This window comes from Glutamicibacter sp., from assembly GCF_035257265.1.
In the GTDB taxonomy this organism is placed as follows: domain Bacteria; phylum Actinomycetota; class Actinomycetes; order Actinomycetales; family Micrococcaceae; genus Glutamicibacter.
The window spans coordinates 1-81,457 of record NZ_DATEXC010000025.1; the positions used below are offsets into that span (position 1 = coordinate 1).

The following is an 81,457-nucleotide window of genomic DNA, read 5'->3' on the forward strand; positions in this document are numbered from 1 at the left end:
TGGTTTTTCTGAGGCTGCGTTTGTTGAGGTTGCGGAGATTATTGCGCAGGCGTTGATTGCTGGTGCTGATGGTAATTCTGCTGTTCTGCCTGAGCTTAAGGAGCGAGTTCTCAAGCTCGCCGAGGCCCACCCACTGTACCCGGAACTTAAAAAAGTTTCCGAGTAGCAGCTTCTGATTGAAGGAGGGGCCCGGAAAGCGGAAACATCGCGTTCCGGGCCCTTTGTCTCTCTCGCATCTGGCACCCAGAGAACATGCGAGGCACGGGGACGAACTACAAATTTCTACCCCACCACACACTTATTTGGTGCTCTCAGTTCCGAATTATCTCTGTTCTAAGGAAGTGACCCGTCATGGCGGTCAGCGTATTTGATTTGTTCTCGGTTGGTATTGGACCATCTTCCAGCCACACCGTGGGACCAATGCGTGCGGCGCACGCATTCGTGGCCCAAGTGATTCGTGAAGGCAAGCTTGAATCCCTCACCTCCCTGCGCATTGATGTTTACGGTTCGCTCGCAGCGACCGGCCGGGGTCACGGAACCTTCACCGCGATCATGCTTGGACTTGAAGGGTACGAGCCAGAAAACATTCTGCCGGCCCAAGTTGATGAGCGCTTGGCACAGATGGAACAAAGTGGAGTACTTCGTTTTGCGTCCCAAATGGATGCTCGCAAGGACCTGAACTACACCGTCAACGACATGATTCAGCACCCGCTGACAGTCTTGCCGCGCCACACCAACGGAGTAAAGTTCATTGCTCTCGATGCAGCTGGCGAAGAACTACTGAACGAAACGTTCTTCTCTGTCGGCGGCGGATTTATTGTGCGTGATGGCGCCGAAGAACGCCTTGAAAAAAACCTGGAAGAAAAGGTTAAGCAGCAACCGTACCCGTTCACCACGGCTGCACGCTTACTAGAACACTCGAAGAATTCCGGCAAGTCAATTGCCGAGATCATGATGGCCAATGAAGAGACCTACCGTACTCGCGAAGAAATTCGTTCGGGTCTGGTTCATATTTATAAGGTCATGGAGGAGTGCAAAGACGCCTCCTTGGAACGTACCGGAGTGCTTCCCGGTGGACTTAAAGTTCGCCGCCGCGCCCCAGAATGGCATGAGCGTTTACGCAAAGAAGATAAAGACCGCGATCCGGTGTTCTGGCAGGAATGGATCAACCTTGTAGCTCTGGCAGTCAACGAAGAAAACGCTTCGGGCGGTCGAGTTGTCACCGCACCCACTAACGGTGCAGCCGGCATCATTCCAGCAGTACTCTTCTATGCAACCCATTACGCGCCGGGCGCCAAATATTGGAACGAAGAGGAAAAGGATGACGCTGTAGTGCGCTTCCTCCTCACCGCCGGCGCCGTAGGCGTGTTGTATAAAGAGCAGGCTTCAATTTCGGGTGCCGAAGTTGGCTGTCAGGGTGAAGTCGGTTCGGCCTCCTCTATGGCAGCCGGTGGACTCGCCGAAATTCTCGGCGGTACCACAGCTCAAGTGGAGAATGCCGCGGAGATTGCGATGGAACACAACCTCGGACTGACCTGTGATCCTATTGGTGGTCTGGTGCAAATTCCATGTATTGAACGAAACGCGATTGCAGCTTCTAAGGCCGTGAACGCCGCAAAAATGGCTTTGATGGGAGACGGGGAACACCACGTCACTCTGGACGAAGTCATCATCACTATGCGCGAAACAGGCAAGGATATGAGCGATAAGTACAAAGAAACAGCGATGGGCGGTTTGGCCGTCAACGTTGTCGAATGCTAATTCGATAGGTAACTAAGAGCGTGTGGTGACTGCTGGTCACCACACGCTTTTTCGCGTTAGCGGATGTGATCTTGTCGCACTGATGTCGTTTATGGGCGCGGAAGATGATATAAATGAAGCAAGGTGTTTCTCGGGTTTAAGCCCGGACCTGTTCGAGGAGGTGAGCTGCATGGACGATGGTTCTAGTCGATCTATGTACACGCGACCTCCCTTTTTCTTCCTTTAAGCTGAGCCAAAGAGCTGGATTAAGCGGTGGGGTATCGCGCTTCGATTCCTTTTCGTTTCGCTTCATTCAACGCGCGAAGACCGAATGACTTGTCACCCAATTACTCTCCGGGTGGCGATTCAATTGTGCTTCGCATTATCACCGGAATGACGCGTCTAAATCCCATTTGGACTGATCTTCATGCGCTCCTCAAATCAAGCAGACTTCTCAACCATTTCCTCGCAGATTCAAGATCTCTTAGAATCACAGGATTTCAAAGAACTCGCTGCGCTGCTGCGCGAGCTGAACTTGCCGCAAACTCTGCAGCAGCTTCATCGGCTTTCGGCCAAAGAAATGGCCATCGCTTATCGACTGCTAGCTAAAGAGCAGGCGCTGGCGGTTTTTGCACGTTTGGAGCCAGCGTTACAGGCCGAACTTATCAGCGGTTTGCAACAGGACACGGTCAGCGAGACCTTCGCCGTCATGGCTGCCGATGATCGCGTGGCGCTCCTTGATGAGCTGCCTGCCCATCTGGCGGCAACGCTGCTGCAAGGGCTTGACTCAGCGCAGCGCGACGAGGTCAATGTATTGCTGGGGTACCCTGCCGGAGTTGTGGGCCATCTGATGAATCCATACTTTGTCATCACCCACCCAGAGCTGACCGTGCGCGAAAGCATGCAACGAGTGCGCGACAAACTTGAGACCGCAGAAAGTGTATATACCCTCGTAGTTACCGATTCGACCCGCCGGCTACGTGGCATTGTTTCACTGCGTGACCTCTTGGCAGCAAAGGAAGAGCAACGAATTTCAGAGCTGTTGACCCCGGGTGATGGTGTCAGCGCCGAAGAACCAGTGCTGGAAGCTGCCCGTCAGGTGGTATTGAGCCAAGAATTACTGACCCCGGTGGTGGATTCTGAGCGTCGTGTGGTGGGCGTATTCAGTAATTCTGATGCGGTCTCGGTGCTAGCTAATTCTGATGAACGGCGTGCTGCACGGAGTTCGGGCGCCGAACCATTACGACGACCTTACTTGAGCACCACGATCGGTTCTTTGGTCAAAAGCAGAATCGTCTGGCTATTGGTGCTTGCCATCGGCGCGACGCTCACCGTTCAGGTACTTTCGAATTTCGAAGAAACCCTCGAATCCATGGTTACCCTGAGCTTGTTCATCCCATTGATGGTAGGTATCGGAGGAAATACCGGAAACCAGGCGGCCACTACAGTCACCCGAGCGCTGGCAATGGGAGATGTGAGAGTGGGGGACATTGGAAGAGTCTTGCTACGCGAACTTGGCGTGGGATTGACGCTCGGATTGAGTCTGGGAACTATTGGTTTCGGCGTAGCTGGTTTCATCTTCGAGTGGAACATCGCGGTGATTATTGGGATCACACTTGTGGCTCTGTGCACTATCGCGGCCGGAGTGGGCGGAGTGATGCCAATTATTGGGAAATGGCTAAAAGTTGATCCCGCAGTATTTTCCAACCCATTTATCTCCACGTTTGTTGATGCTGCCGGTCTGATCGTGTATTTCTCCGTGGCCGTGGCTGTTCTTGGACACTGATACCTAGCTCACAAAGCTGGTTATCAAGGAATAATTTCTTGAACTGAAACGTCACACTAGGCATGCCTGAAAGCAAACTGTTTACCCCAGTCACTATCCCAACGAAGGCCGGAAAGGGACTAACGCTACGCAACCGCGTGGTCTTGCCTCCCATGTGCCAGTACGTGATCGATAAGCAAGACGGTGTACCCACCACGTGGCAATTGGTGCATCTTGGATCCATGGCTCACGGTGGTTTTTCACTGGTGATCGCCGAAGCTACCGCCGTGGCCGCCGAAGGGCGCATCTCGGATCGAGATGCTGGACTGTGGAATGACCAGCAGGTTCAAGCGTGGAAGCCAATTACGCAGTACATCCGTTCGCACGGAGCCGCGGCCGGCGTGCAGTTGGCCCACGCCGGAGTAAAAGCTTCAACCTATGGGTGGTTGAAAGAACTCGAAGAACAGGGCAAGGTCGGCAGTCTCAGTGCAGAAGATGGCGGCTGGGAAACCTTCACCTCCAGCGCCGAGGATCTGTACGGACTAAATCCGGGAACCGAGATGAGTGTCGAACAGATCGCCAGTTCTGTCCAGGATTGGGCCGAGGCTGCCAAGCGTGCAGATGCTGCAGGGTTCGACCTGATTCAGATTCACGCCGCACACGGTTACCTGATTCACCAGTTCCTCTCGCCGCTGTCCAATAAGCGCACCGACCAGTACGGTGGCAGCTTTGAAAACCGCACCCGCTACTTGCGCGAAATTGTGCAGGCCATCGTCAAGGTTTGGCCAGAGCATAAAGCCTTGGGTATTCGTTTCTCCGGTGAAGACTGGGTTGACGGCGGTTGGCGCATCGCGGACACCGTGAAAATCGCCTCCGAACTCTACGAATATGGTGTGCGAGCATTTGATCTGTCCAGTGCCGGAATCGGGGCTTTCCACGGCCCTACCGGCCCCGGCTACCAAGTTCCGCTTGCTCAAGCAGTGAAACAAGCATTGCCTGACGACGCCTTTGTGACGGCGGTGGGAGTCATCACCGATGCGGTCCAGGCCGAACACATCTTGGTGACCGGCCAGGCCGACGGTGTCAGCGTGGGACGCGCCGCATTGGGTGATCCGCAGTGGCCAAATCGTGCCGCCCAGCAGCTTGGCGCACAGAAATCTCACCCACCGCAGTACTGGCGCGGTCGCTGGTAATAAACGTAGGTCGGGTAACGATTTTGGGTTAACACAGGGGATCTTTGTGCTTTGCTCTTCCGGCTATCGACGTGCGATGTTACGTTAGTCACACGGATCTAGTCGCACCGCGACCAAGGGTCGCGTGCGGAAGGGAGTCAGCATGGCACTACGCGCGGATTCTAATGGAATCGACGTTTCGCTCTATCGGAAAACTGGTTCATGGTGCACCGCCTTGGTGGATGCATCGCTCGGAACCACCGCAGCGCACGAAGCGGCCGACCGGCTGCCGGGGGAAGTAGCTAAGCTACTCAAAAGCCAGCAAGCCGGTGCCGCCGATATTGAGGCACTTACCAACGCGATAGAGGCCACTAAAGGGCTCCGTGCGCCGGTAGCTCGCTTCGTGGCAGTTCACGATGGGGCGGTGGTACTCAACGAACTCATTCCTGGGCTCAAGGTCGATTCCGCCGCCGTGGATGTGGGGCCATTTCCGAATTTCACTGCGCTTGCCAGGACGCGAGGCGGAGCTTTCTCCTACCTCGTGGCCGAGGCCGGACGTGACGGGGGAGAAGTTCATCTATACAACACCACCTCGCCAGAACGCGTGGCTAGCCGCGGTGTGGTTGGATTACCCGAAGAGATTCACCGGGCACGTAAGGTACCTAGCGAATATGATCAGCCCAAAAATCAATCAGCAGCCGATGAGATGGCGCGGCGAAATGCCGAAGGAGTCGCCGAGCTCATTGTCCAAATGGCTAAGGACAACTTTGTCCGGCTGATCGTGCTTTCGGGCGATGTGAAATCGCGGGAAACGATCGCCGGAATGCTCCCCGGGGCGTTAAAGCCCTATGTCGTCGTTCTCGATTCGCATACGCGAACTGGGGGTGCTGATTCCAAGCAGGTCGACGAATCAATTTCACGATTGATTTCCGAAACCCATGAAGCGGCTGTCGCAGAGCTTGAACAGCGCGTATCGGCACAAACCGGTAATGGACGGGCTCAGTTGGCTGTGGGTCTTGCCGACGTGGTTTCGGCCTTGCAATCTGCGCAGGCGGAAGTCGTTTTGGTGGGACAGTATCAAGACGAACACACTTTAAGGGCGCTGTCAGGAGAACCGTGGCTAGCGCATGAAGAGGGTGATGACCATGGGGACCTGGTGATTGGCCAATGGCCAGCACCGGAAGTTCTGCTTCGGGCCACAGCCTTAACCGATGCGACAATCCGCTACGTTCCGGATTCCATCTTGCCCGAGGGCGCAGGAATCGTAGCGTTACTTCGTTGGGCTAAATCCTAAAGGATCAACAAAGCGTCGCCGGTGAGAATCAAATATTCTCACCGGCGACGCTTTTCTCCGCCTGCGCTAGAACTAGCGGCCCGGGGGAGGAGGACCGTTAATCTCGTCTTCGTTCGTGGTCTGTGCAGAATAAGGAGAATGCTGCGGGTACTCGGACGGGTAAGACGTCTCTTGCCCGGTGATCGGAGGAGCCCAGTACGCCTGCGTTTGCGTGCCAGCGGGGTGGTGAATCGGCCATGGCTGCAAGAGCTGTGGGGTTTGGCGCCTAGGTTCTGGACCGGCGGTGCGCTGCACGGCGTAACGCTTAGCCATCTGAAGCAGAATGTAGGCCACTAGCGCGGTAAATGCCACCGAGGTCAGCAGGCTTGAAAGGGAAGACTGCGAGGAATTAATATCCACGGCACCCGCGGCGCCGAGCAAAAATAGTCCCACGTTGTTGATGACGTGCACGGCAATCGCCGCTTCGAGGCCGCCGGTGCGCCAGGTGAGGTAACCGGCGACTATCGCAAAGAAGGCCACATCTAGCAGGCCGTAAATATCGTAGAGATGTCCTGCGGTAAATAGCGGAACCGGAAGCAAAATGGCGAAGAGTGGATGTTTGAGCCAGCTACCAAGGGTTTGCATGAGCAGGCCACGGAAAACTAGCTCTTCGGCAGCTGCTTGGAAGGGCACTAACAAAACAACAAGTAGGGCGAAGAACAAAGGCTTAGCAGGACGGTTCTCCGGCGGAATCTGCGCCGAAGCTACCGCTCCGGTGGCTTCTAGACCCAGACTGATCCCGAAGTAGAGGGCGTAGAGCACCAGGCAGATACCCGCGCACAATCCCAACCAGCGCCAGCGCATCTTTCCGGTGACCGAGAAAAGCAACCCCACCGGTCTCGGGCCGAGGAATAAGTATGCGAGGTACGCAACTGGTATGAAAGCTATCAGTGAGAGCATGATGAATAAGAAGACGAATGGGTCTGCCATGTTATTTGCTTCAAAAGCAACCATGATCTGATTGTTTGGATCATCAAGCTGACTGCCCATGCTGCTGAAGAGCACTATCATGAGCCCAGCGAGCAAGATGATGGACAAAACCACATAGAAGCCTACGGCCGTTCCGAGCAGGGCCAAGGGGCGCCACCATGAATACTCGGAATTGCGGCGCATTAGCCGATGATATTCATACCTAGGTTCATCGGCATTAATGCTGCCCGGTGAAGTCCCGTGGTTCTCAGACATGCTCATAGAACAATCTTCGCCCCGAAGAGGGCAAATAGACATGAGCCTTGCGGAGGATTTGTCGAGTCATCCTTTGGGGGTGTTCCTGATAACTAGTACAGGTTCGCTGACTAGACTTGGGCGCGACGAGTTTTGATTAATCCTTTGAGGAGTGCACCGACCGTGGGCCACAGTCACAATCACGATCAGCCGATTCTGCAAGACCCTGCGAGGAGACGCCGAGCATCAATTATTTTATGGGCGCTGTTAGCCCCGGTGGGCGCGTTGGCCCTGATCATGGTGATTGCGCTGTGGCCGCAAGGTAACTATGACCGTTTTGCCTTAGACGGGGCAATGGATACTACCGGTGGTGCCAGCATGCAGGTGGGCACGGTGACTAGGTCATTAATTCAGGATTGCCCTTCCAGCATGGGACTTGAAGAAGTTGGCGGCAAAACACTTGAATGCAATGTCACCTATCTGATGCCAGATAGTGGCGGAGCCGAAATTGCGTTGGAGATTCCGCCGGAACAATTGCACTCTCGCGAGGCCCGTTCGGGAGATCAAATTCGATATTTAGATCTTTCTGCGGTGGGATCTGATAGTGGCAGCCCTTATGTCTTTGTGGATTTTGTCCGCACCTTACCGATGTCACTGTTAGCCGTGGCGTATGGGCTAGTGGTGGTGCTGGTGGCCGGTTGGCGCGGAGCGCGTGCGGTTATCGGGCTTGTGGGCGGAATCGCGTTCATGATCATCTTCATGGTGCCTGCCCTGTTGGAGGGCGGAAATCCTGTACTGATCGCGCTGACGGGGTCTACCGCGATTATGTTTGTGGCGTTGTATTTTGCTCATGGACTCAACGCGAAAACTTCGACGGCGCTATTGGGCACACTCTTTGGTTTGGCGGTGACAGCTGGACTTGCGGTGTGGCTGACAGATGCCGCGGCGCTGACCGGCGCGAACGATGAACACGCGATGACACTGTCCACTGTGGTACCCCAGATTTCGCTGCCTGGCTTACTCATTTGCGGTTTGCTGGTTGGTGGAATGGGTGTGCTCAATGATGTGACCATCACTCAGTCAGCCACCGTATGGGAGCTGGCCGAGACCGCGCCAGACGCCACCGCCAGAGAATTATTCTTCAAGGGAATGCGCATCGGACGCGATCATATTGCCTCCACCGTGTACACAATTGCCTTTGCTTATGCCGGTGCCGCCCTTCCAATTCTCGCCATTGCAGCGCTCAGCGATCAGAGCTTTGGCACTACGTTGAGTTCTGGATCGATGGCCGAAGAAGTGATTCGAATTCTTATTGGCTCCATCGGCTTGGTCCTTGCGATTCCGGTAACTACAGCCATCGCCGTAGTAGTCGTCAAGGCGACCGGCACAGGTGGTGCGCATGGGAAAGTTAGTGTCTCACCGGGGCGTCGAGCAAAGCTAAGTGCGAATGATTCTCAAATGTAATGTAGAATAGTTCTCAATAGCGTGCTGTGTGAATGGAGACTAATAGATGAAAAGCCGTGGATTATTAACCTCAATCGTTGCGATCCCGCTTGCCGGAATACTTTTGGCCGGATGTGCCACTGGTGGTGCCTCGGGAACTCCAAGTTCGGACGAAGCCTCCGCTAGCGGAAAAATTGAGTTAGTGACCACGACAAACGTCTATGGGCAGATTGCTCGCGAGATTGGCGGGGAGCGCGTTGCTGTCACCGAAATCATCACCTCTCCCGCTCAAGATCCGCACTCCTATGAACCCACGGCACGAGACAAACTCACCATCTCCAAGGCATCAGTGGTCCTCGCCAACGGTGGAGGGTATGACCAGTTCATGGACTCCCTCGTCAGCTCTCTTCCTGCGGATCAAGCGGATCAAGCCCATCTGATCCATGCGGTGGATTCTTCCCCAGTGGCCAAGGAGCACGCCGATGAGCCGGCGCATGATGAGCACTCTGCGGACGAACACTCTGCGGATGAGCACGCGGGCCATGATCATGCAGAATACAACGAGCATATCTGGTACGACCTGGACTCAATGCAGGCGCTGGCTACCGAACTTGCCACAGAGCTGGGACATGCCGACCCAGAAGGCGCGAGCGGCTATGAAGCGAATGCCAACACCTTTCTCCAAGGAATCAAGGATCTGCGAAAGCAGCTCACGGCCGCGAAGCTAGCCGGACGAACCTATGCGATGACCGAACCGGTGCCATTCCACCTGCTTGAAGATGCTGGAATGAAGAATAAGACCCCTGCCGGGCTCAGCGAAGCAGTTGAAGGCGGCGCCGGTATCGCGCCGCTGTCGCTCAAAGACCTCAGCGACTCGTTGAAGGCGGGCAAGATTGACGTTCTCGCCTACAACGTGCAAACCGAAGGAGCGGAGACCGCATCCTTACGTGCAAACGCCGAAACCGGTCAAGTCCCCGTGGTGGACTTCCGCGAAACGATCACCGATGATTCAAATTATCTTGTGTGGATGAAGAAAAATATTGATGCTTTGTCCTCCGCGATCAACGGGTAATCACTACGTAGACTGAAGGTATGTCTTCGATTACCACTCAAGTCAATCAAGTCGCTGGTCGCGCTAGATCAATATTCGCTGAGCGCGCTGTGCGTTCGCAGATCACCGAGGCGGGCCAAGAGCTGACTGCGGCGGAGCATGTCTTATTTTTCGCCGAAGCGCCCGCACAGTTTTACCAGCTAGGGGTCTGGCTTGAGACCTTCGAAAGACTAGCCGCGCAAGGCCAATCGGTAGGCGTGGTGGTAATGGATGCCTTGTCGGCCCGTGAACTATTAAAGGCCAGTAAACTTCCGGTATTTTTCACGCGTTCCATCGAACAAATTGAGACGCTACTGACCAAGCTCGGCACACGAAGCATCAGCTATGTGAATAATTCACAACGTAACTTCACCATGCTGCGTTTTAACGGACCAGCGCATATTCACTTAAACCACGGTGAGAGCGAAAAGGCCTCAATGGTCTCGAACCAGCTCAAAGCCTACGATTATGCCTGCGTGGCAGGACCAGCGGCGGTGGAACGAATTACTGAATCCATAGCTCGCTTCGATACTAAACACCTCGTGCAGATTGGGCGTCCGCAGTTGGACGCGCTCACCCCCGAACTGCCCGCAACCCAAACCAGGGTGCTCTACGCTCCGACATGGGAGGGTGACTCTGCTGCCATGGATTATTCATCGGTGATGAAAATGGGTGAGAGCATTTTGGCCCAGTTCGAGGGGGATAACAGGTTTGAGGTGCGTTTCCGCCCGCACCCGAAAACCGGTGATCATTCAGCAGAGATGAAAAAAGAAATTACCGCACTCCGTGCCCGTTTCGCCGCTCAACTAGATCCGGTGGCTGATGCGGGGCAATCCTTGGTCTGGGCCGACGTGGCAATCTGCGATACCTCCGCGATGGCCTACGACGCGGTCGCGCTTAACGTTCCGCTGTTCCTCACCGGTCATCGACCTTCACAGCTTCGCGAACGCTTGCCACATGAGCAACTTCTGGAATCGCCTAATGGACTGGCTCAGCGTGTGGCAGAACTAGCTGAGGGAGGAGTTCCGGGACGGCAGAAACAGCTGGCCCAATATTTCTTCGCCACGACCTCACCAGGTCAGGCAACCAAAAAACTGGGCCAGCTATTGGAATCCGTTTAACGCTGGAGAAATACGGTGTTCTGCCAGTCCCGGTGAGCATCGGTATCGTGCGAGATCAATACATGTTTAACGTTCGTGTACTCATCAAATGAGTACTGGCTCATGTCTTTGCCCATTCCCGAAGCCTTGTACCCGCCGTGGGGCATTTCCGAAACAATAATGATGTGCTCGTTGATCCACACGCAGCCCGCCTGAATTTGCGCGCTCGCGCGCATGGCCCGGTTAATATCTTTGGTCCACGCACTCGCGGCTAAACCGTACGGCGTATCGTTAGCCAGTTTGATAGCTTCATCATCGGTTTCAAAAGGTAAGGCGACCAGCACCGGACCAAAAACCTCCTGCTGCACGATTTCTGAATCTTGCATGGCATTGACCAGCAAAGTCGGTCGATAAAAATTACCTGGAGCATCTAGTTTTGTGCCGCCGGACAATACCGTTGCACCGGCCTCCACCGCGCGTTCCACCATCGAAGAAACTTTCTGAACATGGGCCTCGCTAATCAGAGCTCCCATGTCGGTATTTTGATCGGTCGGATCACCAACCACCATCTGGCTCATCAACTGGGCCACACGTCCGGTGAACTTCTCAAATACCGAGGAATGAACGTAAGCCCGGGTCGCCGCCGTGCAGTCCTGCCCCGCGTTGATGGTCGAGCCGGCCACCGCCCCATGGGCAGCTGCTTCAATATCTGCGTCATCAAACACCACAAAAGGCGCTTTGCCACCAAGTTCCAGGTGCACTCGTTTACCAGTCTCGGCGGCCATAGACATGATCTTCAAACCGACCTGCGTGGAGCCGGTAAATGAGGTCATCTTCACCAGCTGGTGTCTTACCAATGCCTGACCAACACTGCTTCCACTTCCCACCACGACGTTGACTACGCCATCTGGCAATCCAGCGGTCTTAGCAGCGAGAGCGAAAAGCAGACTTGTCCCCGGGGTCAGCTCGCTGGGCTTGAGCACAATGGTGTTTCCGGCGGCGATGGCCGGCAGAATTTTCCAAGCGGCCATTTGTAGCGGGTAATTCCATGGAGCAATGGAGCCCACTACACCTAGTGGCTCCCGACGAATCATGGAGGTGCTATTACCGGCATAATCGCCGGACGCCAGTCCTTGAAGGTTGCGGGCAGCCCCGGCAAAAAAGTTCACGTTATCTATCGAACCGGGGATGTCGAATCCGGTAGACATCCGCATGCTCTTGCCGGTCTGCGAGGTTTCCACCTCCGCTAAAACCTGTGCTTGGTTTTGCAACTCACGGGCCAACGCTAAGAGATGATCAGAGCGTTCAGCAGGGGTGAGCGCAGACCAAATAGTAAAGGCTTCAGCAGCCGCGTGGACCGCTTGGTCCACTTCTTCGAGGCTAGCGGTATCGATCTCTTCGAGTAGTTCGCCTGTGGCAGGGTTGGTTCTGCTGAGCACCTCGCCGGTTCCGCGTTGCCAGGAGCCGTTAATGAACTGGTGTCCGTACGAAAATTTGAAGCCTGACATGTTCTACCGTTCCTTAAAATGTAGTAAGCACCATTACCGGCTGAGATAAACTTTGCGAATTTTCTGGGTCACTCGCCATTCGGTGTGCATCCCCGCATGTAACCGGATCAGTGCGCCGGGAAATAGTTCTAAATGTTGCGAGACAAAGCCGCCAACCGGAAGTATCTCTACAGTCCCGGCCCCGCTAAGCACCACAAAGAATTCATCAGCTTCGATATCTTTCATGGCACCGACAGACATCTCCCAGATGCCTACTTCTGTTTCGTCGAGATCACCGACTGCACGGAACCCGGCACTGGTCTGCACCGACCCAAGCTGTTGTGATGATTCGACGGCAGTGGAGTGCAACTCGAAAGTATTGGCATCAACAAGTGATGCGTGGGGTTTGCGCGAATCAGCCATTAGGAATCAAATCCCATCCCAATCTTGTCCATAACCTTTAAAAAGACCGGGCGTTTACCTTCGTTATGATCTGCCTTGATCAGCTGATTGGTCATTAATTGAACCCCCACGTACGCAGCGGGTTCCGGCGGGAATGGCAATGGTTTCGTCCGGACCATTTCCAACTCGGTCAGTTCAGTCTTAGCTCCTGATAGCAGATCCAACATGACCTTAGCGCCAAACCGTGTGGCTCCAACGCCAAGGCCGGTAAATCCAGCACAATACGCAACTTTCCCTCCGTGAGTCAGATCAAAGAAGGGGAAGAAGCGTGAGCAGGTATCGATAGCACCGCCCCAGGCATGGGAAAACTTCACATCCTTCAATTGCGGAAAGCTGCCGAAAAAGTGGGCCGCTAACTTCTCGAAGGTGGCAGGGCTACTGTCATAGCTTGAACGGATCCTGCCGCCGAAATGATACACAGCATCGTAGCCACCGTAGAGGATCCGGGTTTTGCCTTGCGAATCAATGGTCGGGCGGGCGTAGTGGAATCGATTGTTTAGATCCGCCAGACCTACGGGTTCGGCCCAGCCTAAAGCTCGCTGTTGTTCCTCTGTCAGCGGTTCAGTCATCAGCGCATAGTCATACACAGGGATCACCCGTGCGTGGTGACGTTTGAGCATGGAGGGGAAAACATTGGTAGCCAAGGCGATGCGTTCCGCAGTGATTCGCCCGGTATCAGTCAGAACCTGGACGTGGGAACCTGTATCTTTTAGTTCGGCCGCCCGGGTGTGCTCATAGATCCGCACTCCCAGTTCACGGCATACCCTAGCTAGCTCCCAAACAAGCTTTGCCGGGTGAACCAACGCGGTGGATTCTCGGTCTAACGCACCGGCCAGAAAATCGGGGGAGTTAATCAACTTTTTTACTGCCACGCCGTCGAGGAATTCGATCCCGTCCGATTCTGCGGATTCAGCGACCCAAGAAACCTGGTGAGGTTCGGTGGCTACCTCAAGTACACCGGCACGGGTGAAATCAACGTCCATGTTGTAGCGTTCTACGGTTGCTTGGAACTCATCGAGATTCTGGGCACCAAGCTGACCGAGCAGCTCGTTTTCTTTCGGTAAATGATTGGCACCATTAGCCTCCCCGTGAACCAACGAAGCTTCACAAAATCCACCGTTTCGTCCCGAGGCTGCCCAGCCGATGCGGTGGGACTCGATAAGTACGACATCACGTTGTGGATCTCGCTCTTTTGCTTGCAGCGCGGTCCACAGACCGGTGTAACCGCCACCGATGACGAGCAGCTCTGCCTCGGTGTTTGATTCTAATGCCGCGGTTGCCTCGGGGCGTTGTGCATGATCCAGCCAATAGGAACCGTGCTTTGCGCCTTCTAGCGATTTCTTGATGTGCTCAGGCGACGCATTGGCTTCATGCCGGTCGAATGTCAGAGTTTTAGGGTTGCTCATTGGTGGTCCTCAGCTTATTACGGGCGGAAAATATCTAGGCCGGTAACCTCAGCGGAACGACTAACGGGCACAGCGTGGCGACGGGGATTTGGGTTCTGAGAAATGCGGGAACTCGCGTAGCTCGTTGTCCTTGAATAGCGCCGTGCTGGGCAGTGAAACGTACTGGGGCATGATTCGATAGCCATTGGCTGGCCACGGATATCCCTCTTCTCGAAAGTACTTGCCTCGTAGTGAACGTCATTCATTACTTATCTAAGCCCGGATTGTGAGGTAGGTCAAGAGATATTTTGAGATGTCTAGGTGTCTGGTGGAATGGTTAAATGCGTGTGGCCCAGAATCAATCTGGGCCACACTAGATGTCTACCTCGCCTCAAGTAGGTTCGAGCATCGCATTCGTGAACGGTTGAGGATGACCGCCGCAAAGAACGTGAGTACGAGCTCGCTGAGACCAACCGCAAGCATCGGGATCGCTTGCGCCGCGTGGTGAGAGGCTGAGGAAGTTGCATGATGAGCCACGGCTCCAGGAAGCCCTAGGACCATGATGATGTGCAGCAATGCCATCAGCGCACTCATCAGCATTAACGCCTGTACAGACTCGCCTAGGAGAACGCCGCGAGCGCATTTGAGGCACCAGAATGTCATCACTAGGATGAGCAAACTCCAGCCCAACCCATGCGGTGCCCTGACCAGTAACCCCAGATGCGCCGCGGCCAGCAAGCACGTTGCGATCAGCAAGACCCTGGTGCTGACGTGCAGGGAATTATCCTTCAGCGGAGCAGCATCCACCGGAAGACTCCGCCTCGGTGGAGCAGCAGCCGTGCTTGGCTGGTTCCGGAACATCCAGTGCGGGTGAGCGGTCAAAGAATCCTTCCGGGCGGATCTTAAAGCCGACAGTGTCTACGGGCATGATGGGCCAGTCTTCGGTGCGTGGGAAATGTGTCAACGCGAAGGTGTGCCACAAACTAATCTCTTCACCATCAATATTCTTATCGTCTTCAATCCACGAACCGATTCCTTCCACTCCGGGGTTTTGATTGACAAAGTCCCCGGTTGGGTAGCGCTGTTCCGAATTGCGCTTGGTTACCCATAATGCTTTGGACGCGAATTCTGCGCGTTGATGAATCGAAGAGCCTTCAGCGGCGAGCAGGGTCGGCAGTCCCTGTGGCAAGAGCTTGTAGCCTACCGGCTTACCTAAATAGTTTTTTGATTCAGGATTGGTGACCACCCAGGTACGGCCCGCTGGCATATTCGCGTCGCGGACTGCCTGCTTCTCTGTGCCAAGCACCGTGTGGGAACGGCTAAATGCGTTACCGCGTGGGTTCTCTTTGCTGATTGGTAGTCGCACGGCTTCCTCTTCGATAACCTGACTTGGCCCACCATCCAGTGCAAAGTCCAATCGGGCGCCGAAGATGTGCTGATGGAAGGGGGCGCCCAATCCCGGCGCCATTTCCGAAGCAAAACGCTCGTCGCGCATCGCGGAGGTGAAGACGATACCGGTGGCTTTTGCCTCGAATTCGATGGTGCCATCCAGGTAGAGGTACCAGTAAAACCCATAGTCGTAGTTGCCCACGGTGGTGAAGAAGCTGATGACCAGTCGGCGGTTGCGACGGGTGTACTTCACCCCGGACCAATCATCGGCGTGCTTGGACAAAATCGAGGCGTCTTCCTCGTGCATGCAGATCCCGTTAGTGATTTTCTGGGCGTTTCCGTCTGCGTCGGTGACGACCGGTGAGATGTAGTGGATTTCTCCGAGGCAGTCGCAACCAAGTTCTAGCGAGTTGGCCAACCGGCCAATCAAGTATTCGCCGGTATCGAAGTAGTTCTGCCAGCTGCGCACCGGTGATGGGTCTCCGTAAGGAACTACCATCTCGGCGATGGAGGCCCGGTCCAAGATCCGGCGGTCGTTGCCCTTGTCATTGAAGGCGATGTTGTAAAGCACCAGGCCTTCGCGCATGTCGAAGCCGATGTCCAGAGACCACTTTTCCCATTCAACATGGTTACCCGAGCTGACCGAGAAGCTGGCTCCTTCGGGCTGAGTGATCTCAATAGGTTTCTGCGTGGTGCGAATCGGCCCGGTCAATTCGGGGTCGGTGTAGTTTCCGTGGGTCTCGGGAACCGGGACAATTTCAAGATCTAAGAGTTGATCGACGGTGCCAGCGATGGTGTCAATGTAGACGACTAGCCCGTCCACCGGGTGCGCCCAGGCCGAATCTTCTGCGAAGTCTTGACGGAACGCGAGGCCACGTAGGATGCGGCGACCAGATTCTTCCGGGTATTCCTCGGCATAAACGCCTGCCGACAAGGGGGCCACACGTACTTGATCCGGTGTGAGGCCACGCTTTTTTAGGGCGGCTATCCACTGTGGATCGTCAGCAAGAATTGATTCCACCATTTCGAACTCTTCGAGCAACACCGGCATTTGACCTACCAGCGCTGGGTCCAAATCAACAACCGAAGTCACCGAATTTTCGCTGAGGTTCAGCTCTATATCCTTCGGAGAATTCGTCATCTTGTCCAGAAGCATGACTCGAATATGCCGACCTGCACGTTGGTGATTTGGATCTTCTAGACCCAAATACGCGATGCGGGTGTGTTCGGTGAATAGTTGGTGGTCGATCAAAAGCTGTTTTGCGGCACCAATTTCGGTTTCGCTCAGCAGGGTGTAATCGGTCGCTGTCCTGGTGGGCATGACGAACTCCTTCGGCATTTGAATGTGATCTGCAGCATTTATTATTCTATGTTTGTAGAGAATACGCGTGACGGGAATGTGACGCAACCCATCAATGCAACAAAAATAATGTTGGCTAGGCTTGTCTCATGCCAAAAATTGTTGACCATGACCAACGCCGCCGCGAGATCGTAGAGGTCACCTGGCGATTTATCGCGCGCGAAGGAATTGAGAAACTTAATCTTCGGGATCTGGCTGCCGCTGCTGGGTATTCCAATGGCGCCTTGAAGCCGTACTTCCCGACGCGGGACTCGTTGTTGGCCGCGACCTTCAACTATGTCGCCGAGTCAACGGATAGGCGGATTGAGCGCACCACCTCAGGGTTGAGCGGAGCAGAGGCGATTGCCGCGTTCGCCCGTGAGGTGCTCCCACTGGATGAACTGCGGCGCGATGAGGCCCGCGTAGCCGTCCATTTCTGGCATCTGGCGCTGGGGGACCCGCACTTGGCCGCGGTAAATGCTGGCACCATGGACCGCTGGCGTTCCCTGCTTGATTCCTGGCTGGAGCAGCTGCTCGGTACCGGTCACGCCAAAACGAATGCTGCGCGTGACTCGTTGATTAACTTTTTAATGGGAGCGCAGGCTGGAAGCGTGCTCGATACTGCGATCAACACTCCCTCCTCACTTGAAGGTCAGTTGAGATATCGGCTTGAGGCGCTGCAGTACCTCGCGACGGAGCGTTAAGCGGAAATTCTCCGCGCGCAGAAAATAGTGACATTTTCCTCCGCTAGGCGTACCCTCGATCGTGATGCTCGGCACATAATCGTCCTGGGCGGAGAGGGAACGCATGTATCAACTTCAGCACGTGGACTCGTTCACCGCATGGTCGCGGCTCATCTCTGACGCATTTGTTAAGCTGCGCAGTGAACAGGTCACCGCCGGGCATTTTGCTGCCACTCTCGGCACCAATACGCTTGGCGACATCGGGCTGATGCGCGTCCAAGCCAAACCACACGCGGTACAACGCACCGAAGAGCTCACTACCAGTGGAGACGGCGCGTTCTACAAAGTTTCTTATCAGATCCAAGGCCATGGATTGCTGATCCAAGATGGCCGGGAAACCCTGTTATCTCCGGGGGATCTGGCTATTTACGACACTCAGCGTCCATACACTTTGGCCTTTGAAAAACCAGCCTCGATTATGGTCACCCTGATACCGCATGAGCAATTCCGGCTCTCCCAGCAGCAGGTCGGACAGCTGACGGCAGTCGCACTGAAAAGCGCTCACCCGCTGTCCGGGACCGTCACCCCCTTGCTCGGCCACTTAGGGGAGAACCTCTCGCAGTGGGACGATTTTGGCGGATCTGCGCTGGCTCGTAACACCGTGGATTTACTGGCCACGGCATTAGGCGGTGCCTTGGGAATCGAAAACCATGCCGATACCAAGAATAATCAGCGCGAACGCATCATCAGATACATCGATGCGCACCTGTCTGAAATGGAACTGAGCCCAGCGCGCATCGCAGCCGCACATTTCATTTCGGTGCGCAGCTTGCATGCCTTATTTGCCGACGAACCACTGAGCGTTGCGGCGCTGATCCGTCACCGACGGCTAACCGAAGCTTCTGTGCTGCTGAACGACCAAATGCTCAAAGAACTTTCCGTGCAAAGTATCGGCGCCCGCGTGGGAATTGGTGACGCTGCAGGTTTTAGTCGGATGTTTTCCCGAGAATTTGGGATGACACCCGGAAGATATCGTCAGACCGGTTAAGCTCCGTAGGCAAGATCTGCGCTCGAAGGCAATCGGCGTGCACGCAAGGCCAAGGAGATACGTGACGGCTGCGAGATCCTGAAAACACAATACTTACTTATTGGGGGATCAAATGGGACTGGAACAACGCACGCTGACGGTGCCCGCACTAGTTGTCATGATTATTGCCGCCAGCGCACCGCTCACTGCGGTAGCGGGCGGGGTGACAACGAACTATGCGGTTACTGGGATGGACTCCGTACCTTTGTCCTTCCTGCTCATTGGAGCTGTGTTGCTCGTATTCAGCGTTGGATACACTGCGATGAGCCGGCACATCCCAAATGCCGGGGCCTTTTACGCGTACGTCGCCGAAGGTCTGGGCAAGGCTTTGGGCGTCGGTGCCGCCATGGTCGCGCTGGTCAGCTACAACCTGATGCAGATTGGCATTTATGGCATGTTCGGGTTTGCCGCGTCCTCCTTCAGCAATGGGCTGATGGGAACCTCGATCCCTTGGTGGGTTATGGCGCTGGTGGCCTGGGCCGTGGTCGGCTTCCTAGGCATGAATCGCGTCGACTTTTCCGTCAAGATTCTGGGCATTGTGGTAGCGGCGGAATTCGTGGTCGTAATCATTTACAACATCATGGCTTTCAGTCTGGCACCGGAAGCTCCCCAGCCGGAAGCCGCGTTTAACCTTGGCGACGCAGTGGCTCCCGGAATGGGAGCGGTTATGGCCTTTACGATTGCCGCTTTCATGGGTTTTGAATCAGGAACCATCTACAACGAAGAGGTCAAAGATCCCAAACGGACCGCCCGCCGGGCGACCATGATCGCGATCATCATCATCGCCTGCTTTTATGCGTTCTCGGCCTTCGCCGTCGCGGTAGGCGAAGGGGCTTCGAACGTCATGGGATCCACCGCCGAGTTTGGGCCGGATTTGTTGTTCGTTTTCTTCAGTGCACACACCCCGGCCTGGTTTGTGGATCTAGCGAATATCCTTTTTATCACCAGCTTGTTCGCCGCACTACTGGCATTCCATAACGTCATAGCGCGATACTTCTACTCCATGGGACGCGGCGGAGCACTTCCAAAATTCCTTGCCCGCACCTCACGAACCACACATGCACCGGTAGCTGGTTCCCTGGCGCAATCGTTATTGGCGGTCGTGGTGATCTTGGTCTTCGCGATGCTTTCTACCGGTAAAGATCCGATGTACATCGTATTTACCATGTTCACCTGGATGACGAACTCTGCCGCCTATGGCCTGGTGCTGCTGATGGCGCTGACTTCCTTCGCGGTGATCGGCTACTTCATCCGCCACCGTTCCAAGGACTCGATATTCACCCGGGTCATTGCCCCACTCTTATCTGGCATAGCCCTGATCTACGTCTTTGCTCAAATTGTCATTAACTTTGATCTCTTGCTTGGCATGGAAGAACCGGGCATGCTCGGTTACATCCTGCAAGCCATCGTGATTCTGCCCGGACTCATTGGTTGGGTGCTGGCGTTGTTTATACGTTCGCGCACAGCCAATGCAGAATCGGATCAAGATACTATTCCCGTCGTCTCAACTTCTCAGCACTAAAGGAGCTCTTATATGTCGTACTCAAACGCAGAAGGATTATTGACGGCTATTCAGCCAGCAACAGGTGGCACCGAAATTCTTGACCCGGCCACCGGTGAAGTGGTCGGACGTGCAGCCCAAGGCAGTGTCGCAGATCTTGAGACAGCGGTTGATGCCGCACACAAGGCCCAACCTGCTTGGGATGCGCTTGGCCATGAAGAACGTAAACGCTTGCTGAACGCGGCAGCCGACAATATTGAGGCCAATGCTGAAGCGTTAGCGCAGCTATTATCGCGGGAGCAAGGGAAACCTCTCAACGGGCCAAATGCCCGATTTGAAGTCGGGGGAGCAGCTGCCTGGCTACGCGCGGCCACCGCCTACGATATCGAACCAGAAGTAGTGGTCGATGATGGAGAAACCTACGCAACCAAGCACTATCGAGCCCTCGGCGTAGTAGGCGCAATTGGTCCGTGGAACTGGCCAATGATGATCTCCATCTGGCAGCTGGCCCCCTCGCTGCGTATGGGAAATACCGTGGTGATGAAGCCCAGTGAGTACACCCCACTGTCGGTGCTTGCCTTAGGCCACATCCTCAATGAAGTATTGCCAGCCGGTGTGCTGCATGTTGTTGCCGGAGGACGTGAGGTGGGCGAGAAGCTCTCCTCACACCCGCTGATTAGTAAGATCATGTTCACCGGTTCCACCCCAACGGGTAAAGCCATCATTCGTTCCTCGGCGGACACGGTCAAACGGCTGACCCTGGAACTTGGTGGAAATGACGCCGGAATTGTGCTGGAAGATGCAGATCCACAGGCAATTGCCGAAGACCTGTTTTGGGGCGCTTTCATCAATACCGGACAGACCTGCGCGGCGCTCAAACGACTCTACGTTCCAGAATCAATCTATGATCAGGTCTGCGAAGCGCTCACCAACGTGGCTGCCAAAATGCCTATGGGCGTGGGGCTGGATGAAAATAACGTGCTCGGCCCACTGCAGAACAAGGCACAGTTCGACACTGTGGCGGACCTAGTTCAAGACGCGGTCGATTCCGGTGCCAAGGTGCTGCTCGGTGGGAATCCGGATCTGCAAGCTCCAGGGTATTTCTACCCGACTACGTTGATCGCGGACATAGATCCACAGAACCGGTTGGTGACCGAGGAACAGTTTGGCCCGGCTTTGCCAATCATCAAGGTGAAGAATGTCGAAGAGGCTATTGGGCACGCCAATGCGTTGGAGACCGGGTTGGGGGCGTCGGTGTGGAGCTCGGACCGACAGCAGGCTCTGGCGGTGGCTGCTCGGATCCAAGCTGGAACCGTGTGGATTAATTCGCACGGAACGATCGATCCGCGGATTCCTTTTGGTGGGGCTAAACAATCAGGTTATGGGCTGGAATTTGGCCTGGACGGGCTCAAATCACTGGCACAGCCGCAGCTAATCAAGGGCTGAGCGTAGCCGAGCGCGAAGGTTTTCGGGCGGTGCCCGATGCTGTCCAATGCATCGGGCACCGCCGGCAAATGCTCGATCCCTAGTTAATGACTTCAGTGCCTTGATCGTCGCTGATTCTTGCAATTCTTTCGCGCCACGGCTGCAAGGCCTCGCAGCTCAACCGCGTCCAGTTATGGACTTCGCGGATCACCCGTACCGGCGAGGTGCTGCGATAAGAACGAGTTATGCTGCCCGGGAACTTCCTATCGGTCACTTTGGGGTCGTCGTCATACGCGCCCGTTGCTTCTACCTCTAAGACATGGGCGATACCGTCTCACGCCGCGACGTCAGCCGCCAGCACTACGCCGTCGACAGGCACCATGATTTCAATATGGTTCATGATGATATCCGGACGGTAATTCGACGGGTTCCCGCCAGGCATTGCTTCTCCAGACGGCAGCTCGGCTTTGGTGCCGTGGAAAAACGGGCCGTCAGCACGTTCTTTGGTCATAGTCCGAGAGGACCGGTGCCAATGCTGATTCGCGAAAGCGTGTGCCACGGATCCCCACGTATATTGGGATGTGAACCGGCAGCAATATTTGGAGGGCAACACGTGCCTATTTTGAATAAGGACATGACCTTATGCATTTCGTTATCGGGTCGACCGTCTAACATCGGCACCCGGTTCCACAATTACTTGTATGAAGAACTCGGGCTGAACTTCGTCTACAAGGCCTTCTCGACCGACGACCTTGCCGGTGCCATCGCTGGTGTCCGAGCCTTGGGCATCCGGGGTTGTTCGGTATCCATGCCGTTCAAGGAAGATGTTATGGCAATGGTCGACGAGATCGAGTCTTCGGCCAAAGCAATCGATTCGGTGAACACCATCGTGAATGCCAACGGGCGACTGGTTGCTTCGAACACGGACTTCGAAGCGATCGCGACGCTCATCGAACGCCATCAACTGGATCCAGGAAGCAGTGTGCTTGTCCGTGGCTCTGGCGGAATGGCCAAGGCAGTGGTCGCGGCCTTCCGCGAAGCGGGTTTCCACGATCTGACCGTGCTGGCTCGAAATGAAGGTTCCGGTCAAGGCCTGGCTGATAAATACGGCTACAGTTTTGCCGGTGTCGACCCTGCCCCGGGACACAAGATCCTTGTGAACGTTACACCGCTGGGCATGGACGGTGCGCAGTCCGAGGAGCTCTCATTCAGTGCGGAGCAGATAGGCTTTGCCCAAAGCGTATTCGATGTCGTGGCTTTCCCGAGCGAGACACCGTTGATCCGCATAGCGCGTAACGCCGGCAAGCCAGTGATCACCGGCGCAGAAGTCATTGCCCTTCAAGCCGCGGCACAGTTTGAGAAGTACACCGGACACGCGCTCTCCGAGGAACAGATCCGCCGCGCTTCCGAGTTCTCGCGCGAATCCTGAATTCTTGAACGAGGTAGTCCTCCTAGCTGGCGGTAGCCGGCCTGTCCGGGGCTGTGTTCCCACGAAAAACCGTCAGTAGCAGGACGAAGAAGACCACAGGCAAGAGTGCAAGCAATCCCAGGGGACGTGAGCTGGAAGAACTGGGAGTTCAGCGCAATTCCATTCGTGACCGGAGCTCCGCCCTCGGGCATGTAATCGGCGTACCGTGCAGGCCTCGAGGAAGCCCATAAGACGAAGAATCGGAAGATGAATGCCGCTGCCGCGCAGATGGCGATCACGGGGAGCAGAAGCGACTGGTTGTCGGCATCGGTGCGCCTTGCATGGCCTAACCGCGCAAAGACCAATATCAGCGCCGAGGCGCCTAAGCCCAACGTGATGATCTGCAAAAACCACGAATGCGACGTGATGAATGAAAAACCATCAACACGATGCTCAACCCGGCCAGAATTCTGATCTTCGATACGTAGGTACTCGACATGACCCGAGTCTACGACGATTACGGAAGAAGAGTAGCTCAGCCAGCTGATATGCGAAGGCAGAGAAGCGAAGGCCCGGCACATTGCGGATTCTAGCCGCGCAGCATAACCTTTCTTCCTCTATTTGTCCGCCCGTAGTACCGGCCGCTGAACAGCTTCGAACCAGCCTCGGTGAGCACCGCCGAGAAGCGGGTCTTGAGCACGCTAAAGTCATTGCCCTGCAAGCCAAGGCCCAGTTCGAGAGGTACACCGGCTCAGCGTTCACCGAAAAAGAGGTCTGTCCCGCTTCGAGTTCTTGCGGGAAAAGAGGCAACTAGGCGGTTCACGGAACTTTCACGCAATTTTGGCACAATAACAAGAAATCGCAGATCAACCCGCATAAACTTATTCAAACCAGTTGGGTAGACAAATTTATTACAGAAGGGCTGGCTAGTTTGCGCGGCAAATTATCAACGCTCAAGGAAATGGAATACGACAATTTCTCAACTTGGAAACGCCATGCACCGTGGATTATCCGAGTGGCCGTTGCCTTGGTGCTCTTCATTGCCAGTGGGATTCTCTTGCTCATTGCTTTTTCGCTGACCAACAAAATTGAGAACACCGAGCTAGCAGGAATGGCCTTCGGGTCATTCATAATTTTCGGCTTTGGGCTCTTCTTCTTTATAGCATCGTTCGGAAAGATACGTCTTGCATGGCGGGCATTCTGCCGATCCAAAGGGCACTATACAAAATCGGAAAAGGTGATCATCAGCGAAAGGGCGGAGCTCGCGCGTGCCCAGGTCGCAGCAGCTCAGCTGGCTGGTGATCTTTTCGAAGGAACTTGGAAACCGCAAAACCCGCCGTGGGACGTAGTAATGGGGCAAAACGAGCAGACGCTCTGCGCCGCTAATGCCAACTACGCCCGATTCTATGGTTCAGATGTCACCTACTCGCAGAGTTCTGGCTTCCTGATGGGGCATCCAACCTTGGTTGCCGTTGGCGTTCTGGCCATGGCTATGGGAAACAAAGCCCGTCGAACTCACGCTGAAGCATTGGCGAAAGAACAGTGGCGTGAGCAGCAGGAAGTGCTTGCTGTCGTAACGAACCACCGAGTGATCTGCCGACGACACGACGGAACGTGGCTAAGTTTCTACTTCAGTGGAGCTATCAGTATGGACATTGACAGCACAACCGGCACGATGATCGTGCAATTCCCGGACACACAGCCACTGATGCTCGGTGGTACCGGCGGATTGTATGCTGCCGTAGCCGCCGTCTGGGCGTTACGCGGGCAGCAAGGACTTGAATGACACCCCGGGCTTGCCTACCTGCGTTCATTGGAACAGGACCAAAGTGCCTGACTAGGGTAGACGCAAGAAGCCCCGGCACTTTTTTGGTGGGGCTAAACAAGCAGGTTATGGGCTGGAATTTGGCCTGGACGGGCTCAAATCACTGGCGCAGCCGCAGCTAATCAAGGGCTGAAAAGGGTAGCAAGTTCTTCTAGGTGGTGACCAGCTTCGGCATGTTGCGCACCACCTAAGTTCCGTGATTCTGCTTCGCGGAGATCTGCGCGCAGGGTCTCTGGCTGATCTCTGCGCTCCTAATTCGGCAAACCCAAAATAGATTCCACGAGGTATAGGCCGATAGGAGCTCTTCTAGCTTTATCTTTGCTTCGGCGGGTTCGTACTCTTGAACACGGCGTGTTATTCACTGCCTCGACCGCGGTCAGCATGCCCGTAGTATTTACTAACGCAGTGGCAATAGTACCAAAGCCTGTCGAACGCCCAACAGTCGGACAACGAGGAAGCATCAGGATCAGTGGTTGTGCTGGCGATTCTTCATGTAACACCTTGGCAGGAACGATCTCTACGCGCCACTGGACCGATTGCGTCACAACGTATAAGGAATCAATAACTACATGGTTAGAGAGCACCTCGACAGCAGTATTTCGCTGGCTCAAATTGAAGCAATAATAACGATAGTGGACTATGGCTCGTTTACGGCGGCTGCAGATATTTTGGGGATCTCGCAACCCTCATTGTCTCGTCGGATCCGCGCTCTTGAACGAATCCTTGGAGTGCCAGTTTTTCGTGCAGCGGGACGGGATATGGTGCTCACAGAGTTTGGACGAAGCATCGTCCCGTCTGGGCGGCGTGCATTACGTGAAATGGCCGCTATCGGTGTTACTGCTTCGTCTAATCGTGCATTGACCTCCGGATCCTTGCGTATCGCTGGGCTGCCCTCGCTTGTGGCGGGGATAATGCCTGAATATCTGGGACCGTTTCACCGGCGCCATCCGGGAATCCGGATCGAAATTTTGAGCGTGGAAGACCACGATCAGCTTGTCGAAGCACTTCGTTTAAACCGCGCGGATCTCGCTTTCGGAGTGAACCAGCGTATTCCAGCTGATCTAACCGGGCGTTCTCTTCGAGATCAGCAATTCTCGGCCGTTGTTTCTCAGGATTTAAACTTAGGCTCCGAGGTAAAACTTGACGCGGATATTCTCAACTCACTGACCTTGGTGACTCTTCCACAGGGAACTTCAATCCGTAGGATCACCGATGAGGTGTATCGGAATATCAAGGCCGCCGCCCCGCGGCTAATCACCACAACTCAGCGTGACGCGTTGGTGAATTTGAGCATAGCGACCGGCGGCATCACGATGGTTCCCCGAGTGCTGGCCAGCACGGCCCAGATCTTTGGCGGCCAGCAGATTCCCTTAGACCTATCTGCGGCCAGACCTTTGGGCATCTTCTATCGGCGCGAAGAATTCGGCAATCCTGCCCTGGAGAAGTTCGTTGAGTACATGTGAGTTTGAAATCTCAATGGTAATTCCGGTCCCGCAAGATGGCGCCGAAAACATCGTGTCTCATGCATCTGACGTATAGATCAGATCGTGCCTGCTATTGGTTTTCATGAATCACCCCGTGTTCTGCTGGATATGTATATCGCTACAGGACACAAACAGGGGAAAACGGATCCATGACCTTCCAACGATCGCCGGCATCCGGCAGACGATTTTTTCTGCGGCGCCGCCGGCGCATTTTCGCTGTGACTGCGATTGTGATCTCCCTGGCTGTACTCGTAGTTGCCTGTTTTGGGATTCTGCGTCTGCAAGGAAATATCAAGGTTTCAGCACTTAGAGCTTCTGAGGTCGATATCCCTGATTCGAGCCAGGGAATAAACGTGCTGATCCTTGGGTCGGATAGTCGCGAGTTCAGTTCTACGGGTTTTGGTGCTGACACAGGTTCTCAACGTAGCGACTCCATGCTCCTGATGCATCTACCCCCGGGCAATGGGCGTATCGAAGCAATCCAGATTCCTCGGGATACTGTACTGTATCGCCCAGCATGTGAAGATACCGGGTTCGGATCTTATGCCGGTGGGTATGGCATGATCAACTCCGCGCTTAATTACGGTCCGGCTTGTTCGGTCGCTGCCGTGGAAGAACTCACCGGCGTTCACCTGAATCACTTTATTGAAGTGAATTTTGAAGGATTTATTTCGATCGTCAACGCGCTGGATGGAATCAAGGTTTGCCTGAACAACTCGATGCAGGATTCCAAAGCAAATCTGAACCTTTCAGCGGGGCAACAGACTCTGGACGGACCGGACGCGCTCGCCTTAGCTCGTACCCGACACGCTATTGGTGATGGAAGCGATATTGCCCGCTTGGGTAACCAACAGATGGTGATGTCCGCAATTGTGCAACGGGCCAAGAGCAAAGAAGTGCTCACACGTCCAGACCGGCTCTATGCATTCCTTGACGCGATTACCTCCGCCATGACTGTCGACCCTGATTTAAGTACGCTGGCTGACCTTGCGGGCTTGGCAGCAAGAATTCAAACAGTACCCACCGATCAGATAACTTTCACCACGATGCCCACTGAACCGGCTCCGGAAAATCCCAACCGCGTGGTGCCGGCCCCTGACGCGAAGCTCATCTTTGAACGCATCAGCCAAGATATTCCGGTGAACTCGGAAAAGAATGATCATCTCAGTAGAAAAGAAACGGCAGAGTCGGCAATTAGTGGGGTAAATGTCCTCATAACTAACGGCACAAATGTCAACGGTCTTGCAAGCCAATATTCCGAGCTGGCGACGTCCAGTGGCTTCACGGTCTCAGGAATCACTAACTCTCCAACACTACAAAAACAGACGCGGTTGTTAATCCCTGATACGAAAGGAGCGAAAAAGGTTGCCACTGAGTTGGCCAAAGCCACGAAGCTCGACGTAAAAACAACCGTTTATGGAGGTGAAGGCCTCCAGCTGGTGCTTGGTCAGGATTACGCAGATCTGCAAGTTCCGGAGAATAAAACAATTACGGCGCGTAGTCGCCAGGCAAACCAGGACCTCTGCGGTTAAAGAACATGCGAGGTGTCACAGCAAATGCGGAATTCTGAAGATAACGAAATTTAAGTTACTGCCCTCAAAGCGATTGCGTGGTCAACCTGCGACGAAACTTTATCGCGGTTGCGGACCTGTAGTTCATAATTTCCGCGATAGTCATTGTGGGGTCGGGATCGGGTCGGATGAAACGGCGGATAGTACCAAGGGGTGATTCGAATGAGCGTCGCAGGTATCAACAGCAGTGAGTTCGTCGTTCTCTGTATTCTTGCAGCTGTTTTGATCGGACCTGAAAAACTTCCGCAATACGCAAGAAAACTTGCGACCTTAATCCGGGAATTACGGCGTCTTGCCGACGGTGCTCAAGAACAGCTACGTCAGGAGCTGGGCGATGAATTCAATGAACTGAATCTAGCGAAGTTCAATCTGCGCCATTACGATCCGCGCAGTATCATCAGAGATGCGCTACTGGAAGAATCTGATGATCGTGCATCGGATGGCAGGCGGGAAGGCCACACACCCAGGGATCAATACGAATCAACGCAACTAGAAACAGCAATTACGCCAACATCTGTGCAAGCACCTTTCGACAACGAAGCCACATAAAGCCGTTCCTGAATTGAAAGAGAAGAAGTAGAGTCTTCCTACGCCAATAACGGCTTCGCGTGTTAACCTGCGGCCTTTCAGCGGTAGAGTCCGTTGCTGGGGCAGGCATAGGCTCTGTTCTTGACAAATTCCGGGGGAGGCAGCTGGGGTAAACCTGCTGGTGCGACTCGTGCATTATGGAAATAGTTGCGGTCCCGTGCTTTGTGTCTAGTGATTAGCCACGCAGGACAATCTCTACTGGTTCCATCTCCTGGCCAGCTTTGTACTGACCGTTAAACAAGACCGAGCCCTGGTCGGTGAGCCGTGCTTCAAAGCGGGTTTTGACTAAGCCGAAAGCGTTTGACGCCGTGGTCTCGGTTAGTTCGGCCAAGGGCGCGCGGGTACCGGACTGGTCTGCCACGCTGAGCAGGATCTTGTCACCATGCTCCTCGATGTGCGGTTCAATCAGATCCAGTTTCATCATCCCGCCGTGTCCTTCGAACGAGACGTTGCCTCTAAAATGAAGTTCTCCCTCGGGAGCTTCGGTCTGGTCGGACACCGGGAATGCCAGGTTATTTCCAACTTGCCAGACACCATTGGAAGCTTCGATTCGCCCGTCGGGCAGCGATGAAATATATCCTACGAAGGACGCTTTTAAGCCCCATTGCAGGTGAGGCTGAAACGGATCACCAACCGGTGCACCATTCATTCCCATCATCGTGTTTCCCCTTTTTATATAGGCGCTTCATGTGGTGCGCAAATTAGATCCGGGGATCAGTATTACATACTCGCTAGTTTTGGGAGACTACTCATTACGTTTGTCGCGCTCGTGATACCAAACCTTTTCGATAAATGGTTCTCCGGAGCTCTGGAGCATAACCTCAACATCATCAAAGACCGTACCGTCCGGCAACGTGAGGTCTGCGGTAGCCCATGAGCCATTCCACGGTCCCAACTCAAGATGAGTGGGATTGTATTTAAGCTGAATATTAGCTTCCAAGTTATTCCTTGAATCGAAATAACCGGTGGCACCCATGGCAAGGAACACGATGGTCAAGATTGCAACGAGCGCAGAGACGATCAACTCAATGCGAATGGAGGAACGCAATGCGTACGTTTGGTATCCGTCGGCTAACGTGGCGAACTTTCGCCTGCGCAGCATCCCGTGAATGAGCAGGGGAACGAAGATCAGCAAGCAAACTACTGCAACGCCGAGGTAGAACAGTGGGATCACGAAGTTGACATCGGCGAATTCACTGGCATTCATCGCATTATTCTAACGAGAATAATACTAGTTAGCTAGAGCAAATAAACACTATCTGATGTCGCAAACACGTGATTGCACGGGCGGTTTGGTATTCGCCGCCCGCGCAATCAATTTCGATTCGTCGGGGCTAGATTGCTTTGCCTGGATTCAGAATTCCTTGCGGGTCAAAGACCGCGCGTAACCGTCGCTGTAACTGCAAGGATGTCTCGCCAATTTCTTCGGCGAGCCAGTCCTGCTTGAGCAACCCGATTCCGTGTTCTCCCGTGAGCGTGCCGCCTAATTCCTTAGCCAGATAGAACATGTCAGCCAACGCAAGTTTCGCGGCCCCCGTAGTAATGGATTGCCCTTCGGGAACCACAATGATTGGGTGTAGATTTCCGTCCGCTGCGTGAGCAATCGTGAAAATTTCTACGCCACGCTCGGCTTCGATGCGTTGCAACCCGGCGAATGCTTCGGCCAGTCGATTGCGCGGCACACCGATGTCGCAGATAGATACCATACCCAGTAACTCCATGCTTGGGATTGCTTGGCGGCGCGCTTCGATCAGTGCCTGGGCTTCTTCGTCAGTTTCGGCAAGTTCAACATGGCTGGCCAACGGGGCAATTGCTTGGGTGAGTGCTTGCATCTCCAGTTGTGCACCAAACCCATCGGTCTGTGCCAACAATAACGCTCCACCACGCTGTTGATGATCGGTCCCCAGCGCTGCATCTATCGCCCCCAGGGATTTGCCGTCCATCAGTTCGAGTACCGAGGGTTGCAGACGGGCAGCGATGACCGCCGAGGCGGCCTGCGCGGCGGTATTTTCATCGGCGAAGTAGGCGGCCAAGGTGGAGGTGAACCGTGGTTTGGGACGCAAGCGGAGTACCGCTTCCACCACGATGCCTAAGGTGCCCTCGGAACCAATGAGCAAGGCATTCATGTCATACCCGGCTGCGCCCTTGATGGTGCGACGTCCGGTGCGCAATAGCTGGCCATCTGGCAACACCACCAACAGGCTAAGTACGGACTCGCGGGTCACTCCATACTTGGCGCACCACATGCCGCCCGCGTTGGTGGCAATATTCCCGCCAATGGAGCAGATTGCGGTACTTGCTGGGTCTGGCGCGTAGAACAGTTCATGTTCCCCGGCCGCCCGATTTACCTCAGCATTGAGCACTCCTGGCTGGACTACGGCAAGCTGCTCTACGGGATCAATGGCTAAGATCTGGTTCATCCGCGACAGATCGAGCACCACCTCGCCTGCTTGTGCACAGGATCCTGCGGCCAGACCGGTGCCAGCTCCACGCGGAACGATCTTCACCCCGTGCTGATGGGCCAGACTCATCGCCAACACCACATCATCGATGTTTTGGGCAAAGATCACCCCGTCGGCAAAGCTGTCCGGGACAAAACCGGAACGGTCAATGCTTGCCTGCTGGCAGGCTTGCTGATCTGTAGAAGCTTGTGGATGTGCGTTCAGCAGCAATGCGGTGGACTCGTTGAGTTCTGTGGGGATCACTTTGACGTCCTGGTCTTAGTAGGGAAGAAAAATGCTAAAAAAGGCCCGGAGGAAACACCATATGTGCTTCCTCCGGGCCTTAGATTGCTCATCGTCAGGCGGTCACGAACGTGTCCGCGACAACCAGTGCCTGCTCCAGGCGATCTAGTGCCTCGATAAGAACCTCGTCCGGAATGTTCATGGCCGGAACCACATGCAGTCTGTTGAAGTTTGCGAACGGCAACAGACCGGCGGACTTGGCCGCCGCGATGACCTCATTCATTTCAGCTGATGAGCCGCCGTAGGCCGCTAAGGGCTCACGAGTTTCACGATTCTTCACCAGCTCAATGGCCCAGAACACTCCGGTGCCACGCACCTCGCCAACCGACGGATGGTTGGCGTAGAAACGTTCCAGACGGGGACCGATAATTTCCTCGCCGAGGCGCTTCGCATTGGCGATCATATTTTCGTCTTCCATGGCGGTGATGGTTGCCACCGCCGCAGCGCATGCCAGTGGGTGCCCGGAATATGTCAGGCCTCCGGGGTACTGCCGTTCGCGGAAGGTCTCATAGATTGCCTCGCTGATTGCCACACCACCGAGTGGAACATAGCCGGAGTTCACTCCCTTGGCGAAGGTCAACAGATCTGGGGTGACATCCCAGTGATTGACCGCGAACCATTCCCCGGAACGGCCGAAGCCTGCCATGACCTCATCGGCGATGTAAACGATCCCGTATTTACGGGTCAACTCCCGCACTCCCGCTAAGTAACCTGCCGGTGGCAGGTATATTCCGGCGGTGCCTGGAATCGATTCGAGGATTAGCGCGCCGATAGTCGAGGCACCTTCCAAGATGATGGTGTCCTCCAAATGCTTCAGCGCCCGCTCGGTTTCCTCGGCTTCGGTGGTTGATCCAAAGTAGGAACGGTAAGGATAAGCAGGGAAGAAGTGCACCACCCCGTCGGTTGCGTGATCCGAGGCATGACGACGTGGATCTCCGGTCACGTTCACCGCGAGGTGAGTGCCGCCGTGATAGGAACGGTAGGCGGAAAGTACCTTGTGTTTCCCGGTATGCAGCCGTGCCATACGAATCGCGTGTTCCACCGCATCGGCACCACCGTTGGTAAAGAAGATCCGGTTCAAATCCCCCGGGGTCCGTTCGGCGATGAGCCGGGCCGCCTCGGAACGTGCGTCATTAACATGCTGCGGGGCAATGGTGGCAATCTTGCCCGCCTGCTCCTGAATCGCTGCGATGACCTTGGGGTGCTGGTGGCCAATATTTGTGTTCACTAGCTGACTGGAAATATCAATCAGTTGGCGCCCTTCGCCATCCCAGACATAAGAGTCCTGAGTTTTCAGGATGGTCATCGGAGCGAATGGCCCCTGGGCCTGCCACGAATGAAATACGTGGTCGCGATCCAGCTGGTAGGCGCGCTTGCCTGCCTCAATCTCTTCCGCCGAAATTTCGGTGGTGAGCTGCTCGGTCATGAATCTAGTTCTTTCTACTGGAACCACTGAGAAGGGGATGCAGACTAGTCGTTCTGCGGGAAGCCGAGGTTGATGCCGCCGTGGCTTGGATCAAGCCAACGCTTGGTGACGACCTTGTTGCGGGTGAAGAACTTGAAGCCCTCCGGACCGTAAGCATGCTGATCACCGAACAACGAGGCTTTCCACCCACCGAAGGAGTGGTAGCCCACCGGTACCGGAATCGGCACGTTCACGCCGACCATGCCCACCTGGATTTCGTTCTCAAAACGCCGGGCGGCGCCACCGTCGTTGGTGAAGATCGCGGTGCCGTTGCCGTACTTCGAGGCGTTGATCAGGTCGATTCCTTCGTTGAAGGTATCGACCCGAACTACCGACAGGACGGGGCCGAAGATTTCATCGGTGTAGATGGACATATCGGTACCGACTTTGTCGAACAGGGTTGGGTGCAAGAAGAACCCATTTCCGTCGGCATCCAGCGCTCCGGTGCGGCCATCTACTACCAGCTCCGCGCCGGAGCTAATGCCTTGCTCGATGTATCCGGCGACCTTGTCACGGTGTTCGCCGGTGATCAGTGGGCCCATATCGCAACCACGAGTTCCATCGCCTACGCGCAGCTTCTTAGCACGTTCGGCAATCTTAGCGACTAGTTCATCGGCAATGGTCTCGAGCGCAACCACTACGGAGATCGCCATGCAACGCTCACCGGCGGCGCCGAATCCGGCGTTCACCGCCATATCTGCCGCGAGTTCTAGATCTGCATCTGGCAATACGAGCATGTGGTTTTTTGCTCCGCCGAACGCCTGAACACGCTTGCCATGGGCGGTACCTGTGGAGTACACGTACTGCGCGATGGGGGTGGACCCAACGAAGGATACGGTATCCACTCGTGGGTCGGTCAACAGGGTATCCACTGATTCCTTATCACCATGTACAACATTGAGCACACCTTCGGGCAGACCGGCTTCGGCGAAGAGCTCTGCCATCCACTGTGCAGCCGTAGGATCCTTTTCCGAAGGCTTGAGCACAACGGTGTTACCCGAGGCGATGGCTACCGGGAAGAACCAGAGGGGAACCATTGCCGGGAAGTTGAATGGAGAGATGATGGCGGAGACACCGACCGGCTGACGCAGGGACTGGACATCCACACCGGTGGAAGCGTTCTCGGAGTATTCGCCCTTGAGCAGGTAAGGGGCATTGCAGCATAGCTCGACAATTTCCATGCCACGGGCAATTTCGCCCAAGGCGTCGTCCAATACCTTGCCGTGTTCGGCGGTGATGATGGCGGCCAGTTCACCCTTGCGTTCGGCAAGCAGCTGACGGTAGTTGAACATGATGGCGGTGCGGCGAGCCAGCGAGGTGTCACGCCACTTCGGGAATGCTTCGCGGGCGGAGGCGATTGCTGCCTCGGTAGTTTTCTTGGAAGCGAGGGCTACTTCGCGCGCTACTTCACCGGTGGCTGGATTGTAGACCTTAGCGGTGCGGGTATCGCCCTCACCGGTGAATGGAGCGTTGTTAACCCAGTGCTGCAGAGTTTCGGTGACAGTAGTCGTCATGGATCTTCCCTTCAAAGCGTGAATTGATATCTGACTCCATCTTGCGTCACCAATATGACTGGCGACACATGCAATGTGTCATGATTTAGTAGGTAACACTTACGCTTTGTAAAGGTGTGCATGATGAGTACAAGAACCGCGAGGTCTTTGACCATGGGTGATGTCTTGGCTTTGCCGGTAGTTCAAGACGCGGATCCGCTGATTCTCTCGGGGGCGAAAAACCTGGATGTGAACCTGCGTTGGGTCCATGTCACCGAATCGGCAGACAACGTTGATCTGCTCTTTGGGCGCGAGGTGGTGCTGACGACCTTACGCAATGTGGAACCAACGGTGGAACGCTTGCGCTCATTCATGAACCAACTAGCCCACGCTGGTGCCGCCGGAGTGATCGTTGAACTTCTAGTTGACCCGGGCCACGTGGACCCGCAGGTGGCAAAACACTTAGCTGACGCCGCACAGGGTCTGGAACTACCGGTGATCCACCTGCGGAAAAAAGTACGTTTTGTGCAGATCACCGAGGTCATCCACGAACGGCTTGTTTCCGAACAACTGGCTGCCGTGCAGTTCTCCCGCAACGTCCACGAAATCTACACCGAACTCTCGCTGAACGAAGCTGATGAACAACGGATCGTGGAACGCACCTCCGAGCTGCTTGGCGCTCCGGTAGTCCTCGAAGACGTACGCCACCACGTGCTGGCTCACGCCGGAGCCGGATACGGCGCCGAGTCGGTGCTGGCACATTGGATGAACCGCTCAAAATTTGTGGGGTACGCGGAGCAAACCGGGCGTGGACACGGCACCGAAAACTGGCTGCAAACCCCAGTAGGCGCGGTGCGTAACCGTTGGGGCCGGTTAGTCGTCCCGGACGAACTAGACGATGAACATAACGCGGCATTGGTTCTTGAACGTGCCGGCCAGACCTTAACTATCGCCAGGCTCTCCGGGCGTGACCAACGTGAATTGCTCTATCAAGCACGCACCTCCATGATGCATGAGCTGCAGCAGCATCATTCATATACGGACAAGGAAGTCACTGTCCGCGCCCAATCTCTAGGCCTCGAGAGCGGATCGCACTACGTACCGCTAGTCATCGCCCTGGCCGAAGCGGAGAATTACAGCCCCACAGACCTGCAGCTTCGCGAACGAGAAGTGTTGGAAGTGATTGACCAAGTGGCAGAAAACATGCGAGTAGGAGTGCTTGCAGGCTCACTGCGCTCAGGGTGCCTTGCAGTTATTGTGCCGGTATCCGCCAAACAACTGGTAGCCAACGCCTTGCAGCGGTTTACCCGCCAACTCACCGAAATGCTCACAACGCACATTGCCATCGGAGTTGCAGCGGAGGAGATCAGCATTGGCGCCAGCGCTCGCCGGTTGGAAGAGGCCGCACACGTGGCCGAGATTGTCCCTAACCTTCCTACCCGGGCCCGTCCCTATTATCGTTTTGCGGATCTGCGTCTGCGCGGGGTGCTTTCTGCCATGGGGCAGGATGCACGAATGCGAAGCTTTGCGCTTACCGAACTATCCGGATTGCTTTCCCCCGTGGACCCAGATGGGCTTGAACTGCTGGAGCTGTTTCTCAACCATGGGGGAAATAAGAGCAGCCTAGCTAAGGAAAGCTACCTATCTCGTCCCACGCTTTACGCCCGACTGGCGAAACTGGAAGACAAGCTTGGTGTTTCGCTGGGAACTGCGGAATCCAGGGCGAGCCTGCAAGTTGCGTTGCTTTGGTATCGAATGCATGGATAACAGCAAAACTAGTCTGACGCAGGTACTCAACTAGGACGCGACGACCTATTGTGCGCTGAATTTTCGGCGCATGACGCATGGGCGGAACGCTGAGTTAGGCAGCCTAGTTTTGCTGAGCATCACCCCAGCATGCAACAGATTCTTCTAAAGCTAATCTCAGCTCCGGAGTCATCCTTCGGTGCCATATGGTTGACGTGCATCGGGCATGCTCTGGGCTGACCACTCGGCGATCCATGGACCGGTATTTTCGGAAACATCGCGCACGCCGTCTTCGAGCCATTCAAAATCTCCGTTCAAGAGTTTGGACGCAATTTGTTCATCACGGTGGGTGGTGTTGTTCCATAAGTGCCTAAAATGTTCTTCGCATCGTTTGGTTGCTTGGTCGCAAAATGCCTGTGCGAGCGTCTCTGCGGAGAATCTTTCGGATGCTCCAGCATCATGCAAGGACAGAGTCTTAGTGATTGTTGCTGCCATCGCAAAAAGTTCGGCACCGATATCAACGATGTGGCCGAGGAAGACTTGCTGTTTATCCATGCCTGCTTGCCAGCGCGCCATCCCTGCAAAAGTTTGACGCGCCAAACGTCTAGAGCTTCGTTCAATAAAGCGCAGGTGCTTGGCCAGCGGGCCCTGCTCCGAAAAGGACCCTGGCACGGTCCCGGCTCCGACCATAAGTTTGGGTAACCAGCGGGCGTAGAAGCCGGACGCATCAACGGCGGCTCGGGCTTTATCCTCCAGACTGGAGCCTGCCTGCGCCAGCGCTCCAGCTGCTTGCAAGTGTGCGTCCACCGCTTCACGGGCAATCAGTAGATGCATGATTTCGGTGGAACCTTCGAAGATGCGGTTAATGCGTAAATCGCGAAGTAGCTGTTCGGCGGGCACCGCACGTTCTCCCCGGGCGGCTTGGGAGGCAGCCGTTTCGTAGCCCCGGCCGCCACGAATCTGAATTAGCTCATCAACAATTTTGCAGGAGACCTCGGAACTGTAGAGCTTTGCGAGGGCCGCTTCGATTCGGACATCTTTCATGCCTGCATCTGCCAGGCTCGCGCTCAGCTCGAAGACCGCTTCCAGAGCGTAGGTGCTCGCTGCCATGTAGGAGAGCTTGGCGGCAACTGCTTGGTGCTTACCTACGGGCAGGCCCCATTGCACTCGGGCTGCTGACCATTCACGGGCAATTTTGGTGGACCATTTTCCTGCTCCTGCGCACATGGCAGGAATGGACAACCGACCGGTATTTAATGTGCTCAGCGCAATTTTCAGCCCGGAACCCTCACGGCTCAGACGATTTTCCACCGGAACACGCACCGCGGAGAACCGTGTCACACCGTTTTCGATTCCACGCAGTCCCATAAATGCGTTGCGATTTTCTACGGTGATGCCGGCGCTGTTTGCTTCCACGATAAAGGCGGTAATCCCGCCCTTGCCTGCAGGTTCGGCGCCTTGAGCCTCATGTGGTTTGACCAGCGCCATAACGACGAGTAAATCGGCGACTACACCATTGGTGGTCCAGAGTTTTGATCCTTCGACAATGTAGTGGGTTCCGTCCTCGCTGAGCGTGGCGTAGGTGCCTAGCCGGGCCGGATCAGAGCCAACATCATTTTCGGTGAGCAGGAATGCACTGATCTCGCCAGCCGCACAACGCGGAAGATAGGTGCATTTTTGTTCTGCCGTTCCAAAGCTTTTGACCGGTTCGGGTACGCCGATCGATTGGTGGGCCGAAAGCAATGCACCAAGGGCAGGGCAGACCGAGCCGACTCGCATGAGAGCCCTCCCGTAATCAAGCAGACTCAGTTCCAAGCCACCGTATTCTTCGGGGATCTTCATTCCAAAGGCGCCCACCTCGCGTAGCGCTTTGATGTATTCCCCGGGGATACGCGCTTCTTGTTCAATGCGCGATGCGTCGAACCCGTCGAGGACAGGGATTAGCTGCGCAAGGAATTTTTCACCACGTGCGGCAGATTGCGCATCTTGAACTGGCATGGGGGTGATCAGCGAAAAATCTACGTCGCCCATGTAGATACCTTTGGCGAAACTTGGACGTTCCCACGTCTGTTCACGGGAGGCCTCGGCAATTTTTCGGGCGCTGGCCGCATCAACATTGGTACTAACGGGTTCCGGGTTCGGGCTCATGGCAGATCCTTTGCACTCCAGGCGTTGTTGCCCTGGTGGCATGCTCGCCTGACCACTGGTGGCCCAAGCCTAGCCCTGATTCTGCCGAGAGGATAGAGAAGAAGGAAACCCCTGCCACGTGTTGCATGTGCAACAGCAGCCTCGAGGACTTTGTTCGTTTCAATGCGCGGTAAGTACTTTTTGGCGGCTATTTATTGGATGTGGGATCCAAGCGCACACAGCAGTGCCCGGTTTTGGGCGTTACCGGACAGGAGCGATACGGGGCGTCACTGGTTTCTACGACAGCTCCCAGAAGTTCTCGGTTCATCATGCACACGGTGTCCCTGAATTGTGCGGATAACTGATGAAAAGGGCAATCGGTCAGATGAATTGAGCCTGCCTCATCAGTCTCGGGGAGATATCCGCCTTTAGCGAGCATCTGGTCCAGAGTCTCACCGGACGTTGCTAAGGCTTGGCCTGACTCGCGGGATACCTCGGCGAGCAATTCATTGACCGGACGTTGCTCTCGAGTGGCGCGTTCGATGGCTTGGGCCATGATGTGGGCCGCCAATGTGTATTCGCGGTGCGGGACGCTGGCTTCAATTTCCTGGGTAACCAGCGAATACAGTTTTGAAGGCCGGCCGGAGCCGGGGCCGCTAGACTCACCGAGTTTTCTGAATTCATAGGTCAGTAGGCCTTCCTTCGCTAACCGTTCGAGCTGGAAGGACACGGTATTTCTGGGCAGATCCAACGCCTGAGCGACCGCATCACGGCTGGCAGGCTCGGTGGTTCGGCGCAGATATTCATAGATTTTTGCCCGCAGAGGATCGGCCAAGGCCGAGACGGCGTGGACCGAGCGTTTACGAGAAAAGAGTTGCATAAAAACAGTCTAAATCTAAAGTTGTGATTTGTTGACTTAGAAGCTCGCTAGTTCTAAAGTTATGATTACTACTTTTAGAAAGGAGGGGTCAGCATGTCTTCAATAACAGCTAGATCCTCTGAGTTGCGGTCCCAGGCTTTGGAGCACCAAGCATTCTTGTTGTTGCGAACCATCTTCACGGTGGCGCCGATCTTGTTTGGGCTGGACAAGTTTTTCAACTTGCTCACCGATTGGACCCATTACCTCGCGCCGCTGGCAACTGACATCATCCCGGTGTCGCCGGAATTGTTTATGTACGCTGTAGGCGTTGTCGAAATCGCGGCCGGTATCTTGGTGGCGTTGCGACCGAAGATCGGTTCGGTGGTGGTGAGCCTCTGGTTGTTGGGGATCATCGTGAACTTGCTGATACTTCCTGGCTACTTTGACGTCGCATTGCGTGACTTCGGCCTGTTGATCGGAGCGTTGGCGCTGAATCGCCTGGCCTCGGCTCGAACGGCACTGCAGCGCTAAATCACCCCAGAAAAACAAAGCTGGCGGTCGACTCCCTGCGGGGAGTCGACCGGCAGCTTTGTTGTTTGAAAATATCTGATAGTTCGCTAGATCTTATTTGCCGCTTCTTTAAGAACCGAGCGCAGGATCGATTCGATCTGATCAAATTCTGGTTGCGCGATGGTCAGTGGTGGAGCCAGCTGAATCACCGGATCACCGCGATCATCTGCGCGGCAATATAGCCCGGCTTCCCATAGTGCAGGGGAGAGGTACTGACGTAGCAACCTTTCGGATTCATCATCGTTAAAGGTTTCTTTGGTTTTCTTGTCCTTGACCAGTTCAATTCCGTAGAAGTAGCCGGCCCCGCGCACGTCGCCCACGATATCGAGATCCTTGAGCTTATCTAGCGTCGTTTTGAAGTTATCGGCATTGTTCTTGACGTTATCGTTGAGCCCCTCGCGCTCAAAAATATCAAGATTCGCCATCGCCACAGCCGCAGCCACCGGATGACCACCGAAGGTATAACCATGGTAAAAAGTGGTGTCGCCCTTGGTGAACGGCTCAAAGAGTTTGTCTGAAACCACCATGACACCTAATGGAACGTATCCACTGGTCAGTGCCTTGGCCGAGGTGATGATATCCGGGACGTAACCGAAGTCATTGCAGGCGAACATTGAACCGATGCGGCCAAAGGCGCAAATAGTCTCATCGGAAACGAGCAGGACATCGTACTCATCACAGATCTCGCGGACGCGATCAAAATAGCCAGGAGGCGGTGGGAAGCAGCCACCAGAATTCTGAACAGGTTCCAGGAACACCGCGGCGACGGTATCGGCGCCTTCAAATTCAATGGCCTCACGAATTCGCTCCGCAGCCCAAAGTCCGAAGTCTTTCTCGTTGTCGGCAAACATTTCTGGGGCCCGGTAAAAGTTAGTGTTTGGCACTCTAAAGGTTCCCGGAACCAGAGGCTCAAAGGGAGTCTTCATATCCGGCAGGGAAGTAATCGCCAGAGCGCCCTGCGGGGTGCCGTGGTAGGCCAAAGCCCTGGAAATAACTTTCGTTTTTCCCGGGAAACCCTTCATCTTGAAATGCTGTTTGGCCAGTTTGAAAGCTGATTCAACGGCTTCGCCGCCACCAGTGGTGAAGAAGACTCGGTTTAGATCTCCCGGAGCATAGTGCGCTAGGCGTTCGGCGAGATCAATTGCCGGTTCGTGGGCGTAAGACCACAGCGGCATGAAAGCCAATTTTTCTGCCTGTTTTGCTGCCGCTTCGGCGAGTTCCGCACGCCCGTGCCCGGCGTTAACAACAAAGAGCCCGGAGAGCCCATCGATATATTCTTTGCCTTGATCGTCATAGATCTTATGCCCGCTACCGCGGGAAATAATTGGTACGGTCCCACCATCGTGAAGACCTGAGTGGCGTGCCATATGCATCCACAAATGGTCGCGGGCAGCTTGCTGTCGATCGGTACCGCGTGGAGTTTTACTCATCGTGTTCCCCAGTTGTATTCCTGTTTTTTCAGTGAAAGATACGTGTATGTATTAGTGCTGACAACGCCATCGGTGCCGCGAATTTTACTGATAACTCGTAAGAGGTCCTCGTCGCTGGTGCAAATTACTTCGGCCAGGATGTCGGCGCTTCCCGCGGTCACTACGCAGTAGTCCACCTCGGGTACTTCTGCAATTCGATCTGCCGTGGCGTTGATGTCACTTGAAGCGATAATTCCGATCATTGCCTGCCGGGTGAATCCCAGCTCCAATGGATTGGTCACCGCAACAATCTGCATGGCTCGACTGTCCACCAATTTCTGCACGCGCTGACGAACCGCGGCCTCGCTGAGACCCACTGCTTTGCCGATGGCTGCATAGGAACGTCGCCCATCCTCCTGCAGTTGCTCGATGATTTCTTTAGAAATTTCATCGATGGTCGCCGCTACGTGGTTATGCGGTGGCATGGTCATTCGTTATCGACCTCCCGGGTCTTTCGATGCGTAGTCGCCACCCAAAAACTGCCGGCGTTTTGGGTATAGCACCGACCATACATCTACTGATCCAGTTGCGAAAGGGGCAATTTTTATTGTTTCCAGCATTAGAAACGCAGATTTAACATCGATACTTGCGTGAATCTCTTGTTTCGCTGGCGAAGAGCTGACATTATGAACGTCATTGATATCATGTGTGGCGCGTCACACCCGCCAAACTGTTTGAGCCCTCAATGTTAGGACGGAATCATGTCTCCCCAGCGACGACAACTACCTGAAGATCCACAGATCCGCGCGCTGGTTCAAGCGATGAGCCAGCGCTCAATGACACGCCGCGGAGTCTTGGGGGCAGCTGGCGCTCTGGGTTTGGGTGGGCTGTTGGCCGCCTGCGGAACCGGCGGCAAAAGTAGTGGGAGCTCAGCGTCAGCGGTCAGCGTCAAAGATATATCCGATACCGATCCAACGGTGAACTGGGCGAACTGGACGCTCTACCTTGACTATGACGAGAAGAGCAAGAGTTATCCGACTCTTGACCAGTTCAAAGAGAAGACGGGTATCAGCGTTAATTACGTTGAAGACATTGATGGCAACGACACCTACTACGGCAAAGTCCAAGGACAGCTCAAGGCCGGTCAAGATATTGGCCAGGACCTCATTACACTCACCGACTGGATGGCCGGGCGCATCATTCGTCAGGGCTACACCCAAGAACTTGACCACGCAAACATCCCGAATCTCGCAAATCTTCTGCCTGATCTGAAAAACGTCGATTTCGATCCGGGCCGCAAGAACTCGCTCACCTGGCAGACCGGCTACGCCGGAATCGCCTGGAACAAAAAGAAGTTCCCTAAGGGGCTGAAAAATGTTTCAGACCTCTGGGACCCAGCACTCAAGGGGCGGGTCACCGTGCTTGACGAAATGCGCGACACCATGGGGTTGCTGATGCTTGACCATGGGGTAGATATCACCGGCCAGTGGGGCGAAAACGAATTCGGTACCGCCCTTGACGACCTACGCAAGAACATTGGAAATGGACAGATCCGCCAGGTCAAGGGGAACTCATACAAGTCAGATTTCATCTCTGGCGATGCCATCGCAGGCATTGTCTGGTCCGGCGACATAGTGCAGATGAATTTTGAAAATGATGACCAATGGGAATTTGCCATTCCCGAGGCTGGCGGCACGCTGTGGAGCGATAACTTGATGGTTCCTATCGCATCGCCACGTAAAGCTAACGCCGAGAAGCTGATGAATTTTTACTATGAACCGAAGGTAGCTGCCGAGGTAGCCGCCTATGTGAACTTCATTTGTCCCGTCACCGGAGCCAAAGAAGAGATGGAAAAAATTGATCCGAGCCTGATGGATAACCCACTAATTTTCCCAACCGAAGAAGACCTCAGTCATGCACATGTCTTCCGAGCCTTGGACGCGGACGAAGAAACTACCCTCGGCAGCGAATTCCAAAGCGCGATTGGAGCCTAAGAATATATGTCACGTCAACGTGCGCTGAACGAACAACGGATGAAACTCTCCCAAGCCATTGGGCAAGCTCAGGCGAGCCGGCGCGGGGTACTCGCTGGCGCTGCTGGCCTCGCACTAGCTGGATTACTCACTGCGTGCGGCACTAAGGGCGCAAGTAGTTCCTCCGCGGCTTCATTAGCTCCCGCGGCGGATCTTTCTGACACCGAAAAACTTGTCCGTTGGGCCAACTGGACCCTGTATTTGGACTATGACGACAAGGCAAAAAACTACCCAACCTTGCAGCAATTCAAGAAGTCCTCTGGCTTGGACGTGAAGTACGTCGAAGACATCGACTCCAATGATTCTTATTACGGCAAGGTGCAATCTCAACTGGCGGCCGGACAAGATATCGGTCAGGACCTGATCGTGCTGACCGACTGGATGACCGAGCGTGTGATGCGTCTGGGATACGCACAAGAACTAGACCACGCAAATATTCTAAATATCAAAAATCTGCTCCCCGAGTTAAAAGATGTGCGCTTTGATCCAGGGCGTACGAAGTCGCTGACCTGGCAATCGGGTTACACCGGGTTGGTGTGGAACAAGGAAGCATTCCCCAAAGGACTGCGCAACGTCGAAGACCTCTGGAGCCCAGAGCTTAAGGGGCGGGTGACGCTTCTGGATGAAATGCGTGACACGATTCCGATCCTCTTGCTTGATCAAGGCATAGATATCGCCGGCCAGTGGGGGCAGGACGAATTTGCGGGAGCTTTAGAAGTACTCGATAAGAATATTCAGAATGGCCAGATCAGGCAGGTCAAGGGCAATTCGTATAAGCAGGATCTTATTTCCGGCGATGCGCTAGCAGGAATTGCCTACTCGGGGGACATCACGCAGCTGAACTATGAAGAGGGCAATAAGTGGGAGTTCATCATGCCTGAGCGCGGTGGATTGATTTGGTCAGATAACTTCACTGTTCCCATTGGAGCAACGCATAAGAAAAACGCGGAGAAGCTGATGGATTTCTATTACCAGCCTGATGTGGCCGCAGAAGTCGCTGCCTACGTGAACTATCTGTGCCCGGTGGTAGGCGCACAGCAAGAGATGGAAAAAATTGACCCGGACCTAGTTGATGATCCGCTGATCTTCCCTACCGCAGAATTCTTGAACAATGCAAGCACCGAACGAGAACTGAGCGTGGAGGAAGAAAACGACTTCCAAAACCAGTTCCAAGAAGTAATTGGGGTATAGAACGTGATGAGTGCCAACACCGCAGAAACATCCCGGAAACCCACGGTCCCGCCACGCAGCGAAGGTGCGGACCTAGAACTTAAGGGCATTACCAAGCGCTTTGCTGAGTTCGTTGCAGTGAAAGACCTTGACCTCACCGTCCCTTCGGGAACTTTTTTTGCCTTATTGGGACCGTCGGGTTGTGGTAAATCGACCACCCTGCGAATGATCGCCGGATTGGATGCGCCCAGCGAAGGCGAAATTCTCATCGGTGGCAAGAACGTCACTTCGCTGCCCAGCCATCAGCGTGAAGTGAATACCGTCTTTCAGTCCTACGCTCTGTTCCCGCATATGACAGTGCTGGAAAATGTGGCCTTTGGACTCAAGCGGAAAAAAGACAAGCAAGCTATGGAAAAGGCCCGGGAAGGCCTGAAAATGGTGGAGCTTGATCACCTCGCTAACCGGCGTCCCGAGCAGCTTTCAGGCGGTCAACAACAGCGTGTCGCATTGGCCAGGGCGCTAGTTAACCGTCCTCAGGTGCTGTTGCTTGACGAGCCTCTCGGTGCATTGGATATGAAGTTGCGCCGGCAGATGCAATTTGAACTCAAAGCGATTCAAACCGAGGTCGGGTTGACCTTTATCCACGTCACTCACGACCAAGAAGAAGCCATGACCATGGCTGATGTTGTTGCGGTGATGAATGAAGGACGCATCGAACAGATGGGTGCGCCGCGTGATCTGTACGAGTTGCCGAAGACCGCCTTTGTGGCCAACTTCTTAGGCAAATCGAATCTTATGCGCGCTCATGTTGTGGGTCAGCAAGAAGGACTCATCGAAGCGCAAACCGCCGGCTGCAGAGTATTGATTCCCGTCGAACGGGCAGTGCAACATGAAGGCGACATCGTCATTGGTGTGCGACCGGAAAAACTTCACCTGCATCGTGGGGCTCCCCAAGAATCAACGGGATACAACGAGTTGAGCGGTCAGGTCATTGATGTGTCGTTTACCGGTACCACTACCGAGTACCTGATCGAGGTGCCGGGCATTGGGCGGATCGGAACCTTCTCGCAGAACCGTGGGCAGCAACCTGCCCAAATGGGGGATACGGTGTACCTGTCTTGGGAAAGTGCTCACTCCTTTGGGCTTGCCGGTGACGAGGTAGTTGATGCCGGGGTGGATCAGACATGAGCAAAATGATGATGACCAAAAAGGGGAAAATCGCCGATCTACGTAGCGCGGAAGAAATCAAGGCAGAACGACGCAAGGGACGCACCGGGGTGTACCTCGTGGTCCCGGGGATGCTGGTCCTCTTCCTGTTCTTTGCCCTTCCGGTGATCGTGCTGTTGTCGATGTCCTTGTACGCCAGACCCGAAGGCGCGGAGATTGGCGAATTTGTTCCTGCCCTGGAATTTGGCAACTACGTCACGGTGCTGAGTGCATACTGGTCCGAGCTGGTTCGTTCCTTTGGCTTCGCGCTGATTGCCACGGTGCTGGCCTTACTTATTGGCTACCCCATGGCTTATCTGGTCGCGGTACGTTTACGCCAGCATGGCTTGCTTCAAGGCATTTTGCTGGTGCTGCTAATCGCACCATTCTTCTCTAGCTTCATTCTGCGCACCCAAGCGTGGAAGCAAATACTTGCCGATGAAGGATGGGTGGCGCAGACCCTAAAGCTAATTGCTGTGCTTCCCGTCGACGGACATCTGACGGCAACCCCCTTCGCGGTGGTAGCGGGCCTGACGTATAATTTCCTTCCCTTTATGGTGCTGCCGATTTACGCGAACCTCGGCCGTTTAGACACCAGGCTCTTAGAAGCCTCGGGGGATCTTTATGCCAGCCCGATGACGTCATTTTTCAAAGTGACCCTCCCACTGTCTGCTCCCGGAGTTTTCGCCGGGACGTTGCTGACTTTCATTCCGGCGGCCGGTGACTACGTGAACGCCGCGCTGTTGGGCAACAACCGAAACACGACAATGATCGGGCAGGTGATCGATTCAAGATTCTTCAAGGTCATCGACTATCCGGGCGCCGCGGCGCTGAGTTTCGTTTTGATGCTGTCCATCCTGATACTCGTCACCCTCTATATCAGGCGTTTCGGTACCAAGGAATTGATGTAGGAGCCAATGATGAAACAAAAAATAGGGCGCTGGATCATTCCTGCCATCGGTGGACTGGCCTTCGTCTACCTGCTGGTACCCATCGCATATATCTTCGTGTTCTCCTTCAACGACGCCGGACGCACAAACCTCGAATGGCGCGGATTCACTCTCGACAATTGGCAGAACCCCTGCGGTGCGCCGGCCGTCTGCGAGTCTTTGGTCAATTCCTTGCAGGTGGGTGTGGTGGCGACAATCGTGTCTACTGCCTTAGGCACCTGCATTGCCATCGGGTTGGTGCGGTACAAATTCCGTTTTCGTAAGCTGACCGACGTTCTCATTATTCTTCCGCTCGCCACCCCCGAGGTGGTACTTGGAGCCTCGCTACTGGCTCAGTTCCTGAATTTGGGGTGGGAACTAGGGTACACCACGATTGTGATCGCGCATATCGTGTTCTGTATGTCCTTTGTGATTGTGACCGTGCGAGCACGTGTTTCGTCACTTGACCCACGATTAGAAGAGGCTGCGGCCGACCTATATTCCACTCCGCGAGCGGCATTCTGGAAGATTACCTTCCCCTTGCTAGTGCCTGGGATTGTGGCGGCCGCATTGCTGTCATTCGCTATGAGTTTTGATGACTTCATCATTACTAACTTCAACTCCGGCACCTTCCAAACCTTCCCGAAGTTCATCTACGTAGCCGCGACCCGCGGTATCCCGGCCCAAGCAAACGTCATTGGTTCGGCAATGTTCATCGTTGCCTTGCTGGTAGTTATTGCCGGACAGGTGATGGCCTACCGACGGCGCAAGCGATTAGCTCAGGGATAACACCCGTTCATGACAGGACAAGATCCGCTGGCCCACTGAGTTACTCGGGCCGGCGGGCCTTTTCTTGTGTCAGGGGCTTATCTGGTGTTCCCGTTTCTGGCGGAAGACAGTCAAGTGGACGAATCTCTCAATGAGGACAAGGAGATCAGCTGCCGGTGGCTCAGGATCCTTTTACTGATAGGGAGCCCTGTGGGGCTACCACCACGGGACCTAGTGCGTAAATTACCCAACTCCGCATAGTTAATGGGTTTGAGCCGAGAAATTTACCGCGCGACAAGGTAGCATTCTAGCGATTAGAGTATTCCCACGAGGAAATGCGACTTACTGCCAGTGCGGTAGCGAAGAATGGTGTGAAATTACATGAGTGAACAAGTCGACTGGCTAACTGCCGAAGAACGAACGGCCTGGCTGGGACTGAACACGGTAATGTCTTTGCTCCCTGCAGCTTTAGACTCGGACCTGCAAGGTCTGGAAGGAATTACACTCTTCGACTATCACATGCTGGCTATGCTCTCTGAGGCGCCAGATCGTGAACTGACCATGACGGATCTTGCTGCGCGCACCAGCGCTTCGTTGTCACGGCTGTCACATGTGGTGAAGAAATTGGAGAAGCGGGGATGGGTGATTCGCTCACAGTCCGCCGGAGACGCGCGTGTGAAGATCGCCTCATTAACGAAGCAGGGTTGGGATGCGGTGGTCAAGATGGCGCCGCATCATGTGAAAACCGTCCGCTCACTTCTCCTTGAATCCTTAGATGACAAGGACATTAAGGATCTGGCGAGGATTTCTCGCAAGGTCGTTAAGGTTTTAGACGAGGATCACTGGGTTCTGGACGAGCCGACCGCCGATTTGGCTCTCTGAGCAATCCCAGATATTCTTATAACGCGTTAATCGCGTGTTTCGTTGTGCCGCCATGATGGTGGAGCAGCGGGTACGCGTAGCCCGTAATACCGAATATCGTAACCACCTGAGTACGGGGAATTGCTCAACCGGTTACGAAGTTCACCGACTTACATACTTTAAGGCTCTTCGGTTGGTTCTCACCCAGCCTGGTTACCTTCCTAGTGTGCAGTATTAACGGTGTTTCACTGGTTGGCGGGGCTCATAACGCACTAAGTGGTGTCGTTATTTCGGTAAGGACACTGCGCGCGAGAACCGCCGAATTTTACTACTAACTAACTAAGGAGTGATCATGGCAGCTGTTTGCCAGGTAACCGGTACTACTCCGGCCTTCGGACATAGCATCTCCCACTCGCACCGTCGCAACAAGCGTCGATTCGATCCGAACATCCAGAAGAAGCGCTACTGGGTTCCATCCCTGCGCCGCAACGTGACCTTGACCCTTTCGGTTAAGGGCATCAAGCTCATTGATGTTCGCGGTATCGATGCTGTTGTGACCGATCTACTTGCGAAGGGTGTGAAGCTCTAATATGGCAAAGAAGGATAAGGACGTACGTCCTATCATCAAGCTGAAGTCGACCGCCGGTACCGGATTCACTTACGTGACCCGCAAGAACCGTCGTAACAACCCAGACCGTATGGTTCTGAAGAAATACGACCCTGTTGTCCGTAAGCACGTTGAATTCCGAGAGGAGCGCTAAGACATGGCCAAGAAGTCCAAGATCGCAAAGAACGAACAGCGCAAGGTCATCGTCGAGCGTTACGCTGAAAAGCGCCTCGAACTGAAGAAGACCTTGGTTGACCCGAACGCAACCGACGAAGCCCGCGAGGCTGCACGCCTGGGTCTGCAGAAGCTTCCACGCGATGCTTCGCCGATCCGCGTCCGCAACCGCGACTCGATCGACGGTCGCCCACGCGGTACCTTCCAGAAGTTCGGTATCTCCCGTGTTCGCTTCCGCGACATGGCACACCGTGGTGAGCTTCCGGGCATCACCAAGTCTTCCTGGTAAGCCTCAAAGTCTTCAGACTTTAGCTTTATAGTACGAACGCCGTCTCAACCCTTCGGGGATTGAGGCGGCATTCGTCGTCTCGGCCGGAAACTACTTTCTCCGGGTCCACCAGCGACGCTTGGGTTCCACCGATCTCTCCACAGACAGCTGAACCAGGGTACCGCGGCGTTCGCGCCACGCTTGCAGCTCCTCATCAATATTGCGCAGCTTGGTGATGACCGGGGGACCGCCAAGCAGCTGACGGCGTGCCTCGACAATACGCTGGTTGAAGTCGCTCAGGTGTGCACGGACCGCCGCTGCCGTGGGTAAAGCATCCAATGTCTGCTCAAGTTGCTGATCTTCCACCCGCAAGGTCAAAGCCGGCGGACCTAATCCGGTGAGCTGTTCGCGGCGCATCATTGATTTCAGCCACCAGTCCGGATCATCGGTGGACGTAAGATGATCAATGTTTTGACCGGACAGCGCAAGATTATCGAAGTCTCCCCGGGCGAAGGCTTCATCTAAGACAGTATTGGCTACTTCCCAAGCTTCGTCCTGTGCGTGGAACTGCAGCGGTGTGCGCGGCGGACCGCCGACGCTGGGTCGACCGGTCTTCTGCGCATATTCGTCCACCGGGACCGGTGTTTGGGGCTCGGCAGCTAACTTATACCTGGCAGCTTTCAGCGCTGCCTGATGGGCCGAGTTCTCCGGTAACTTCTCCACCCTTCCATACTGGCACCAGCACAACCATCTGGGCAACAGGCGATGAACTACCCTTCAAAGCCAATGTGCACGCGTTGCGCGGGCCGAGCATAGTAGCGTTGAGCTATGAACACTGAAGCCCGTGTTGGAGCCCTTGACCGCTTAGGCTATGGATCCCCGTACCCTGACGTGTACAGCAACCGCGCCAGATGGGCCGGACTCGGTGAGGGGAAAACTGCGGTCGTCACCGGCGCCAATGCTGGTTTGGGTTTTTTCACCAGCCTTGCTCTGGCTGCAAGTGGGGCCCAGGTAGTGCTTGCTTGCCGTAACGAGGTGAAAGCAGCTCGCGCGATTCAGGCAATTAAGCACAAAGTGCCTAATGCAGAACTCGAATTTTTACCTTTTAACTCGGCCTCGCTGGAATCTGCCAGTGCGCTCGGCCAAGTGCTGCGCCACCGAGAGATAGATATCCTCATCGCTAATGCGGGGATTATTCGCAACCCAGAAACGCGAACTGCCGGAAGTCTAGGTTATGAGCTGACTCTGGCCACAAATTTTCTCGGACACGCCCGGTTGGTCGGCGAACTCGCCGAAACTTTCCGTACGCGCCCCTTGAAATTTATTGGGTTGGGGTCCATCTCGACGAACATGCTGAAAAGTAATCATGAAGATTTGGCGCTTACCGGAAGCTATCATCCCTACCGTGCCTACGCGCAGTCTAAAGCGGCACTACAGTCTTTCACTTTGGCCTTAGACCATCGGCTCAAGCAGCTTTCCTGGCCGGCACGTTCCATTGCGGTACACCCTGGTTATTCAATTTCGGGGCTTACTACACAGGTGGCGGGAATCAACGAGCCGGCCTACTTCAAGCGCTTTCAAGGGCAACTTCAGGCGAGTTTCGCGCAGGGCAAACACGAAGGCGCCGTCAACATTGTGGAGGCGGCATTGAACCGTGGCGTCGAGCAGAGCCCCAGGGGAACCTACATTGGTCCAAAATTTCTTACAAAAGGTGAATCTGTACTAGCCAGGCCCGCAAAAATAACTCGGCAGAAGCGACTTATGGATCCTGTATGGAAAGTTTTTGTTGAAGCAAATCATGGACTAGATCCGTTCAGAATTTGATCCACCGTGAACTTTCACACCTCGAAAGATCGCTGATTTTCTTCAAAAACCGCGGAACTGTGCGCTTATCGTCGGTAAATGCTGGTAAGTTCTCTCAAGTAAGCCCGTGCGAGCGTGCGGCATCCAAATCCCGAACGGGGTGAGGATCACTAGTCCAGGAGGACCACACATTGGCTATGAACCGTAGCGAACTTGTTGCCGCTGTTGCAGCTAAGACCGAAAACTCCCAGGTTGCCGTCAACGGTGTACTGGATGCTGTTTTCGAGGTATTCGTTGACCAGATTTCCCAGGGCGAGAAGGTCTCGATCCCAGGTTGGTTGGCAGTGGAGCGCACCGATCGTGCAGCACGCACCGGCCGTAACCCACAGACCGGCGAAGCTATCCAGATTCCAGCTGGCCACTCAGTCAAGTTGACCGCTGGTTCGAAGCTGAAGGCTGCTGTAGCCAAGAAGTAAAGCCACAGCGCAATTTATGCGTTGCAAAGACCCGTTACCCGAATCCTGTTCGCGGTAACGGGTCTTTGTCGTTAAGTACCAATTTCTTAGTATTTGTCTCCCTTGAGCACCAAAAACCGACCGTCTAACGTGTGGAACTGCAAAATGTTGAAAAAATCCCGGGAATTCGCACGTTTTCGCGCGTTTTCCGGACAAAGGTTTGATATGTTCTCACTGGTAAGTCCGTGCGACCGCGCGGCGTCCGTGGCTCTGTCGGGTCATGGATCACTAGTCCAGGAGGACCACACATTGGCTATGAACCGTAGCGAACTTGTTGCCGCAGTAGCAGCTAAGACCGAAAACTCCCAGGTTGCCGTCAACGGTGTGCTTGACGCCCTGTTCGAAGTTTTCGTTGACCAGATTTCCCAGGGCGAGAAGGTCTCGATCCCAGGTTGGTTGGCAGTGGAGCGCACCGATCGTGCAGCACGCACCGGCCGTAACCCACAGACCGGCGAAGCTATCCAGATTCCAGCTGGCCACTCGGTCAAGCTGACCGCTGGTTCGAAGCTGAAGGCTGCTGTTTCAAAGAAGTAGTCCCCAGACATTTGGCAGGGGCCCGATTCTCGAAAGGGAATCGGGCTTTTGTTGTTTTAGGACATAGCTAATCAGTAGCGCGTTGAGGCAATCTTCTACCTAGCGTAGAATCAAAGCTTAGGTAGCAAAATAACGACTGAATGGTAGATTTTCGTGTCCAAGGACTTCGGCCCCACCCGCGTACTGCGTGGTTGGCTAGCCGCAAGCCTATGCACTTGGACAGCATTCGCCGCACACGCGCACAGCGCACCGACTCAGGCTTCGCTCGTGGTGATGGTCTTGATTACCTGTGTTTCTGCCGTCATCGCCACCGCTATGGTTGGCAGAAAATTCTCTTTACTCAGCACCAGTCTGGTTGTATTGATCAGCCAAGGTCTTTATCACCTAGGGCTTTCGGTGATGACACACCACAGTGTGGATGTCGTGGCTACTCAAGGATCAGCGTCTGGACATCAGCATGGTGACATGCTGGTGGGGAACATTGCCTCGCATTACAGTGCCGTGCAATCAGAATCAATGCTCTACGCACACGCACTTGCAGCGCTAACCAGCATCTTGGTGCTGCGTTTGGGCGAACAGCTGCTATCCATCGTATGGGCGTGCCTGTCATTGAGCGCTGTGCGCCACGTCTTGGTCCTTGCCACACGGATGGTTCCGGAATTCCCGAAGGCCCCGGCAAACTTCGTCACTCCGGTGTTAAACCACCTTTCGGTGTTCGTCCGGCTCCCTGCCCGGAGAGGCCCACCTTCCAACGTATTGAATCTTTTCGCTTAAAACGACTCAATACACTCCGATTGTGCACCCCGGTACATGATCATTTGGAAGGAATATTTTGAACTCCTTTGCACCACAGCACTCCCGCACACTCTTGACCCGGCTTTCAGCGGCCATTTTGATAGCCCTCGTCGCGGTCTTTACCAGCGTCAGTGCAGCTTCGGCACATGACGAGCTGATCTCCTCAGACCCGGCCGCTGGCTCGACGATGACTAAATCTCCCGAGAAGATCGAATTGAATTTCTCCGGTGAACTACAGCAGCTCGCTGGCGCAGAAACTTCCGTGGTGGCCTTAAGCGCCGAAGACGGCACCAAGCTGGCCAGCGAAGTGACTACCAAGGGCAAAAACGTCACCGTAGTACCGGAGAAAAAACTTGCTTCGGGAACGTACAAGCTTGTTTACCGCGTGGTCTCCTCAGATGGACACCCAATCGAAGAGAGCTTCAACTTCACCGTCAAACTGCCGGTAGCTGCCAGCGCAACGCCCAACGATTCGGTCACTAATGCACCGGCACCGTCGGCACCAGCCGAACAAAACAACGAACCAGTTCAGCAGCTCGGATCCCAGATTAGCCCGGTCATTTGGGTCATCGTTGGCATTGCAATCCTCGGTGCAGCAATCGCCGTGCTGGTGAAGTTCACTCGCCAGAATAAGTAGGCGCTTGCGCCCACCGCGCAGCACTACCAACTCCACAACATTTTTCGCAAGGCGACGGATACCGGTCAAACCGGATGCCCGAGCGCATGACTTTACATGCCTAATTCACCGGACGAAACCTCGGCCTTGCGAGCTAGCGAAAGCTGACAGAGCAATGAAAAATTTCAAATTCGCCACCACCCTGACCATTTGCGCAGCAGTCTTGTTGAGCGGTTGTGCCCAAAACACGGATGAAGTCACTCCTGCTGGAGCCAGCGAGCAAGTGCAGAGCACTCAAGCAGAGAATCTTCGCACCGATGAAACCTGGGCGAAGGCAGCAGACAAGGGCATGAGTGCTGCCTTTGGAACGCTGCACAATGCAGGTGATTCAAAGCTTGAACTTGAACGCGTCACAGACCCGATCGCCAATACCGTGATTGAGATTCATGACACCGAAGGACAAGGAACTAAGGCCATGATGAAGCAACACGAAGGCGCGTTGCTCATCAATCCGGGTGAAGACATAGTCTTGGCACCTGGCGGAACGCACTTTATGTTCATGGATCTAAAAAGTCCTCTCGTCGCGTCACAAACCTCGACCTTGCAATTGGAATTCAGTGACGGAAGTAAAGCCCAAGTGCAATTCCCTATTCGTAACTTCAGCGGCGCCAACGAAAGTTACCACGGCTCCGCGGGCGAACACGAAGATCATGGGAGCCACTAAGTGACCGGCACAAATCTCCACCCCTCACGCAGGGTGATTCTCGGAGGTTCCGCGGCCGCCGCCTTGGGCGGAGTCTTTGCCGGATTTGGTGTCGGTAGGGCCACCGCTGATGAAATACCAGCAGTCTCGGCCTTGGAAAACCAGAACACGCAATTTACTGCGTTCCACGGTAAATATCAGGCGGGAATTCTCACCGAACCACAAGCTCACGCGGTTTTCCTCGGTAGCAATGTTCACTTGGAAGGGCTCAAGGAGTCCGAACGAATCGAAAAGATTCGTTCGATACTGCGAATGCTCAGTTCGGACATCGAACGCTTAGTCTCCGGCAGGGGAGTGCTTGCAGATACTGAGCCAGAAATGTCTGCGGCGGCGGCACAACTAACGGTGACCGTGGGTCTGGGTCCGGTGATACTCGATCTTTTAGGGCAAAGCACCGCAGAAGTCGACGCGTTGCCGCCATTCGCTGGTGAAAAGCTTGACCCGCGGTACGGCCAGAGTGATCTGATAATTCAGTGTTGTGCTCAGGACCCCACGGTCCTGCATCATGCGGTGCGTGCCTTGCGCAAGAATCTGCGTGGCATTACCGAAGAAATGTTTACCCAGACTGGTTTCACCCATGCGGCGCAGACCGTGCGAGAAGGCCAAGGTTTTCGAAATCTTTTTGGACAGCTCGATGGGACGAACAATCCCACCGGCCAAGCGCGCGAACTTGCGGTGTTTGGTGATGCCCAAGAGCCAAGCTGGACCCCAGCGGGCACCGTCCTGGTGCTTCGCCGCATCGAAATGAACCTGGATAAATGGGATGAAGTGGACCGGGCCGGACGAGACTTTGCGCTCGGACGGCGGCAAAGCGATGGATCCCCGCTGTCTGGTGATTCGCTCAGCGACCCGGTGGACCTGCAGGCAGTGAACGTTCTGGGTTTGCCGGCCATCGCCGCGCACGCGCATGTTGCTAGGGCCAAACCTACCAACGGCGCTGAAGTCCTGTGGCGACGAGGGTATAACTATCACGGGGAGAGTGGTTCGGGGCTCATCTTTGCGTCCTATCAGCGAGATCCACGTACCAGTTTCATTCCGGTGCAACAGCGCTTAGCGAAGCTTGATGCGCTCAATGAGTGGACTACACATGCTGGCTCGGCTATCTATGCGATCCTGCCGGGAGTCCGCGAAGGAGAGTACTTGGGAGAGTTCTTGTTCACTGCTAGTACTTAGCCGCACGTAGCAATGTGGTGAGGCGGTGTGAGATGCACCGCCTCACCATAGGAAAAGCCCTACCCGATTAATCCCGGGGTAAATGCAAGTGAGATGATGGAGAGGTTATGGCCACACAAATACGAAAGCCACCGGCTCAAGCCACGGCGCCGCAGAAACTCTCCATTTCGCGCTACCTGATTCTGGCGATCCCTGTAATGGCGATCGTTTTTCTTAGTGCCGCGCTCTTCACCGGTATTGCGGTTCCCAGCGAGCTAGCTGACCCGGGAGCGTTTGTGCGGTGGGCTTTGCCAATATCCCGCGCAATTCACCACAGTGCCATGGCTATCACCGTGGCGGCACTGATATTTGCGGCGGTCATACTTCCCCGCACTACAAAAGTCCGCCGTGCCAGCGCGGATGACGGGCGTATTGAGGTCGGGCAGAACCATCCGGCTTTCACCCGTGCCATGAATATCGCTGCCGGCGCCGGAATGGTGTGGACGCTTGCCGCGGCTACTGTCTTGCTGTTGACCTTCTGGGATCTGGCCGGTGTGCCTATGAACCTAGACCCAAGTTACACCGCGGCGATCCTCGACTACATTCTGCAGCTTGCCACAGGCCGGGCATGGGCATGGATGATCGTTATCGCGGCGATCACCAGCTCCCTAGCGTTGGCACTACGTTCGCACACTGGAGTGGGACTCACCGCGGTATTCTCGCTGTTCGGCATAGTTCCCATGGCATTTATCGGGCACGCAGCCGGCGGAGATGACCACTACGGTGCGGTGAACTCCATTGCCTTACACCTGCTCGCGGTGGTTATTTGGTTCGGTGGCATTGTCGTTTTGGCTTTGCTCTCTCCGACGCTATCCAGTAAAGCGCCCGGCCGGTATGAGACACGACCGGTACTTGCTGGCGTAGTACTCAGCCGTTTTTCTGCCCTGGCAACGTTCGCCATTATTTTGATGGCAGGATCCGGGCTCGCCTCAGCCACGATCCGGATTACCGAATTTGATCAGTGGTTCTCCAAATATGGCCTCGTTGTTATTGCTAAAGTTATCTTGACCTTGGCGCTTGGCTTCCTAGGGCTGATGCACCGCCGACAGGTCATTCCGCAATTGCTGGCAGGTAAGTTCACCGCGTTAGCCGCTGCATGGCGGATCGTGACAGCTGAACTAATTCTTATGGGCGCGACCATGTCATTGGCGACGGTGCTGGCGCGTACCGCACCACCGACCGATGACCAGCCGCCAGTGGATGCAACCCCTGCTCGTTTGCTGACAGGCTATGAACTACCACCGGCGCCGAGCACCGCAAGCTGGTTCACCGTCTGGCGGTGGGACTGGTTATGGGTCGCAATCTGCTTCTTCCTGCTGGCACGGTATGTGTGGGCCTTTATTATTCTGCGCCGCCGCGGAGACAAACCAAGTTTCCCTCGGTTGTTTAGCTGGATTATCGGACTAGTGGTGCTTTTCTACATCACCAGCGGCGCCCTGTCCGTCTACGGCAAGGTGCAGTTTTCGGTGCACATGGTTGACCACATGTCATTGACCATGATTGCTCCAATCTTCTTGGTGCTCGGCACCCCGGTCACCTTGGCGTTGAAGGTCTTGGGCTCACGAACCGATGGAACCCGAGGACCACGTGAATGGATCCTGTGGGCGGTGCATTCAAGGTATTCGGCGGTAGTCACCCATCCGATTTTCGCGGCCGTCATGTTCGCCGGATCGATTGTCGTTTTTTACTTCACCCCGATTCTCGAAATCGCCATGAAGTACCACGCGGGGCACGAATTGATGAACCTGCACTTCTTGCTGACCGGCTACATCTTCGCCTTGTCGCTGGTGGATGCCGACCCAATTCCCAAGCGTTACCCGTATCCGATGCGGCTGATTGTGCTGCTTGCTACCGTAGCGTTCCACGCGTTCTTCGGTGTCGCAATGATGGGCAGCGAAAACCTCTTGGCTCCGGATTGGTTCGGCAATATGGGTCGCACCTGGGGTGGCACGGCAATGGAAGACCAAGTTGTTGGTGCTGGCGCGATGTGGGCCATTGGCGAGGTACCAACCCTGGTTCTAGCCATCCTCGTGGTGGTTTCGTGGCTGCGGCAGGATAAAAAGGACACCAAACGTTATGACCGTCAGGCAGAGCGTGATGGGGACGCCGAGCTGGAGGCCTACAACCAGATGTTTGCACAGATGAAACAGCAAGAAACTAAGGGAGAACACCGTGGCCGCTAAGCTATGGAAGCTGACGGCGGTTATGCTGGCCGGTGGGTTACTGCTGTCCTCGTGTGCCGCACCAGAAACCGGTGGCGACATGCCAGATGACCTAACTCATCAGAAGGCTACCGAGCAACCAGCGCAGCCAAGCGCACAGAGCACGGAGCAGAGTAGTACGGCAGAAGAAATGACTCGGGCACAGTTCATCGCCTCGACCGGATCGGTCATGGCGGCAACCTTAGGTTTCCCGAATTCACGTCAGATTTCAGCCGAGGAGCTCAAAGGACTCGCGGTACCGCCCACTGACACCCTCAAAGATGTCGTGGTGCTGCCCTCCCAATGTTCAAAACCAGTCGAAGACCTGAACTGGTCACCGGCTCAAATGGGTACCGAAGCGGCTCGCACCGACTTCACCAACGAGGCGCAAAATATTGCGGGCTCTATCGAAGTGGCCAAGGTGACCAACCGGCAGAAGCTCGAAGATCATTACAAGACAGTGCTTAAAATTCGTACCGAGTGTAAAAGTGTGAAACTCAATGGACTGGACTTCACCGAAACATTGAAATTCTCCAGCCCCGGAATATCCGACGTTGACTCTCAGTTGTATTACACACGCACCGGGGACTCCGCGAACGCTCGCGAATCGCTGGTGCTTATGCAAAGCAAGGGCGACTACGTGGTCATGGTTTCGTTCATGTCCACAGTCTCTCTGGCCGAACAACAATTCAAAGACGTGGCCAAGACCATCTTGGATACCGCGGTTTCACAGCTGTAACTGGCTTAGCATCGCTTCACACTCTTCGGCGGTGAAAGTCCAGTGGAGGATAATTAGTACTTCACTGTCGCATTTAGATAGTGAAGTCGCCTTGAAAGGACCATCATGAGTGCAACTTCCGATTCAGTACGCGCAAACTACAAGGTGAGGGCCAGCGAGCTGTTGGGTCGCAACTGGTTGAACACCGGTGGTGAACAACTGAATCTCGAAGCTCTCCGTGGCAAGATTGTCATCCTTGATTTTTGGACCTTCTGCTGCATTAACTGCCTTCACGTGTTAGACGAACTCCGTCCCCTCGAGGCAAAATACGCCGACGTGTTGGTGACCGTTGGCGTGCACTCCCCAAAGTTTGAGCACGAGGCAGACCCCGACGCGCTGGCTGCCGCCGTGGAACGCTACGAAATTCACCACCCGGTACTTGACGATCCAGAACTTGTCACCTGGCAGGCCTACGGCGCGCGCGCCTGGCCAACACTGGTGGTCTTGGATCCCGAAGGCTACATCGTGGCGCACCTCTCCGGTGAGGGCCATGCCCAGGGCCTGGGTTCACTAGTTGATGAACTCGTCGCTGAGCACGAAGCCAAGGGCACCTTGCACCGTGGAAGCGGTCCCTACGTGGCGCCCGAAGCCCGCGAGGGAGATCTGCGGTTCCCCGGCAAGACCATCGCCTTGGAGAACGGTAATTTCCTGGTGGGCGACTCCGGACACCACCGTTTGGTCGAACTAGGTAATGATCTGAGCACCGTGGTGCGCACCATCGGCGCCGGCGTGAAAGGCTACGCCGACGGTGATGCGCAGAGCGCCCAGTTTAATGAGCTTCAGGGCTTGACCGCACTACCTACCGAGCTTGCAGCAAAGGTCGGCTACGACGTCATCGTTGCAGATACCGTCAACCACCGCCTGCGCTCGGTCAACCTGAGCACCGGCGAGGTAGGTACGCTTGCTGGCAACGGGGTACAGCGTCTCTTGGATGCTGAAAATGCTCGCCAGGAACACCAGCCCACTGACTTAGGCACCGACTCGCTGAACGTTTCCCTGTCCTCACCGTGGGATGTGCTCTACCACCCGTCAGGTAAGGTCATCATCGCGATGGCCGGAACCCACCAAATCTTCTCCTTCGACCCGCTGACCAGTGCCTTGCATGTGTATGCCGGCAGCGGTTTAGAGGGCCTGTCCGATGGCGCACCATTGGACGCCTGGTTCGCCCAGCCTTCCGGGCTGACCCTGGACACCAACGATGACGTGTGGGTTGCCGATTCGGAGACCAGCGCTTTGCGTCGTTTGGAAATTGACGCGCAAGGAGAGGTCATCAAGGTTCACACCGCCATTGGTGCAGGACTGTTCGACTTCGGCTTCCGCGATGGTGAAGCGGACCAGGCCCGCCTGCAGCACCCATTGGGTGTGACCGCGCTTCCCGATGGTTCCATTGCCGTGGCAGACTCGTACAACGGTGCCGTACGCCGTTTTGATCCGGTGACGCAAATGGTATCCACCCTGGCCAAGGGGCTGAAGGAACCGGCAGATGTCTTGCTGGACGACTCGGTAGATGGCGCTCCGGTACTGCTCGTGGTGGAAACCAACACCCACCAGCTGATCCGTATTCCGGTGCCTGCCGAAGCGCTGGTCGTCGACGAGGGTGCAAGCCAGACCCAGCGTCCAAAGACTAAGGTTCAGGCCGGTCAACACGAGATCGTGGTGCGCTTTGCCGCACCTAAGGGACAGAAACTTGATGACCGTTGGGGAGACCCCACGCAGTTGAAGATTTCGGCCAGTCCCGAAGAGCTGCTTCTCGATGGTGGGGGCACCTCTATTGGTTTGACCCGGACCTTGAAGCTGAACCCCGAGGTGAGCGACGGCGTATTGCACATTACAGCCCGTGCCGCGGCCTGCGATGGGGAACCTGGCGGAGAAATTCCAGACCATGCAGCCTGCCACCTCTACCAGCAAGACTGGGGCATCCCGGTAGAGCTGGACGAGGCTGGGGATAACGAACTCTTGTTGGATCTTCGTGGAGTGAATTAGTCACGGCAGATCCTTGAGCAAGGCGCGCTTTGTTATGCGAAGCGCGCCTTGGCCAATTAAAGACCGAGAAATTGAGGAAACCTCACCAGTTTTATGCCATCTAGTCGTTAGACTGGATGGCGACAGGAGGGGCCGGAACATTACAGTATCGGCCAACTAATTAGTGGCAAATAAGATGTTCCGGGCACTGGAAGTTCCGAACTACCGGCTATGGGTCATTGGTGCACTTGTCTCTAATATCGGCACATGGATGCAGCGTGTGGCTCAAGACTGGTTGGTGCTCACAGAGCTCACCGACCATGACGGGATAGCCACCGGAATCACCACCGGTCTACAGTTCCTGCCCATTCTGATTCTTGGACCCTACGCGGGACTCATTGCCGACAGATATGACAAGCGCAAGGTTTTGCTTGTCACCCAAACTTTCATGGGTCTGTGTGCGCTGGTCTTGGGAACCCTGGTCATTAGCGGAACGGTGCAACTGTGGCACGTGTATGTATTGGCCGCGCTGCTGGGAGTCGGTTCGGCCTTTGACGCTCCAGCCCGGCAGGCGTTCGTTTCCGAAATCGTGCCGGGGACCCACCTGACCAACGCGGTGGCGCTCAATAGCGCGAACTTCAACCTCGCCCGGTTGGCCGGGCCAGGCATTGCCGGCGCGGTGATTGCGCTGGTAGGAACCGGTCCAGCCTTCTTGCTCAATGGACTGTCTTTCCTTGCGGTGCTCTTCTCCTTGAGCAGCATGAAAATTTCCGAACTGAGCCGTTCAACACCTGTGCGGAGAGCTAAAGGACAGGTACGCGAGGGGTTCAGATACGTAAAAAATCGCAAAGATCTCTTGCTGATCTTTGCGATGGCCTTTGTGATTGGCACCTTCGGGCTGAACTTCCAAATGACCAATGCGATGATGGCCGCCGAAGTCTACGGTGTGGGTGCGGCAGAATACGGAATTCTGGGCAGCATCATGGCCATCGGTACCTTCGCCGGAGCGTTATTTGCGGCGCGCCGTTCTAGACCGCGCTGGCGTTTTGTCATTGGCGGTGGCATTGCCTTTGGGGCCACGGCATTACTCTCGGCGGTGATGCCGCACTACCTGCTTTTTGCCGCGAGCCTAGTGTTGGTAGGGGTTAGCTCGCTGACGTTCCTGAACAGCTGTAACACCATGGTGCAGACCTCGGTTCCACCAAAGTACCGTGCACGGGTCTTGGCGCTGTATCTGATGGTGGTGCAGGGCGGAACGCCTCTCGGAGCCCCATTAGTGGGTTGGATCGCCGAACTGCTGGGGGTCCGCGCCGCGGTCGCGTTCGGAGCTATACTCTCGTTGTTAGTCTCCGTGCTGGCTCTGATTATCTGGCAGCGATTCCGCGCAGATGCTGTACCTCTCAGGACACAGTTCAAAGAGTTGATCTTGCCGCACCCCCGGCGTGAGGGAGCCGGAGATTAGTCTTCGGATCCGGCTACAGGAACCACACTGACCTCGGAGGTGCTCGTGGTGAGCTGAGCGGTGAAAGAGAATTCATCGCTCACGGTTTTTTTCTCTAACAAACCGGTACGTAAATCCTGCTCGGTCAGCGACAACTTTGCGGTGACCTTCAACGGGCTAAGCACCCAGGCACCGTTATAGTAATTCACCTCAATAGTCGGGTACTTCGCGATTGACCATTTGATAGTCTCCGGGTTCACCCGGGACGGGGTGTGATAAGCAAATGGACACCCTGAAGGCATAAGTACTTGCTGTGCTGCACATTTATCGAGGTAACCGCGGACTTTGGAATTGACCTGCGCGATAAATTCTTTGGTCGGCTGGGTCTTCAAGGTAATTTCCACCGGCTTTTTGGCAGGGCCGGTGACAACCACACCACGGGTGTCGGCTTCGAAATTCTTCGTGCTGAAGCTTGCATCGGTAATCGAGGGGTAGAACACCGGCAAGGTGCTGACGCCCTTAACCAGCGGGATTTTCTGTCCGCTGACCGATACCTCATTGACCGTGTTCGCTTTGACCTTGACCGTGGGTAGGGTTACCGGTTCGAAAGCCCATTGATCAAAAAATAACCAGGACTTTCCGGTATTGCGCAAGGTGTAGGTTGATTCCTTGTCGACGCCGTCGGCCTTGTACTTGGCAACGACGGTGCGGATATCCGGATTATTCTCTGGTGTTTCGGCCTTTTGCGCCTCAAAATCTGTAATCCCGGCTTGGGTGCGCTTGAGCACTTCTCCGTTTAAGGCGACGGCGTCACCGGTCGGGACTTTGGCCCCGAGCAGTCCAAGGGCTTCAGCACCTTCGCCGGCGAGCAAATGCTGATGCAGAGACTGCACAGCGTGCTCGGCAGAAAATAGGGTGCGGTTAGCAACGATGGCACTGGTGACGACCAATGCAGCGATGATGACGGCCGCGGTCGCCCAGCGCAGAGCAAGGCGCGGCACAGAGATACGAGATTTCATTATTAATCAGGCTAGCGGGTTTCGGTTCAGAGGTTGTAACTCAACGGCGGCGTCGGCGGCGTTTTGTGCCGAACATTCCACGGAGCAATTCACGTCCAATGCTGTTTGCTGCGTCCAGAGCAAAGTCCATCAGCGGGTTGACTTGATTGTTTGAAGATTGAGCTGGCTCTCGCGGAGGATTTGAGGGGGCCGAGGAAGAATTTGTACGTGACGAAGATGGCGTAGCAGTGTTTGCCGGTCCAGCGCCTGTGGGAGGCTGGGTATTTGGTGGCATCGTGGTGGTTTTGCCAAGAATTGAATCGGCAATCCTTTGCGCCTCGGCATCCACATCTTGTGGATCCGAAGAATTAGCCGCGCCGGGTGAAGTCTCAGCTGGGGCTTGAGCATCGGCGGCTGGTTCGCCGCTGAGCATCTCCATGGCCGAGCGCCTATCCACGGCGGTGCCATATTTCGGTGCCAGTGCAGAGCTTTGAATGAGTGCTGCTTGAGTTTCAGGTGCTGCCGGACCAATATGCGAACCGGGGGAGGTGAGCTTAGTCCACGCCACCGGGGTCGGAGCCCCACGCTCGTTAAGCACGGTGATCACCGCCTCGCCCACGCCGGCCTGGGTCAGCGCCTGTTGCAGGTCTAGCGGACCAGAAGGGAAGGTCTTGATGATTGCCTTGAGCGCCTCGCCATCCTTCGGAGTGAACACACGCACCGCATGTTGGATACGGTTACCGAGCTGTCCGAGTACCTCATCTGGTAAGTCGGAAGGAGACTGGGTGACAAAGAACAGTCCCACACCTTTGGAACGAATTAAGCGCACCGTGGAGATAATCGCGTTGACGAAAGACTTCGAAGCATCCTTGAACAGCAAGTGGGCTTCATCCAGGAAGAATACGAGTTTTGGTTTATCCAAATCTCCGGATTCTGGCAGATCTTCAAAAAGATCTGCCAGCAACCACATCATGAATGTTGAGAACAACAATGGCTGCCGGTTGAGCGAAGGAAGCTCCAAGCAGCTGATCATTCCGTTGCCTGACTCATCAAGCCGGAGGAAATCAGCGGTATCAAATTCTGGCTGGCCGAAGAACTTGTCTAAACCTTGAGACTGCAAGATGGTTAGCCCACGCAAGATCACCGAGGCAGTGGCGGAAGGAACACCGCCAAGTCCCTTGAGGTCGTCTTTGCCCTCATCGCTGAGCAGGAAACTCAAAACGGCTTTGAGGTCCTTGAGATCATCCATAGGCAGCTCACGTTGATCGGCATAGTGGAAGACCAATTGGAGACATTCTTCTTGCGTCTCGTTGAGTTCGAGGACTCGTGAAAGCAGGATAGGGCCAAAAGAATCTATTGTGGCACGTACCGAGATACCGTCGTTTCCTTCACCCAGGGCAAGGAATTCCACCGGGTTAGCCCGTGCGGTGAACTGATGGCCAATACTTGAAAGCCGCGTGCTGAGCTTTTCGCTTGCCGACCCCGCTTGGGCAAGACCGCCGAGGTCACCCTTGATGTCTGCGAGAAATACAGGCACCCCGTGGGCGCTCAACTGCTCCGCCATCAGCTGTAAGGTGACGGTCTTTCCGGTGCCGGTAGCGCCGGCAATGAGTCCGTGTCGATTGAGCATGCGCAACGGAACCCGAACTTGGGCTTCTGTAACGGGATTTCCCGCAACAATTGCAGCGCCTAGTTCAAGGCATGCGCCGTCGAAAGCGTAGCCATCTTTGAGCGCCGTGATGTTCTCCTGCGAAGTACTTTCAGCCATGTCCATAGCCTACGCATGCAATGGCGGTGAAGTGACAAACGGCACGTAAAAAGTTCGTGGCTGATTTAGAAAGGGTGCAGTAACCGCTGCATGAAAGCCTTAGTTCGTTCATGGGTCGGGTTGCCCAGCACCTGGGCCGCAGGACCACGTTCAACAACTACTCCATCGTCCATGAACACCACCGTGTCGGCTACATCGCGGGCGAATGCGAGCTCGTGGGTAACCAGCACCATCGACCAGCCTTCTTGGGCGAGCTCTTTAATGACGCTGAGCACCTCACCTACTAGCTCTGGATCCAGTGCACTGGTCGGCTCATCAAAGAGTAAAAGGTCTGGCTGGAGCATCAGCGCGCGCACGATGCCTACGCGCTGTTGCTGTCCACCTGAGAGCGAGGAGGGGTAGTCGCTCGACTTTTGTTCAAGGCCAACGCGTTCAAGCAGTTCATTAGCGCGCGCCATGACTTCCTCGCGCGGTCTGCGCTGAACCTGCAGCGGGCCAATAGTCACATTCTGGAGGACCGTCAGGTGAGGGAACAAGTGGTGTCCTTGGAACACCATTGCCGAGCGGTCCCGCAGGACCTGAGATTTCTTAGCAGGCAGACCAGGCTGAAACGTGACCTCGGGTCCGCCGGCAAAAGCAACGACTCCACTATCGGGAGATTCCAAACCGTTCAGGCAACGCAACGCGGTAGTTTTTCCCGAACCCGAGGGGCCAATCAACGCAAGTACTTCGCCAGACTGAACACTAAAATCTATGCCACGCAGCACCTTGTTAGTGCCGAAAGATTTATGCAGATCGGTGACGTTGAGCAAGGGGGTGAGAGCCTTAGGCGACATACTTTTCAAGCCTGCTTTCCATACGGTCTTGCACTGCAGAGAGAACCAAACAGATTACCCAGTAAATGGCCGCCGCTTCCATATAAAGCAACATAAATTCGTAGGTGGTGGCCGCGATTTCCTGGGCACGCCGGAACATTTCTGTCACGAGAATCATCGAGGCCAGTGAAGTGTCTTTGACCAATGAAATAAACGTGTTGGACAACGGCGGAATAGCTACGCGAGTCGCCTGCGGCAAGATCAGCTTGTAGAGCGTGCGGGTCTTGGACATGCCAATGGTGTAGCCAGCTTCCCACTGCCCTCCTGGAACCGAGAGAATCGCGGCGCGAATAATTTCTGCGGCGTAACCACCCACGTTGAGTGTGAAAGCGATGATGGCCGACGGCCAAGGGTCAATGGTGACCCCTATCGAAGGCAGTCCGTAGAAGATCACGAACAGCTGTACCAACAGTGGCGTGCCGCGAATAATCGAAATATAGCCGCGGGCAATGCCTGAAACTACTTTATTTGTGCTGATCCGCATCAGGGCGACCATCAGCGCCACGGCAAGTCCTAAGACAAAACTGATTATTGCCAGAGGAATGGTGGCCGCCAGTGCGCCACTGACCATAGGCCACAACGAGTCCAAAGCTAGCTGCCAAAGTGAATCCATTTATTCTCTTCCCGTCCTTTGCAACGGACACTGGCCCCAAAGGGGTTCCTTGGGGCCAGTTTACGTGTCGAAGTGTTGAAGGAGGTTAGCTACTTGGTGATGTCTTCACCAAAGTACTTTTCCGAGATCTTTGTCAGCGTGCCGTCGGCAGAAAGTTCATCCAATGCGCCATTGATAGCGTCACGAAGTTCTGGCTGATCTTTCTTCAGCGCCACCACGGTCTCAGTCTTGTCTGCTGATTCCGCAGCAATCTTGATGCCGTCATCCGGGTTGGTTTTCTGCGAGTCCAAGTAGGTCAGCTTGTCGTTGATGGTCGCATCCACACGTCCCTGCTTCAATAGGGTGACCGCCTGTGCCCAGCCCTCTACGGCCTGGATCTTTGCGCCGGCGGCTTTAGCGTCATCATGGAAGCTACTGGTCAACGACTGAGCGGTGGTTTTTCCCTTGAGCGAGTCGAAGGAGGTGATGTCGGTGTTGTCGCTCTTGGTGACGATGACACCGCTGGAGTAGTTATATGGCTTAGAAAGCAGGTACTTTTCTTCGCGTTCAGGAGTCACACTGACCTGATTGGCAATCACATCAAATCGGCCAGCTTCCAGACCGGCAAAAATGCCGTCCCACTGAGTTTCCTGAAATTCGACCTTGACCCCAAGCTGTTCGCCCACAGCCTCAATGACCTCGACATCGAAGCCGGTGAGCTTATCTGCCTCATGGTAAGAGAAAGGTCGGTAGGTGCCCTCCGTACCAACGGTCAGGACACCGCTGGATTCAACGTGCTGCAGGAGATTCTCGTCGGTGGCGCCGGAGGCGTCGGAGCCCGTGGTTGAGGAGCCGCACGCACTCAGTGCCAGTGCGAGTACTGCAGTGATTGCAAGGAGTGGAGCTGTGCGCTTCATGATGGCCTAACTATGTGAGGTGACGAGGTGTTCTATACCTTGATCAACTGTGCTTAGCGACGCGGTATTCCGTAAGATTCCCGTGAATACCTCGACGAAGCAACTGACGCGTCATATAACTTCTTTTGCGCATCCACACTTACTGACCTGATCGTGGCTAAATTCCAAGCATTAAAGCCAGTAGCACCATCATGGGTATGGCACAGATAGTGGTGATCAACACCGTATCTTTCGCAACGGTCACACCACGCTCATACCGTTGGGCGGTGATGAAAATATTCTGCGCGGTAGGCAACCCGGCCATGATTACCGCGGCAACGAGCATCCCACCGGTGAGTCCAAAAAGATAGGCTGCGGCGAGCCATGCAATCAACGGCTGGATGAATAATTTGGCGGCTGAACCGAGCAACACATCGGCTCGGCGCCCGGACTTCTTATCCAGCGGCTTGGAACCAACTAAGGAAATACCAAAGGCCATCAACATGGCGGGAATTGACGCACCTGAAATGAGCTCAATGGGTGCTAAGACGAGTTCCGGAACCTCAAAACCAGTCAATGCCACCACCAGCCCTAACAAAGAGCCGATGATCATAGGGTTTTTCGCTGTGGCAACCAGCAGCGCAATCGGGGTGGTGCGGTGAGTACTGGTGGTGGCATCGAGCATCGCAAGGTTAATCGGCTGATAGATCGCCAATTGAAAGAGGATGATGGGCGCCGCATGGGACATATCGCCAAGTACATACAGGGCTATAGGTAAACCAAGATTCGCTGAATTCACGGTCGAAGCGGACATCGCCGCGACGATCCGTTCGGCTGGCTCGCGGCGCAGCCACTTGTAGGTCGCCACATGGTAGATCACTGCGGTGAGTCCGGCAGAAATAGCCGCCACCCACATCAAGGGACCAAGAACTGCGACGGGATCCGATTCGGCCAGAGTAACAAATAGCAGTGCTGGGCTGGCGACAAAAAACGTCAACCGGCTGAGCACATGGCGGCCTTGCTCACCGAGCACCCCGGTGCGGCCTACCAGATAGCCCACCAAAATCACTATCCAGATAATCGAGAATCCTGACAGTACACCGGTCATTCGGACTCCTCGGTTCAACAAGTCTGGGTTGATGCCAATGCAAAACGTCGGGACACCCTGGGGTGTCCCGACGTTTCTAAATGCGAGCGGGCGACGGGAATCGAACCCGCGTATCGAGCTTGGGAAGCTAGCGCTCTACCATTGAGCTACGCCCGCAATGCACCGAGCGGCCTATTGACGGCCCGGGCAAAACCCAGCTTATCCTACGAAAAGGTCAGGTCAGAAATCTGCATTCGGTGAAGCCAAAATAAGACTACGAGCTTACTCGGCGCGTTTCTGCTTCAGCAGTTCTTCCTTCAGAATTGCCACGCCATCGGCTGGGACCTCAAAACTCAATTCATCTCCCGGATTCACCACAAAACCGGTGCCTTCTAAGGCACGCACAATGGTGGCACCCTGAACCTTCACGCCATAGGGTGCCATGTCGATGTACGTACCGGGGATGCGATCCAAGCCGGTGAATAAAGCCACCATCGCTGCGCCTTGTGGATTGGTCAGCAGCATAGGTTGAGCATTTTTGTTCTCTTCGGTCACTTCTTCCCGCGAGAGGAAGTACACCTCGGCGGTCATGAAAGCGCTGATCACCGAACCGGAGAGCTCAGGTTTATTAAGTCCGGCCTGCAACATCATTTCAAAGTGAGTTTTGGCTCGGGCACGTTCCTGGTCCATTGGCGTTTCGACAACCATATTTGGACGTTCGTCGGGGTTGTTTCCGTCCAGTGGGGTATTGCTGTTTTCGGAGCTCATGTAGACAAGCATGTCGCGCAAAACCCGCAGGTGCAAACACCGAATGAGGTTTTTTGGCACAAAGGCCTAAAATAGGTGAAGAGCAATCATCTTCATTTCCAAGGACTGAGCATGCCTGAATTTCGTTATGAAGATCTTCTGCCGATTGGCGAGGATCAAACCCCATACCGCATGATTTCCTCCGAAGGCGTCGACGTAGTCGCCGGACCGGACGGTAAAAACTTCCTGCAGGTAGCACCCGAAGCGTTGGAGCAGCTGGCCGAAACGGCACTGCACGATATCAATCATTACCTGCGTCCGGCTCACTTGCAGCAGCTGCGCAACATCCTTGATGATGACGAGGCCAGCCCGAACGATAAGTTCGTGGCATTGGACCTACTGAAAAATGCGAACATTGCCGCCGGTGGCATCCTGCCGATGTGCCAGGACACCGGAACCGCAATCGTCATGGGTAAGCGCGGACAGCGTGTGCTGACCCAGGAGCAGGACGAGATTTCGCTGTCCCGCGGCATCTACAACGCGTACACGCGTTTGAACCTGCGCTACTCGCAGCTTGCCCCGATCACCACCTGGGAAGAAAAAGCGACAGGTAATAACCTGCCAGCCCAGATTGATCTATATGCCGATACCAAGCCCGGCCACGATACGGACTATAAGTTCTTGTTTATGGCCAAGGGTGGCGGATCTGCCAATAAGTCATTCCTGTACCAGGAAACTAAGGCTATCTTGAACGAGAACGCCATGCTGACGTTCCTCGATGAGAAGTTGCGTTCGCTCGGGACCGCGGCATGCCCGCCGTACCACCTGTCCATCGTGATCGGTGGCACCAGCGCCGAAATGGCGTTGAAGACCGCCAAATACGGTTCGGCCAAGTACTTGGATTCGTTGCCTACAGAGGGCGCGATGACCGGTCGTGGCTTCCGCGATACCGAGCTGGAAGAAAAGGTCCTAGAACTGACCCGACACTTCGGCATCGGTGCCCAGTTCGGTGGTAAGTACTTCTGCCACGACGTGCGCGTTGTGCGTTTGCCTCGACATGGCGCCTCGCTGCCGGTAGCTATCGCCGTCTCTTGCTCGGCGGACCGTCAGATGATGGCCAAGATTACCGCTGATGGCCTCTTCGTTGAACAGCTGGAAACCGATCCGGCACGCTTCATGCCAGATGAAAATCACCCGGCTCTGGCCGCACACGATGACGAGACCTCAGGCGTCTCGGGCACCGGCGGCTCATCGGTAGTGAAAATCGACTTGAACAAGCCAATGACTGAGATTCTGGCTGAGCTTTCAAAGTTCCCAGTCAAAACTCGTCTCTCACTGACCGGCCCACTGGTAGTGGCCCGCGATATCGCCCACTCCAAGATCAAGGAACGCTTGGATGCTGGCGAAGAAATGCCACAATATTTGAAAGACCACCCGGTCTACTATGCGGGTCCGGCCAAGACCCCTGAAGGAATGCCTTCGGGTTCTTTCGGTCCAACCACCGCTGGTCGTATGGACTCCTACGTGGATCAGTTCCAGGCTGCTGGCGGCTCGATGGTCATGCTGGCCAAGGGCAACCGCTCCGGACAGGTGACTGCCGCCTGTAATAACCACGGTGGCTTCTACCTTGGTTCCATCGGTGGCCCGGCCGCCCGTCTGGCTCAGGACTGCATCAAAAAGGTTGAGGTTCTCGAATACGAGGAACTTGGCATGGAAGCAATCTGGAAGATTGAGGTTGAAGACTTCCCAGCATTCATTGTCGTAGATGACAAGGGTAATGACTTCTTTGCCGAGACCATGAAGCCAACCTTCACCGGTATTCCGGTCCGCGCTAAGTAGCACGCAGCACGGAAGTTAAACACCACGGGATCCAGTCTTGTTGAACTGGATCCCGTGGTGTTTAAGACTTAAGCAAACTTGACCTACTCCTGGGTGAAGCCAAAGCCCCAGTCCCGGTATGGGGGAAGGAAGCGCAGCACGAGCAAATCATCGTCGTTCACGTGATTCGATTCCTCGGCGGACTTCTTTTCTTCTTTCTTCGGTTTAGCAGCTGGCTTTGGTTCTTCTTCGACGGTCACCGAATTCTCTACGGTTTGAGCATCGTCTTTGGCGTTGTCTTGTTTTGCGTCACGAAGCATCTGATGATATTCCTCAAAGGTTTCAGCCTTTGATTGTTTCATCGCCGCGGCATGATCCTTGCCGACATACCGCACATGCCAAGGCTCATACTTGTACCCGGTAATTTCCTCTTTACCTTGCGGGTATCGAATGATCAGGCCGTAATCTGCGGCGTGCTCAGCCACCCAGATGCCGGCCTTAGTCTGCCCGAAGGATTCCTTCAGGTCTGTGCTGCTACCAATGCTGCCTACGTCCGCGGCCAGACCCAACTGGTGTTCACTCGTGCCGGGACGAGCAGAAATACGTTCGGCGTAGGTAGTGCCGTACTTGGCCTGATACTGATTGAACAGCACCGCTTGGCGTCCGTAAGAGCGGTAAGCGCTTAACAACTTCAGGCTATGGCCCGCATTACGGGCTCCCGCCATGAGACCTTCTACGGCTTCGGCTGCTTTAGGGCGTAGCTTGTTTGACGTGCCAGCAACATTTACCAATTTCTTCGGTGTGTAGTCGGCTGGAGAGAGCTGCGTTTGAGGGTTGATCAGCGCAAGATAACTCGCGGCGTCACTAAATTCCTCTGCCTGAACCACTGGAAGAGGCTTGGGAGCTGCCTGCGCCGTGACACTTCCAGAGAGCACAACAACACCAGCCAACATGGCACTGGTCAGGGTTGAAGCCAAACGCATAAACGTACTTTCTGTTGTGTTCGAGCAAGCAAGACACAGGTCTCTTCTCCACGATAGCCCGAAAACCTGCGCAGTTTATGAGAATTTGAGGAGAAGCACATGTTTTCCGCTCTGGTACAGGCATCATTCTCTGACGATCTCTACTACCAAATATCGGGGGTAACATCGTATGGCGGACTCTGTTCTGTAGCTTGCGTCCCGCAGTATCACCCAACCACCAAGCAAGGACCGAAATTCACTTGACTATGAAGGAACTGAAGTCCGATGGGTTTACCGGTTTTCGACCCATCAAGACCTTAGAAATTAACCGGGTACCGAATCGCCAAGGACTCTTTGTCATCTTGCGTCCGGCAGACTACACCCCAAAATTTCTGACGAAAAGCACGGCAGGCATTTTCAAGAAGAAAGACCCTTCGTTGCCTGTCGCAGACTTGAGTAAACGTTGGGTGGACTCGGCTCAGATCCTGTACCTGGGCAAAGCCGGCCCGGGAAGCCAAGGTAATCGTGGGCTCCGCATTCAACTCAAGGAAATCATTGATTTTGGTGCGGGTAAGCCGCCGGGCCATTGGGATAGCCGTTTGCTGTGGCAGCTAGGCGGAGTGGGGAAACTTATGATCGCGTGGAAAGAGCTCCCGGCTGAAGAGCTGAACGCGGCACTAGTGGAGTATCAGGCTCGCTTTATTAAAGAACACGGTCAGCTTCCTTACGCGAATCTAGTTCAAAGCCGACGGTAAAGCGTAGAAAGCGAGCCGAAGTACAACTTCGGCGATATTTCTACACTTCTTTTTACGTCCAGACTGCGACTTCCGGTACCGAACAAGATAACTTTAGATACGTGTTGTATTCAGATGGTGACATTCGTAGAGAAATTGCGTCCGGTGAAATTGGCTTAGCCCCTTTTGACCCTGAGATGGTGCAGCCCGCATCCGTAGATGTGCGCTTAGACCGATTCTTCAGGCTCTTTGATAACCACAAGTACGCTCATATTGATCCGGAGCAGGATCAGAATGAGCTGACCCGACTGGTTGAAGTGGCTGCCGATGAGCCCTTCATCTTGCACCCGGGGGAGTTTGTCCTAGGTTCTACCTACGAAGCGGTGAGTCTGGGCAACGGTGTAGCCGCTCGGCTCGAAGGTAAGAGTTCTTTAGGCCGTCTCGGTCTGCTGACCCACTCGACCGCAGGTTTCATTGACCCGGGATTCTCCGGACACGTCACCCTGGAACTCTCAAATATGGCCACCTTGCCGATCAAACTGTGGCCAGGTTCAAAAATTGGCCAGCTTTGTTTCTTCAAGCTCACCTCAGACACCGAACACCCTTATGGTTCGGGCCCCTACGGTAACCGTTACCAGGGTCAGCGTGGCCCAACTGCTTCACGCAGTCACTTGAATTTTCACCGGACGAACATCGCAGACTAAGTTTCAGCAATAGTGCAAATAACCGTGGCGCCCCTTAACTTTGAGGGACACCACGGTTTTTGGCTTTTTACTGCATTAAGGAACTGTCTCCCAGCCAGGAACCAATCGCAAAGGTCACTACCAGCGCGGCGGCTCCACCGATGAGCACCCGGAGCGTTGGACGTAACAGCGGTGCGCCACCAAGTTTGGCACCAAGGGCACCGGTCACCGCCAGCGCAAGCAATACCGCGGCAAAAGTTACCGGTATTTTTAATGGGCCGGGCAAAAATACCGCGGTGGCGAAGGGCAAAATTGCGCCGGTAAGGAATGCGATGGCCGAGGCGAAGGCAGCATGCCACGGGCTGAGTACCTCGTCCGGGTCAAGATTTAGCTCGGCATCCAAATGAGCGAGCAACGCATTATGCTCGGTTAGTTCCTGTGCGACCTGTGACGCGGTCTCGGGCTTCAACCCTTTAGCTTGATACAGTCCGGTCAGCTCTGCGAGCTCCGCTTCGGGAGTATCACGCAGCTCGGCCCGCTCTTTTTCAATCAACGCTCGCTGGGAGTCAGCGGCGCTAGCCACCGACACATATTCACCTAAGGCCATTGATATCGCTCCACCAATGACCGCGGCGGCGCCAGCCGTGAGGATCGGTGCGTTGGCGGTGGTGGCACTAGCGACACCGACCACAACTGCGGCCACCGAGACGATGCCATCATTTGCGCCTAAAACGCCGGCACGTAGCCAGTTAAGTCTTTCGGCGACATTTCTGTCGTGCGGCTCCACACCATGCGCAGGTTCTTGATCCTTCATAAGCCACAGTCAATCATTAGGAAACCCAACTGTGCTAGTCAATGACGCATAATGAGCGAACTTTTAGACTTCTGATGTTTTGCGTGGCGATTGAATCGGCAACAGTAGCAACAAGCCAATCAATAGCACTATCAAGATACCTAGGATGCCATAGCGCTGGGCTTCTCCACTTGCTACGAAGGGCGTAGCCAGGGCAATGGCCAGACCAAAAAGCAGCGGGGCTAAGAAGGAGACCGCACGTCCGGTGGTTGCGTACAGGCCAAAAAGTTCACCTTCGCGGCCAGGCGGAATCATCCTTGACAGATAGGAACGTGAGGCGGATTGTGCCGGTCCAACAAAGAGCGTGAGCAACAGTCCGAAAATCCAGAATCCACTGGCTCCGGGGGAGAAGAAGACCCCAGCACCGGCAACCAGCAAGCCGATCAACGAGCCGGTGATAACCGCTTTGGGGCCAAGCACATCATCGAGTCGGCCGCCAATCACGGCACCGAGTGCGGCGACCATATTGCCGACAATGGCGAAGATGATGACCTCGGTCAAGGTAAAACCGAAGGTTCCTGCAGCGATCACGCCGCCGAAGGTGAAGATTGCACTGAGCCCATCACGAAAGACCGCGGAGGAGCCGAGGAAGAACAATAGATTCCGGTCTTCCCGCCAGAGTCCCACAATTCGTCCCCAGAGGACCTTGTAGGACTGTGTGAGGGGAATCTTGGTGGATACCGTTGGAGGGGACTCGGGAATCACGAAGAACAAGGGAAGAGCGAAGATCAGGCACCATGCGGCGCTGAAGACTGCGACCCAGCGCAGGTTCAGCGAATCGGTGGTGTCTGCTCCGGGCCAGTCAAAGATGGGTTGCACAAACCCAAAGAGCACCAAGGCCAGCGCAAGAATTCCACCGACGTACCCCATGCCCCAGCCGAATCCGGAGACCTTACCAACGGTGGCGCGGGTAGAGATCTGATTGAGTACCGCGTTGTAGTTGACCCCGGCGAACTCCGAGAATAGTGAAAGCGCGGCAATGATTGCGACACCAAAGATCAAGAAGCTTGGATCAGGGTAAACGAAAAATCCGGCGGCACAGACCACCACGAGTAAGAAGGTGTTGACCATAATCCAGAGTTTGCGGCGGCCCGCAGCATCGGCGCGCAACCCGGTCACCGGGACCAGCAAAGCGATCAGCAAACCAGCCAGTGACAAAGCTTGAGAGAGCACCAGTGAGGAATGGTCGGTGTCGCCGAAAAGTTCACTGGTCAAATACACGGTGAACACGAACGTGATCATCACCGCGTTGATTGCTGCCTGACCCCAGTCCCAACTGGCCCAAGCCCACGTGTATTTATTGAGCCACTTGTCACCGGGTTGTATTACCGCCGGTTCAATTTTCGTTCCCATGTGGGCATCGTACAGGTTTGTGGTGATCAGTAAATGAATTTACTGGAGGATATTCCGCTCTAGGAATTCATTCCGATGTTCTCCCGTGGCGCAAAAGCTTCGCATACCCCTTGATAGTGCATAAAATCCCGCTCTGGGCTGATAAAATTGCGTAGCGGGCATTTTTGTTCGTCGGACTCTGGCCCCTTGTTCAGTCGACAGAGGAGACGTGTGTTAGTAATTCTCATTGCACTCTTTGCTACGGCAGTGTTGTGTCCAATACTGTTTAGAGCATTTAAAAGAAATGCTTTTTATGTTGTAGCGATAGTTCCTGCAGCGGGATTTATTTGGTTGCTCACCCGCATTCCTGCGGTACTTGCAGCTGACCCGACACTTTCCTCCGGCGCTCCCCATGCGCCACCTTCACTGAACATTGAGTGGATGCCTGGTCTGAATATCGGGCTGAACTTCCGCTTGGACGCCTTAGCCGCCAGCCTCCTGTTACTGATCTTGGGTGTCGGCGCACTCGTACTGATCTACTGTGGCCGCTACTTCAAAAATGATGACCCGCAAATCGGTGGATTCGCCGCCAAAATGGTGGCCTTTGCCGGTGCCATGACCGGGCTGGTGACTGCAGATGACGTCATCATCATGTTTATCTTCTGGGAAATCACCTCGGTACTTTCCTACTTGCTGATTGGTTTTAGCCAGCATCTAATCACCGCACGTCGTTCGGCTATGAATGCGCTGATCGTCACGACCTTTGGCGGCTTGGCCATGCTGGGTGGCCTGCTGATGATCGGCGCTCAGACCGGGAGCTATCGCCTCTCGGAATGGATCGCCCAATCGGACCAACTCGTGGCTAGCGGCATGTTTATCGACGTGGCCATCGCCCTGATTTTGCTTGGCGCGATCTCCAAGTCCGCACTGGTTCCATTCCACTTCTGGCTCCCCGGGGCAATGGCTGCACCCACGCCGGTCTCCGCGTACCTCCACGCTGCAGCCATGGTGAAGGCCGGCGTTTACCTGATCGCGCGGTTGGCCCCCGGTTTCTCCGACACCACCTTCTGGGTTCCTATCACCGTCGGCATCGGTGTGCTGACGATGCTGATCGGCGGCTTCCGGGCACTGAAACAATATGACTTGAAGCTGATCCTCGCCTTCGGCACCGTCTCCCAGCTTGGTTTCATCATTGCGATCTTTGGATTTGGCACCGCCGAAGCCGCCTTCGCAGCGCTTGCCCTCACACTGGCTCACGGCCTGTTCAAAGCCACCTTGTTCCTCACCGTGGGCATCATTGACCACAACACCGGTACTCGTGACATCCGTAAGCTCTCCGGCCTGCGCCGAAGCATGCCCGGTTTGGCACTGATCGCCGCTATCGCCGTCGCCTCAATGGCTGGTATTCCGCCGCTCTTTGGTTTTGTGGCCAAGGAAGCGGTCTACGAAGCTGCCCTGCACTTGGAGACCGGGTGGGGAATCTTTGCGCTGCTTGGCTTGGTCCTCGGTGCGGCACTGACGATGGCGTACTCCCTGCGCTTCTTGGTTGGCGCGTTTGGCGTGAAGAAAAAGATTGCCGGCCAGACGACCTCAAAACGTCCGTCGCTGATCTTCCTCAGCCCGCTGCTGGTGCTGACCTTATGCACCCTGACTCTTGGCCTTTACCCGGCACTGATTGAACCACTGGTAGCGCATTGGTCGCTATTACAAGGCGGACCGGGTGACATGCATTTGAAGCTATTCGCCGGGTTCAACTCGGCATTGGGTCTGAGTGCGATCTCCGTGAGCATCGGTATCTTGTTCTTCTGGCTGCGTAAACGAACCGATACCGGCGCACCGTTGCGGCGCAATATGATTTCTGCCGAAGAACTTTACCGTGTGAGCATCAACGTCGTTGACCGTGTTGCGATTTGGATTACCGGCCGCACCCAGCGTGGTTCTTTGTCCTTCTACCTGGGCGTGATCTTGATGGTGGTGCTCATCTTGCCACTGTCCATCGCCTTGACGGTTGAAACACCATGGCCGACAAATTGGGTTATCGCTGACCACCCGGCACAACTGGTGATCGGTGCAATTATCATCGTCGGTTGTGTGACAGCTATCGTGGCTCCAAAACGTTTCATGGCAGTGCTGATGGTCTCGGTGACCGGTTACGGTATGGTCGCGATCTTCGCACTGCAAGGTGCCCCGGATCTGGCTCTGACCCAGCTCTTGGTTGAAACTATCGTGTTGGTTTCCTTCGTGCTGGCGCTGCGTGCTCTGCCTAAACGGCTTTGGGTCGGGCTGACAACTATCAAGTGGGGCCGGGCGGTACTGGCCATCGCGCTGGCGCTGATGGTGGTGTACATCGCGATCGCAATGTTGGCCGCACGCAGCGAAGCACCAATATCACTGTCCTTCCCGGACCTGGCATACTACGAGGGCTTCGGTAAAAACATTGTCAACGTGACGCTAGTTGATATTCGCGTCTGGGATACCTTCGGAGAAATCACCGTGCTTGCCGCGGCAGCTACCGGTGTGGCCTCGCTGATCTTTGCCGGTCGCGGCTTTGGCACGCGGCTACGCGCCCATGAGGTGGCCCCGGGAAGCATCGACCGCGGTTCCGAGGCAATGGGAGACCAGAACAGCAAGGAAGTTGGGTTGCGGGTGGCACGCCGTTTCGCGACCTCCAGCAACCAAGACTGGCTGATGGCCGGTAACACCTTGGTAGCCGAACGCCGTTCCATTATTTTTGAGGTTGTCACACGGCTGGTCTTCCACACCGTGTTGTTGCTCAGTGTCTATGCCTTGCTCGCCGGGCACAACACCCCAGGCGGCGGCTTCGCTGGTGGATTGATCGCCGGACTGGCTTTGACCATCCGATATCTAGCCGGCGGGCGTGTGGAACTTTCCGAATCAATGCGCATTGCCCCGGGCATGCTTATCGGCGGTGGCCTTGCTCTGGCCGGTCTCGCCGGGCTGGTACCGGTGCTCTTTGGTGACGCGATCTTCACCATGTATGCCTGGGAATTCTGGTTGCCAGTCTTTGGCGAACATAAGTTCGTCACCTCAACAATTTTCGATATTGGAGTGTATTTGGTGGTCCTTGGTCTCGTACAGGACGTCCTACGCTCACTGGGTAGCGAAATCGATGAGCTGTCTGAAGGACGCTCGCCGGTGGAGCAACACGATGTCAGCCACTCCGCAACCTTGGGGGTGGGACGATGAGCGTCAACATTACCTTCCTGGTAATCACCGGGGTGCTGCTGGCCGCGGGATTCTATCTGGTGCTGGAACGCACACTGACCCGGGTGCTGTTGGGCATTATGCTGTTGGGCAACGGGGTGAACCTGTTGATCTTGACCACCGGCGGACGGCGCGGTGTCGCGCCGTTATTCGACTCAAACCGGGATCCGAGCGAATACTCTGACCCGCTGCCACAGGCGCTGATCCTCACCGCGATTGTCATTACTTTCGCGGTAACCGCATTCCTGCTCGCCATGATCTACCGCTCCTGGGCGCTGACCAGCGCGGATATCGTGGCCGACGATACCGAAGATATCAAGGTTTCGCAGTCCACCGCATATGACGAAGAAGAAGATTCACCGGTAGCCGAGGACACGACGGAATTCGTCGATGAAGAAGGCCGACCAATTCGAGAAGGGGAGGAGTAAAAATGAACTTTCTAGAACTCTCCCCCTTAGCAGTCCTACTCCCGATTTTCGGTGCTGGCGCGGCCTTCCTGGCCCGTCGCCGGTTACGTACCCAGCGTCTGATTACTATCGGAATTTTATGCCTGACCATGGTGCTGGAAGTTGGAATGGTCGCCGCCGTCTGGGGCGGAGAAAGCTACGCCATCCACATTGGCGGCTGGGATGCACCGTTCGGTATCGCGCTGATGGTCGACGGCTTCAGCGCCTTCATGCTCCTGATCTCTACCGTGGTTTCCTTGGCGGTGCTGCTCTTTGCCACCAGTCAAGGTTTAGCCGATGGAGACGAACCGGGACCAGTATCGGTCTTCCACCCCGCCTACCTGATTCTTCTAGCCGGCGTCTCCAACGCATTCCTCGCCGCTGACCTCTTCAACCTCTACGTCGGCTTCGAAATTCTCTTGACCGCCAGTTACGTGCTGCTCACCTTGGGCGGCACGGCAGAACGTATTCGAGCCGGTACCACCTATGTGGTCGTTTCGGTGGTCTCATCGGTGATATTCCTGATGGCCATCGCGATGATCTACGCTGCTACGGGTACCGTGAATATGGCAGACCTAGCCGTCAAACTCCCGGAGCTTGATCAGGGCCCGCAGCTGATCCTGCACGTCTTACTGCTCATTGCCTTCGGCATTAAAGCCGCCGTGTTCCCGCTTTCGCTCTGGCTTCCGGACTCCTACCCGACGGCACCAGCCCCGGTCACGGCAGTGTTCGCCGGGTTGCTGACAAAGGTCGGCGTCTACGCGATTGTGCGTACCGAAACCCTGCTCTTCCCCGGTGGGTCGGTGAATGCCGCGCTCTTGGTCGTTGCGACCCTGACCATGGTCATCGGTATTCTTGGTGCGTTGGCGCAGACAGACTTCAAACGTATGCTTTCCTTCACGCTGACTAGTCACATTGGATATTTGATCTTTGGTGTGGCGGTCGGAGGCCCATTGGCCATTGCTGCCACAATCTACTACGTGGGTCACCACATCATTGTGCAGACCTCATTGTTCATGGTGGCAGGACTCATTGAACGCCGTGCCGGGAGCGCAAACGTCACCAAGCTCGGTTCTCTGGCCAAGCTGTCCCCGGCATTAGCAATCCTCTTCTTCATCCCGGCAATCAACCTGGGCGGTATTCCACCATTCTCCGGTTTCCTCGGAAAATTCGGACTGCTGCATGCCGCCGCAGCAGATGCAGACGCGCTCACTTGGGTCGTGATCGGCGCAGGACTGCTGACCAGCCTGTTGACCTTGTTGGCAATTATTCGTGTGTGGGCACGTATGTTCTGGCGCCGTGCGGCAGACGCCGAGGTGCCCAGCGCACAACTGGTGGCCGAATCTGCCCGAGTCTTGGAACAAACTGCCGTCGGTGGCGCCCAGGCACCTCATTTGGGACGCAAGCTTGCTCGTGAGCTGGAAGCGGAATCGCTGCCGTGGGGCATGCGCTACGCCACCGGTTCGCTGGTTGTGGCAGGTATTGCACTCACAGTTTTTGCCGGGCCGATCTTTGCATTCTGCCAGCGTGTAGCGGCCGAGCTGATTGCCCGTGAACCATATATCAACGCAGTACTACCGTTGAGTTAGGAGGCGAAGACATGCAACCTAAGGACCTCACACCTCGCGACCAGCGTATCGATGATGCGCTGGATACCTCTGGTGTCCGGCATCGTGCCACCTTCAAGCAGGAATGGCCGCTGCTCTTACTGCTGATTTTCGTCTGGGGCGCGCTGTGGCAAGACTTCTCCATAGGCAACCTGCTCTTTGGCGCGATCTTGTCAATCATCATCGTGAATCTATTCCCGTTACCGCCGGTAGTTCTGCCAGGTCGTATTAACCTCTGGTATTGCCTGAAGTTGTTCATCTGGTTTATCGGGCAAGTTTTTGCGGCCAGCGTGCACGTGGCGTGGGTTGCTGTAGTACGTGGCCAAAAGGCGCGCAGCGCAGTCATTGCGGTCCCTTTGCGCACCGAATCAGACCTGATCGTGATGACGGTAGGACACGTGCTGACCCTCATCCCAGGCTCTTTCGTCGTTGATGTAGACCGCAGCAGCTCAACGCTGTACCTGCACTACCTCGACGTGAATAGTGACGCAGAAGTGGAAAAAGCGCGAGCTAATATCCGTGATATCGAACGTCGGTTGATCATGGCCATCGGCAGTCCCGACGAATACGAAGCAATCAAAGCCGAAGAAGGCCCGGATTTCTCCGCTAGGAGGCCAACTAAATGATTGAAACTGCGGTATGGATTGGTGGAGTCATGCTGGCTCTGGCCTCAATTGCCTGCCTGTGGCGAGTCTTCAAAGGCCCCTCGATCCTTGATCGAGTGTTGGCCTTGGACGTCATCTTGCTGATCATTTCCAGCGCGTTGTGCCTGGATATGGCCATCAACCGCCACACGGATTATCTGCTGTTCGTGGTGGTGGCCTGCACACTGGGATTCATCGGTTCGGTCACGGTCTCCCGCTTCGTCTCGGATCAGAGGAATGCCTGATGGACTTCTTCTTAGAGATTGTTGTCGCAGTGCTGCTCGTGGTGGGTTCGCTGATGTCACTGATCGCCGGGATTGGTTTGATCACCTTCCCGGACCTGCTCTCGCGTATGCACGCGGCGACCAAACCACAAGTGCTCGGATTCTTGCTGTTGTTTGCTGGACTAGCCATTCACCTGCGTAGCTGGATTCTGGTTCCCGTGCTGGTGCTGGCTTGGGGATTGCAGTTGCTCACCGCGCCTGTTTCGGCTCACATGATTGGTCGCGCCGGATACCGCACCAAGCACGTTGCCAAGGAAACGTTACATGTTGATGAACTCAAACGGGTGATCAGCAAGCATTCCGAAGCAACCGGAAACACCGGGGCCGTGGCAAAACTTGAAGCCCCCAAAGCGGACGAGACCGAAAATTCATAAACAGGTTTAAATAGTTGCGGGGCGGGCCGCAAAGCCCGCCCC

74 protein-coding genes, 1 tRNA gene and 2 pseudogenes are annotated in these 81,457 nt (G+C 55.1%); 49 read left to right on the forward strand and 28 right to left on the reverse strand.

Annotated features, from left to right (window positions below; translation table 11 throughout):
* The first annotated feature begins 351 nt into the window (after positions 1-351).
* The 4 genes from VJ369_RS05035 to VJ369_RS05050 all read left to right on the forward strand — a co-directional run bounded on the left by VJ369_RS05035 (position 352) and on the right by VJ369_RS05050 (position 5,971).
* Positions 352-1,761 carry an L-serine ammonia-lyase gene (locus tag VJ369_RS05035; protein ID WP_324091027.1) on the forward strand — a complete coding sequence of 470 codons (1,410 nt, stop codon included), beginning with the start codon at positions 352-354 and terminating at the stop codon, positions 1,759-1,761.
* 406 nt (positions 1,762-2,167) lie between these two features.
* A complete protein-coding gene (mgtE, locus tag VJ369_RS05040; RefSeq protein ID WP_324091028.1) occupies positions 2,168-3,526 on the forward strand; it encodes a magnesium transporter in 1,359 nt (452 codons plus the stop codon).
* A gap of 62 nt (positions 3,527-3,588) precedes the next feature.
* Entirely contained in the window at positions 3,589-4,698 is a 1,110-nt protein-coding gene (locus VJ369_RS05045; protein WP_324091029.1) for an NADH:flavin oxidoreductase/NADH oxidase, read from the forward strand.
* 142 nt (positions 4,699-4,840) lie between these two features.
* Positions 4,841-5,971 (forward strand): hypothetical protein, encoded by a 1,131-nt coding sequence (locus VJ369_RS05050; RefSeq protein ID WP_324091030.1) that lies wholly within the window; start codon positions 4,841-4,843, stop codon positions 5,969-5,971.
* Positions 5,972-6,043: 72 nt separating this feature from the next.
* Here the strand turns inward: VJ369_RS05050 and VJ369_RS05055 are convergent, their stop codons facing one another.
* Positions 6,044-7,195, reverse strand: a complete 1,152-nt coding sequence (locus tag VJ369_RS05055; protein ID WP_324091031.1) for a CPBP family intramembrane glutamic endopeptidase — start codon at positions 7,193-7,195, stop codon at positions 6,044-6,046.
* A gap of 162 nt (positions 7,196-7,357) precedes the next feature.
* On the opposite strand from VJ369_RS05055, the gene VJ369_RS05060 reads away from it, so the two are divergent.
* The 3 genes from VJ369_RS05060 to VJ369_RS05070 are packed head-to-tail and all read left to right on the forward strand — an operon-like array spanning position 7,358 to position 10,828.
* Complete coding sequence (locus VJ369_RS05060) at positions 7,358-8,638, forward strand: YibE/F family protein (protein WP_105675906.1); 1,281 nt, start codon at positions 7,358-7,360, stop codon at positions 8,636-8,638.
* A 46-nt stretch (positions 8,639-8,684) separates the two neighbouring features.
* Positions 8,685-9,689 carry a metal ABC transporter solute-binding protein, Zn/Mn family gene (locus VJ369_RS05065; RefSeq protein ID WP_324091032.1) on the forward strand — a complete coding sequence of 335 codons (1,005 nt, stop codon included), beginning with the start codon at positions 8,685-8,687 and terminating at the stop codon, positions 9,687-9,689.
* 20 nt (positions 9,690-9,709) lie between these two features.
* Positions 9,710-10,828: a CDP-glycerol glycerophosphotransferase family protein gene (locus tag VJ369_RS05070; RefSeq protein WP_324091033.1), complete on the forward strand. Its 1,119-nt coding sequence runs from the start codon at positions 9,710-9,712 to the stop codon at positions 10,826-10,828.
* Here the strand turns inward: VJ369_RS05070 and VJ369_RS05075 are convergent.
* From VJ369_RS05075 to VJ369_RS05095, 5 genes are all read right to left on the reverse strand, one after another.
* Positions 10,825-12,315: a gamma-aminobutyraldehyde dehydrogenase gene (locus VJ369_RS05075; protein WP_324091034.1), complete on the reverse strand. Its 1,491-nt coding sequence runs from the start codon at positions 12,313-12,315 to the stop codon at positions 10,825-10,827. The two genes, VJ369_RS05070 and VJ369_RS05075, sit on opposite strands and share 4 nt — an antisense overlap.
* A gap of 33 nt (positions 12,316-12,348) precedes the next feature.
* On the reverse strand, positions 12,349-12,717 hold the full coding sequence (locus tag VJ369_RS05080; protein ID WP_324091035.1) for a cupin domain-containing protein: 369 nt from the start codon (positions 12,715-12,717) through the stop codon (positions 12,349-12,351).
* On the reverse strand, positions 12,717-14,162 hold the full coding sequence (locus VJ369_RS05085) for an FAD-dependent oxidoreductase (RefSeq protein WP_324091036.1): 1,446 nt from the start codon (positions 14,160-14,162) through the stop codon (positions 12,717-12,719). The genes VJ369_RS05080 and VJ369_RS05085 overlap by 1 nt, the downstream gene beginning before the upstream one ends.
* Positions 14,163-14,522: 360 nt before the next feature.
* On the reverse strand, positions 14,523-14,948 hold the full coding sequence (locus VJ369_RS05090; protein WP_324091037.1) for a hypothetical protein: 426 nt from the start codon (positions 14,946-14,948) through the stop codon (positions 14,523-14,525).
* Positions 14,923-16,851, reverse strand: coding sequence for a primary-amine oxidase (locus VJ369_RS05095; protein ID WP_324091038.1), 1,929 nt, complete (start codon positions 16,849-16,851; stop codon positions 14,923-14,925). Before VJ369_RS05095 ends, VJ369_RS05090 begins: the two co-directional genes overlap by 26 nt.
* A 128-nt stretch (positions 16,852-16,979) precedes the next feature.
* Here VJ369_RS05095 and VJ369_RS05100 point away from each other — a divergent pair, with 128 nt between their 5' ends.
* The 4 genes from VJ369_RS05100 to VJ369_RS05115 all read left to right on the forward strand — a co-directional run bounded on the left by VJ369_RS05100 (position 16,980) and on the right by VJ369_RS05115 (position 21,586).
* Positions 16,980-17,573 carry a TetR/AcrR family transcriptional regulator gene (locus VJ369_RS05100; protein WP_324091039.1) on the forward strand — a complete coding sequence of 198 codons (594 nt, stop codon included), beginning with the start codon at positions 16,980-16,982 and terminating at the stop codon, positions 17,571-17,573.
* A gap of 103 nt (positions 17,574-17,676) precedes the next feature.
* Positions 17,677-18,600 (forward strand): helix-turn-helix domain-containing protein, encoded by a 924-nt coding sequence (locus VJ369_RS05105; RefSeq protein WP_324091040.1) that lies wholly within the window; start codon positions 17,677-17,679, stop codon positions 18,598-18,600.
* Positions 18,601-18,712: 112 nt separating this feature from the next.
* On the forward strand, positions 18,713-20,161 hold the full coding sequence (locus VJ369_RS05110) for an APC family permease (RefSeq protein WP_324091041.1): 1,449 nt from the start codon (positions 18,713-18,715) through the stop codon (positions 20,159-20,161).
* Positions 20,162-20,173: 12 nt separating this feature from the next.
* Positions 20,174-21,586 carry an aldehyde dehydrogenase family protein gene (locus VJ369_RS05115; protein WP_324091042.1) on the forward strand — a complete coding sequence of 471 codons (1,413 nt, stop codon included), beginning with the start codon at positions 20,174-20,176 and terminating at the stop codon, positions 21,584-21,586.
* A gap of 79 nt (positions 21,587-21,665) precedes the next feature.
* Here the strand turns inward: VJ369_RS05115 and VJ369_RS05120 are convergent.
* Positions 21,666-22,076 (reverse strand): annotated as a pseudogene (locus VJ369_RS05120) (NAD(+)--rifampin ADP-ribosyltransferase).
* A 102-nt stretch (positions 22,077-22,178) separates the two neighbouring features.
* Here VJ369_RS05120 and VJ369_RS05125 point away from each other — a divergent pair.
* The 7 genes and pseudogenes from VJ369_RS05125 (at position 22,179) to VJ369_RS05150 (ending at position 28,402) form a co-directional block, all read left to right on the forward strand.
* Complete coding sequence (locus VJ369_RS05125; protein WP_324091043.1) at positions 22,179-22,994, forward strand: shikimate 5-dehydrogenase; 816 nt, start codon at positions 22,179-22,181, stop codon at positions 22,992-22,994.
* 246 nt (positions 22,995-23,240) lie between these two features.
* On the forward strand, positions 23,241-23,447 hold the full coding sequence (locus VJ369_RS05130; RefSeq protein ID WP_324091044.1) for a hypothetical protein: 207 nt from the start codon (positions 23,241-23,243) through the stop codon (positions 23,445-23,447).
* Between the two features lie 487 nt (positions 23,448-23,934).
* Positions 23,935-24,759 carry a hypothetical protein gene (locus VJ369_RS05135; RefSeq protein WP_324091045.1) on the forward strand — a complete coding sequence of 275 codons (825 nt, stop codon included), beginning with the start codon at positions 23,935-23,937 and terminating at the stop codon, positions 24,757-24,759.
* A gap of 70 nt (positions 24,760-24,829) precedes the next feature.
* A pseudogene (locus tag VJ369_RS19150) lies at positions 24,830-24,931 on the forward strand (aldehyde dehydrogenase domain-containing protein); the annotation flags it as partial.
* Positions 24,932-25,367: 436 nt separating this feature from the next.
* A complete protein-coding gene (locus VJ369_RS05140; RefSeq protein WP_324091046.1) occupies positions 25,368-26,261 on the forward strand; it encodes a LysR family transcriptional regulator in 894 nt (297 codons plus the stop codon).
* A gap of 455 nt (positions 26,262-26,716) precedes the next feature.
* Positions 26,717-27,814 carry an LCP family protein gene (locus tag VJ369_RS05145; RefSeq protein ID WP_324091089.1) on the forward strand — a complete coding sequence of 366 codons (1,098 nt, stop codon included), beginning with the start codon at positions 26,717-26,719 and terminating at the stop codon, positions 27,812-27,814.
* 201 nt (positions 27,815-28,015) lie between these two features.
* Entirely contained in the window at positions 28,016-28,402 is a 387-nt protein-coding gene (locus tag VJ369_RS05150; protein WP_324091047.1) for a Sec-independent protein translocase TatB, read from the forward strand.
* 214 nt (positions 28,403-28,616) lie between these two features.
* On the opposite strand, the gene VJ369_RS05155 is transcribed toward VJ369_RS05150, so the two are convergent.
* The 5 genes from VJ369_RS05155 to VJ369_RS05175 all read right to left on the reverse strand — a co-directional run bounded on the left by VJ369_RS05155 (position 28,617) and on the right by VJ369_RS05175 (position 34,164).
* Positions 28,617-29,099: an HtaA domain-containing protein gene (locus VJ369_RS05155; RefSeq protein WP_324091048.1), complete on the reverse strand. Its 483-nt coding sequence runs from the start codon at positions 29,097-29,099 to the stop codon at positions 28,617-28,619.
* 87 nt (positions 29,100-29,186) lie between these two features.
* Positions 29,187-29,648 (reverse strand): hypothetical protein, encoded by a 462-nt coding sequence (locus VJ369_RS05160; RefSeq protein WP_324091049.1) that lies wholly within the window; start codon positions 29,646-29,648, stop codon positions 29,187-29,189.
* Between the two features lie 127 nt (positions 29,649-29,775).
* Entirely contained in the window at positions 29,776-31,146 is a 1,371-nt protein-coding gene (locus tag VJ369_RS05165; protein ID WP_324091050.1) for an FAD-binding oxidoreductase, read from the reverse strand.
* A 94-nt stretch (positions 31,147-31,240) separates the two neighbouring features.
* The gene (locus tag VJ369_RS05170; RefSeq protein ID WP_324091051.1) at positions 31,241-32,611 is read right to left on the reverse strand and encodes an aspartate aminotransferase family protein; all 1,371 of its coding nucleotides are present in this window, start codon (positions 32,609-32,611) and stop codon (positions 31,241-31,243) included.
* A gap of 44 nt (positions 32,612-32,655) precedes the next feature.
* A complete protein-coding gene (locus VJ369_RS05175; RefSeq protein WP_324091052.1) occupies positions 32,656-34,164 on the reverse strand; it encodes a CoA-acylating methylmalonate-semialdehyde dehydrogenase in 1,509 nt (502 codons plus the stop codon).
* A 123-nt stretch (positions 34,165-34,287) separates the two neighbouring features.
* Here VJ369_RS05175 and VJ369_RS05180 point away from each other — a divergent pair, with 123 nt between their 5' ends.
* On the forward strand, positions 34,288-35,910 hold the full coding sequence (locus tag VJ369_RS05180) for a PucR family transcriptional regulator (protein WP_324091053.1): 1,623 nt from the start codon (positions 34,288-34,290) through the stop codon (positions 35,908-35,910).
* Positions 35,911-36,078: 168 nt separating this feature from the next.
* Here the strand turns inward: VJ369_RS05180 and VJ369_RS05185 are convergent, their stop codons facing one another.
* Positions 36,079-38,037 carry an acyl-CoA dehydrogenase family protein gene (locus tag VJ369_RS05185; protein ID WP_324091054.1) on the reverse strand — a complete coding sequence of 653 codons (1,959 nt, stop codon included), beginning with the start codon at positions 38,035-38,037 and terminating at the stop codon, positions 36,079-36,081.
* 187 nt (positions 38,038-38,224) lie between these two features.
* Entirely contained in the window at positions 38,225-38,896 is a 672-nt protein-coding gene (locus VJ369_RS05190) for a helix-turn-helix transcriptional regulator (RefSeq protein ID WP_324091055.1), read from the reverse strand.
* A 93-nt stretch (positions 38,897-38,989) separates the two neighbouring features.
* Here VJ369_RS05190 and VJ369_RS05195 point away from each other — a divergent pair, with 93 nt between their 5' ends.
* Positions 38,990-39,406 (forward strand): DoxX family membrane protein, encoded by a 417-nt coding sequence (locus VJ369_RS05195; RefSeq protein WP_105675872.1) that lies wholly within the window; start codon positions 38,990-38,992, stop codon positions 39,404-39,406.
* 86 nt (positions 39,407-39,492) lie between these two features.
* On the opposite strand, the gene VJ369_RS05200 is transcribed toward VJ369_RS05195, so the two are convergent.
* Together VJ369_RS05200 and VJ369_RS05205 are read right to left on the reverse strand one after the other, a co-directional pair.
* Positions 39,493-40,875, reverse strand: coding sequence for an aspartate aminotransferase family protein (locus VJ369_RS05200; RefSeq protein WP_324091056.1), 1,383 nt, complete (start codon positions 40,873-40,875; stop codon positions 39,493-39,495).
* Positions 40,872-41,345, reverse strand: coding sequence for an Lrp/AsnC family transcriptional regulator (locus VJ369_RS05205; RefSeq protein ID WP_324091057.1), 474 nt, complete (start codon positions 41,343-41,345; stop codon positions 40,872-40,874). The genes VJ369_RS05200 and VJ369_RS05205 overlap by 4 nt, the downstream gene beginning before the upstream one ends.
* 270 nt (positions 41,346-41,615) lie before the next feature.
* Here VJ369_RS05205 and VJ369_RS05210 point away from each other — a divergent pair, with 270 nt between their 5' ends.
* The 9 genes from VJ369_RS05210 to rpsN all read left to right on the forward strand — a co-directional run bounded on the left by VJ369_RS05210 (position 41,616) and on the right by rpsN (position 48,891).
* A complete protein-coding gene (locus tag VJ369_RS05210; RefSeq protein ID WP_324091058.1) occupies positions 41,616-42,848 on the forward strand; it encodes a spermidine/putrescine ABC transporter substrate-binding protein in 1,233 nt (410 codons plus the stop codon).
* 6 nt (positions 42,849-42,854) lie between these two features.
* Complete coding sequence (locus tag VJ369_RS05215) at positions 42,855-44,078, forward strand: spermidine/putrescine ABC transporter substrate-binding protein (protein WP_324091059.1); 1,224 nt, start codon at positions 42,855-42,857, stop codon at positions 44,076-44,078.
* Between the two features lie 6 nt (positions 44,079-44,084).
* Positions 44,085-45,245, forward strand: coding sequence for an ABC transporter ATP-binding protein (locus VJ369_RS05220; protein WP_324091060.1), 1,161 nt, complete (start codon positions 44,085-44,087; stop codon positions 45,243-45,245).
* A 5-nt stretch (positions 45,246-45,250) separates the two neighbouring features.
* Complete coding sequence (locus VJ369_RS05225) at positions 45,251-46,174, forward strand: ABC transporter permease (RefSeq protein WP_414652620.1); 924 nt, start codon at positions 45,251-45,253, stop codon at positions 46,172-46,174.
* Positions 46,175-46,183: 9 nt separating this feature from the next.
* Positions 46,184-46,981, forward strand: coding sequence for an ABC transporter permease (locus VJ369_RS05230; RefSeq protein WP_324091062.1), 798 nt, complete (start codon positions 46,184-46,186; stop codon positions 46,979-46,981).
* A 360-nt stretch (positions 46,982-47,341) separates the two neighbouring features.
* On the forward strand, positions 47,342-47,842 hold the full coding sequence (locus VJ369_RS05235) for a MarR family winged helix-turn-helix transcriptional regulator (RefSeq protein ID WP_324091063.1): 501 nt from the start codon (positions 47,342-47,344) through the stop codon (positions 47,840-47,842).
* Between the two features lie 331 nt (positions 47,843-48,173).
* Positions 48,174-48,410, forward strand: a complete 237-nt coding sequence (gene rpmB, locus VJ369_RS05240) for a 50S ribosomal protein L28 (RefSeq protein ID WP_096255559.1) — start codon at positions 48,174-48,176, stop codon at positions 48,408-48,410.
* A gap of 1 nt (position 48,411) precedes the next feature.
* Complete coding sequence (gene rpmG, locus VJ369_RS05245; protein WP_054821834.1) at positions 48,412-48,582, forward strand: 50S ribosomal protein L33; 171 nt, start codon at positions 48,412-48,414, stop codon at positions 48,580-48,582.
* Between the two features lie 3 nt (positions 48,583-48,585).
* Positions 48,586-48,891: a 30S ribosomal protein S14 gene (rpsN, locus tag VJ369_RS05250; RefSeq protein ID WP_096255557.1), complete on the forward strand. Its 306-nt coding sequence runs from the start codon at positions 48,586-48,588 to the stop codon at positions 48,889-48,891.
* Between the two features lie 90 nt (positions 48,892-48,981).
* On the opposite strand, the gene VJ369_RS05255 is transcribed toward rpsN, so the two are convergent.
* Positions 48,982-49,593: a DUF1992 domain-containing protein gene (locus VJ369_RS05255; RefSeq protein ID WP_324091064.1), complete on the reverse strand. Its 612-nt coding sequence runs from the start codon at positions 49,591-49,593 to the stop codon at positions 48,982-48,984.
* 105 nt (positions 49,594-49,698) lie between these two features.
* Here VJ369_RS05255 and VJ369_RS05260 point away from each other — a divergent pair, with 105 nt between their 5' ends.
* The 11 genes from VJ369_RS05260 to VJ369_RS05310 all read left to right on the forward strand — a co-directional run bounded on the left by VJ369_RS05260 (position 49,699) and on the right by VJ369_RS05310 (position 61,511).
* On the forward strand, positions 49,699-50,694 hold the full coding sequence (locus VJ369_RS05260; protein WP_324091065.1) for an SDR family NAD(P)-dependent oxidoreductase: 996 nt from the start codon (positions 49,699-49,701) through the stop codon (positions 50,692-50,694).
* Positions 50,695-50,864: 170 nt separating this feature from the next.
* On the forward strand, positions 50,865-51,149 hold the full coding sequence (locus tag VJ369_RS05265) for an HU family DNA-binding protein (RefSeq protein ID WP_096255551.1): 285 nt from the start codon (positions 50,865-50,867) through the stop codon (positions 51,147-51,149).
* Between the two features lie 288 nt (positions 51,150-51,437).
* Positions 51,438-51,722: an HU family DNA-binding protein gene (locus tag VJ369_RS05270; RefSeq protein WP_096255549.1), complete on the forward strand. Its 285-nt coding sequence runs from the start codon at positions 51,438-51,440 to the stop codon at positions 51,720-51,722.
* A gap of 153 nt (positions 51,723-51,875) precedes the next feature.
* On the forward strand, positions 51,876-52,496 hold the full coding sequence (locus VJ369_RS05275) for a hypothetical protein (protein ID WP_324091066.1): 621 nt from the start codon (positions 51,876-51,878) through the stop codon (positions 52,494-52,496).
* 58 nt (positions 52,497-52,554) lie between these two features.
* On the forward strand, positions 52,555-53,154 hold the full coding sequence (locus VJ369_RS05280) for a copper resistance CopC family protein (RefSeq protein ID WP_324091067.1): 600 nt from the start codon (positions 52,555-52,557) through the stop codon (positions 53,152-53,154).
* 154 nt (positions 53,155-53,308) lie between these two features.
* Positions 53,309-53,857 carry a copper chaperone PCu(A)C gene (locus VJ369_RS05285; RefSeq protein WP_324091068.1) on the forward strand — a complete coding sequence of 183 codons (549 nt, stop codon included), beginning with the start codon at positions 53,309-53,311 and terminating at the stop codon, positions 53,855-53,857.
* Positions 53,858-55,069: a Dyp-type peroxidase gene (locus VJ369_RS05290; protein WP_324091069.1), complete on the forward strand. Its 1,212-nt coding sequence runs from the start codon at positions 53,858-53,860 to the stop codon at positions 55,067-55,069. It abuts the gene before it with no gap.
* A gap of 107 nt (positions 55,070-55,176) precedes the next feature.
* The gene (locus VJ369_RS05295) at positions 55,177-57,291 is read left to right on the forward strand and encodes a cytochrome c oxidase assembly protein (protein ID WP_324091070.1); all 2,115 of its coding nucleotides are present in this window, start codon (positions 55,177-55,179) and stop codon (positions 57,289-57,291) included.
* Complete coding sequence (locus tag VJ369_RS05300; RefSeq protein WP_324091071.1) at positions 57,281-58,048, forward strand: hypothetical protein; 768 nt, start codon at positions 57,281-57,283, stop codon at positions 58,046-58,048. Before VJ369_RS05295 ends, VJ369_RS05300 begins: the two co-directional genes overlap by 11 nt.
* A 105-nt stretch (positions 58,049-58,153) precedes the next feature.
* Positions 58,154-60,070 (forward strand): NHL domain-containing thioredoxin family protein, encoded by a 1,917-nt coding sequence (locus tag VJ369_RS05305; RefSeq protein ID WP_324091072.1) that lies wholly within the window; start codon positions 58,154-58,156, stop codon positions 60,068-60,070.
* A gap of 175 nt (positions 60,071-60,245) precedes the next feature.
* Complete coding sequence (locus tag VJ369_RS05310; protein ID WP_324091073.1) at positions 60,246-61,511, forward strand: MFS transporter; 1,266 nt, start codon at positions 60,246-60,248, stop codon at positions 61,509-61,511.
* On the opposite strand, the gene VJ369_RS05315 is transcribed toward VJ369_RS05310, so the two are convergent.
* From VJ369_RS05315 to VJ369_RS05350, 8 genes are all read right to left on the reverse strand, one after another.
* Positions 61,508-62,509 (reverse strand): hypothetical protein, encoded by a 1,002-nt coding sequence (locus VJ369_RS05315; RefSeq protein ID WP_324091074.1) that lies wholly within the window; start codon positions 62,507-62,509, stop codon positions 61,508-61,510. The genes VJ369_RS05310 and VJ369_RS05315 overlap by 4 nt on opposite strands.
* 40 nt (positions 62,510-62,549) lie before the next feature.
* Positions 62,550-64,256: a helicase HerA-like domain-containing protein gene (locus VJ369_RS05320; RefSeq protein ID WP_324091075.1), complete on the reverse strand. Its 1,707-nt coding sequence runs from the start codon at positions 64,254-64,256 to the stop codon at positions 62,550-62,552.
* Positions 64,257-64,321: 65 nt separating this feature from the next.
* Complete coding sequence (locus VJ369_RS05325) at positions 64,322-65,092, reverse strand: amino acid ABC transporter ATP-binding protein (protein WP_324091076.1); 771 nt, start codon at positions 65,090-65,092, stop codon at positions 64,322-64,324.
* On the reverse strand, positions 65,082-65,744 hold the full coding sequence (locus VJ369_RS05330) for an amino acid ABC transporter permease (RefSeq protein ID WP_324091077.1): 663 nt from the start codon (positions 65,742-65,744) through the stop codon (positions 65,082-65,084). The genes VJ369_RS05325 and VJ369_RS05330 overlap by 11 nt, the downstream gene beginning before the upstream one ends.
* An 89-nt stretch (positions 65,745-65,833) precedes the next feature.
* Positions 65,834-66,640 carry an amino acid ABC transporter substrate-binding protein gene (locus VJ369_RS05335; RefSeq protein ID WP_324091078.1) on the reverse strand — a complete coding sequence of 269 codons (807 nt, stop codon included), beginning with the start codon at positions 66,638-66,640 and terminating at the stop codon, positions 65,834-65,836.
* A 157-nt stretch (positions 66,641-66,797) separates the two neighbouring features.
* On the reverse strand, positions 66,798-67,727 hold the full coding sequence (locus VJ369_RS05340; RefSeq protein ID WP_324091079.1) for an AEC family transporter: 930 nt from the start codon (positions 67,725-67,727) through the stop codon (positions 66,798-66,800).
* An 85-nt stretch (positions 67,728-67,812) separates the two neighbouring features.
* Positions 67,813-67,883 (reverse strand) — tRNA-Gly (locus tag VJ369_RS05345).
* Positions 67,884-67,988: 105 nt separating this feature from the next.
* Positions 67,989-68,474, reverse strand: a complete 486-nt coding sequence (locus VJ369_RS05350) for an SseB family protein (RefSeq protein WP_324091080.1) — start codon at positions 68,472-68,474, stop codon at positions 67,989-67,991.
* A 111-nt stretch (positions 68,475-68,585) separates the two neighbouring features.
* Here VJ369_RS05350 and VJ369_RS05355 point away from each other — a divergent pair, with 111 nt between their 5' ends.
* Positions 68,586-70,292, forward strand: coding sequence for a fumarate hydratase (locus VJ369_RS05355; RefSeq protein WP_324091081.1), 1,707 nt, complete (start codon positions 68,586-68,588; stop codon positions 70,290-70,292).
* 83 nt (positions 70,293-70,375) lie between these two features.
* On the opposite strand, the gene VJ369_RS05360 is transcribed toward VJ369_RS05355, so the two are convergent.
* The gene (locus VJ369_RS05360) at positions 70,376-71,254 is read right to left on the reverse strand and encodes a M15 family metallopeptidase (protein ID WP_324091082.1); all 879 of its coding nucleotides are present in this window, start codon (positions 71,252-71,254) and stop codon (positions 70,376-70,378) included.
* Between the two features lie 245 nt (positions 71,255-71,499).
* Here VJ369_RS05360 and VJ369_RS05365 point away from each other — a divergent pair, with 245 nt between their 5' ends.
* The gene (locus tag VJ369_RS05365; protein ID WP_324091090.1) at positions 71,500-71,988 is read left to right on the forward strand and encodes a hypothetical protein; all 489 of its coding nucleotides are present in this window, start codon (positions 71,500-71,502) and stop codon (positions 71,986-71,988) included.
* A 101-nt stretch (positions 71,989-72,089) separates the two neighbouring features.
* On the forward strand, positions 72,090-72,671 hold the full coding sequence (gene dcd, locus VJ369_RS05370) for a dCTP deaminase (RefSeq protein WP_096255512.1): 582 nt from the start codon (positions 72,090-72,092) through the stop codon (positions 72,669-72,671).
* Between the two features lie 67 nt (positions 72,672-72,738).
* On the opposite strand, the gene VJ369_RS05375 is transcribed toward dcd, so the two are convergent.
* Together VJ369_RS05375 and VJ369_RS05380 are read right to left on the reverse strand one after the other, a co-directional pair.
* Positions 72,739-73,464: a VIT family protein gene (locus VJ369_RS05375; RefSeq protein WP_324091083.1), complete on the reverse strand. Its 726-nt coding sequence runs from the start codon at positions 73,462-73,464 to the stop codon at positions 72,739-72,741.
* 63 nt (positions 73,465-73,527) lie between these two features.
* On the reverse strand, positions 73,528-74,856 hold the full coding sequence (locus VJ369_RS05380; protein ID WP_324091084.1) for an MFS transporter: 1,329 nt from the start codon (positions 74,854-74,856) through the stop codon (positions 73,528-73,530).
* Positions 74,857-75,066: 210 nt separating this feature from the next.
* On the opposite strand from VJ369_RS05380, the gene VJ369_RS05385 reads away from it, so the two are divergent.
* The 6 genes from VJ369_RS05385 to mnhG are packed head-to-tail and all read left to right on the forward strand — an operon-like array spanning position 75,067 to position 81,415.
* Entirely contained in the window at positions 75,067-78,042 is a 2,976-nt protein-coding gene (locus VJ369_RS05385) for a Na+/H+ antiporter subunit A (protein ID WP_324091085.1), read from the forward strand.
* Positions 78,039-78,488: a Na(+)/H(+) antiporter subunit C gene (locus VJ369_RS05390; protein WP_188682784.1), complete on the forward strand. Its 450-nt coding sequence runs from the start codon at positions 78,039-78,041 to the stop codon at positions 78,486-78,488. The genes VJ369_RS05385 and VJ369_RS05390 overlap by 4 nt, the downstream gene beginning before the upstream one ends.
* Positions 78,489-78,490: 2 nt before the next feature.
* Positions 78,491-80,095 carry a Na+/H+ antiporter subunit D gene (locus VJ369_RS05395; RefSeq protein WP_324091086.1) on the forward strand — a complete coding sequence of 535 codons (1,605 nt, stop codon included), beginning with the start codon at positions 78,491-78,493 and terminating at the stop codon, positions 80,093-80,095.
* A gap of 11 nt (positions 80,096-80,106) precedes the next feature.
* A complete protein-coding gene (locus VJ369_RS05400) occupies positions 80,107-80,739 on the forward strand; it encodes a Na+/H+ antiporter subunit E (RefSeq protein WP_324091087.1) in 633 nt (210 codons plus the stop codon).
* Positions 80,736-81,002: a monovalent cation/H+ antiporter complex subunit F gene (locus VJ369_RS05405; RefSeq protein WP_096255500.1), complete on the forward strand. Its 267-nt coding sequence runs from the start codon at positions 80,736-80,738 to the stop codon at positions 81,000-81,002. Before VJ369_RS05400 ends, VJ369_RS05405 begins: the two co-directional genes overlap by 4 nt.
* Positions 81,002-81,415 (forward strand): monovalent cation/H(+) antiporter subunit G, encoded by a 414-nt coding sequence (gene mnhG, locus VJ369_RS05410; RefSeq protein ID WP_324091088.1) that lies wholly within the window; start codon positions 81,002-81,004, stop codon positions 81,413-81,415. The genes VJ369_RS05405 and mnhG overlap by 1 nt, the downstream gene beginning before the upstream one ends.
* Positions 81,416-81,457 lie beyond the last annotated feature (42 nt).

What these genes read in the sequence shown, in the direction of transcription:
- VJ369_RS05155 (WP_324091048.1), bottom strand. Translation starts at nt 29,099, where the DNA reads ATGATGGGAATGAATGGTGCACCGGTTGGTGATCCGTTTCAGCCTCAC.
- VJ369_RS05325 (WP_324091076.1), bottom strand. Translation starts at nt 65,092, where the DNA reads ATGTCGCCTAAGGCTCTCACCCCCTTGCTCAACGTCACCGATCTGCAT.
- VJ369_RS05220 (WP_324091060.1), top strand. Translation starts at nt 44,085, where the DNA reads ATGAGTGCCAACACCGCAGAAACATCCCGGAAACCCACGGTCCCGCCA.
- VJ369_RS05395 (WP_324091086.1), top strand. Translation starts at nt 78,491, where the DNA reads ATGAACTTTCTAGAACTCTCCCCCTTAGCAGTCCTACTCCCGATTTTC.
- VJ369_RS05150 (WP_324091047.1), top strand. Translation starts at nt 28,016, where the DNA reads ATGAGCGTCGCAGGTATCAACAGCAGTGAGTTCGTCGTTCTCTGTATT.
- VJ369_RS05200 (WP_324091056.1), bottom strand. Translation starts at nt 40,875, where the DNA reads ATGAGTAAAACTCCACGCGGTACCGATCGACAGCAAGCTGCCCGCGAC.
- VJ369_RS05050 (WP_324091030.1), top strand. Translation starts at nt 4,841, where the DNA reads ATGGCACTACGCGCGGATTCTAATGGAATCGACGTTTCGCTCTATCGG.
- VJ369_RS05295 (WP_324091070.1), top strand. Translation starts at nt 55,177, where the DNA reads ATGGCCACACAAATACGAAAGCCACCGGCTCAAGCCACGGCGCCGCAG.
- mnhG (WP_324091088.1), top strand. Translation starts at nt 81,002, where the DNA reads ATGGACTTCTTCTTAGAGATTGTTGTCGCAGTGCTGCTCGTGGTGGGT.
- VJ369_RS05335 (WP_324091078.1), bottom strand. Translation starts at nt 66,640, where the DNA reads ATGAAGCGCACAGCTCCACTCCTTGCAATCACTGCAGTACTCGCACTG.
- VJ369_RS05235 (WP_324091063.1), top strand. Translation starts at nt 47,342, where the DNA reads ATGAGTGAACAAGTCGACTGGCTAACTGCCGAAGAACGAACGGCCTGG.
- VJ369_RS05215 (WP_324091059.1), top strand. Translation starts at nt 42,855, where the DNA reads ATGTCACGTCAACGTGCGCTGAACGAACAACGGATGAAACTCTCCCAA.
- VJ369_RS05305 (WP_324091072.1), top strand. Translation starts at nt 58,154, where the DNA reads ATGAGTGCAACTTCCGATTCAGTACGCGCAAACTACAAGGTGAGGGCC.
- VJ369_RS05195 (WP_105675872.1), top strand. Translation starts at nt 38,990, where the DNA reads ATGTCTTCAATAACAGCTAGATCCTCTGAGTTGCGGTCCCAGGCTTTG.
- VJ369_RS05110 (WP_324091041.1), top strand. Translation starts at nt 18,713, where the DNA reads ATGGGACTGGAACAACGCACGCTGACGGTGCCCGCACTAGTTGTCATG.
- VJ369_RS05210 (WP_324091058.1), top strand. Translation starts at nt 41,616, where the DNA reads ATGTCTCCCCAGCGACGACAACTACCTGAAGATCCACAGATCCGCGCG.
- VJ369_RS05405 (WP_096255500.1), top strand. Translation starts at nt 80,736, where the DNA reads ATGATTGAAACTGCGGTATGGATTGGTGGAGTCATGCTGGCTCTGGCC.
- VJ369_RS05175 (WP_324091052.1), bottom strand. Translation starts at nt 34,164, where the DNA reads ATGACGACTACTGTCACCGAAACTCTGCAGCACTGGGTTAACAACGCT.
- VJ369_RS05340 (WP_324091079.1), bottom strand. Translation starts at nt 67,727, where the DNA reads ATGACCGGTGTACTGTCAGGATTCTCGATTATCTGGATAGTGATTTTG.
- VJ369_RS05360 (WP_324091082.1), bottom strand. Translation starts at nt 71,254, where the DNA reads ATGCGTTTGGCTTCAACCCTGACCAGTGCCATGTTGGCTGGTGTTGTT.
- VJ369_RS05350 (WP_324091080.1), bottom strand. Translation starts at nt 68,474, where the DNA reads ATGAGCTCCGAAAACAGCAATACCCCACTGGACGGAAACAACCCCGAC.
- VJ369_RS05170 (WP_324091051.1), bottom strand. Translation starts at nt 32,611, where the DNA reads ATGACCGAGCAGCTCACCACCGAAATTTCGGCGGAAGAGATTGAGGCA.
- VJ369_RS05100 (WP_324091039.1), top strand. Translation starts at nt 16,980, where the DNA reads ATGCCAAAAATTGTTGACCATGACCAACGCCGCCGCGAGATCGTAGAG.
- VJ369_RS05105 (WP_324091040.1), top strand. Translation starts at nt 17,677, where the DNA reads ATGTATCAACTTCAGCACGTGGACTCGTTCACCGCATGGTCGCGGCTC.
- VJ369_RS05135 (WP_324091045.1), top strand. Translation starts at nt 23,935, where the DNA reads ATGGAATACGACAATTTCTCAACTTGGAAACGCCATGCACCGTGGATT.
- VJ369_RS05330 (WP_324091077.1), bottom strand. Translation starts at nt 65,744, where the DNA reads ATGGATTCACTTTGGCAGCTAGCTTTGGACTCGTTGTGGCCTATGGTC.
- VJ369_RS05180 (WP_324091053.1), top strand. Translation starts at nt 34,288, where the DNA reads ATGAGTACAAGAACCGCGAGGTCTTTGACCATGGGTGATGTCTTGGCT.
- VJ369_RS05140 (WP_324091046.1), top strand. Translation starts at nt 25,368, where the DNA reads ATGGTTAGAGAGCACCTCGACAGCAGTATTTCGCTGGCTCAAATTGAA.
- VJ369_RS05160 (WP_324091049.1), bottom strand. Translation starts at nt 29,648, where the DNA reads ATGAATGCCAGTGAATTCGCCGATGTCAACTTCGTGATCCCACTGTTC.
- VJ369_RS05070 (WP_324091033.1), top strand. Translation starts at nt 9,710, where the DNA reads ATGTCTTCGATTACCACTCAAGTCAATCAAGTCGCTGGTCGCGCTAGA.
- VJ369_RS05355 (WP_324091081.1), top strand. Translation starts at nt 68,586, where the DNA reads ATGCCTGAATTTCGTTATGAAGATCTTCTGCCGATTGGCGAGGATCAA.
- VJ369_RS05390 (WP_188682784.1), top strand. Translation starts at nt 78,039, where the DNA reads ATGAGCGTCAACATTACCTTCCTGGTAATCACCGGGGTGCTGCTGGCC.
- VJ369_RS05320 (WP_324091075.1), bottom strand. Translation starts at nt 64,256, where the DNA reads ATGGCTGAAAGTACTTCGCAGGAGAACATCACGGCGCTCAAAGATGGC.
- VJ369_RS05225 (WP_414652620.1), top strand. Translation starts at nt 45,251, where the DNA reads ATGATGATGACCAAAAAGGGGAAAATCGCCGATCTACGTAGCGCGGAA.
- VJ369_RS05080 (WP_324091035.1), bottom strand. Translation starts at nt 12,717, where the DNA reads ATGGCTGATTCGCGCAAACCCCACGCATCACTTGTTGATGCCAATACT.
- VJ369_RS05260 (WP_324091065.1), top strand. Translation starts at nt 49,699, where the DNA reads ATGAACACTGAAGCCCGTGTTGGAGCCCTTGACCGCTTAGGCTATGGA.
- rpmB (WP_096255559.1), top strand. Translation starts at nt 48,174, where the DNA reads ATGGCAGCTGTTTGCCAGGTAACCGGTACTACTCCGGCCTTCGGACAT.
- VJ369_RS05145 (WP_324091089.1), top strand. Translation starts at nt 26,717, where the DNA reads ATGCTCCTGATGCATCTACCCCCGGGCAATGGGCGTATCGAAGCAATC.
- VJ369_RS05115 (WP_324091042.1), top strand. Translation starts at nt 20,174, where the DNA reads ATGTCGTACTCAAACGCAGAAGGATTATTGACGGCTATTCAGCCAGCA.
- VJ369_RS05035 (WP_324091027.1), top strand. Translation starts at nt 352, where the DNA reads ATGGCGGTCAGCGTATTTGATTTGTTCTCGGTTGGTATTGGACCATCT.
- VJ369_RS05315 (WP_324091074.1), bottom strand. Translation starts at nt 62,509, where the DNA reads ATGAAATCTCGTATCTCTGTGCCGCGCCTTGCTCTGCGCTGGGCGACC.
- VJ369_RS05065 (WP_324091032.1), top strand. Translation starts at nt 8,685, where the DNA reads ATGAAAAGCCGTGGATTATTAACCTCAATCGTTGCGATCCCGCTTGCC.
- VJ369_RS05375 (WP_324091083.1), bottom strand. Translation starts at nt 73,464, where the DNA reads ATGAAGGATCAAGAACCTGCGCATGGTGTGGAGCCGCACGACAGAAAT.
- VJ369_RS05095 (WP_324091038.1), bottom strand. Translation starts at nt 16,851, where the DNA reads ATGCCCACCAGGACAGCGACCGATTACACCCTGCTGAGCGAAACCGAA.
- mgtE (WP_324091028.1), top strand. Translation starts at nt 2,168, where the DNA reads ATGCGCTCCTCAAATCAAGCAGACTTCTCAACCATTTCCTCGCAGATT.
- VJ369_RS05380 (WP_324091084.1), bottom strand. Translation starts at nt 74,856, where the DNA reads ATGGGAACGAAAATTGAACCGGCGGTAATACAACCCGGTGACAAGTGG.
- VJ369_RS05185 (WP_324091054.1), bottom strand. Translation starts at nt 38,037, where the DNA reads ATGAGCCCGAACCCGGAACCCGTTAGTACCAATGTTGATGCGGCCAGC.
- VJ369_RS05205 (WP_324091057.1), bottom strand. Translation starts at nt 41,345, where the DNA reads ATGACCATGCCACCGCATAACCACGTAGCGGCGACCATCGATGAAATT.
- rpsN (WP_096255557.1), top strand. Translation starts at nt 48,586, where the DNA reads ATGGCCAAGAAGTCCAAGATCGCAAAGAACGAACAGCGCAAGGTCATC.
- VJ369_RS05190 (WP_324091055.1), bottom strand. Translation starts at nt 38,896, where the DNA reads ATGCAACTCTTTTCTCGTAAACGCTCGGTCCACGCCGTCTCGGCCTTG.
- VJ369_RS05285 (WP_324091068.1), top strand. Translation starts at nt 53,309, where the DNA reads ATGAAAAATTTCAAATTCGCCACCACCCTGACCATTTGCGCAGCAGTC.
- VJ369_RS05310 (WP_324091073.1), top strand. Translation starts at nt 60,246, where the DNA reads ATGTTCCGGGCACTGGAAGTTCCGAACTACCGGCTATGGGTCATTGGT.
- VJ369_RS05045 (WP_324091029.1), top strand. Translation starts at nt 3,589, where the DNA reads ATGCCTGAAAGCAAACTGTTTACCCCAGTCACTATCCCAACGAAGGCC.
- rpmG (WP_054821834.1), top strand. Translation starts at nt 48,412, where the DNA reads ATGGCAAAGAAGGATAAGGACGTACGTCCTATCATCAAGCTGAAGTCG.
- VJ369_RS05085 (WP_324091036.1), bottom strand. Translation starts at nt 14,162, where the DNA reads ATGAGCAACCCTAAAACTCTGACATTCGACCGGCATGAAGCCAATGCG.
- VJ369_RS05130 (WP_324091044.1), top strand. Translation starts at nt 23,241, where the DNA reads ATGAATGCCGCTGCCGCGCAGATGGCGATCACGGGGAGCAGAAGCGAC.
- VJ369_RS05055 (WP_324091031.1), bottom strand. Translation starts at nt 7,195, where the DNA reads ATGTCTGAGAACCACGGGACTTCACCGGGCAGCATTAATGCCGATGAA.
- VJ369_RS05075 (WP_324091034.1), bottom strand. Translation starts at nt 12,315, where the DNA reads ATGTCAGGCTTCAAATTTTCGTACGGACACCAGTTCATTAACGGCTCC.
- VJ369_RS05230 (WP_324091062.1), top strand. Translation starts at nt 46,184, where the DNA reads ATGAAACAAAAAATAGGGCGCTGGATCATTCCTGCCATCGGTGGACTG.
- VJ369_RS05400 (WP_324091087.1), top strand. Translation starts at nt 80,107, where the DNA reads ATGCAACCTAAGGACCTCACACCTCGCGACCAGCGTATCGATGATGCG.
- VJ369_RS05365 (WP_324091090.1), top strand. Translation starts at nt 71,500, where the DNA reads ATGAAGGAACTGAAGTCCGATGGGTTTACCGGTTTTCGACCCATCAAG.